Source organism: Acidimicrobiales bacterium (assembly GCA_035546775.1).
Taxonomy (GTDB): Bacteria; Actinomycetota; Acidimicrobiia; order Acidimicrobiales; family JACCXE01; genus JACCXE01.
Window position 1 is genome coordinate 1 of the sequence record DASZWD010000047.1, and the last position, 88,170, is coordinate 88,170.

The window sequence follows — 88,170 nt, forward strand, 5'->3', positions numbered from 1 at the left end:
AACGGATCCCGCACTCGACGTGGGACGTGTTCGACGACGCCGCCCACTTCCTGCAGGACACCCACGGCGCGCGGATTGCCGAGGTCGTGCTGGAGCGGATCGCGGAGGAGCGATGACGCCCCTAACGACCCAATCAACTAGCTGACAATTCTCGGCGCGATCAGCGCTGAATGCGCATCGTTTGGGCGTTGCGCGGCGAAACACCTCTCGACACGCGGCGCACAGTGACTTGCAAGGCACCTTCGGCGTGCCGGTGGGCTCGCTGGCGTGGAGCGCCATCGTCGACAACCTCACCGCGCTCGAAGCCGCCAACGACGCGCTGCTCGGCGACGCTGGATACCTGAGCCTCGTGGCGAAGGCCACGCCGTGGGCGACGACGGCTCCGCAGGACTCGTGGCTCCAGACGATCCACACGTCCGGCGGCGAATTCGTTCGTGCCCGCGTCGGTTCCTACAGCGAGAACATCATGGCGATTCCTGCGCCGGGCAAGCGACTCCGCCGCCGCGGTCGATACCGCCGCCGAACTCGTCGCCAAGGACGAGGAGTACGGCGCCAAGCTCGACGCCGCCGGCGACCTGTTCGTCGCCGGGATGGCCCAGCGCGTCCTCGCTCGCCGCATCGCCTGACGCTTCGCGGTCACCCGGCCGGACGCGAGACGCGTCGGACGCGAGGCGCCCGTCGAGGTGAGAGATTTGGTCGCGTGACCGACCCGGTGCTGCACCTCGACGCGATCGACGCCGTCGTCGTCGACCTCGACGGTGTGGTGACCGACACCGCGCGCGTGCACGCCGAGGCATGGGCCGAGATGTTCAACGCCTTCCTCGCCGTCACCGCTCCGGCTGATCCGCCGTTCGATCTCGACGGGGATTACCTGCGCTTCATCGACGGGAAGCCCCGAACCGACGGCGTAGCGGCCTTCCTGGCGTCGCGTCACCTCGAGGTGGCGATGGGGCAACCCGACGATCCGCCGACAGCGGTGACAGTCCACGGACTGGGCAAACGCAAAGACGAGTTGTTCCGGGCGCGGCTGCGCCGCGACGGCGTCCGCACGTTCCCCGGAACCATTGACCTGCTTGCTCGGGCGCGGGCCGCGGGCAAGCCGATCGCCGTCGTGTCGGCCAGCCGGAACTGTCGCGACGTGCTCGCGGCGGCCGGTCTCGGCGACTTCTTCGACGTCGTCGTCGACGGCAACGTCGCCGCCGACCAACACCTTCCCGGCAAGCCCGACCCGGCGACGTTCCTCGAGGCCGCCCGCCGCCTCACGGTCGCGCCGGCGCGCATGCTGCTCGTCGAGGACGCGCTGGCCGGAGTCGAGGCGGGGCGCCGGGGCGGGTTCGGTCTCGTGGTTGGCGTCGACCGGCACCACCATGCTGATGACCTGCGCGCTGCTGGCGCTGATCTGGTGGTCGGTGACCTCGCCGAACTCGCGATCGCCGACGACGCCCCCGCCGGATGGACCCTGACGCGCGACGTCCCCGCGGGCGCAGCGCTCGGACGCTCCCGCGATGCGCTGTTCGCGCTCGCCGACGGCGCCGTTGGCGTGCGCGGCGACCTCGAACGAGGTCGCAGGAACGGCGGGTGCCTGACGCTCGTCTCCGGCGCGTACGGTCTAGGGCCGGCCGACGACGACATCGTGCGCCTGCTTCCGGGCCCCTCTCTGACTCCGCTGCGCGCCGCCGACGAAGCGGTCGACGCGTCGCCGGTGCGCCACGTGCTCGACATGATGGCGGGGTCCATCACCACGCGACCCCTCACACCGTCAAGCCGCTTCACCACGACGCAGTTCGCGTCGCTCGTACGCCCCGGATTGGTGGTGCAATACGCCGAGGCTGGTCCCGGCCAGCGATGGTCAACCAACATGCTCGGTCCGCCGCGGCTCGACGGCGACACCGGGATGGCGGCGCGCTTCGAATACCGCGAGCAGCGCCTCTCCGGTGGTCGGCAGTTCGCCGAGACGCGCAGCGACCGCGCGCGGGTTGTGGCGCTGGCGCAGCAACACCACGTCGACCACGGGGACCGGTCGCGGTTGGAGCGCGTAACCATCGTGCGGTCCAGCGCCGACGGGCGACACGCCGCCGAGGCGGCGCTCGCCGACGCGTGGGCTGTCGGCGTCGACGCGCTGGCGGAGGAACACCGCCGCGCGTGGGCGGCGCGGTGGGACGCGTGCGACGTCGAGATCGACGGCGACCCCGCGGCCCAAGAAGCGATTCGCTTCGCGTTGTTCCATCTCGTTTCCTGCGCCCCGGCAACCGGTGAGGCGGGCATCGGTGCCCGCGGCCTCACGGGGCTGAGCTACGCCGGCCACGTGTTCTGGGACGCCGACGTATTCGTCCTGCCGGCATTGGCCGCCACCTTCCCGGCGGGGGCACGGGCGATGCTCGAATATCGCGTCCACCGCCTGGACGCCGCCCGCGCCAACGCGCGAGCCCGCGGCCTGGTCGGCGCTCGCTTCCCGTGGGAGTCGGCCGACACCGGCGAGGAGGTCACACCCGGTTCGGTTCGCGACTTCGAAGGCAACGTCGTGGCGATCCTCACGGGCGAACACGAGGAACACATCACCTCCGATGTCGCGTGGGCGGCGCTGCGCTACGTCGAATGGAGCGGCGACGACGGCTTCATGGCCGGACCGGGTCGTGACCTCGTCGTCGACACCGCCCGCTATTGGGCATCACGGATTCGCCTCGACGACGACAACCGAGCGCACATCGACGGCGTCATGGGGCCCGACGAGTACCACGAGGTCGTCGACGACAACGCGTTCACGAACGTGCTGGTCCGCTGGCACCTGCGCCATGCGGCGACGCTCGTGGACGGCACCGCGCCCGATCAGGCGGCGCGGTGGCGCGCCCTGGCGGACGCGCTGGTCGACGGCTACGACGCGGCGACGGGTTGTCACGAACAGTCCGTCGGTTATTTGGACCTGGAGCCGTTGCGCGTCGTCGATGTCGCCGAGGTTCCCGTCGCCGCTGACGTGTTGCTCGGCCGGGCGCGCGTCGCCGAGTCGCAAGTCGTCAAACAACCCGACGTGTTGATGGCCCACCACATGGTGCCCGACGAACTGCCGCCTGGGTCTCTCGCCGCCGACCTCGACTTCTACCTGCCTCGCACCGCCCACGGCAGCTCGTTGTCCCCCGCCGTCTGTGCGACGCTGCTCGCCCGCGCCGGCCGACCCGACGATGCACTCGAACTGTTCGATGTCGCGAGCCGCATCGACCTCGACGACCTCACCGCCATGACCGGCGGTGGTCTCCACCTGGCCAGCCTCGGCGGGCTATGGCAGGCGGTGGTCACCGGCTTCGCGGGTGTCCGCGTCGCCGGCGACGTCTTGCGGGTGGACCCCGCACTGCCCGGCCGCTGGAAACGGTTGTGCGTGCGGGTGCGCTTCCACGGCGTCGGGGTACGCCTTGACCTCACTCACGATCGTGTCACCGTCGACACGGACCGCCCGGTGCCGCTCGTCGTGCACGGCGTCGCGCTGCGCGCGGCCGGCACGGTCACGCGACACGGTGACCATTGGAGGCAACAATGACCACAGTGCTGGCTGCCATCGACGACAGCCCCGCAGCGGCTCCCGTCTTGCGCGGCGCGCAAGCCCTCGCCGGCACCCTCGGTATCGACGTGCGCGCCCTGCACGTTGTCGATAACGGCGGTGATACCGCCGCGGCCGTCGCGGTGCACGCCGCAGTGCCGGTCCAGCACGTGCGGGGTGATCCCACGGCCGCCATCATCGACGCCGCCGCGGGAGCCGATGTCGCCGTCGTCGCGGTTGGAGCACGGCGTGATGCAACCGGGGCGCGACCCGCGGGCCATGTCGCGCGGGCAGTGATGACCGGCGCGGTGAAGCCGGTCCTGGTGGTCGCCCCCGACGCCCGCCTGCCAACCGACGGCCGGTTCCGGCGCGCGCTGCTTCCCCTCGACGGCACCGCGAAGACGAGCGTCGCCGTCGAAGACGTCGTGCGCCGGCTCACTACCGCCGGCGTCGACGTTGTCGCCGTCCACGTCTTCGCGTCCGGCACGGTGCCGCGGTTCTGGGACCAAGCGGGTCATGCGGACCAAAGCTGGGCGGCGGAGTTCCTGGCCCGCTGTTGCGTCGAGGCGCCCGACGCCGAACTTCGCCTGCGCACGGGCGACGTCGGCGGCGCCGCCATCGACGTCGCTACCGAGGAAGCAATCGACCTGGTCGTCCTCGGCTGGTCCCAACACCTCGAACGCGACCGGGCGCAGGTCGTGCGCGACATCGTCGGCCGCGCTGATGTCGCGATTCTGCTGGTGCCAACGGCCTAACCGCTGCGACAACTCCGCCGCGTTAGGCGAGCTTCATGAACATGCGCTCGACCGCTTCGAGGGGATAGCCGTCGGCGGCGGCGCCGTCGGGGTCGGCGAGGCAGTACGTGAGGCCGGCGGCGATGAGTTTGAAGCCGGCTTGTTCGAGCGCTTTGGTGGCGGCGGAAAGCTGGTTGACGACATCGCGGCATTCCTCGCCTTCGGTGAGCATCCGCTCAACGGCCTGGACCTGTCCAGCGGCGCGGCGGAGGCGCTTGCGTACGTCGTCGACGACCTCGTCAGGTAGTTGCATCTTGCAATCGTATACCCCCTTGGGTATGGTGGTCTATACCCCCTAGGGTATCGAACCAGAATGCGAGGCTTCCCCCCCCGATGGCAGTTGTGATGACCCCCCATGGCACCCGGCCCCGGCGCACCGCACCGTTGCGCGGCCGTCCATCGCCGCCTCCGCCCCCGCCGACGCTGTTCGCGCGGCTGGCGGCGTTCTCGGCTCGGCATCGGCGGGGTGTGATCCTCGCCTGGTTGGTGGTGACGCTCGCGGCGGCGCCGCTGGCGCTCACGTTGAACGGCGCGCTATCGGGTGCGGGGTGGGAGGCACAGGGTTCGACGGCGCAGCGAGTCCGCGACGAGCTGCGCCGCGACTTTCCCGCGCTGGGCGCCGAGAACCCCGTGGTCGTCTACCACCAGACGTCGCCCATCGCGTCCAATCCCGCCGGGCTGCGGGCGCTGGTGACCGCGCTGCGCGCCGCGCCGAAGGCGGCCGGGGTGGCGGACCCGCTCACGCTGCCGCCCGCCGCGGGACTCGTGTCGCGTGACGGCCGCACGGCGATCGTGCCGGTCGCGCAAGCCGTCACCTCGGACGCGCAACGACCTGAAGCCGCGGGCGAACTCGGTCGGTACGTCGCCCACCTCACCTTCCCGGCTGGCGCGCAGGCGAAAGTGACGGGGGAGTGGCCCGTGTGGAGCGACTTCAATCACATCAACGAGCAAGCGCTGCACAAGGCCGAACTTCTCTCCGGCCTCCCGAGCCTCGTGCTGCTGTTCGTCGCGTTCGGCATGCTCATCGCCGCTGGCATCCCGCTCGTGCTTGCCGTCGCCGGCATCGCCGTTGGTTTCGCCAGCCTCCACTTGCTCACGGCGGTGACGCCGCTGTCGGTGTGGTCGATGAACTTCTCGATGATGATCGGCCTCGCAGTTGGCATCGACTACAGCCTCTTCATCGTCAGTCGCTACCGCGAGGAACGCCTGGAAGGCAAAGAGGCGGTGACCGCGATCCAGAACACGCTGGCGACCGCAGGCAAAGCCGTGTTCCTCTCGGCGCTGACGGTCGTGCTGTCGCTCGCCGCCGTGTTCCTCGTGCCCGTCATGGTGTTCCGGTCGATGGCTCTCGGCATGATTCTGTCGGTCGTCGCCGTCGCGCTGGCGTCGCTCACACTGCTGCCCGCGGTCTTGGTCGCGCTCGGTGACCGCGTCCTCGTGCCCAAGAACGAGGCCGACCCTGACGTCACCGCTGAGTCCCGCTGGAAGCGCTGGACCAGCCTGTCGCTGCGCCGGCCCGGAACCGTGCTCGCCGTCGGCGCCGTCCTGCTCGGCGGTCTTATCGCTCCCGCATTCGGGATGCACCTCGGGATGCCGGGCGCGGGCGTGGTCGACCGCGGCCACACGAGTCGTGACGGCTTCGACATGCTCGTGGCGGCCTTTGGTCCAGGCGCGGCCGCGCCCGTGTTCATCACCACCCCGGCGACCGACGCGACACAGGTCGTCACCGTCGCGCAACGCGCCAGCGGTGTCGTCGACGCGCGCGTCGTAAGCGCTCCGGCCAATACCGGCCGCACCGTTGTGCGCGTGATCGGTTCGACGTCGGTGGACAACTCCCGCACCGCCGCGCTCGTCGACACCCTGCGCGCCGAGCTGCGCGCCGCGGTGCCCCAGGCCCGCGTCGGCGGCCCGGCGGCCCAGAACCGCGACCTCACCGCGGTGCTGACCGACCGCGCCCCGTACGCCATCGGCCTCATCCTCATCGTGGCGTTCGTGTTGCTGCTGGTCGTGTTCCGTAGCGCGGTGATCGCGGCTACTTCGGTGCTCATGAACGTGGCCACGGTGGGTGCGGCGTTCGGCTTCGCCACGCTCGTGTTCCAGCACGGCTTCGGCGCCGGCGTGCTCGGTATCGATCACCAGCCCTTCATCGACGCTTGGGCGCCACTGTTCTTCTTCGCCCTCCTCTTCGGCCTGTCGATGGACTACCAGCTGTTCCTGCTCGCCGCGATCCGCGAGCGCTATGAAGCCACGGGGGACACGCGCACCGCCATCTCCGAAGGCATCGCGCGCACCGGCCGGCCGATCACGAACGCCGCGCTCGTCATGATCGTCGTGTTCATCGCCTTCGGTGTCACGGGGCCGATCCCGCCGACAGAACTCGGCATCACCCTCGCCATGGCGGTGCTGCTCGACGCCACCATTGTCCGGGTCCTCCTGGTCCCTGCCACCATGGCGCTCATCGGTGAGCGCAACTGGTACCTGCCGCGTTGGCTCGACCGCGCCCTGCCCCACGTCCACTTCAACCACTAACGAACGGACTCACATGCTCGCAAACCCAACCATTGATCGGCTTGAGAGTTGCCGGAGCGGGTCATGAAAGCCATCGAGACCACCGTCGACCTCACCCCCGCCCAAGCGGAGGAGGTCGTGCGCGCCGCGCTCGGGGAGCAGGGTTTCGGCGTCCTCACCGAGATCGACGTCGCGGCGACCCTCAAAGCCAAATTGGGCGTCGAGCGCGCGCCGTTGAAGATCCTCGGCGCCTGCAACCCCAATTTCGCTCACCGCGCGCTCGAACTCGACCCGTCGGTCAGCCTGCTGCTGCCCTGCAACGTAGTCATCGAGGTCACCGACGCGGGTACACGCGTCGCCGCCGTCGACCCACGCGAACTTATGGACGATCCGGCGTTCGCGGAGATCGCGGCCGATGCCGCCGCCCGGCTCGCGGCCGCGATCGACAAAGTGGCCAACGCTCCTCGGCAGTAGACCCTGGAGCCGGCAACGCCGTCTTCAGGCGGCTTGGCCCTTGGCGGCAGCCTTCATCGTCTCGGCGAGGATTCCGTAAGCCGCGGTCCACGCGCCTTCGAGTTCGGGCGTGAACTTGTCGCGGAAGGCCTGCGCGAGCGTCCACAGCAGCGCTTCGGCAACGGTGTCGTAGTGCTCGTCTTTGACGCCGTAGCCAGCGTGGCGCGCGCCCATCGTCTCGACGGCGCGCACGATAGACCCGAGGTTGTTGAGGTTGTTGACGGCGATGCCGATCATCCGCATGAGCTTCTTGCCCTGCTCGTCGAGGTCGCCGGTGAACATCGCCCGCACCGACGGGTCGAGTTCGAACAACCTGCCGTAGAACAGGTTGGCTGCGGTGTCCGCGATCGGGACCACGTTGGCGAACGAGTCTTGGACGAGTCGGATTTGTTCCGGGGTCACTACGAGTCTCCTGATTCGAGGGGGCCGGTGGCGGCACGCCGCCAATCGGCGGCTCGACCCGAAGCCTGAGGGGCCTAACGCGGCGATTCTCCGGCTCGTCGAGATTTGCGCCCTGTGCTCCGCGGTCGTCGGTCGGTGTGAAGCTCCCACGTCGGCATCGGCGCTCGGAGGATCGGGTACGAATCGACTATGGCTCACGCCGTCTCGTCGATAACCCGGGCCTACGAGAAGACCGCGCCGGACGAACGTCCGCTCGGTGGCTACCTCACGTTGTTCGGCGTCTACTCGTCTGCGGTTGTAGCCGCGGTTGCGTTCATCCGCAGCTTTCGCCGGCCCCAAGCGGTCACTGCGGCCGACATCGCGCTGGGTGCGGCTGCCACCTATCGGTTGAGCCGCCTCATCACCAAGGACACCGTCACTGCGTTCGTGCGCGCCCCCTTCACCGAGTTCGGGGAAGCGATCGGCGAAGGCGAAGTGAACGAGAACGCGCGGGGTACCGGCCTCCAGCACGCGATCGGCGAGTTGCTGACCTGCCCGTTCTGCGTGTCGCAGTGGGTGGCGACGGCGTACGTCGCCGGCCTCACGATCGCGCCGCGCTTCACGCGCGCCGCCGCGTCGGTCCTGGCCGTTGTCGCGGGCGCCGATGCGCTCGAGTTCGGGTACGCCGGACTGCGCCGTCTGGACCAGCGAGCCTGACCGGGCACGGGCGCCAAGGAATAGCGTGCGTCGCATGGCGGCCGCCCGCTCGGCGATGCCGGAGGAGACGGTGAGGTGACGGTGGTGGACGACGTCGTATGGATGGACGCCACGGCCCAGGCCGAGTTGGTGCGCGCCGGTGAGGTGTCGCCGGTCGAGCTGGTGCAGAGTGCCATCGACCGCATCGAGCGCGTCGACCGCGAGTTGCACTCGATCATTCACCGCCGCTTCGAAAAGGCGCTCGACGAAGCCCGCTCGCCACAGTTGCCCGACGGACCGTTCCGCGGCGTGCCCTTCGTGGTCAAGGACCTCTACGCGCCGACCGCCGGCGACCCGATGCACAACGGCATGCAAGCGCTCAAGGATGTGGGATACGTCGCGCCGGCAGACAACTGGCTGACGGCCCGCTACCGCGCCGCGGGGTTCGTCTTCGTCGGGCGGACGAATACCCCCGAGTTGGGACTGGTGCCGACGACCGAGCCCGCGGCGCACGGGCCCACGCGCAATCCGTGGTCTCGCGAACACACTGCCGGTGGGTCCAGCGGCGGCAGCGCCGCCGCGGTCGCGGCCGGCCTCGTTCCGGCGGGCCACGCCAGCGACGGCGGAGGGTCGATCCGGATCCCCGCCAGCATGTGCGGACTCGTCGGGCTCAAGGTGTCGCGTGGCCGTATCACTGCCGGGCCCGACCGCGACGAGAGCGGCCTGAGCGTCAACCACGTCGTGACGCGGTCCGTGCGCGACTGTGCCGCCATCCTCGACGCCACGTATGGGCCGGGCCCGGGTGACGCCGCGATCGCGCCGCCGCCGCGACGCCCGTACGTGGAAGAAGTCGGCGCGGAGCCCGGTCGGCTGCGCATCGGGCTGCTCGCCGCCAATCCCGGCGGCGAGCTTCATCCCGACTGCGAGGCAGCGGTGCGCGCTGCGGGGAAGCTGCTCGAGTCGCTCGGCCATCACGTGGCCGAGGAGCACCCGCCGATTCTCGACACTGCCCGCGAGCTCAGCGGATCATTCGGCGCGCGCTGGTGCGTCAACGCCCGCATGGGCGTCCTCGGTGCTGGCGAGTTGATCGGGCGGGAGTTGTCCGAAGCCGACGTCGAGCCGGTCACCTGGGCCATGGCCTCGGTCGGTGCGCAGGTCAGCGGCGTCGACCTCGCCCGCGGCCTCGCCGCCAGCGCCCGCCTGACGCGCGCCCTCGGACTCTGGTGGGCCGAGGGGTGGGATCTGTTGGTCACGCCGACGCTCGGCACGCCACCGCCGCGGCTCGGCGAACTAATCGGCACGCCCGAGGATCCGATGCGCGGCGTCGTCCGCACCGCCGCGGTCGTGCCCTTCACGACGCACTTCAACGTAAGCGGTCAGCCGGCGATCTCATTGCCGCTGTCATGGAACGCCGAGGGCTTGCCGATCGGCGTGCAACTCGTCGCCGACTACGGCCGGGAGGATCTGCTGCTGCGCATCGCCGCGCAACTCGAGGCGGCGCAGCCGTGGAGCGATCGGCGTCCGCCGCTAGGCCGCTGACCGCTGCGCGATCACCTTTTGGCGACTGCTACCAGGCGTAGGCCTCGGGGGCGGCGCCGCCGGGCCCGGGAAAGATGCGGTCGAGCTCGTCGAGCACGGCGTCGTCGAGGGTGATCTCGAGGGCACGCAACGCGCCGTCGAATTGCTCGAGCGTGCGCGGCCCGATGATCGGCGCCGTGACGGCCGGGTTCGCCAGCAACCACGCGAGCGCGACGTCGGCGGGCTGCTCGCCCCGATCGGCGCACAGCTTCTCCCACGCTTCGAGTTGCGGGCGGTGCTTCTCGACTTGCTGCTGCAACCGCTGCGCACCCCGGCGACCCTCGGTCACCTTCTGGAGCGCACCGCCGAGGATGCCGCCGCCGAGAGGGCTCCACGGGATCACACCGAGGCCGTAGTCGCGACACGCCGGTAGCACTTCGAGTTCGACTGTGCGGGCGTTGAGGTTGTACAGGCTCTGTTCGGAAACGAGTCCGAGCGAGCCGCGCACGTGCGCCGCTTCGTTCGCCTTGGCAATGTGCCAGCCGGCGAAGTTGCTCGACCCGACGTAGAGCACTTTGCCCTGGGCGACGAGCAGGTCCATCGCCTGCCAGATCTCGTCCCACGGCGTGTCGCGGTCGACGTGATGCATCTGGTACAGGTCGATGTGGTCGGTCTGGAGGCGGCGCAGGCTGTCCTCACACGCCTGGCGGATGTGCAGCGCCGAGAGCCGATTGGTGTTGGGCCACGGGTCGCGCCCGCCGTACACCTTGGTGGCGATGACCGTCTTCTCGCGGCGACGGCCGCCCTGCGCGAACCAGCGTCCGATGATCTCTTCGGTCGTGCCTCCGCCGTACATGTTGGCGGTGTCGAAGAAGTTGATGCCGAGGTCCAGAGCTCGGTCCATGATGCGATGCGCATCAGCCTCCGACGTCTGCGCGCCCTCTTGGGTGCCGAAGTTCATCGTGCCGAGGCACAGCGGGCTGACGCGCAGGCCCGTGCGTCCGAGGTGTCGGTATTCCATCGGCCCATGCTGTCACGCAGGAGTTCGGAGTCGCCCGTAGCGTTACGGCCATGAGCCGTCGTACCAAGATCGTGGCCACCGTCGGGCCGGCGTCGGATGCGCCCGCCGTGCTGCGCGGGATGATCGCGGCGGGCATGAACGTGGCGCGGGTCTCGCTGTCGCACGGCTCGCTCGACGACGCACTCGGCCGCGTGCGCCGCATTCGCGAGGCCGCCGCCAGCGAAGGCCAGATCGTCGGCGTCCTCGCCGACCTTCCGGGACCCAAGATCCGCGCCGCCGAGTTCGTTGCGGGCGGTGCGCTGCTCGACGACAACCACGTCATCACCCTCGTTCCTGCCGGACCCAGGGACCGCAGCGACGGCACGCGCATCGCCGTCGACCTGCCGACGCTCCTGGAGGATCTCCACGTCGGCGATCACGTCGGACTGGGCGACGGCGGGATGCAGCTCGTGGTCGAGGACGTGCTCGCCGATCGAGCCACGGCCCTCGTCCTGCGCGGTGGCGTCGCCCAGGGCCGTCCGGGCGTGACGCTGCCACCCGGGCGTTCCGCGCTCTCCGCGCCGACTCCTGAGGACCTCGCGCTCCTCGACGGCCTGGTCGAACACGTCGATGCCGTCGCCGTCTCGTTCGTACGTCAGGCCGCCGACATCGAGCGGGCCCGCGCCGCGGCGCCGAACTCCATGCTCGTTGCCAAGATCGAAACCCAGGAGGCGGTCGACGCGCTGGACGAGATCATCGCGGCGTCCGACGGCGTCATGGTCGCGCGCGGCGACCTCGGTATACGGTGCGCGCTCGAGGACGTGCCGCATTACCAGAAGCGCATTATCCGCACCGGCGTCGCCTACGGGCGGCCGGTCATCACCGCGACGCAGATGCTCGAGTCGATGATCGCCGCGCCGACGCCGACGCGCGCCGAAGTGAGCGACGTGGCCAACGCGGTGTTCGACGGGACGAGTGCGTTGATGCTGTCGGCGGAGACGGCCATCGGCGCCGACCCCGTCAACGCCGTGCGCACGATGGCGCTGATCGCCGAGCGCGCCGAGCGAGAGTTCGACTACGTGGCGTGGGGGCGCGGGCTCGGTCGCCAGCAGAGCGCGGTCGCCGATGTCATGAGCGCGCAAGCGCGCATCACCGCGTCGGTGTCGGCCGCGGGATGGCGTGCCGCCATCGACGCCGACGTGGCGGCGATCATCGCCTGCACGAACAGCGGCCGGACACCGCGGGCGATCTCCCGGTTCCGCCCGCAGATGCCGATCATCGCGGTGACGCCGTCGGAAGAAACGGCGCGCCGCCTCACGATGGCCTGGGGAGTGCAGCCCCTGGTGGGCGCGCAATACGCGACCACCGACGACATCGTGTGGTTTGCGGTCGAGGCGGCGGTGCAGTCGGGCGCCGTCACGCGCGACGACGTCGTCGCCGTCCTCGCCGGTTCGCCCGCCGACCCCGATCCGGCGACTGACACGCTGCGGCTGGTGCGGGTGCGCTGACCGATCGGCGACGGGCGCGACGCCGGTATCGTCGGTGCGGTGCCCGACAACGATCGCCTTTACATACGCCAATTGCTGTCCGGTCGCGACTTCGCCGTAGGCAACGGGGTCGCCCAGCAGATGGTCAACTTCGCCTACGTCATCGGTGACCGCGACAAGGGCGAGGCGCTCGTGGTCGACCCGGCGTACGCCGCCGGTGAGCTGATCGACCTCGTGGAGAGCGAGGGCATGCGCGTGGTCGGCGCGCTGGCCACGCACCACCATCCGGACCATGTCGGTGGGTCGATGATGGGCCACAGGCTCGAGGGTGTCGCCGAATTCGTCGGTCGCGGGGCTGGACCGGTGCACGTCCACAAGGACGAGTCGTCCTTCGTGCAGCGGGTCACGGGTATCGCGGCCACCGATGTGGTCGAGCATGCCGGAGGCGACACGATCACCGTCGGTGACATCACCGTCGAGGTATTGCACACGCCCGGTCACACGCCCGGTTCGATGTGCTTCCTCGTCGGCGGGGTGCTGGTGTCGGGCGACACGCTGTTCCTCGAGGGCTGTGGCCGCACCGACTTCCCCGGCAGTGACCCCGCCGCGATGTACGACAGCCTCACCCGTCTCGCCACCCTGCCCGACGACACTGTCGTGTGTGCGGGCCACTGGTACTCACAGCCGGCGGTCGCGTCCCTCGGCGACGTGAAGCAGTTCAACTACGTGTACAAGCCGCGCACGAAAGAGCAGTGGCTGATGATGTTCGGCGCGCAGTAGGCCGACTTTCGGAGTCTGCGCGCGGCGGGTCATCGGAGAAGTACGCCGAAGATCGATGACATTCGGCCCTATCGCTTGCAGCGCGATCGGCGTCTAATGCAGTTGGGTCTGAGCGGCAGACGATGAAACCGAAAGGTCGAATCGAACGTCGCTCAGAGCCGCGTCCGGACTCACACAGGAGAACTTCGATCACCAGTTCTGCATCGGTGGCGTTCGCCGCCGACATCGACGATGCGACCATCTCCAAGGCCGTTCGACCACTGTCGATCTCGCGTGCGCTCGGGCGTGTCGTCGTCACCGTGCACGGCAGCATCGAGGTGGAAGAGGCGTCCTTCCTGCGACAGGTACTCAACGACCTGATCGACGGACAAGGCAATCTCGACATCGTGGTCGACTGCCGGCATTTGACCGCAATCGGCCATCTGGGCGTGGCTGTCCTGGTCGAAGCCGGGCGACGCACGGCGGCGAGACGCGGACGCTTCGCCCTCAGCGGTGCGCGCGACGAAGTTCGCATCGCGTTGCTTGCGTTCGCGCCGCGGAGCGGCGTCAGCGTGTAGCGGGCGCTCCGCTCACCGATTAGCGATCTCGCTGGTCGGCGCCGGCTGGGCGAAGCGGGCCAAGGCGATGGCGCCACCGAGTGCGAGGGCGAACCCGCCGGCCGCCACGGGTGCGAGACCAGCGCGGGTTCGGTCGCCGAGCCAGGCGATGCCGACGAAGGCCGGGGCGACCGTCTCGACGGAGAACGTCACCGCCGCGACCGTCGTGACGCGGCCTCGTTGCAAGGCGGCGGCGAAGAGCACGGTCGCGAGCGCGCCGTCCACGACGATGGCGTACAGCAACGGGTCGCGCAGCGCGTGCAGCCATGGGTGGGGCACGACAAAGGCGCGCGCCGCGATGCCGACCGCCCCGAAGGAGACGCCCGCCCCGGCGGCGAGCAGCGCCGCCGCGCTCTTGCGAGTCGACGAACCGAACGCCCACGCGATCAGCGCCAGCGCGGGCGCGGCGGCGAGCAGCAGAGTTGGCCCAGGCTCGGAGAGGCGCATTGCGTGTTCGGGTCGTGCCGTGGCGGCGAGGAGCAGCAGGCCGCCGCCGAGGGCGAGCAGCGCCCGTGCCTCGGCGTGCGACAACCGCGTCTTGAGCAGTCGGCGGGCGGCGACGGCGGTCACCCCCACGCTGCTGGCCACGGCGGCTTGCACGACGAACAGTGGCAGTGTGCGCAGCGCGACGACGGCGGCAACGAACCCCGTCAGGTCGAGACCAAGGCCGACGAGATAGCGCCATTGCGCCACGAGCCGGGCGATGACCCGGACGTCGATGCGACCGCTCGCCGCGGAACGGTTGGCGGCGATCGACTGGACCACCGACGCCAGCCCGTAACAGGTGGCCGCGCTAAACGCGGCGGTAAGGCCGAGAATCACGACGAGCGCGTTTTCGCCAGGACGTCGCGCACGGCATCGGCGACGAGGCCGGGATGCGTCCGGTGGAGTTGGTGGCGGCCGCCGCGAACCGGCACCAGCGTGGCGCGAGGCAGGCGGGCGGCCAGCTCGGCCGCCGTCAACGCTGGAACGACGCGGTCGCGCGTGCCGCTGAGCACGGTGACGGGTGCGGCGACCGAGCCGAGCTGATCGAGGAGACCGGGGAGTTCGTCGACGAGGGCGACCTGCTCGGTCACGAAGGCGCGCCACGCCCCGCGCGCGTGACTGGCGTCGAGTGCGTCGAGGGCGGCGGTACGCGCCTCTCCCGCAGGACCGAAGCGCGACAGGAACCACCGCATCGCCGGGTTCGCAACCCGGAAGGTCGCCCGCATGATCGGCAGACCAACTGCAGGGTTGGCGAGGAGGCGGTCGACGCGGCTGACCGCGCCCGGACCAATCGAACTGACGAGCACAATCCCGCGGACCAGATCGGGGCGCCGCAGCGCCAGTGACAGCGCGACGCCTCCCGACCAGCTGTGCGCCGCGATGGCGACGGGTTCAGCACCGCAATCTTCGACGACGCCGATCAGCCACTCCGCATTCGCGGCGAAGCCTCCCGCCGCCAGCGGATTGCTCGCGTACCCCGGGCGGTCGGGGGTCACGGCGTCGACGGCGGAACCCAGACGCTCGACGACCCGGTGCCACTCGACGCCGGCGCCGGGCTGGCCGTGTAGGAAGACGACGCGCTCGCGGTCCGACGCCTCGGTCACCGTTGGACCTTACCGGCGCAGATCGGCCGCGCAGCCACGCGCGACGACGAGTGACCTCGCCGCCGCCCGTCGTATCCTTCGGGACATGGGGGCGACGCGGCGGGTGGTTGTAGCAATCGCGCTGTGCGCGGGCGTGCTGGTGGCGGCCGGGGGCGCGGTCGCAGCAGCAAGCGACGCGACCGTGGTCCGATCCGGGCCGATGGTGGCGACGGTGACGTACAAGCCGTTCGCCGTGACCGTGACGCAGAACGGCGTGCCCGTGCTCCAGTCGTCACACAGCGGTTCGGTCGGTGCTCTGGGTTTCGCCGTCGCTACGGGCGTGGCGGCGCAGACCCCGACGATCGGCTACGGCGTGTTCGCCGCCGAACCCGTTGCGTGGGTGCGCGCCACGCGCGCCGAGCCGCGTAAGGACGGGTCACTACTGGTGCGCACAACCGATCGGTTGCATTCGTTTCGCGTACGCATCTCCGCTCCGTCCGACGGCGTGATCTCGTTCGACGCCACGCTCACGAGCAAAGCCGGGGTGCGCATGACGGGCGCGTCGTTCGCCAACGACGCGACCCAGCGCTTCCTCGGCTTCGGGGAGCGCAGCGACAGCGTCGACCAGACGGGCCGCACCGTCGAGCAGTGGAACGAGGAAGGACCCTTCTCAGGAGGTGTCGCGCGCCCCGTCACCGAACCCGTGCTCGGTAAGCAGTGGCAGGGCCCGCCACCGGTTGGTCCGGCGAGCAACTTCACGATGCCGTGGGCAATCTCGAGTCGCGGGTACGGGTTCCTGCTCAACTCGACGTGGCTCAACCGCTTCGATCTCACGTCGCCGTCGCGCTGGCGCGTCGAGACGTTGCAGCCGGCGCTGCACTGGCGCGTCTACGCCGGCGCGGCGCCTACCGACGTGTTGCGCCGCGTCACGAGCGATCCCCTCGTCGGTCGCCAGCCGCAGCCGTCGCAGTGGTTCTTTGGTCCCTGGTACCAACCGCACGGCAACGACGAGTACTTCGAGAAGGCGTGGCGCACGCCGCGGAGCCAGGGCGGCCTCGAGGCGCCAGTGACCGTGGCGCAGACCTACACGCACTACTTGCCGTGTGGCGCCCAAGCGCCGGATCGTGCCACCGGCGCACAGAAGAAGGAGACGAACGGCTACCACGACTGGGGCTACAAGGTGACGACCTACGTCAACTCGTTCGTGTGCAGCAACCACCCCGACGGGGCGTATCAGTACGGCAACGCGCACGGCTATTTCGTGAAGACCCAAGCCGGCACGACGTATCCGATCCCGTACATCTCGTACCGCAAGGCGTCATCCGCCGTCGTCGACTTCAGCGCGCCGGGCGCCACGCAGTGGTGGCAGTCGCTCGTCAACGAAGCGTTGACCAATGGCTACGACGGCTGGATGGAAGACTTCGGCGAGTACGTGCCGCCGTACTCGCAACTCGCCGACGGCCGCTCGGGCCTCGCAGCGCACAACGATTACTGCACGCAGTACCACCGCGCCAGCACTGAGCTGACGTGGCCCAAGTTCGGGCCCGACTTCGCCCAGTTCGTGCGCTGCGGCTACATCGGCACCGCGCCCAACGCGCGCATCGTGTGGGGTGGCGATCCGTCGACCGACGACTCCGAGGCCGACGGCCTGCCGGCGGCAGTGAGCGAAGGTCTGTCGATGGGCATGTCGGGCATCGCCTACTGGGGTAGCGACATCGGCGGCTTCCACTCGATGTTCACCGCCAGGCAGACGACGCCCGAGTTGCTGACGCGCTGGATCGAGGTCGGCGCCTTCTCCGGCATCATGCGCACCGAGGCCGACGGCTACGTGCTGCCGGTGCAGGACTCGCTCTCGCGCCGGGCGCAGGTGTGGGACCCGGAGGTGCTGCCCGTGTGGCGGGCGATGACGCGATTGCGCACGCAGTTGTTCCCCTACATCTGGGATGCGGCGCAGCAGTACCAGCGCGACGGCACGCCGATCATGCGCGACTTGGCGCTGGCCTACCCGGACCAGGATGTCGCCTGGCGGCGCGGCGATCGCGCGGCCGTGGCCGCCGCGGCCTACGAGTACCTGTTCGGTCCGGACTTGTTGGTGGCACCCGTGGTGACCGTCGGCACGACATCCCGCGACGTGTGGTTGCCGCCGGGCCAGTGGGTGAACTTCTGGGACGCCACCACCTACGACGACGCCACCGGCTCCTTCGACGCGGCACCGCATCAGCGCGTGCTCGACGGCGGCCGCGTCGTGCACGTCGACGCGCCGCTCAACCGCGTGCCGCTGTTCGTCAAGGCCGGCACGTGCCTGCGCATGCTGCCGCCCGACGTGCAGACGCTTACGAACACGTCGGGCTTCGCGCACGACGCGTCGGTGGTGACGCTGGCGGACGGCATCGGCCGCACGCGATCGGTCGGCTACGCCGCCCACTGCTGACCTGGTAGGCAGAACGCATGCGTACCGCTGCGACCGACCTCGTAGGAATCGACGTTCCGATCTTTGCCTTCAGCCACTGCCGCGACGTGGTGGCGGCGGTAACCAATGCCGGTGGGTGCGGCGTGCTCGGCGCCGTCGGCCATTCGCCTGAACAACTCGACATCGACCTGACGTGGATCGAGGAGGAAGTCAAGGGCAAACCGTTCGGCGTCGACCTGCTCGTCCCGCAGAAGTTCGCGGGTTCGGACGCGGGTGGGCTCGAGCGCGACGAGTTGCGCGACCTGATCGACGACGAGCACAAGGGCTTCGTCGACGACATTCTGCGCCGCTTCGACGTGCCGCCGCTACCCGACGATCCCGGTCAGTCACGCCGCGGGCGTGGCGGGCTGAACATGCGGGTCGACCAGAAGAGCATGGCGCCGCTTCTCGACGTGCTGTTCGCCCACAAGACCAAGCTGGTGGCTTCGGCGCTGGGTCCGCCGCCGCCCCACTTCATCGAGCGGGCGCACGCGCAGGGCATCCCCGTGGCTGCCCTCGCCGGCGCCCTCGAGCACGCCGAGCGCCACAAGGCGGCGGGCGCGGACCTGATCGTGGCGCAGGGAACGGAGGCCGGCGGGCACACCGGACAGGTGGCGACGATGGTGCTCGTTCCCGAGGTCGTCGACGCGGTTGCACCCGTGCCGGTGCTCGCCGCGGGCGGTATCGGCCGTGGCCGGCAACTCGCGGCCGGCATGGCGCTGGGGGCCGACGGCGTGTGGTGCGGCTCGGTGTGGCTCACCACTGAAGAGGCGGAGACGCAGCCGGCCGTCAAGGAGAAGTTCTTGCGCGCCCGTTCGGGTGACACCGTGCGCTCCAAGTCGATCACCGGCAAGCCGGCGCGCATGCTGCGCACGGCGTGGACCGATGAGTGGGAGCGCGCCGACGGCCCCGGTCCGATGCCGATGCCGCTGCAGTCGATGCTGGTCGGTGAAGCGCTCGGACGGATCCAGCGGGTGGCGACCAAGGAAGGCTCGGGCGCCAACCAACTGGCGACGTACTTCGTCGGCCAGATCGTCGGCTCCATGAATACCGTCAAGCCGACGCGCCGCGTCGTGTTCGAGATGGTGGAGGAGTTCGTCGACGCGGTCGCGCGGCTGAATCGGCTCGTCGAGTCGGAGTAGGACGAGCGGTCAGGCGGCGAGGCCGAGGTCGCGGCCGACGGCTTTCACGCTCCAGTCGAAGAAGGCGTCGCCGTCAGAGATGACGCCGTGCGTGTGGCCGAACAACTCGAAGGAGATCAGACCGAACAGCTGCGCCAGCGCGCCGATGAATCGCAGCGCGGTTGGGTGGTCGGCGTCGAGGGGGAGGCCGCTCACGATGGCGGCGGCGTCGCCGACGAGGGTGCGGGGAACGGGGACGGGCGCGGCAACGTCGGCCGTCCCGGACAGCGGTGCAGCCAGCGCGGCGTACACGCGCGTCGCCGGTGCGATCGTGTCCTGCGGGGCGGCGTACCCCGGCACCGGCGTCCCGTAGAGCAGCGCGTACTCGTGCGGTCGCGCCAACGCGAAGGTTCGCACGGCCCGGCAGCCCCGCAGCCAGCGTGTGGGCGCGTCGCCCCGGGGCACCACCGCCGCTTCCACGGCGTCGGCGAGATCGGTGTATCCGGCGACGACGAGCATCGTGAGCAGCTCGTCGCGGCTGGCCACGTAGCGGTAGATGCCCGATGACACCATGCCCAACTCGCGGGCGATGGCGCGCAACGACAGGGCGGCGGGGGCGACCTCGGCCAGTTGGGCACGGGCGGCGTCGCGGATATCGGCGAGAACGGCGGCGCGGGCTTCGGCTCGGCGGGGAGTCACAGCACCAGCATGCCAGAAATGTGAGCACCGCTCTTGACTGTGAGCAGTGCTCACGTATTATGGGGACATGCTCACGACCCGCTACGTCAAGCCCACCAAGTCCGACGAGCTGTTCTCGCGTGCGCTCGCCTGGTTGGCGCGCCACGGTCTCTCCGTGTTCGGTACGCGGCTGCTCGCAGTGCGCGGGCGAACGTCGGGCGTCACGCGCACGACCGTGGTCAACCTGCTCGACGTCGACGGCCGGCGGTACCTCGTCGCCCCGCGGGGCGCCACGCAGTGGGTGCGCAACCTGCGCGCCGCCGGCGACGCCGAACTGCGCGTCGGGCGACGCGTCGAGCACGTCACCGCGACGGAGCTGGCCGACGCCGACAAGGGTCCGGTGCTGCGGGCCTATCTGGCGCGCTGGGGCTGGGAGGTCGGGCGCTTCTTCGAAGGCGTGAACCGCAGGGCGAGCGACGACGACTTGGCCGCGATCGCTCCAGGCTTCCCGGTGTTCGCCGTCGCCTAACCAGAAGCGTGACTGGAAACTGCGAATGCCGTTGAGTCCGGCGGCGTCGAGTTGGGCGACCTCGGCGGGTGCGAGCGACCAACCAGGGCGGCGGGCAGGACGTTGATATCGAGCAGCGCTCCTCACCGACGCTTCGGCGTACGCGCCGCGCGCGGCGACCTACATTGCTCGGGTGCATCTCGCCGACACGCCGTGGCCGGCTGAGGACGGCGGCCCGCGTCGCCAGCAACGCCCGATCGGTCTCGCCGGTCCGCGAGCCAGTTCGGCGCGGCTGGCCGCGGTGCGCCAGGCGCCGATCAGTGTCATGGCATTGCTCGCTCCCGACGACGCCGTGCTTGTGCTGCGCAACACGATCGGGGGCGACGGCGTCAGCTGGGTCGAATCCGTCGACCCGGAGACACTGGCCGAGCGCGGGCGCTCACCCGACCTGCCGTTGGGTCCGTTCTGGCCCGGCGGATTCGCCGTGCTGGCCGACGGGGCCGTCGTCGTGGTGCAGGGCCGCCACGCCACCCGCCTGGCACCCGACCTGTCCGTGGAGGTGACGCGTGAACTGCCGGTCGACGCGCCCTACAACTCCTTCGTCGTGCTCGCCGACGGGTCGCTCGCCACCAAGGACCTGCAGCGGCCGGGCGGAGCGCCGTCGACGATGTCGATCCTCGATGGGGTGACGCTCGAAGATCGGTGCGCGCCAACGCCACTCGACGAGCCGTGTGTCGCCCGCCTCAGCGCCGACGGCAACGACGTCATCGTCGTCGGCGTCACCACCCTGCATCGGCTGGCGTGGGATCCCGCGGCCGCGAGCCTGACGCCCCGTCACGATCTCGACCGGCCGTACCTCGTGCACGCAGGCCAGTCGTTTGGCTGGGATCCGGTGGTCGACGCCGGCGCGGTCTGGTGGATGGACAACGGCGATCACACGTTTCCGAACGGCATGACGATGCTGGGTAACGGCGTCGCCCCGGGGCCGGTGCGGCTGTGGCGCGCCGCGCTCGCCGGCGACGCGCTGGCGTCGGTCGAGATCAGTGGCGAACCGGCGGGCGCGGTCACGAACCCGCCGGTGATCGATCCCGACCGCGGCCTCGCCATCGCCTACGACTCGGCCAACGGAGTGCTCGCGGCGTTCGGCATCGACGACCTGTCGCCGGCGTGGCGCACGCGTGTCAACACCGCGCAGCACCTGGTGCTGTTTGCCGATACCGGCGAACTCCTGGTCAACGACTTCGACCGGGCGACGGGCGACGCGCTGGCGATCGTCGACGTCACCGACGGGTCGGTGCGCGCCCGCGTCAGCGTCGAGAGCCCGGCCCAATCGGTGGTGTTCCCCGCGCCGGGCTCCCGCCGCGACGCCTACTACGTGTCGCTGTCGACCATCGCCCGGGTCGTGTTCAGCTAGAACGCGTTCTAGAATTGTCGGGTGGAACTCGCGCACCCCGTCTTCGACGCCGACAACCACTACTACGAGGCGCTCGACGCGTTCACCCGGCACGTGCCGCCGGCGTTGCAACCGCGTTGCGTGCAGTGGTCCGAGATCGACGGCAAGAAGTATCACGTGGTCGGGGGCAAGATCAGCCGGGCCGTCGCCAACGCCACGTTCAATCCGGTCTCGAAGCCCGGCTGTCTCAGCGAGTACTTCCGCGGCAATCCGAACAACATCGACGTGCTGGCCAAGCTGAAGGACAGCGAGCCGATCCGTTCCGAGTATCTCGATCCGATCGCCCGCACACGGGTGCTCGACGAGCAGGGCCTCGCCGGCTGCTTCATGTATCCGACGCTCGGCATGCTCTACGAGGAAATCCTCAAGGACGATCCCGAAGCGGTGTGCATCACCTTCCGCGCGTTCAACCGCTGGCTGCTCGACGACTGGGGTTACGACCACGAGGGTCGCATCCTCAACGCGCCGTATCTCACGCTGGCCGACGTCGCGTGGGCCGTCGAAGAACTCGAGTTCGCCCTCGACCATGGCGCGCGGCTGATCGTGATGCGCACCGCCGCACCGACGACCACGCTCGGCCGCCGTAATCCGTTCGACGCCATGTTCGACCCGTTCTGGGCGCGGGTGAACGAAGCCGGCATCACGGTCGTCGTGCACGCCGGCGACAGTGGCTTGTCGTCGAACGGTTATGCCGTCGACGGCTTCGCCGCCAACTTCCGCGGCGGCTTCCAGCCCTCGGTGAAGAACTTCCACATCGAGCAGGCGGTCAACGAGTACCTGCTGTCGATGTCGCTGGCGAAGATGTTCGACCGCTTTCCGAATCTGCGCGTGGCGTCGGTGGAGAACGGCGCCGAGTTCCTGCCCGACTTGTTCCGCAAGCTGCGCTCGCAGGCCAAGAAAATGCCGGGCTACTTCGGCGACGACCCCGTCGACACCTTCAGGGAACACGTCTGGGTGAACCCGTTCTGGGAAGACGACCTCCAGACTGTCGTCGACCTCATGGGGGCCGATCGCGTCATCTTCGGATCGGACTGGCCCCACATCGAGGCGCTGCCCCAGCCCCTCGACTACCTGCCCGAGACCAAGGTGCTCTCCGACGACGAGCGGCGGCGGGTGCTGTGCGACAACGCCGTCGAGCTGGCGACGCTGCGCCCGGACTAGGTGGTCCGGTAGCAGAGGTAGACGGTGCCGGCGCGGAAGCGCCGCTCGTCGACCAGTTCGAGATCGAGGCGCACGTCGCGGGGCAGTGCGGGCTTGCCGCCGCCCACGGTAACTGGGGCCACGAATAGGCGGACCTCGTCGACGAGTCCGGCCGCCAGTGCCTGACCGGCGAGGGTGGCGCCGCCCACGGTGAGACGGCGGTCGGCCGCATCCTTGAGCGCCTCGACGGCCTCGACCTCGAAGACGCGCTCGATACGCGTCTTGTCGGTGAGGGCGTCGTCGAGCGTCGTGGAGTACACCACCTTGTTCGCGGCCTGCCACATGTCCGCGAACGCCGCCCGCAGCTCAGACTGTTCAGCCAGGGCCGGCATCGTCTCCCAGACCGCCATCGTCTCGTACATGCGCCGCCCGTACAGGTAGGTGCCCGCCGAGCGTTCGAGATCGGTGATGAAGGCGAACACGTCGTCGCCCGGAGTCGTGAAGTCGAAGTTTCCCTGGGCGTCCTCGACGTAGCCGTCGAGGGAAACGTTGGCGGTGTAGATCAGGTCGGCCACGGGGTTTAGTAAACACGGCGCATGGAGTACGTGAAGCTCGGTCGCACTGGTCTCGACGTGTCCCGCATCTGTTTGGGCTGCATGACGTACGCGGACGGGTCGCGGGGGTCGCATCCGTGGGCGCTCGACGAGGAGGCGTCGCGGCCGTTCTTCAAACAGGCCGTCGACGCCGGCATCAACTTCTTCGACACTGCCAACGTGTACTCCGGCGGCACCAGCGAAGAATTTCTCGGCCGCGCCCTGAAGGATCTCGGTGTCGACCGCGACGGCGTGGTCATCGCCACCAAGGTGCACGGTGTGATGCGTCCGGGCCCGAACGGTGGCGGGCTTTCGCGCAAGGCGATCCTCACCGAGGTGGACCACAGCCTGCGCCGCCTCGGCACCGACTACATCGACCTCTACCAGATCCACCGCCTCGACTACTCGACGCCGATCGAGGAGACGCTCGAAGCGCTCAACGACGTGGTGCGCGCCGGCAAGGTGCGCTACATCGGCGCGTCGTCGATGTGGGCCTGGCAGTTCGCGCAGGCACTCGCCGTCTCCGATCGCAACGGATGGGCGCGCTTCGTCAGCATGCAGAACCACTACAACCTCATCTACCGCGAGGAAGAGCGCGAGATGATCCCGCTGTGCCGCAAGGAGGGGATCGGGCTGATTCCGTGGAGCCCGCTGGCGCGCGGCCGCGTCGCCCGACAGTGGGACTCGGTCACCGCGCGTTCGGAGACCGACGAGTTCGGCAAACTGCTGTACAACCCGAGCGACGAAGTGATCGTCAACCGCGTCGCCGAGGTCGCGAGCGCACGCGGCGTCCCGCAAGCGCAGATCGGGCTGGCGTGGCTGTTGTCGAAGCAGGGCATCACCGCGCCGATCGTCGGGGCCACCAAGCCCCAGCACCTCGACGACGCCGTGGCCGCCGTCGACCTGACGCTTTCGGCCGACGAGATCGCGCGGCTCGAGGAGCCCTACGAACCGCACCGCGACTCAGGGTTCCGGTAGCGGGCACGATAAGGGCATGACCGACCGCCTCGCCAGCATGGGCGGCGACACCGCCGCCGACTTCGACACGTCGGGCGCGGGCGAGACCATCGCTCCCGAACCGCTGGTGCTCAACGTCGTGCCCGGTCCGCTGCCCGAGGAGATGCTGCGGCGCGTCGACGCCTGGTGGCGCGCCGCCAACTACCTCGCCGTTGGCCAGATCTACCTGATGTCGCACCCGCTGCCGCCGGCCCCATTGCAACCCGAAGACATCAAGCCGCGCCTGCTCGGCCACTTCGGCACCGTGCCCGGACTCAACCTCGTGTGGGCGCACGCCAACCGCGCCATCATCGAGCGCGACCTCGACGCGGTGTTCGTCGCCGGTCCGGGTCACGGCGGGCCGGGCCCGAACGCCTGCGCCTGGCTCGAGGGCACCTATAGCGAGCGCTACAGCCACATCGCGCAGGACGGCGACGGCATGGTGGCGTTCTTCCGCCAGTTCTCCTTTCCGGGTGGCGTGCCGAGTCATTGCGCGCCCGAGACGCCCGGCTCGTTCCACGAAGGCGGCGAGCTCGGCTACTCGCTGCTGCACGCCACGGGCGCGGCGCTCGACGACCCGTCGCTCGTCGTGTTCTGCGTAGTGGGCGACGGCGAGGCCGAGACCGGAGCACTGGCGACGAGCTGGCACGCGCCGAAGTTCCTCGACCCGGCGCGCGACGGCGCAGTGGTGCCGATCCTGCACCTGAACGAATACAAGATCGCCAATCCGACCGTGCTGGCGCGCATCCCGCCCGACGATCTCGACTCGTTGCTGCGCGGCTACGGCTACGACCCGCACGTCGTCGCCGGCGACGATCCCGGCATGGTGCACCAGGCGATGGCGGCCGCGCTCGACGCGTGTCTCGACGCCGTCGCCGACATCCAGGCGCGAGCACGCGGCGGCGACGTTCCCGCGGCCGGCTGGCGCTGGCCGATGATCGTGTTGCGCACGCCGAAGGGGTGGACGTGCCCGCCGGTCGTCGACGGCGTCCAGGTCGAAGGCACCTTCCGCGCCCACCAGGTGCCGCTGCCCAACGCCCGTGGCGACGATCGTCACCGCCAGGTGCTCGAGGAGTGGCTGTGCTCGTACCGGCCCGAGGAGCTCTTCGACGACGCCGGCGCACCCGGCGCCGAGCTGCGCGCCCTGGTGCCGGCGGGTAACCGGCGGATGAGCGCCAATCCCGTCGCCAACGGCGGCGAGAAGGTGGTCGACCTGCACCTGCCCGACTGGCGCGAGTTCGCCGTGGACGTGCGTGGGCCGGGGCAGAGCGAGCACGAGGCGACACGCGTGCTCGGAAGCTGGTTGCGCGAGGTGACGCGCGCCAACCCGACGAACTTCTTGACCTTCGCTCCCGACGAACTGGCGAGCAATCGCTTGCAGGACATCCTCGACGTCACCGGGCGCGACTGGCAGATCCGTATCGACGCCCGCGACGAGCGACTGGCGCGCGACGGACGCGTGATCGAGATGCTGAGCGAGCACGTGTGCCAGGGGCTGCTCGAGGGCTACCTGCTCACCGGCCGGCACGGCGTATTCACGTGTTACGAAGCGTTCATCCACATCGTCGACTCGATGTTCAACCAGCACGCCAAGTGGCTCGAAGCGGCCAATGCCGTGCCGTGGCGCCAGCCGATCCCGAGTCTCAACTACCTGCTGTCGTCGCACGTCTGGCGGCAGGACCACAACGGCAGCACGCACCAGGACCCGGGCTTCCTCGACGTCGTCATGAACAAGAAGCCCGAGGTCGTGCGCGTGTACCTGCCGCCCGACGCCAACACGCTCCTGTCGACGATGGATCACTGCCTGCGGTCGCGCCAGTACGTGAACGTCGTGGTCGCGGGCAAGCAACCGCAGTTCGACTGGCTCGACGCCGAGGCGGCCGCGGAACACTGCGCCCGCGGGCTCGGCATCTGGGAGTGGGCGAGTAGTGACGGCGGCCACGGTGAACCCGACGTCGCGTTGGCGTGCGCCGGCGACGTGCCCACACTCGAGACCCTCGCGGCGGTCACCATGCTGCGCGAGCGCGTTCCGTCGTTGGGGGTGCGCGTCGTCAACGTCGTCGACCTGATGCGTCTGCTGCCGGCCAGCGAGCATCCGCACGGGTTGACCGACGTCGAGTTCGACGCGCTGTTCACCACGCACGCGCCGGTGGTGTTCGCCTTCCACGGTTACCCGTGGTTGATCCACCGGTTGGTGTACCGGCGGACCAACCAGGAACGGTTCCACGTGCGCGGCTACAAGGAGAACGGCACGACCACGACGCCCTTCGACATGGTCATGCTCAACGATCTCGACCGCTACCACCTCGTGATGGACGTGATCGACCGCGTCGAGGGGTTGGGTGAACGCGCCGCGGACGTGCGCCAGGAAATGGTCGACGCCCGCTTCCGGGCGCGGGCGTGGACCCGCGACCACGGCGAGGACATTCCCGAAGTCGCACACTGGCGCTGGGACGCGTGACGTGACGGCGGCGGTGCTCGTCGTCAACGTCGGTTCGACATCGCTGAAGCTTGCGCTGTTCAACGCCGACGCGTCTGCCGAATTGTGGGCGCGTGAGACGGCGCTCGCCGCCGACAGCGATCGGGTCGCCGCCATCGGCGAGGCGATCGGCGAGAGCCCGGCGCACGAATACGACGTTGTTGCCGTCGGCCACCGCATCGTCCACGGCGGAGCGACGCTGACTGCGCCGGTCGTGGTCAACGCCGGCGTCGAAGCGGCGATCGAGGCGGCAGCGCAGTACGCCCCGCTGCACAATCGGGCCGGTCTCGACGGGATCCACGCGGCGTGTGGGGCCGTCGCCGGCGCACCGCAGGTGGCGGTGTTCGACACGGCGTTTCACCACACGCTGCCGGACGCCGCCGCCGTGTACGGCGGACCGTACGACTGGTTCGCCACCGGGCTGCGTCGATACGGATTTCACGGCATCAGCCACGAGCACGCGGCGCGCACGGCCGCGGCGCTGCTGGCGCGCCCGGTCGACGAGTTGTGCCTCGTGACGTGTCACCTCGGGGGCGGAAGTTCCGTGACCGCAGTGGAGCGCGGTCGCAGCGTCGACACGACGATGGGCCTCACACCCCTCGACGGCTTGATCATGACGACACGCTCGGGCAGCGTCGACCCGGCACTGGTGCTGCACCTGCTGCGCGCCGGAGCGACGGTCGACGAGGTGGAGAACGTGCTCGAGCACCGGTCGGGCCTCGCCGGGCTGTCGGGCACGAGCGGCGACCTGCGCGACGTCGTCGCCGCCCGCGACGTGGGTAGTGCGCGGGCGGCGCTGGCCATCGACGCCTTCGTGCACCGCGTCGCCAGCGGCGTGGGGGCGATGGCCGCCGCCCTGGGCCGCCTCGATGCGATCGTCTTCACCGGCGGGATCGGCGTGCACAGCGCCGAGGTGCGCGCCCGCGTGTGCGATCAGTTCGCCTTTGCCGGGCTCGGGCTCGACGCGGCCCGCAACACCGCGGCGACGGGCGACACCGTGATCTCCCACGCCGACAGCCCGCTGGCCGCCGCCGTCGTAACCGCCCGCGAGGAAGAAGCGATCGCCCGCGCCTGCGCCGCGCTCGTCGGGCACCCCTGATCCGCGGCGAGAATGCCGGTATGGACGGGCGCGAGGTTTCCTGGATACTCGACGGCATCACGATGTACGGCACGCTGGTGTGCCCCGACGGCGAGGGGCCGTTTCCGGCGGTCGTGCTCGTCGCCGGGAGTGGACCGACCGATCGCGACTGGTGCTCGCCGTTGTTGCCCGGCAGCAACGGGAGCGGCCGCTTGTTCGCCGAGGCGTTAGCCGAGGCCGGCATCGCGTCGCTGCGTTACGACAAGCGGGCGTCGGGGCCCCACGCGATGCAGAACGTCCCCCGACTCATCGGCAAGCTGAGTATGCAGTCGCACCTCGACGAGCTTGTCGCCGCGGTGGGCGCGCTGGTCGGCGACGGGCGCGTCGACCGTTCGCGGATCGCGGGGTTCGGCAACAGCGAAGGCACGCTGCACGTGTTGCACTACGCCTCCAGTACGCAGGACGTGCCGTTCGTCGGTCTCGTCCTCGCCGCCCCGCCCGGGCGTCCGATTGCGGAGGTGCTGCTGTCGCAGCTCGAGCTGCAGTCGAGGCAGGTTCCCGGCGGTGCCGAGCTGATGCCGCTCGTACGCGCCGCCGCGACGCGCTACTCCGCCGGACAACCGATGGATCCCGATCCGGCGCTGCCCGAGAGCGTGCGCATGGTGCTGCTGAGCTTCGACACACCGGCGAACCTCCCGCTCGCCCGTGAGCTGTGGAACGAGTCGGCGTGCGACGCACTCAAGCAGGTCACCATTCCGACGCTGGTGCTCATCGGCGGGCGCGACGTGCAGATCGATGCCCACCTCGACGGCGACCCGCTACAGCGCGCCGCCGCCGGGATGACCAACGTGACCTTCGCCTTCCCGCCGAACGCCAACCACGTGTTCAAGGAAGACACGGGCACGTCGGGGGTCGGTTACAACGACCCGGGCACACACCTCGATCCGGAGAGCCTGGCGCGCATCATTGCGTTCCTGCGCGACGCGTTCGCTTAGTTGGCGGCGAGGAGCGCGTCGAGTTCGTCGAGCGCGGCGTCGGGCGGATCGCCGACGAGGATGGCGCGCAGCCCGACGGCGCGCGCCGCGTCGACGTTGCTCTCGAGGTCGTCGAGGAATACCGCATCGCCCGGATCGGCGACGCCCAACTTGGCGAGCGCCAGTTCGAAGATCGCCGGGTTCGGTTTCCGCACGCCTTCGGCCGACGAGTCGACCACCACGTCGAACAGCTCGTCGACCGGGATGAGGCTGCGCCACAGGTTCGAGCCCTCGCGCACGTTGTTGGTGATGAGCGCCGTCTTGTAACCGTCGCGGCGCAACTCGAGGACGCGCTCGACGACGTGGGGGAACACCACCATCTCTTCGCGCAGCGCCGCCATCGGCGTCAGGTCGAGTTCGACACCCGCGGCCTGTGCCAGCGCGCTGACTTCCTGAAACCACTCGGCGAAACCGATCTCGCCGCGCTCGAGGCGATGCCAGGGGTGGTCGCCGTCCTCGTGGTACGCGCCGACGAGCAACTCGACGTTGCCGCCCGCAGCGGCGGTGAGATTGGGCCACGGCGACGTCGTCAACACGCCTGTCAGGTCGAACAGCACCGCCGATATCGCCACGGATGCCACGCTACGAGACGTGACGACGTCCGACGACTTCTGTTACGCCTTCTGCCATTGCGCCGCCAGGTATACGACCGTACATTTGTTGGGTGACGACGACCGAAGAGCTGGGATTCGATCCGGACGAGCTGCGCGCCAGGTACGAGGCGGAGCGCGACAAGCGCCTGCGTCCTGATGGCGCCGAGCAGTACATCGAGCTGACCGGTCGCTTTGCCCACTACTACGAGGAAGACCCCTACGTCGACGCGCCGATCGAGCGCGCTCCGATCAACGCGGAGGCGAACGTCGTCGTCATCGGTGGCGGGTTCAGCGGGCTGCTCGCCGGGGCGCGCCTCACCGAGATCGGCATCGACGAATTCAACATCATCGAGGCCGGGGCCGACTTCGGCGGCACCTGGTACTGGAACCGCTACCCCGGCGCGCAGTGCGACATCGAGTCGTACTGCTACCTACCGCTGCTCGAAGAGCTCGAGTACATGCCTAAGGAGAAGTACTCCTTCGCCCCGGAGATTTACGAGCACAGCCGCCGCATCGGCAAGCACTACGGCCTGTACGACAAGACGTGGTTCCAGACGCGGGTGCGGTCGGTCGACTGGGACGAGAGCATCAAGCGCTGGCACCTGCGGACCAACCGCGGCGACGACATCAGGGCGCGTTTCGTCATCTTTGCGCTCGGCCCGGCGAACCGTCCGAAGCTGCCGGGCATCGAGGGCATCGACGACTTCAAGGGCCACTCGTTCCACACGGCGCGCTGGGACTACGACTACACCGGCGGCGACACGAACGGCGGCATGACGGGTCTGGCCGACAAGCGCGTCGCCATCATCGGCACCGGGGCGACGGCCATCCAGTGCGTGCCCCGCACCGCCGAGTGCGCGCAGCATCTCTACGTGTTCCAGCGCACGCCGTCGTCGGTCGACCTGCGGGGCAACAAGCCGACCGATCCCGACTGGTGGAAGTCGCTGTCGCCCGGCTGGCAGAAAGCGCGGCGCGAGAACTTCGCCGGCATCCTGGCGGGCGAGCAGTTCGACGAGGACCTCGTCAACGACGGCTGGACCGACATCTTCCGCAACATGACGTCGGAGCTGAGCGGTGGCGGCTCGATCCTCGACATCGGCAAGGCGGTCGAGCTGGCCGACTTCCGCAAGATGAATTCGATCCGCCGGCGCGTCGAGGAGACGGTGAACGACCCGGCCACGGCCGAGGCGCTCAAGCCGTACTACCGCCAGATGTGCAAGCGGCCCACGTTCAACGACGAGTACCTGCCGGCGTTCAACCGCGACAACGTGACGCTGGTCGACGTGAGCGAGTCCAAGGGCATCGGCCGCATCACCGAGAAGGGCGTCGTCGCCAACGGCGTCGAATACGCAGTCGACTGCATCATCTTCGCGTCGGGCTTCGAGATCACCACGAAGCTGGAGCGCCGCATCGGCCTGCCGGTCAACGGGCGCGACGGCCTGTCGCTGTTCGAACACTGGGGCGGCGGCATCAAGTCGCTCCACGGCTTCACCACCCGCGGCTTCCCCAACTGGTTCTACATCGGCATGTCGCAGAACGCCTTCAGCGTGAACATGACCCAGATGTTCGACGAGCAGGCCCAGCACATCGCCTACCTGATCAAGGAGACGATCGACCGCGGCGCCACGACGATCGAGCCGAGCGAGGAGGGCCAGCGCGCCTGGTGCGAGCTGATCGACAATTTCGGGGCCATGACCGCCGCTCTCGGCTTCTTCGAGAGTTGCACGCCCGGCTACTACAACAACGAAGGCCAGGGTCAGGGTGGGCTCAGCTCGGGCGTGTACGCGGCGGGCATCAACGCCTTCAACCAGCTGCTCGTCGACTGGCGCGAGCGCGGCGATCTCGACGGGATGGAGTTGGACCGTTAGGGCGAACAAGCGCGACGAGGTGCTGCTGGCGGCGCGCGACGCGTTCGCGGCGCGCGGCTATTCGGGCGCGTCGATGCGAACCATCGCGGCCGACGCCGGCGTCACCGCCATGGCGCTGTACAACTACGCGTCCTCCAAGGCCGCGCTGTTCGAACTGGTGTGGGGCGAAAGCGTCGAGGCGCTGTACGCCGAGTTCGCCAAGGCGATCGCCGGCCAAGCGACCCTCGTCGACGAGATCAACGCCGTGTTCGACGCCGCCTACGCCGCCTTCGTCGACGACCCAGTCGGGCTGCTGTTCACGTCGCGCCTGCTGGTCGAGCGTCGGCATCCGGACCTGGCGCACATCGACCTGCACCTGACGCCCTACGCCGAGTTCTTCGTCGACATCACCGAGCGCGCCGTGCGCCGCCGCGAACTGAAGCGCAGCCAGCAGGTCGCCTTCATCGGCTTCGTCACCACGTTGCTGTGGGGCTTCACGTCGATCGCCACGCTGGAGCCGGCGGTGCTCCAGATCAGTGTCGAGGCGTCGAAGGCCGCCGTGGCGCGCTTCCTTCGCTAGAACGGGCGCGGTATGGAGGAGCGCGAGACCGAGGCGTTGCGGCGCTGGATCGTCGACCACGTCGACGGGATCGACGACGCGCCGATCGAGACCGAGCTGATCAGCGGTGGTCACTCGAACGTGACGATCGGCGCGCGCGTCGGCGGGCGCGAGCTCGTGGTGCGCCGCCCGCCGGTCACCGCCTTCCTGCCGACGGCCAACGACGTCGGGCGCGAGTACCGCTTCTACTCGGCACTGCGCGACACGCCGGTGCCGACGCCGGCCGCGTTCGCCTTCTGCGACGACGACTCGGTCATCGGGGCGCCGTTCTACGTCATGGAGCGGCTGCACGGCGTCGTGCCTCACGAGGTGGCGGCGCTCGACGGGATCACGGCGGCGGACGCCTCTGCGCTGTGTGACCGCTTCGTCGAGGTGCTCGCGGCGATCCACGCCGTCGACTACGGCGCCGTCGGCCTCGCCGACATCGGCAAGCCCACGGGCTACCTCGAACGCCAGGTGCGGCGCTGGACGGATCAGTGGCACCGGGCCAAGGTCGACGACGACCCCGTCATCGACGAACTCGCCTCGGTCCTCGGCGCCAACATTCCGCCCTCGCCGGCGGCGACGATCGTGCACGGCGACTACCGGCTCGGCAACGTCATGCTCGACGCGTCGACGCGGCGCGACATCGTCGGCGTGTTCGACTGGGAGATGGCCACCCTCGGCGACCCGCTGGCCGACGTCGGCTACACGATGCTGTATTGGGGCACGACCGATCGCCCGCCCATCCACCCGTCGCAGGAGTGCGCGGAGATGCCGGGGATGTACCGCGCCGACGAGCTGGCGCAGCGCTACGCCGAGGTGTCGGGTCGCGCCGTCGACCACGTCGAGTTCTATATCGTGCTGGCGGCGTTCAAGCTGTCGATCATCGGTGCCGGCAATGCGGCGCGCGCCCGCCGCGCCGGACTCGAGGCGCCTGTCGTCAGCGGGCAGATCCCGCTGGCGAACTGGGCGCTGGAATTCTGGAATCGCCCGTAACCCCAAGGAGCCGTACATGCCCGCAGCGAACAAGCCGTACCTCGTCGATTTCAAGGACGTGTCGACCGTGGGCCTCGAATCGTCACCGGTGGCCGATGCGCTCGCCGGCCTGCGGGCCAACGAGGCGCGCTACTTCAAGACCAAGTACGACGCCGACTTCGTCGTCGAGCCGGCGAGCAAGGCGAAGAAACTCGTCGGCTACGTCGCCCGGATCCTCAAGGAAGAGCGCGGCATCGTGATCAAGGCCAAGCCGCTCGAGGCCACCGAGCTGCACGTCGACGGCATCCGCTGGACCCACGTCTTCTACGAGAGCGGTCTGGCGATCAACGTGCTGTACACGCTCGAGGACAAAGGCAAGCGGGCCGTCGGCTTCAAGCTGTCCGAAGGCATGGATCCGCCCGAGGAGCTCTCCGCGTTCAAGTGGGCGCGCCAGAAGTCCAAGCTGGCTGGCACTATCCGCGGCTCGTATTTCGTCATCAAGAACGAGTACTGACCCTGCAACCCCGATTGGGTGGGGTTAGAGCATGTAGTCGTCCGGCTCGAGGCCGAACGTGACGCGCCCGACGCGCTTCATGGCATCGGCGGAGAACACGATGTGCTGGCGCGCCGCGTGCAGGTCGCGGGCGGCGCGCTGCAGCGGTTCGTCGTCGCGCACCGAGCTGGCGCCCGCGAAGGGGAGCAGCGTGTCGACGGCGTTGAGCCCGGCGCGCAGGATGAGCTGCTGCGCGCCGATGACCGCCGCGCGCTGGCGCGCCGTGCACGCGTCGCCGCGGGTGACGGTGGCCCACGCGTCGCCGATGGCGTCGACGAACAGGGAGCGGGCGGCGCGCAGTTGCAGGTCGGCCTGGGCGACCACGATCTGGGCGTACTCGTCGTCACACACCGTCGGGCCGATGCCGCGCCGCTTGGTCTGGGCGATCTCGACGAAGCGGTCGACCGCGGCGCGCCCCACGCCGGCGGCGAAGCCCGTCACCAGCGGCGCCAGCAGGTCGTACATCGGTAACCGGAACAGCGGGCGGTCGATGCGCGCCGGCTCGAACATCGGCGAGCACGTGTGGTCCGCCGGGACGTACACCGCGTCGACGGCGATGTCGTGGCTGCCGGTGCCGCGCAGCCCCGGGGCGTGCCACGTGTCGATGACGGCGACGTCGTCGCGACGGAACCAGGCGAAGCGCCAGTCGGGGCGGTCGCCGACGAAGCGCGGCACGTCGCCGTCCATCACGAGCACGCCGCCCATGACGAGCTCGCTGTGGAGCGCGCCGCTGGCGCACGGCCAGCGGCCCGAGACCACGAACCCGTCACCGGTCGGCACGGCGCGGCCGAGCGGCGCAAACGTACCGGCGACCGGTCGGTCGGGATCGCCGGCGAGCAGCCCGCGAGCGGCGTCGGGCTCGAGCCACGCCAGCAGCGTGCCGGTGTTGCCGATGAACGTCGTCCAGGCTGCCGATCCGTCGGCCCGCCCGAGTTCTTCGATCGTCTCGAAAATCGTGAGCGGCGCCGCTTCCAAGCCACCGAGTTCTTCGGCCAGCGCCAAGCGGAACAAGCTGGCGTGCTTGATGGTGGCGACGAGGTCCGCCGGCATGGTGCGCTGCGCCTCGCCTTCGGCGGCGCGCGCCCGCAGTTCCGGGGCGAGGGCGGCGGCGCGCGCGACGAGATCGGTGGTTTCGATCGTGAGGGTCATCGGCTGGTTCTCCTTCGATAGAGTAACACTCTATTAATAGAGTGTTACTCTATGAGTGTGGCGACGGATGTCAAGAGGGGAATGACGCGGCGACAGGAAAAGGCCGAGGCGACGCGCCAGCGCGTGCTCGACGCCGCCCTCGACCTGTTCCTCGCCGAGGGGTATACGACCGCCACCATCGCGGCGATCGCCGACGCGGCCGACGTCGCCGTGCAGACGGTGTACGCCGTGTTCGGCAACAAGAAGGCGATCCTCGACGCCCTGCGCGCTCGCGCCGTCACCGGCGAGGGTGGCGGGCCGCTGCGCCAGCGCCCGGACTGGCAGGCGATGGAGCGCGAGCGCGATCCGCGCCAGCAACTGCGCCTCCTCGCCACCATCGCCACGGGAATCGGCGCCACGATGGGTCCGCTCTACGAGGTGATGACCGGTGCAGCCGCGTCCGATCCCGAGATCGCCGACACCTTCCGCCGTCAGCAGCAGGCGCGCCACGACGACCAGCGCCACGTCGCCCAAGCGCTGGCGCGGCGCGGGGCGCTGCGGGAAGGGCTCACGGCCAAGGACGCCACCGACGTCATGTGGGTCATCGCCAGCCCAAGCACCTATAACAACCTCGTGGGCGAGCGCGGCTGGAGCCGCGACAAGTACGAGCAATGGCTGGGCGACACGCTCATCGCCGCGCTGCTCGCTACCGTCACGGCGTGAACGAGACGCTGACGCTTGCGACGCCCGACGGCGACATGGGGATCCACGTGGTGCGCCCCGACGGCGTTGGCTCGTATCCGGTGGTCGTGTACTTCCACCACGGCCCGGGCCTCGACGACGGCTCCAAGGAATCAATGCAGTGGATCGCCGATCGCGGCTTCTACGTCGTGAGCCACGACCGGTATCACCGATTCGAACCGTGGCTCGTCGTCACCGCGGAGATGCGCAAGGACGAGGAGGCGATGAAACGGTTCGGTGCCGCGTTTGGCGGCACGACCGAGGCAATGGTCGACGCCGACCTCGTCGCGCTGCTCGATCATCTCGCCACCGATCCAGCGGCGAGCGACGGGCCGATGGGATGCATCGGTTACTGCATTGGGGCGCGCTCGGTCGTCATGACAATGGCGCACCACGGTGACCGCTTCGCCGCCGGCGTCGGTATGCACCCGTCGTACTGCACGACGGACCAGCCCGACTCGCCCCACCTGCTCGTGCCCTCGATCGACGGGTCGCTCTACGTCGCCTTCGGCTCCGAGGACAAGATGCAGTCGCCCGAGGCCAACGTGCCGTTCATCGAGGCGGTGCGGGCGATGCCCGATGGGCGCGGCGAAGCCGACATCCTCGAGGGCGCCAACCACGGCTTCGCCGTGCCGCAGACGGCGGGCTATCACACCGAGGCGGCGAAGACCGCCTACGCCAAGGCGTTCGCGTTGTTCGACCGCGTGCGCTGACGCCCCGCCGCGCCTTCAACCCGTACGGTTCGGCTACTCGTCGTTGCTGTTGACGAAGCGCACGGTCGCGTTCAGGTACTCCGGCGGCATGGAGCCGGCGACGATCGCGGTGAGGTGCGACTTGCCCGGCAGCACAACGCTGGTGAAGTCGTTGAGCTCGCGCCACAGCCGGTGCGTGTGGGCGAAGGGCCGGTCGTACTCGCCGTTGATGGCGAGCACCGGGAAGTTCACCTTGCGCAACTCGATACCCGCCGACATCTTGCGGATGGCGCTGGGGTCGATGTTGGCGACGGGCGACTCGCGGGGCGTGTCCGCGATGGCCTCGGCTTCCTCGCGCGTCTTGCCGTTGGTCATGGCGAAGGAGATGCGCAGGTTGCGGCTCACGCGAGCTTCGTCGGGGTCGACGCCGTCGCTGTCCCTCGGCGTCGCGTTGATGAACTCGTCTTCGAACTCCATCACGCCCGAGCCGCCGAAGGTGGCGGTGATGATGCGCTCGGGGATGTAGCCCAGCAGGCGCGACGTGATCATGCCGCCCATCGAGTAGCCGTGGATGTGGGCGCGGGTGATGTCGAGATGGTTCATCAGCTCGATTACGTCCTTGGCCCGTCCAGGCCCGCCCGGCTGGGGCTTGTCGCTCTTGCCGTGGTTGCGGCAGTCGATCGCGACGACGCGGTGGTTGACAGCCAGCGCCTGGGCGATGCCGTTGGCGAACCAGTTGCCCTCGGCGCTGCCGGTGTAGCCGTGGATCAGGACAACCCACGAGCCGGCGTCGCCGGCCCGCAGGTAGTGGATGTTGGTGCCGTCGGACGCGGTGAACCACCCGTCCTGGCGATCGGTATCGGTCATTGGTTGCCCCCCAGTGAGTTGTCGTCACCTTAGGTCTGACGAAACTTTGTCGGCGCCTTAAGGAAACTCCCAGGTTCGGCGCCCATGCTGCTGGGCATGGCTCCCCGCACGACGCCCGCCGCCGCCCAACCACTCGACGCCGAACAGGCGGGGGCGCTCATCGAGCGCGCCCTGTTCGAGGTCAAGCGCGTCGTCGTTGGGCAGGACCGCATGATCGAGCTCACGATGATCTGCCTGCTCGCCCGCGGCCACTGCCTGCTCGAAGGCGTGCCCGGCATCGCCAAGACGCTGACCGTGTCCACCTTCGCCAAGGTCGTCGGCGGCTCGTTCGTCCGCCTCCAGTTCACGCCCGACCTCGTACCGGCCGACATCATCGGCACCCGCACGTGGCGCCCGTCGCGCGAAGAGTTCGACATCGAGTGGGGGCCGGTGTTCGCCAACTTCGTGCTCACCGACGAGATCAACCGCGCGCCCGCCAAGGTGCAGTCGGCGCTGCTCGAGGTGATGGCCGAACGTCAGGTCTCGATCGCCGGCCAGACCAAGCCGCTGCCGCACCCCTTCGTCGTGCTCGCCACGCAGAACCCGATCGAGTCCGAGGGCGTGTACGCGCTGCCCGAGGCCCAGCGCGACCGGTTCATGATGCAGGTGAACGTCGAGCAGCCGTCGTATGCGGACGAGGGCGAGATCGTGCGCCGCATGAGCGTGCGCGCCCCCGAGGTCGACGAAATCATCAGCCTCGCCCAGCTCGACGCGTTGTGCGCGGCAACCGACAACGTCTTCGTGCACCACGCGGTGCAGGATTACGCCGTTCGCCTCGTGATGGCGACGCGCGAGCCGGAGAAGTGGCAGCTCGAATCGCTGGCGCCCCAGATTGCGCTGGGCGCCAGCCCGCGCGGCTCGCTCGCCCTGGTGCAGGCGGCGCGCGCCGTCGCCTTGATGCACGGCCGCCGCCACGTGATGCCGAGCGACATCCGCGACGTCGCGCCGGAGGTGCTGCGCCACCGCATCCTGCTCAGCTACGAAGCCCTCGCCGCGGGCACGACGCCCGACGCCATCGTCGAGCGCGTGCTCGCCACCATCGAACAGCCACACCTGGCGCCGTCGCAGGACCCGGCGAGCGACGAAGTCGGCTTCGCCTTCGAGGCGGTCGGGTAGCGATGCCGCCCGAAGGAGTCCCGGCGGCCACGCCGTCGCAGGTCGCGTCCAAGGCGGCGTTACTGCACCGCTTCGAACTCGACGTGACGCGCCGGATCGAGGGCGTGCTCAGCGGTGCCTACGTGGCCTACGGGCGCGGTCCGGGCAGCGAGCGCGTCGGCGCTCGCCGCTACGAACCCGGCGACGACGCCCGCCGCATCGACTGGAATCTCACGGCGCGCACGATGCATCCGCACGTGCACGTGACCGAACCCGATCGCGAACTCGAAACGTGGTTCGTGGCCGACCAGTCGGCCAGCCTCGACTTCGGCACCGCCGAGCGGGAGAAGCGCGAGCTCGTCCTCGCCGCCGTCGCGACGTTCGGCTTCATGGCGGCGCGCTCGGGCAACCGCTTCGGGCTGCTGACCGCCGGGGGCGCCGCCATCGGCCGCGTGCCGGCGCGCACGGGCCGCGTCGCCGTCCTCGCGGCGTTGAGTTCGCTCTACGACACGCCGCGCCACGAGTCGGCCCCTTCGCCGGGCGCCGACCTCGCGGCGGCGCTGACGCAACTGCAGCGCACGCATCGCCGGCGCGGCCGGGTTGTGGTGGCGTCGGACTTCCTCGACCCGGGCGATTGGCGCACGCCGCTGGCGCATCTGGCGTTGCACCACGACGTCGTGGCCGTCCACGTGATCGATCGCCGCGAACTCGAACTGCCTGACGTCGGCATGCTGCGCGTCGTCGACCCCGAGACCGGGCGCTTGCTCGAAGTGCAGACGCGCTCGCGCGCCCTGCGCGATCGCTACGCCGCCGCCGCTGCGGAACGGCGCGACGCCATCCGCGCCGACATCGCGCAGGCCGGCGCCGCGAGCTTCGAGCTACGCACCGACGGCGACTGGGTGCTCGACGTGTTGCGCTTCCTCACCACCCGCACCACCTTCGCCCGGACCTACGCATGAGTTTCGCCAGCCCCCTCCGTCTGCTGCTGCTGGTGGCGCCGCTGGCGCTCATCGGCGCGTACTTCTGGAACGAACGGCGGCGCGCCGGCGTCGCCGTGCGCTTCACCAGCGTCGACCTGCTCGCCAGCGTCGCCCCCAAACGCCCGGGCTGGCAGCGCCACGTTGCCCCCGTCTTGTTGTTGACGACGATCGTCGTGCTGGTGCTCGGCTTCGCCGAGCCGTTGCGCACGGTGCACTCGCCGCGCCAGCAGGCGACCGTCGTCCTCACTATGGACGTGTCGGGTTCGATGATCGCCACCGACGTGGCGCCCGACCGTCTCACCGCGGCCAAGCAGGCGGCCGACACCTTCGTCGACGCGCTGCCCTCGGGCATCCGCGTCGGCCTCGTGGCGTTCTCCACGCAGGCCCGCGTCGTGACCTCGCCGACGAGCGATCGCACCACGATCAAAGAAGCGATCAACGGCCTGACCGCGGAAGGCGCCACGAATACCGGCGACGCCATTCGCGTGGCGTTGGCGTCGGCCGAGGGCGTCGCCAGTGGAGCCAAGGGCAAGAAGGTGCCCGCCGCGATCGTGCTCATGAGCGACGGCGTGCCCAACCAGGCCCGCGGTCAGGAGGACGCGGCCGCGGCGGTCGACGACGCCGTGGCCCAGGCCAAGGCCGACGGCGTGAAGATCAACACCATCGCCTTCGGCACCGACGCCGGAACGGTCACCATTCGCGGTGAGACGATCCCGGTCCCGTCGGACCCCGCCAGCATGGCCCGCATCGCCTCGGGTAGCGGCGGCAAGACGTTCACCGCCCAGAGCGCCAACCAGCTCAAGTCGGTGTACGACGACATCGGGCGCATCGTCGGCTACGTCACCCATCGCAAGAAGGTGACGGCGGCCTTCACCGGCCTCGGATTGTTGATTGGCGCCGCGGCTGCCGCCGCCGCCCTGACGTGGGGACACCGCATCGCATGAGTGACATCCGTCCACCTGAAGCCCCCGAGTGGATCGCCGCGCCGCTGCCCGGCGACCCGCCTCTTCTCCCGCCGGCCGAACCGGCCGCAACCCCGCCTGCCGCCGCGCCGGTCGCGAGCGCCAACCCGTGGTCGCGTTGGGTCATCGCCGCGGCCGTCGTGCTGGCCATGCTCGGCGCCGTCGCCGGTGGTGCCCTCACCCAGGTGTTCCAGACGAAGAACACGAACGCCAGCGCGCCGGTCACGACCCCGTCGCGGGTGCCCGGCTTCGGGCCGTTCCAGCAGCGGCCTTCGACCAACTTCGGCGGCAACTCGAACGGGACGACGACCGCCAGCGTGCCGGCCGGGATTGTCGACATCGAAACGTCGTCGACGATCAACGGCCTCGAAGGCGCCGGCACCGGCATGATCCTCACCGCGACCGGTGACGTGTTGACCAACAACCACGTCATCGAAGGCGCCACGCGCATCGTGGTCACCCGCACCGACAACGGCGCCACCTACAACGCCACCGTCATCGGCACGGATGCCACCGAGGACGTGGCGCTGCTGCACCTCGCCGACGCCAAGGGTTTGCCGACGATCCCGATCGGCGACTCGAGCAAAGTCGGTGTGAACGATTCCGTCATCGCCGCCGGCAATGCCCTCGGGCGCGGCGGGGCGCCGACGGTGGTGACCGGCACGGTGCGCGCCCTCAACCAGTCGATCACCGTGTCCGACGAAGTGGGCAACGGCAGCGCCACACTGCACGGTCTGATCCAGACCGACGCGCCGCTCGTGCCGGGTGACTCCGGTGGCCCGATGTTCGACGACCACAACAAGGTCATCGGAATCAACACCGCGGCGGCCCAGGGCCGCTTCCGCCAGTTCCAGGACGGCAGCGGCGGCGGGGAAGGCTTCGCCGTGCCGATCAACACCGCGATGGGCGTCGTGAGCAAGATCCGCCAGGGCGTCGAGACCGACACCATCCACATCGGCGTGCGCGGCTTCCTCGGTGTCAGCACGACCGACGCCGACAACGGCGCCGGCGCGCTCGTCGGCCAGGTGCAGCCCGGCTCGCCCGCCGACACGGCGGGTTTGGCGGCGGGCGACGTGATCACCGCCGTCGACGGCTCGGCGGTGGCCGACGCCAACTCGCTGACCGATCGCATCCACGGTCACAAGCCGGGCGACACGATCACGCTGCAGTGGACCACGAGCGCCGGCATCAGCCGCAGCGCCAAGGTCACGCTCAGCACCGGCGCTGCGGACTGATGCGCGGCCGCACAGGCCGTATCGTCGTCGCATGCCGGCACCGCCGCCCGTGAACGGCGACGCCGTCGTCGTCATCGAGGACGACGATCACATCGCCGAGCCCGTCATCGAGGGGCTCACACAAGCGGGCTTCACCGCCTACCGCGCCAGCACCGGCGTCGGTGGGCTCGAACTGGCGCCCGACGCCGACCTCGTACTGCTCGACCTCGGCTTGCCCGACCTCGACGGCGTCGAGGTGTGCCGCCGGCTGCGCGAGCGGTCCGAGGTGCCGATCATCGTCATGACGGCGCGCGCCGACGAGCTCGACCGCGTGCTCCTGCTCGAGCTGGGGGCCGACGACTACGTGGTCAAGCCCTTCGGGCTGCGCGAGTTGGTGGCGCGCGTGCGCGCCGTGTTGCGCCGCACCACGGCCACCGCCGGTGGGGCGCAGGTGCTCGGCCCGTTGCGCATCGACCGCCGCGCCCGCCGGGTGACGGTGAACGACGAAGAGGTCGTGCTGTCGCGCAAGGAGTTCGACCTTCTTGCCGCGCTCACCGAAGACCCGGGAGCGGTGCTGCGGCGCGAAGACCTGATCGCCCGGGTGTGGGACGAGCACTGGTGGGGGCCGACCAAGACGCTCGACGTGCACGTGGCGTCGCTGCGCAAGAAGCTCGGGCGGCCCGAATGGGTGGCGACGGTGCGCGGCGTCGGATATCGCTTCGAAACCGGCGAGAGTTGACCCGCCGGCTCGTCGCCACGTACGTGACGATCACGGCGGCGGTGCTGCTGCTGCTCGTCATCCCGTTCGGTGTGCTGTTCCAGCATCGCGAGCGCGGCGAGTTGACCCTGCAAGTCGAGCGCGACGCCGAGTCCGTCTCGGCGCTGGTCGAGGACGCGCTCCAAGACGGCGGGCCGCTGCCGGGCACGTCGGTGTTCGACGACTTTCGCGAGCGCGGCCGGGGCCGCATAATCGTCGCCGACGCCGAGGGCCGCCTCGTCGTCGACTCGGCCTTTCCCGGGGTGAAGGGCCGCGACGCGCGGCGCGTCGTTGGCGTCACGCGGGCGCTGGATAAGCAGCGGACGGTCGGCTACGCCGACGGTGAGTTCTTCGTCGCCTTGCCGGTCACGTCCGGCGGCGATCTCCACGGCGTGGTGCGCGTGAGCGAACCGACGGCGCGGCGCGACGCGCGCGTCCGCGACGCCTGGTGGCTCCTGGCGTCGCTGTCGGCGGTCGTGCTCGCCGCGGTCGCCGCCGTCGGGTACCTGCTGGCGCGCACCGTGACCACGCCCGTGCGCGCCATCGAGCGCGCCGCGGCCGACGTCGCCGGTGGCAACCTCGCGGCGCGCGCACCCACGGGCCGCGGCGTGCCCGAGATCCGCGAACTGGCGCGCACGTTCAACGCCACCGCGGCGCGCCTCGACGAGCTGGTGTCGTCACAGCGCCGGTTCCTGGCGGACGCCGCCCACCAGCTGCGGGCGCCGCTCACCGCGCTGCGCCTGCGCATGGAGAGCCAATCGGGCGATGACTCGGTCGAGGTCGCCGAAGTCGACCGCCTCACCCGCATCGTCGACGGGCTGCTGGCGCTGGCGCGCGCCGAAGCCCCGCCGACGACCACGCCGACGAACCTGGCGGTGGCCGTTGCCTCGCGCGTCGAGGCCTGGCGCGACGTGGCCGCCGAACAGGACGTGCAAATCGTGGCCGAGGTGGGCGCACCGGTGTGGGCGTCGATCGACACCGACGCCGTCGAGCAGATACTCGACAACCTTGTGGCCAACGCGCTGGCGGTCGCGCCCGCCGGCTCGACCGTCACCGTCACCATCGGTCGCGAGGACGACCGCGCCGGATTGCGCGTGCGCGACGAAGGGCCGGGCCTCGACGCCGCCACGCGTGAGCGAGCCTTTGAGCGCTTCTGGCGCGCCGACACGTCGCGGCCGGGCACCGGCCTCGGGTTGGCCGTCGTGCGGCAGGTGGCGCGCTCCTGCGGCGGCGACGCCTGGCTCGACGCGGCACCGTCCGGCGGGATCGACGCCGTGGTCGTGGTGCCGCTCGCCCGCGTGCCGTCCCCCGGCGGGCGCGCTTAGTCGGCGCGGCAGGCGTCGAACGCGGCCGTCGACGTCGTCATACCCGCGGGGTCGATGAGGAACGCGGCGACGTCCGGGTGGTCTTCGAGCCAGCGCGGGGCGTCGGCGCCCAGGGCGACCAGCGCGGTGGCGACGGCGTCGGCGAACGAAAGAGAGTCCGCCACCACGGTGGCGGCCACGAGCGCGGTGGCGGACGTGCCGGTCCGCGGGTCCACGATGTGGTCGCCGCGCTCGTAGCGACCCGACGTGGCGACGCCGCCGTCGGTCACAGCGACGGTGCACGCGACGCGGTCGCGCTGGTACGGGTGCTGGATACCGACGCGCCACGCCTCGCCCGCGGCCGCGTGGCCGGCGACGATGACGTCACCGCCGGCGTTGACGGCGAAGTTGTGCACCCCGGCGTCGTGCAGCATGGTCGCCGCCCGCTTGAGCGCCCAGCCTTTGACGATGCCGGAAGGATCGATGACGCCGAGTCCTTCCCAGCGCGTCACGCGCGGGTCGGCGCCCACACCGATGTCGAAGGCGCCGCCGGTGTAGGTCCGCATGGCGTCGGCGAGGAGCAACACCTCACGGACGTCGGCCGACGCCTCCTCGACCCCCAGCGTGCCCGCGCCGATGCGGCTGATCTCGCTGTCGCCGCGCCACGTCGAGAAGCGTGCGTCCACGAGGCGGAACCAGTCGAAGACGGCGTCGATGACGGCGGCGTCGACCGGGTCGCGGGCCTCGATCCTGATGACCGTGCCCCAGCAGGAGACGGTGTGGCGGCTAGCCGTTGGCGTCAATCGCCGCCTGCAGGGAACGGATGTAGCTCTCGCTGGTGTAGCTGGCGCCCGACACGACCTGGATGCGCGCCGACTGCGCCTGGAGTGCCTCCTGGCGCAGCCGTGGCCCGGCGTAGGTGCTGAGTTCGGCGGACCGCCGGCGGTCCTGGGGCAGCTGGATCGCCTCGACGTCGTCGATGTGGCGACCGGTGAAGGTGACGCGCACCTGCACCGGGCCGAACTGGTTGGGTACGTTGGGCCCGTCGATGGTCCGGTGGACCAAGACGGTGGTCGGCGGGAGCGTGCGGCGCGTGGTCGTCGGCACGGTCGTGGCCGTCGTGTGCGTCGTTGTCGACGTGGACGTCGTCGTGGTCGCCGGCGAGGGTGCGGTGGTGGCCGCCGCGTCGCCGGCGTTCACGGCCGTGCCCGTCGAGGTCTTGAAGCTGGCGAGGAGGGCGAGGCCACCCGCGGTGGCGAGCAGAACGGGAGCGGCGCGTTTCATCGGCATCCTCAGTAGGCGAAGCGTTCGAAGTGGATCTGCCGGTCGGAGACGCGCAGCCGGCGCAGGCGGCGGCGTACGGCATCGACCATGCCGGGCGGGCCGCAGAGGTAGACGTCGCGGCTGGCGATGTCGGGGACGAGGGCGCGCAGCGCCGGGACACCGAGCTTGTCCGTCTCGTCGTCGCCGATTTCGGGGCCCACGACGTACTGCACGCGCACGCCGCGGCGCTCGGAGAACATCTCGAGTTCGCGGCGGAAGGCAATGTCGGTCTCGTCGGCGGCGCGATAGACGAGCACGGCATCCGTGTCGGGGCGGACCTCGTCGAGCAACGCTCGCAGCGGCGTGATTCCGATGCCACCGGCGATGAAGGCCACGCGGTGGCGCTGGCGGCGCCGCGACGTGAACGTGCCGTACGGCCCTTCGGCAAAGACGCGCGTCCCGACCGGTACCGACGCGATGCGCTCCGTGTCGTCGCCAAGCGCCTTGACCGTGATGCGCAGCACGTCGGAGCGCGGCGCGGCCGACAGCGAGAACGGATGGGCGCGCGCCCAGCCTTCGGGCGTGAGGAAGCGCCAGAGGAAGAATTGGCCCGGCCGCGCGCCGGTGGCGTCGAGGTTCGCGCCGTCGAGGAAGATCGACACGGTGCCCGACGCCTCGGGGTGCACGGCGCGCACCGTAAGGCGGTGGCGCAGGTTGAAGGCGATCGGCGCGCCGATGCGCCACCACAGCACGGCGCCCGCGACCGCGGCGTACAGCGCGATCCACCACGCGCGGGCGACGGGGTCGGCGCTGAAGTCGGTGCCGACGGCGAGTTGATGCGCGAACGTGAGTGCCACCGCGAGGTAGGCGTAGAGGTGCAGGCCGTACCACGTCTCGCGCCGCAGCCGCCGCCGCGCGGCGCGCACCGAGGCGGCGCCGACCGCGACGAACAGCGCCGTTCCGACGATCGCCATCAGGACGTCGGGGTAGTGGCGGATGAAGTCGCCCGTCTGCGAGACCAGCGAGACGTGCTCGCCCTGCGCGTAGCCCACGGTGATGAGGCCGGCGTGGGCCACCAGCAGCCACACCACGGCGAATCCACCCCAGCGGTGCCACACCGCCAGCCGATCGAAGCCCACGGCGCGCTCGAGCCAACCGATCCGCGACATCAGCAGCACCTCTACCAGCACGGCGTACGTGCCCAGCAGGCCGGTGAGCTGGCCCGCGGCCGTCGCCACGCCGCCGGGCCCGCTGGCGGCGGCGACGCCGCCGTGGCGCCACCACAGGCCCACGGTGATCAACGCGTTGGCGACGATCACGACGGTGGCGCCGTATGCGCGATCGTTCACAGCAGCGTCGTCAACCACGGTTCCACGGTACGGACGGTTCGGGGCGATTTAGCCGCAGAGCAGGTAAAGCCTTCGCCAAACCTGGCGGAATATTTGCGCACGCAAGTATGTTGGGAGGCCTGTGAACACGACGACGAGCCCTGTGCGCGAGACGGTCGAACTCGGTCCCCGCTGGCCGACGATCGACCCGTTCCTGTTCTGCGCCCATCACGACGACGACTATCCGGCGGGCAACGACGTGCTCGCCCCCGCGGTACCCGTCGACGATCGCGAACTCGGCATGGACTTCTCTGGCCAGGACGGGTGGAGCATGTACCACGGCCTCGTCGTGCCCGGCTTCCCGCAGCACCCGCACCGCGGCTTCGAAACAGTCACGTTCGTGCGCCAGGGCGTGATCGACCACTCCGATTCGCTGGGTGCGGCGGCGCGCTTCGGCCGCGGCGACGTGCAGTGGCTGACGGCGGGCCGCGGCATCGTGCACGCCGAGATGTTCCCGCTGCGCGACCGCACGCAGAAGAACCCGCTCGAGCTGTTCCAGATCTGGTTGAACTTGCCGTCCGCCGACAAGATGGTCGACCCGTACTTCACGATGTTCTGGGACGGCGACATGCCGATCGTGCGTGCCGACGGCGCGGAGATCACCGTCGTCGCCGGCCAGCTCGGCGACGAGATCGCGCCACCGCCACCCCCCGACTCCTACGCGGCGCGCCCGCACGCCGATATCGCGATCCTCCACATCCGCCTCGACGCCGGCGCGACCTGGACGCTGCCGGGGGCGCGTGGCCCCGAGACGGCCCGCGTGCTCTACGTGTTCGAGGGCGACACCGTCGACGTCGCCGGCACCGTCGTGAGCAACGACACCGGCGTGCTCGTCGACGCCACCGCGGCCATCGCGCTGGGCGCCGGTGGGCGCGAGGTCGAGATCCTCGTGCTGCAGGGCCGCCCGCTCGCCGAACCCGTCGCCCAGTACGGCCCGTTCGTCATGAACACGCACGACGAGATCGAGCAGGCGTTCCTCGACTACCGCGAGACGGGCTTCGGCGGCTGGCCGTGGTCGGAGGACGGCCCCACCCACGGGCGCGAGCGTGAACGGTTCGCGCAACACGTCGACGGCCGCGTCGAGCAGCCGGCCTCCTAGGCGGCGGCAGCCCCGGCAAGGCATGCTGGCGCCATGAGCGCCGCGAGCGAGCCCGTTGAAGTCATCCATCTGTGGCCCGACGGGCCGCCGACCGTGATCGACAACGTGCCGACCGAGACCGAGTACGTCGTCAGTTGGGGTCTGGCGGACGGCACCATGATGATCCGCAACATCTCCGACGCGCGGCTCAACGTGTACGCGCCGGCGCCCGGTGCCGCCAACGGGCACGGCGTCATCGTCGTGCCCGGTGGCGGGTGGGCGATCAACGCGTGGACGCATGAAGGCACCGACGTCGCCGCGGCGCTGAACGCGCTCGGCTACACGTGCTTCGTGCTCAAGTACCGGCTCCAGCCGACGAGCCGCGATCAGGCGAAATTCGAGGCGACGATGCGCAAGCTCGACTCGATCCACGCCGGTGGGATGAGGCACGGCGACAAGCCGACGGCCATCGGCACCCTCATCTCGTCGCCGCAGTACCTCGCGGCGCGCGCCGCGTGCGCGGACGACGGCCGCCGTGCCATCGAACTCGTGCGCAAGGACGCCGAGCGCTTCGGCATCAGCGCCGAGACGCTCGGCATGATCGGCTTCTCCGCCGGTGCCTTCCTCATCGTCGACGTCGCCCTCGACCCGCGCTCTGATCAGGTCGCCTACATCGCACCGATCTACGGCGGCGAGACACAGGGCGCGGCCGTGCCCGCCGACGCTCCGCCGCTGTTCACTGCGGTGGCCCAGGACGACATCCTCGTGCGCATCGTCGAAGGTCTGCACAACGACTGGAGTGCCGCCGACCGCCCGTCGGAAGTCCACCACTTCCGCCGCGGCGCCCACGGCTTCGGCATGCTGCGCCAGGGCCTTCCGTCGGACCGGTGGTTCGACTTGTTCACCACCTGGCTGGCCGACCTGTCGCTCTAGCGCTCCCGGCGGGCGCGGCGCTTGCCTTCGTGCATCGCCTCGACGCGCGCGCTCGGGATCGCCTCGCCTTCGGCGACGAGGTCGCGTGGCAACGCCTGTGGAGGCGGTTGCAGGCGCGTCCACGGGTCGTCGTCGGGCGCGGTGCGAATGGTGAAGTCCGCCGGGCTCACCGCGTCGAGGTCGTCCCAGGCGACGGGCCACGACACCGGCGTGCCCGGCCGCACGCGCGGGCTGTAGGCGGCGGCGACGGTCGCGCCACCGGCGCGGGTGGCGTCGATGAACACCTTGCCGGCGCGGTCTTCCTTCATGAACGCCACGGTCGTCACCGACGGCTCGAGCGCGGTGGTGCGCGCCGCCAGGGCGCGGGTGGCGTGCGCCGCGTCCCACACCGACGTGCCAGCGGTCAACGGCACGTACACGTGCACGCCCTTCGCCCCGCTGGTCTTGACGATCGCCGCCAGCCCGGCGTCGTCGAGCACGGCGCGGACGACGTGGGCGGCGCGCACGGCCGCGGCAAAACCCGCATCGGGTGGGGGATCGAGGTCGAGCACGAGGTGGGTGGCGTCTTGGGGTGCGTCCATGCGGACGAGGGTCGGGTGGTACTCGACGGCGCGCTGGTTGCCGAACCACAGCAGCGTGCGGCGGTCGTTGCACAGCGCGTAGGCGACGTCGCGCTTGGACGTCTCGGCCCAAAACGACACGCGCTTGATCCACTCGGGCGCGTACTTCGGCACGTTCTTCTGCATGAACGCGTCTTGACCGCGGTGCACGCGGATCACTGACAGCGGTCGGTCGAACAGCACCGGCACGAAGCGGTCGGCGACACGGTCGAGGTAGTCGATCAGGTCGCGTTTGGTGGCGTCCGCGCCGTCGAAGAGCGGATGGTCGAGGTTGGTCAGTGCGACGCCGTCGCGAACCTCGTCAGGCTCTTCGCTCATGCGTCAGGATTACCGCATGAGCGACGGGCTGACACTTCCGACCACCATCGACGACGTCACGGCGCAGTGGTTGTCCGCCGCCACGGGCCTCGATATCACCAGCAGCAAGGCGGAGCAGATCGGCGCGGGGATCGGCGTGAGCAGTGCGCTGTACCGTGTCACCCTCGAAGGCGAGGGCTGCCCGCCGTCGATCGTGGTGAAGCTGCCAGCGCTCGACGAGGCGGCGGTGTTCACGTCGACGATCCTGCGCATGTACATCCGCGAGGTCACGTTCTTCACCAAGCTGGCGGTCGACGCGCCGGTGCGCGTGCCGCACGCCTACTTCGCCGGTGTCGACCAGGAGACGAGCCAGTTCGTCGTCGTGATGGAAGACATGGGGTCCATGCGCATCGTCGACCAGACCGTTGGGATGCTGCTCGAAGACGCCGAGCGCGCCGTCGACACGCTGGCACGCTGGCACGCGAAGTGGTGGCGTCAGGGTGACGCGCTGGCGGCCGCCGGCGACACTGTCAGCCTCGGCGACCCGATCTATCCGGCGATCCTGCCGCTGGTGTTCGAGGAGGGGTGGCAAAAGGTCACCGGCGCCATGGACCTGGCGCCCGCCATCGAGCGTGTCGGGCCCAAGTGGACCGCGGCGATGCCGCAGTTGCTCGCCGACCTGAGCCGCGGTCCCAACACGATGCTGCACGGCGACTACCGCGGCGACAACATTCTCTTCGACGGCGACGACAGCGTGGCGCTGCTCGACTTCCAACTCATCGGCTCGGGCGTCGGCGCCTACGACCTCGCCTACATGATCACCCAGACGCTCGAACCGCACGTCGCCGCGGCCAGCGAGCGTGCGCTGTTCGACCGCTGGGTCGACGGCCTGCGGTCGGCCGGCGTGGCCGCCGACGACCTCGCCGATGCGTGGGAGGACTACCGCAAGGCGGCGCTGTTCTGCCTCGTGTACCCGATCGTCGCCAGCCGCGGCATGGACTTCGACGACCCGCGCCAGCGCCTGCTCATCGACAAGATGAACGAGCGGTTCTCGCGCGCCGTCGACGACCTCGACCTCGCTTCGCTGCTGTAAACCACGCTTTTGGTCCGTCTGAGCCACGGTCTTTGTGGCTGAAACGGACCAAAAGCGGGGGACGTACGCTGCGGTGCGTGCCGAGCCTCGACGAAGTCCGCGCCTTCGTGCGCCTGCACCTCAAGCAGCGCGCCTACGACTACCCGGCGTCCGACGACGATCTCGACGTCGTCTCGCTCGGCTACGAACCCGATGCGTTCGCGCTCACGATCGCCGGTTTCGGTGATCGCTTCGACGTTGTCGAGGTGGCGCGCCTGGCCTACCGCGACACGGCGCGGCCGATGTTCTCCGTCTCGTCGCGCAACGTCGACGCGCCGCAGCGACTCCTGGTCGTCTCGGGCATCCATGGCAACGAGCAGGCCGGCATCGTGTCGGTCCCCGAGATCCTCGACCGCTTCGACCCCGCCGGCGCCGTCGCGGTGCGCGTCCTCACGCCCACCAATCCCGTCGGCGCCGCCGAGTTCTCGCGCTTCAACGCGGACGGCTACGACATCAACCGCGACTTCCTGCAGTTCCGCACCGAAGAAGCACGCGTCGTGCGCGCCGCCTTCGACGACTTCGACCCGCACTTCGTGCTCTCGTTGCACGAAGGGCCCCAGGCCGCAGCGTTCATCTTCGCCAACCCCTACGTCGACGGTGATCTGGCGCGGCGGCTGCTCGACGCACTCGCGGCCGGCGGAACCACGCTCGCCACCAAGGACTACTTCGGTCTGCCGCTGCGGCCGCCGGGCCTCTCGGCGTCGAGCCCGTTCCAGCGCACGGTGCTGCGGGTGTGGGAGGCGACGCTCAAGATGCAGGCGGTCAACGCCTTCGCCGCCGCCCGCGGCATCCCCGAGATCACTTTGGAGACGGGGTGGCGCAGCGGCGACGGCGCGGCGCGGGTACGCACCCACGTCGACCTGTTCGTGGCGCTGTGCCGCGAACTCTCGGCGTGAGCGTGTTCGACCGTTTGCGCGGTCACGAGGAAGTCGTCTTCGTCAACGAGCCGTCCGTCGGCCTGCGCGCCATCGTCGCCATCTACTCGACGGCGCTCGGGCCCTCGTGCGGCGGCACGCGCTTTCGTCCGTATGCGTCCGAGGACGCGGCGCTGGCCGACGTGCTCGACCTGTCGCAGGCAATGGCGTACAAGACGGCGTGCGCCGGGCTCGACCTCGGCGGCGGCAAGGCCGTCATCATCGGCGACCCGGCGCGCGACAAGACCGAGGCGCTGCTGCTCGCCTACGCCGACTGCCTCCAGTCGCTCGGCGGGCGTTACTACACGGCGTGCGACGTCGGCACCTACGTCGAGGACATGGACGTGCTGGCGCAGCGGTGCGACTTCGTCACCGGAGGTTCGCCATCCCACGGCGGCGCCGGCGACTCTTCGATCCTCACCGCTGTCGGCGTGTTTGCCGCCATGCGCGCCGCCGCGGCGCACGTGTGGGGAGAGGCGTCGCTCGCCGGGCGCCGCGTCGCCATCGAAGGCGCCGGGAAGGTGGGGTCTCGCCTCGCCGCCCACTTGTTGGGAGACGGTGCTTCGGTGGTGATCACGGATGTAGACGACGCGGCCGTTGCCCGCGTGGCGGGCGTGGACGTCGTCGCGCCCGACGCGTTATTGGACGAACCGATGGACGTGTTCGCGCCGTGCGCCCTCGGCGGCTCGCTGTCGGTCGATTCCGTCGGCCGGCTTTCGGCGCGCATCGTGTGCGGCGGTGCCAACAACCAACTGGCGACACCCGACGTCGCCCAGCTGCTCGCCGATCGCAACATCGCCTACGTCCCCGACTTCGTGGCCAACGCCGGGGGCATCATCCAGGTGGGCGCCGAGATCTGCGGATATTCCGAGGCCGACGCCCGCGCCAAGACCGAAGCGATCTTCGACACGACGCGCGACGTCCTCGCCGCGGCCGACTCCGAAGGGCTGCTGCCCGAGCGGGTGGCCGAGCAGCGCGCCGAAGCGCGCATGCGATCCATCAAACGGCCTTGATATATCAGCTACAACTGATGTAATCTCCGGAGCGTGGTGCCGACGCAGCTCGCCGTGATCGCCGATCCGAACCGCTGGCAGCTGCTGCACCACCTCGCGGCGAGTGATCGACGCGTCGGCGAACTGACCCGGCTTCTCGACCAGCCCCAGAACCTCGTCTCGTACCACCTGCGTGAGTTGCGCACCGCCGGCCTCGTGTCGTCGCGCCGCAGTTCCTTCGACGGCCGCGACGCGTACTACCGCGTCGATCTCGACCGCTGCGCCGCCGTGCTCCAAGCCGCGGGTGCCGCCCTCGACCCCGGCCTGCGCCTCGGGATCATCCCCCCGGCTCCCAGGCGCGGCCGGGGCCCGAAGCCGCGTGTCCTGTTCCTGTGTACCGGTAACAGCGCGCGCTCGCAGATGGCCGAGGCACTGCTCGTCGAGCGTTCCGACCACACGATCGTCGCTCGCAGCGCCGGCAGCGCGCCCAAAGTGCTGCACCCGCACGCCGTCGCCGTGATGGCCGCCCGCGGCATCGACATCTCGGGTAACGCCACCAAGCATCTCGACCGGTTCACCGGCGACGCGTTCGACGCCGTCGTCACGCTGTGCGACAAGGTGCGCGAGGTGTGCCCCGAGTTCCCCGGCGACGGGGCGGTGGCGCACTGGAGCATTCCCGATCCCGCCGCCGACGGCCACCGCGCCGCCTTCGAGGCGGTCGCCGACGATCTCGAAGGGCGCATCCGCCACCTCATCTCCCGCCTAGGAGCGACCCATGGATAACGACACCACCGTCAACGTCCGCTACCTCGTCGACGACGTCAACGCCGCGGTCGACTTCTACACGACCCACTTCGGCTTCACCGTCGGCATCCAGTCGCCCGCCTTCGCCGACGTCACGCGCGGGAACCTGCGGCTGCTGCTGAGCGGCCCGGCGAGCTCGGCCGGTCGACCCATGGCCGACGGCGAGACGCCCGTCCCCGGCGGGTGGAACCGCATCCACCTGATCGTCGACGACGTCGCCGCGGACGTGGCGCGGCTGCAGGCTGCCGGCGTGCGCTTTCGCAACGAGATCGTGACCGGCCCCGGTGGCGCGCAGGTGCTCGCCATCGATCCCGCCGGCAATTTCGTCGAGTTGTTTCAGCCAGCGCGCTGACTAGGGTGCGCCGCATGGTGCGCATGCGACGGGAACTCGAAGACGACTATCTCCACGCTCCGGAGGACGTGTCGAACTTCAACGAGAGCCGCTACTACAACTTCTTCGACCAGAAGCTGAACATGGGCGGTTGGGTGCGGATGGGCAACCGGCCCAACGAGGACGGCGGCTACGCGGAGCTCACGGTGTGCCTGTACCTGCCCGACGGCTCCGTCGCCTTCATCTACAAGAAGCCGAAGATCGAGGGCCACACCGAGCACAACGCCGGCGGCCTCAAGTTCGAGGTGCTCAAGCCCTACGAGGAACACCGCATCACCTACGGCGGCCACGTGTGCGTGCTCAAGCACCCCCGCGAGATGGCCAACCCACGCGAGGCGTTCCAGAACAACCCCTTCGTCGGGTGCACGATCGACCTGCATCTGAAGAACGTCGGCCCGGCGTGGGGCGGCGAGCCGGAATGGGAAGAGGGCGAAGAAAAGCCGGATCTCGACCCCGAGAAGATGTTCGCCCGTGGCCATACCGAGCAGCACATGGAGAGCACCGGCACGATCGTCGTCGGCGACCAGACGTTCAACCTCACCAACGCGTACGGCCTGCGCGACCACTCGTGGGGCCCGCGCTTCTGGCAGAACGTGTACTGGTATCGCTGGCTGACGGTGAACCTCGGCCCGAAGCTCGGCTTTGCGCTGACCGTCGCCGGCAACGAGGAAGACCCCGACGCCCGCGGCGCCCACGGCTTCCTCTACGACCTCGACCGCTACGGCGACGACCGCGCCGTGCCGATCCGCAAGGTCGAGCTGACGTCGGACTACGACGCCGACTGGTTCCCCACGGCCAACCACGTCATCGTCACCACCGACGACCACGTGTACGACGTGAAGGGCGACGTGTGGTCCACCATCCCGCTGCGCAACCGTCGCGAGGGCATGGTCACCCGCATTACCGAAGGCATGACGCACTGGTCCTACGGCGACCTCAAGGGCGCGGGGCTCTCCGAGTACCTCGACCAGATCATCGACGAGACGCCGGTGGGCACCAACGTCGGGATCTGATCACTAGGCGGCGACGCGCTCCTGGAGGAACTCGACGAGCGCCTCGGGTTCGGTGACGGTCACTGTCGCGCCCGGGTGCTTGAGCAGTCCGACGGGGTCGACGGCCTTCACCGGTTCGCGGAACTTGATGCACACGCCGCCACGGTTGGTGGTGGCGAAGGTGACGCCGCGGTCGCGCAACGACACGTGGGGTGGGCCGATCACCTTCCACCACTCGAAGGGACCGGTCACCTCGGCGCTCACGATGTTGCTCAGCGGTGTCTCGAGTTGCCACGGCCCGAAGTGGATCTCGAGCTTGTCTTCGTCGACCTCGACGTAGCCGTTCTCGTCGGTCACCCCGAACAGGTGGCTGGTGAGGGCGAACATCTCGCGGCGGCGCAGCGGCTGCTTGAGATGGTGCAGCTTGCGCTTCGGCGGCGGACCCTTCGGCTTGTCCTGCTCCACCTCGGGGTGATGCCCGGGCAGGTTGTCCTCGGGGATCGGTGCGGGCGCTGGGGGTCGCGGCTCACTCATGGTTCGCGGCTACCCGCGAAAAGGGCCGGGCACACGCCCGGCCCTTTTCACGCATGCGGTAGTGCGCTAGCTGGCTTTGATCGTGCCGCCCATGCCGCTCGGGCTGTGGAAGATGCAGATGTAGCTGTACTCACCCGCCGCCGGGACGTTGAAGGTGAAGCTGCGGGCCGCCGCCGGCGGCCCCGAACCCGGCGGCACGTTGGGTGGCAGCAGTCCGGAGTTGAACGTCCCCGTCGCCGTGAGCGTCTGGGGGCTCGGACCCGGCGACGGCGTTTGGGCCTCGGTCGACTCGGGGTTCTGCGGCAGCGTTCCCGATCCCTTGAAGCTCGCGGTGTGCGGCGCTGCGGAGTTGTTGATGAACGTCACCTTGTCGCCCGCCTTGATGTCGGCGCTCGCCGGCTGGAACGCGAGGACCGATGTGTGCTGTGTGTCGACGCCCATCTCGATGGTCCAGGTGGTCGAGCCGTCCGCGTTGGCCGTCTTCTGCAGCGGGGTGTCGGTCAGCTTCTTCTTGGCGGCGCGGCCTTCGGCGAGCCACTGCTGCTCCTCGGTGATGGCCCGCTTGTTGATCGCCGACTGCTGCTCGGCCGACGCGTCGTCGGCGACGACCTTGACCGTGCCCGTCATGCCCGGATGGATGAGGCACTGGTAGGTGAAGGTGCCCTCCTTGGGGAACGACACCGAGTAGGTCGCCGGATCCGGTCCCTGGGGAATCAGCTCCGAGCTGAAGGTCTGGCTGCCGTCGTAGGCGCCTGTCGTGGACTTGGCGCGCAGGGCGGCGTTCGCCGGATCGCTCGGCGGCGGCGGCGTCTGCCCCGTCGGCAGGAACGTGATGCTGTGCGGCTCGGGGCCGGGCACCTTCCATTCGATCGACGAACCCGCCTTCACGGTGACCGACGCGGGCAGGAACGCCAGCACCGCGATGTTGCGGTCCTTAGGGTCGTTTACGCCCGCCTGCACGTTGACCTTCGTCGGGGCTTTGCCGTTCGTGGTCGTGGTGGCGGCCTTGTTGTCGTCGGACTTCCCGCACGCGGACATCGCGAGTGCGAGGGCGGTTACGACGGCAACGATGGTTGTCGCTCGTTTCATGAGTTTCTCCCCTTGTTCGCCGTGTGTTCTAGTAGAACCCGCAACCGGTTCGCGGATTGTGCCCGTCCCGGGCACAATCCGCGTACGGGTTGGGTGCGGGTTAGCTCAGTAACGCCAGGGGAAGGGCGACCAGTCGGGCGCCCGCTTCTCCAAGAACGCGTCGCGACCCTCGGCGGCTTCCTCGGTCATGTACGCCAGGCGGGTCGTCTCGCCCAGCAGCACCTGCTGGCCGACGAGGCCGTCGTCGATGAGGTTGAACGAGTACTTCAACATGCGCTGGGCCATCGGGCTCTTGCCGTTAATGAGGGCGCTCCACTCGAGGGCCACCTTCTCGAGGTCGGCGTGGTCGACGACCTTGTTGACCGCGCCCATGTGGAACATCTCCTCGGCGGAGTACTCCTGGCCGAGGAAGAAGATCTCCCGCGCGAACTTCTGGCCGACCTGGCGCGCCAGGTACGCCGAGCCGAAGCCGCCGTCGAACGACGCGACATCCGCATCGGTCTGCTTGAAGCGGGCGTGCTCCCGCGACGCGATGGTGAGGTCGGAGACCACGTGGAGGCTGTGGCCGCCGCCGGCTGCCCAGCCGGGCACGACGCAGATCACGATCTTCGGCATGAAACGAATCAGGCGTTGCACTTCGAGGATGTGGAGGCGGCCGAGCTTGCCGGGGTCGACCGTCTCGGCCGTGTCGCCCTCGGCGTACTTGTAGCCGTCCTTACCGCGGATGCGTTGGTCGCCGCCCGAGCAGAACGCCCAGCCGCCGTCTTTGGGTGACGGGCCGTTGCCGGTCAACAACACGCAGCCGACGTCGGTCTGCTGCCGGGCGTGTTCGAGAGCGGTGTAGAGCTCGTCGACGCTCTTGGGCCGGAAGGCGTTGCGCACCTCGGGTCGGTTGAACGCCACGCGCACCGTGCCTTGGTCCTTCGCGCGGTGATACGTGATGTCCTCGAAGGCGAAGCCGGGGACTTCGTCCCACGCCGCGGGGTCGAACAGTTCCGAAACCATGCGGGTCACAGTAGGGCGGCGGGCGTGTGATTCCACGAGCGCACGACGGGCTGCTCGCGTTCCCACCCGAGTTCGCCGACGCTGCCGGCGTCGAGGAACAAGTAGCGGCCGAAGGCGACGTCGAGGCCGAGCCAGCGCGCCGCCAGCACGCGCAGGAAGTGAGCGTGCGAGAACACGACGACGTCGCCGGCGGCGCTGCGGGCGCGGGCGACGATGCGATCGGCGCGCGCCGCGATGCGCGCGGCGGGCTCACCGCTGGGCGCGCCGTCGTCCCAGACGTTCCACTGCGGCGCCTCGACGCGGATGTCGGCGGTGGTGCGGCCTTCGTAGGCGCCGTAGTCCCACTCGACGAGGTCGTCATCGACGGCGGCGTCGCCGAAGCCGGCGAGGCCGGCGGTCTCCACGGCGCGGCGCCGCGGGCTGGTGAGGACTTCGGCGAAGCGGCGCGCCGCGAGCACCGGTGCAAGCGCTTGTGCTTGGGTGCGGCCGGTGTCGGTGAGCGGGACGTCGGTCGTGCTCGTGTGCCGGCCCGTCGCCGACCATTCCGTCTCGCCGTGGCGCACGACCACCAACGCGTTACTCACCGGCGCCTGTCTACTGCGGCGAGCAAACTGGCGCGATGCACCGCAACGTCAAGACCGTCGTCGACGCCGCCGCGGCCAAGGGGCTGTCGATCGACGTGCGCTCGTTTCCCGAAGGCACGAAGACCGCCGTCGACGCGGCCAACGCCATCGGCGTCGACGTCGGCCAGATCGTGAAGTCGCTCGTCTTTCTCGTCGACGATCAGCCGACGATGGCGCTCGTGGCGGGCGACCGCCGCCTCGACGAGAAGAGGTTCTCCGCCGCGTGCGGCGGGGGCAAGGTGCGCCGCGCCGATGCCGACGCCGTGCGCGCCGCCACCAGCTTTCCCATCGGCGGTGTGCCGCCCCTCGGGCACGACCTGCCGATCTACGTCGACGAATCGCTATTGCGCTTCGACGAGGTATGGGCCGCCGCCGGCACCTGGACCGACGTGTTCGCCATCGCGCCCGACGACCTCGTGCGCGTCACCGGCGGCCACGTGTGTGCCATCGGCGAATAGCTAGGTTCGGTGCATGACTTTCCCGCTGCCCAACAACAACGCTGACCTGACCGGGCAGGTCGCGCTCGTGACGGGCGCCACGTCGGGCCTCGGCCACCGGTTTGCCCAGACCCTCGCGGCCGCCGGCGCGCAGGTCGTCGCCGCGGGAAGGCGTGCCGATCGTCTCGACGAACTCGTGGGCCTCATCAACGGGCGCGGGCACGCGGCAGCCTCGACCGTCCTCGACGTGACCGACGCCGACAACATCGTGCGCGCCGTCGACGACGCCGAAGCCGCGTTCGGCACCGTGACGATCCTTGTCAACAACGCCGGCATCCCCGACGCGGCGCGCGCCACCAAGATGTCGCTCGAATTGATCGACCGAGTGCTCGACACCAACGTGCGCGCCCCCTACCTGCTGTCGTGCGAGGTGGCGCGTCGTCTCATCGAGGCGAAGCTGCCGGGTCGCATCGTGAACATCTCGTCGGTCGGCGCGTTCTCCTACAGCGGCGACGGCGCCGCGCTGTACTCGATCACCAAGGCGGCGGTGAACCGCATGACCGAGGCGCTGTCGGTCGAGTGGGCCAAGTTCCACATCAACGTGAACGGCATCGCCCCCGGCGCGTTCGCCTCCGAGATGATGGACGGGATGATGGAGCGCATGGGCGGCAACTTCGCCGAGAAGTTCTCGCCCCGCAAGCGTCTCGGCGACCCCGCCCAACTCGACTCGACGCTGCTGTACCTGTGCGCCCCGTCCTCCGAGTTCGTCACCGGCACCATCATCAAAGTCGACGACGGCCAGGGCGCCAAGTAACGCGGGTCGTTTCGTTACCCGGACGGCGGCGCGTGGGGAACGGCGCCGTAGTCGAGCAGCGCCCGATCGCCGAGCGCATGCTGCAAAGTGACCTTGGTGGTCGCCTCGACGCCGGCCTGGCCGAGGGCGCCACAACTCGACACGTCGGTTCCGGGTGCGGGCTCGGTGGCGGTCTCGATGGGGAACGCTTCGTCGGCTCCGCTCCGCCGCCTCTTTGGGCAGTGGTGGTTCCTAGGGGGCCGCTAGTGCCCAAAGAGTTGGCCGTGGCTGTGCGCGGGTCGGGTCACTCCGCGCGCTGACCGCGCTCGACGCGGCGGATCTCGAGGCCGAGGAACTCCGTCAGGAAGACACGCAGGACAGCAGTGGCGGCAATGATGCCGACGCCGTTCCACAGGTCACGCGGGGAAGCGGCGGCCTTCGTGAGTGTTGCCGACTCCACGAGCGCGACGGTGTGCACCACCTCAGCCGCCAGCAGCAGTTGGAGGCCGAGCACCAGGGAACGGCTGAGCCCGACGCCGATGCTGCGGAAATCTTGCACTTCGTCGCTGCGTGGACCGGCGCGGACGCCGAGGAGATGACGTGACGGCGAATCGGCCGCCGCGTGTTGTGCCGATACGTGAACCACGATCCATCCCGTCAACCGCATCAGCGCATGCGCCACGCCGACGACGATGACGCCAGCGGACACGACGGCAATGAAGCCGGCGGTCCAGTCGATCCCGGTCAGGACGGCGTGCACGCGGTTACCGGCTCGGTCGCAGCTTCTTGTACTCGCGGGCGGTCCAGAACTCCGTCCAACCCTGGCCACGCAACGTCGCCTCGTGTTGCGCGACGGTCATGTGTTGGCCGCAGTCGTCGTCGCCGTTGTAGGCGAATATGCCGGCGAAGACGACAGCGGCGAGCCCGACCGCTGCGACGAACCATCCGGCGGCGCGCGCGAACTCGGTGTTCCACAACATCGCGACCACGCCGATAGTGAGCATGACGTAGAAGAACGCGATGAGCGGGACGGCGAAGAACTCGCGGAGGAGCTTGCGCACCGACGTTGACTCGCGGCCGCGCAACACGCAGGCGTGGCACAGCAACGCCGTGTCGGTTCCGCCGATTCGGAAGTGCGTCGTGACCGTCGTGCGCACACCCGACGACGTGCCCGACCGGAAAGGCGTACGAGAGTATTCGTCCGGTCCGGACTTGGCCCCGTACCAGAACGAATACGGCTTGGCGGGGGCCGCGCCGCACTTCTCACATACGCCCGCGTCGCTCATCGCGCACCTCCCGCTCGTCCATCTGAGCCCTCAGGGTGACGACCAACGGCGGTCGGTGGCAGGGCACAACGGCCCATCCTCCGCGCCGGAGGACACGGTCTAGGGTTCGCCCCGATGAGCACCCCGATTGAACCGCCGGAACTGTTCGACCTGCGCATGAGCGAGGCGGCGCGCCCGCTGTTCGACCGCGTCACCGCGTTCCTCGAAGACGTGGTGGCGCCGATGCAGGCCGAGTTCTTCGCCCTCGGCGAAAACCATCACGACCGGTGGCAGTTCGCCCCGGGCCAACTCGAGTTGCTCGACGGCGCCAAGGCGAAGGCCAAGGAAGCCGGCCTGTGGAATTTCTTCCTGCCCGACTCCGAAGTCGGCGGCTTGTCGAACCTCGACTACGCCTACATCGCCGTCGAGTTGGGCAAGTACCCCCTCGGGTCGGAGTCGTTGAACTGCTCGGCGCCCGACACCGGCAACATGGAGGTGCTCGAGCGCGTCGGCACACCGGAGCAGAAGAAGCAGTGGCTCGAGCCGTTGCTCAACGGCGAGATCCGCTCGGCGTACGCCATGACCGAGCCCGACCTCGCCAGCTCGGACGCGAAGAACGTGTCGCTGTCCGCGGTGCGTGACGGCGACGAGTACGTCCTCAACGGCGAGAAGTACTACATTTCGGGAGCGGGCGACCCCCGCTGCAAGATCATGATCGTCATGTGCAAGACGAACCCGGACGCGGCGACCTACCAGCAGCAGTCGCAGATCCTGGTGCCGATGGACACGCCGGGCGTGCAGATCCTCGGTCCGATGCACGTGTTCGGTCACGACGACGCGCCGCACGGTCACATGCACCTGCGCTTCGACAACGTGCGCGTACCGGCCACCAACATGCTGCTCGGTGAAGGCCGCGGCTTCGAGATCAGCCAGGTGCGCCTCGGTCCGGGTCGCATCCATCACTGCATGCGCGCCATCGGTCAGGGCGAGAAGGCGCTCGAGTTGATGATCCGCCGCGGCAAGTTCCGCGAGGCGTTCGGCAAGCCGATCCTCAGTCTCGGCAAGAACATGGAGACGGTGTCGCGCGCCCGCATCGAACTCGACGCCTGCCGCCTCATGGTGCTCAAGGCGGCCAAGGCGATGGACATCCTCGGCAACGCCGAAGCCCGCGTCTACGTCAGCGCGGTGAAGGCGATGGTGCCCGAGAAGGTGTGCCAGATCATCGACCAGGCGATCCAGATTCACGGCGCCACCGGCGTGTCGCAGTGGACGCCGCTCGCGGCGATGTACACGAGCCAGCGCACGCTGCGCCTCGCCGACGGCCCCGACGAGGTGCACCACTTCGTCGTGGCCCGTCACGAAGCGGGCCGCTACAGCGAGCCGGCGCCGGCGCGGTCCGAGGCCAACGGCGACGCCATCTTCGCCGGGCCTTGAGCCGGGACCAACGCCCCTAGTGCCACGTCGTTCCTCCGCCTCACCATGGCCAGGTGACAACGCACGAACAGCTGTACAAAGCCCGCCCGAACGCCCCGCAGCTGGTGGAGGTGCCTGACGCCACCTTCGCGATGATCGACGGTGAGGGCAACCCGAACACCGCCCCGGCGTTCGCTCTCGCCATCCAGTCGCTGTACTCGGTCGCCTACGGCGTGCACTTCGCGTTGAAGAAGGCGACCGGGCGCAACGAGCGCGTCGCGCCGCTCGAAGCAACGTTCACCGACACCTGGGCCTGGACGATGATGATCCGTCTCCCCGAAGACCTACCGCCCGGACTGCTCGGCGAGGTGCTGGCGGCGACCGCGGCGAAGAAGCCCGATTTGCCGGTCGACCACGTGCGCGTCGAGCGGTTCGCCGAAGGCGAGTTCGGCGCAGGTCATGCACGTCGGTCCGTATTCGGCCGAGCAGCCGACCATCGCCGCGCTGCACAGCTTCATCGCCGACCAGGGCCGCCATCGCCGCGGCCGACATCACGAGATCTACCTGGGCGACCCCCGCCGGTCCGCTCCGGAGAAGTTGAAGACGCTGATTCGCCAGCCCGTCGCCGCGAACTGACCGGCTAGTTGCCCTGCTCGAGGGCGGGCGCCTGGTACTGGTAGGCGTCGGGGTAGCAGTCGGGGAAGTTACCGGAAGCGTTGGTCCATCCCTTGGCGCTGTCCTGCCAGTGGGCGATGGTGAAGCAGTCCTTGGTACGCGGGGAGGACGGGTCGTACTTGCCCCAGTCGAGACCAGAATGCACGCCGTGGCCGTCCCAGTTGCGCACGTCGTCGAGGTACTTCACGAGCCCGGTGCGCGTCGGCGCGGACGTGTTGAGGTACTCCGCCGCCAGGTCGGCTTGCAGCCACGCCTCGAGCGCCCACTGATGCAGCGGCAGGTTCGGCTGGTAGCGGTGGAAGGCGTCGCGGAACTTGACGATCTCGGGATTCGACGGGTCGTCGTAGTCGAGCGTGAAGCCCGGCACGTACACCGAGTTGCGGCACGTGTCGTTGTAGTCGGTACCGACCTTGTCGCTCATCACGACGACAGTGGACACCTTCGCCTTGACCGAGAACTTGCGCCGGGCCATGGCGTCGCACAACTTCTTGTTAGCACCGTCGTCCATCGAGTCGACGATCATCTCGGTGCCGTTGCGCTGCATATCGGCGACGTCCTGGTCGAAGCTCGGCGCGGCGAATGACACGGTGTACTCGGTCACCTGCATGCCTTCGAGCTCCATGCCCTTCTTGAACAGGTCGCCCGCCTGCTTCGACTCGTCGATGTCGTAGGTGAACACCGCCGCCTTCGTGAGGTTGAGCGTCTTGTGGAACCAGCGCATCCAGCCCGACGTGTAGACGAGGTTGCCGTTGTAGCCGACGGTCTTGCCGTCGCGGGCGTAGCCGTTGCGGTAGATGCTGAACATGGTCGGGTAGCGGTAGAGGCTGTTGGTGATCGGAAAGCCGAGCACCGGGATCTGGTGATCGGCGAGGTACTGCGCCGCGCCCCCGAAGGCGCGGCTGTTGACGCCGATGAGCGCGAACACCTTGTCCCGCTCGACGAGTTGCTGCGCGCACGCCAGGTCGCGGTTGCGATCCTCGCGGTCGTCGCATGTCTTGAGCACGACCTGGCGACCGTGGATGCCGCCGTGGGCGTTGGTGTAGGCGACCCAGGCGCGTACGCCGCGCACCGCCGGCGCGAACGCATCACCTAAGACGCCGTTCTCCGCCGTGATGTTGCCGATGGTGATCGTCGTGTCGGTGACGCCGGTGTCCGACGCCCGGTTCGGGGCGCTGTCGCCCGGCGCGCTCGGCCCGCCGCCGCTGCCGCTGCTCGACCGACCGGTGTTCGAGCCGGTGTCGACGCCGCTCGCCGCCGTCGTGTCGGTCGTCCCGCCGTTGTCGAGCGAGTCGCCGCCAGCATCGGTGCCGGTCGCGTCGCGGCGCGCGCCGGCGCTGACGGGTTGTGCCGAATCGCGGAACGCGCTGTCGGGCAGCCGCGTGCCGCACGAGGCCAACAGCAGCGCCAGCGCCGCCGCGAGGACGGCCGACGTTCGTGTCAGCTTGGGCACGAGGCGAAGCTACCCGCCGCGCTACTCCGCGAAGGAACCACGGAAGCGCAACACGTCGAAGTCGGCGCCCGGTGTGCGCTCACCCGCGATGGCGACCGCCGGGTTGTCCCAACGGTCGAGGTCGACCACGTCCCCCAGCGGCCTTCGCTTCACCGGGCCGTGCCGGCCGCGGGGCCAGCCGACCACGACGTGGCCGGCGATCAACCAGTCCTCGGGAATGCCGACGGCGTCACGCAGCAGTGGCTCGCCGCCATACGAGGCCCAACTCGTGATGCAGGCGCCGAGGCCGAGGGCGCGCGCCGCTAGCAGGAAGTTCTGCATCGCCGGATAGATCGAGCCGCCGAGCAGCAGCTCCGAGGCCGTCTTGTACTTGTAGGTGCAGAACAGCAGCGACGTGCGCTCGCCGGCGCGGTCGTGCAGTTCGTAGGTGGCGCGGTTGTTGCGGGCGAACTTCGAGGTGTCGTCGTGGGCGGGACGGCTCATGCCGTAGACCGGTTCGATCACCGTGCGCAGGATGAGATCGGCGGCCGCTTGCACCGCGGCGCGCATCTCGGGCGAGCGCAGCACGACGAAGCGCCACGCCTGGGCGTTGGCGCCGTTGGGCGCCCACGACGCGGCGCGCAGGCAGCGCGTCAGCGTGGCGTCGTCGACGGGTTCGTCGGTGAAACGGCGGATCGTGCGCGCCGTCGCCAGCACGTCCCACACGTCGTCGACCGGATCAGGCGACATCGATCACGACCTTTCCGATGGCGCGCCCGTCGGCGACGTAGCGCAACGCCGCCGCCGCATCGTCGAGGCCGAAGCGGGCGCCGATGTGCGGGACGGCGTGCCCGTCGCGCAACAGCGCCAGCAGCTCGTCCTCGTTGCGGCGCAGTTCGTGGGGGTGGCGGGTGGCGAAGTCGAGAAACTGGAAGCCGGCAATGGTGATCCCCTTCAGCAGCACGAGGTTGAGTGGGATACGGGGAATCGTGCCCGACGCGAACCCGACGGTGACGAACCGCCCACCGGGTCGCAGGCTGCGCAGCGCCGGTTCGGAAAGATCGCCGCCGACGGGATCCACCACGACATCGTTCTGGCCGAGGCCGGCGCGGAGGTCGCCGTCGCGATGGTTCACAGTGTGCGCGGCCCCGAGCGTGCGCGCCACGGCCAGCTTCTCGTCGGACGACGCCACCGCGATTGCTTCGGCGCCGAGGTGCGCCGCCAGTTGCACCGCCGCGAGACCGACGCCGCCGCCCGCTCCTAACACGACGACGCGCTCGCCCGCCTGCACCGTCGCCACCGAACGCAGCACGTGGTACGCCGTGCGGTGGGCGACGCCGAACGCGGCGGCGGTCGCGCTGTCGACGCCGTCGGGAATCGGTGTCACCGACGTCGGCGCCACGACGATCTCATCGGCGAACGCGCCCACCAGCGCGCTGCCGAACACGCGCGCCCCGGTGTCGACGACGACGCCGGCGAATTCGCTGCCGGGCACGAACGGCGGCTCGACCTTCACCTGATACTCGCCGGCGACCAGCAGCACGTCGGGGAAGTTGACGGCCGACGCTTCGACCCGCACGCGTACCTGGCCGTCGCCCGCTTCGGGCGCGTCGACGTCGGTCACGGTGACAACCTCAGGCGGCCCGAGTTCGCGGCAGAGGGCGGCGCGCATCAGCCGCTGAAGGACGCCAGGGTGCAGTAGTACTGCGAGCTGGCGGCGAGGGCGGGCGACAACACGATGCGGGTCGACGCCGGGCGGGGGATCGTGCCCGACGGGTGCAGCACCGGACGCGCCGGCAGACCGAGATGCGCTCGCACCTGCGGTTCCAACTCGACGACCCAGAAGCCGCCCGACTGCGTAGCGAACCACAGCTGGCCCGATGCGGCGTCGTAATGGACGTGACCCCACGCCTTGTCGAGCGCCCCGTTGTCCGAGGGCCGCAGGAACATGCCCGGGTTGAAGTACGCCACCTCACGCGGGTGCCACGGGTCGCGCACGTCGAAGATGCGCACGCCGGCGTTCCACATCGACGCCATCACGAACGTCGTGTGTTGCGGGTCGTCGACGTCGTGGTAATGGACACTGGCGTTCTCGCCGTCGCCGAGTTCGCGCACGCAGTTGTGGGGTTGGTTGATGGCGAGCGTGAGCCGGCTGATGCGCATCTTCGGGTGCGCCGGATCGGTCACGTCGCTGATCCACGGCTGGGCCGCGCCGGCGATCGGATTGAGGTTCTGGTTGATGCAGCCGTTGGCCGCCACACTGGCGATGCTTTCCTCGGAGTGCACGATGTAGTTGCGGTTGCCGATGGTGGCCGCGTCGACGGAGTGCGCCCGTCCGGCGGCCTTCATGACGAGCCGTGGCTTGCGCCGCGGGTAGTCGGTGACATCGGCGATCATGGCGCCGGTGCTCATCGGCGTCTGACCACCGAAGTAGATCGTGTTGCCGTCGGGGCTGGTGGCCACGTCGTGCGACGACACCTGGATGCGACCATCGGTCAACGGGCCGCCCACGAGCGCGTTCTCGAGGTTGCCGAGGAAGCGCGGGTGGCGGGGGTCGTGGATGTCGGCTTCCTGCAACGGGAGCGTGGAGAACACCCGGGTGCCGTCGGGCGTGATGGTGAGGTTGTGCGTGTTCTCGGGCCAGTGAAACGTCGTGAGGAACTTCGGGTGGGCGCAGTTGCTGGCGTCGTAGATGTCCATCGGTGCGGTCAGCGGCTGCGGGGCGTATTCGCCGTAGCGGCCGACGACGAGCACGGCGCGATTGCCGACCTGCTGCGCCGCGATCGTCTCGATGTCGACGTCGGTCGTCAGGTGGTGCAGCTGCGCGGTTCGCTTCGGGTGTTGCGGGTTCGACACGTCGACGACGTTGACGCCTTCGCCGACCGTGGCGACGTAGGCGCAGTGCCCGGCCCACGCCATGTTGGCGCTGGCCCCTTTGAGCGCCACGTGACCCACGAGGGCGAGGCCGCAGTTGTAACCCTGGAGGGCGCGGCCGTCGAGCTGGTCGCGCAGCGGGACCTCGCCCTGGACGCCGGTCTCGGGCCGGTCGTTGCGGCCGCAGTTTGTGGCGCGGGGCGTGGCCGCGCCGGCGTAGTTGGCGGGCGCCAGCAGCGACGCGCCCACGACGGCGACGATGAGGGTGACGCGACGCATCACGGTGCGATCACCACCTTGCCGGCGTCGGCGTCGGCTTGCAGTTCGGCGAAACGACGGGGCACGGCGTCGAGCCCGATGGTCTCGGTGACGAAGCCGTCGGGGGCCAGCGATCCGTCAGCGAACGCGTCGATGGTGTCGGTGAAGTCCTCGCGGCCGTAATAGATGCTGAAACGGACGTCGAGTTCCTTGTTCAGCCCCCACCACGGGAAGATCGTGTCGGGTTGCAGGCACATGCCGATCACCGCGACGCGCCCGTCGACCGCGGCGAGCTGCATCGCCTGGTCGATAAGCGAGCGCACCCCGCTGCACTCGACGACGAGCGGCGCGCTCGTGCCCGCGATCTCCTCGGGGTGCACGGCGCGCGTGGCACCGAGCTGCAATGCGAGCTCGCGGCGGTGCGCCACGGGGTCGCTCACGACGATGTCGCCCGCGCCCAACGCGCGCGCCCAGTGGGTGACCGCGAGGCCGATCGGTCCGGCACCGAGCACGACGACGGACTCGCCGGCGGCGAGACCACCGCGGCGCAGCCCGCGGCGCGCCACCGCGAACGGCTCGACCAGCGCGTGGTCTTCGGCGCGCACGTCAGCCGGCAGCGCGAACAACTCGTCGGCGACCGCGCAAGTGAACTCGGCGTAGCCGCCCGGCCGCTGAAAGCCGATGAGGGCAAAGGACGCGCAGTGGTCGGCGCGCCCGGCGCGGCAGAACTCGCAGCGCCCGCAACCGGAGAACGGCCGCACCGCCACCACGTCGCCCGCCTTCACGTTGGTGACGCCACCGCCGACCGCTTCGACGACGCCGGCGATCTCGTGGCCGAGCACGGTGCCCGCCGGTCCCATAACCGCCACGGAGTGCAGGTCGCTGCCGCAGATGCCGCAGCCGGTGACGCGCACGACCGCTTCGCCCGCCGCCGGGGTGGGATCGGGTTGTTCGACGACCGACAGGCTGCGGTCCTCGTTGAGGACGGCGGCCCTCATTGCGCTCCGAGCACGATGACGGGCGGGTCGGCCATGCCGTGCTGCTCACGGCACAGGTAGCGGTAGTACGACAGCACGTTGTGGGCGTCGGTCACCGACGTCACGTTCCCGGCGGCGTCGAGGTTGAGGTTGGCGCCGTAGATCGTGAACCACACGTCGGTCACCTCGGTGTTGGTCGGCGGCACGTGCAGCGTGTGCACCGATCCCGCCGGCTCGTAGAGATACGAGCCCGCAGTGTTCACCGCCTCGGGCGACTCGAGGTAGTGCCAGCTCCCCGAGAGGGTGAAGGCGTACACGTGACCGGTGTGCTTGTGCGTCGCCACCGTCGTCCCCGGCTGGAAGCGGCTGCGCACGATCCACACGCCGACGGACAAGTCGACCTGGAGCACTTGCATGCCGATGCCGTCGGGAAAGGTGATGAACGGCAGCTCGTCCGCGCCGCGGTGGATCGTGGTTGGGGTGGTGAGTGTCATGGTTGGTTTGGTGAGTGCAGGTGCCTCAGGTATTCGGCCGACCACTCCATGAGATCGGCAGGGATGGTGTAGCCGGTGGCGTCGTTGATCTGCTGCCAGTTGGATTCGACGTCGTCGGCCACGACACCTGGCGTGGAGCCGACGAACAGGCGGGCGAAGCGACCGGCGCCGGCGGTGTAAATCTGGCCGCTGACGGGGCAGTCCTCGCTGGCGAGGTACGCCGCCATCGGCGCCACGCGTGCGGGCGCCATGTTGGGATCGTCGACGTCGCCCCCAAGGCGCGTCGCCGCCACGGGCGCGACGGCGTTGACCTTGATTCCGTGGGGCGCGCCTTCGACGGCCAGCGTGCGCGTCATGCCGATCACCGCGCCCTTCGCCGTCGCATAACCGAGGTTGCCCTTGAGCCCGAGCGCGCCCGTCGAGGTGGTGTTGACGATGCGGCCGTAAGCGGCCGCCACCATCCGGGGCCACGCTGCGCTGATGGTGTTGAACGTGCCGTGCACGTGGACGCGCAGGTGGGCGTCGAGATTGGCGGCGTCGACGTCGGGCATCGTCGCCCACTGCACGTTGCCGGCGTTGTTGACGAGCGCGTCGACGCGGTCGTGCGTGTCGACGAGTTGCTGCGCGTACGCCGGGTCGGACACGTCGCCCACGTGGGTGACGCCCTCGACCTCGTCGATGTCGTTGGCGACCACTTCGGCGCCGAGCGCCCGGAACAACTCGGCGTAGGCGCGGCCGATGCCGCGTCCGGCGCCGGTGACGATGACGACGCGGCCGTCGAAGCGCAACGTCCTAGACCAGCGCGGGGGCGAGGCCGAGAATCTCGGCGAGCGTGCCGCCGAGCATCGCCTGGCGCTCGTCGTCGGGCACGCCCGCGAACTGCCGGGCGATCAACTCCTGGCTGCCCCGGAACGTGCCTTCGGCGTGGGGGTAGTCGTTGCCCCACACAATCGACCGCAGTCCCGTGAGGTGGCGGCACGCCACCGCGACCGGGTCATCCTGGAACGACACGTGGAACTGCCGCTGCACGTACTCACTCGGCATGAGCGGATACGGCCACTTCTCGTTGAGCTTGAACAGGCGCGCCATGTTCGGCTGGTCGTGGGCCGGGCGGGTGTCGTCCCACTTGCCGAGCCACCAGTCGCTGTCCTGCCCGATGCCGGTCGTCCACGCCTTGTCCATTGAACCGACGAGCGACGCCAGCCAGTGGGCGTTGAACTCGATGAGGGCGAAGTGCAGGTCGGGGTGGCGCTCGGCGACACCGCCGCCGATCAGCTCGCAGATGACTTGCTGGGGTGTGACCGTCGAATAGATGCACTGCGTGATCATCCGCTTCGACGCGCTCTTCTCGGTGACGGGCTGGTTCACTTGCGCCGCGTTCTCGAGTACGACCTTCAGCGTCGTCGACTCGGTGTCGTTCACCTTCACGCCGCCGGTCTGCGTGTGCACGAACACGTGGCCACCGATGGCGCTGATGGCGTCCCACACTGGGTCGTAGTCGCGCGAGTAATAGGGCTTGGGCGGTATCGCCGGCAGCAGGATCGCCTTCATGCCCGCGGCGCCGACGCGCTCGATCTCGGCCACGGCGTCGGTGACGTCGGTGACCGGCACGGGCGCCGTCGGCACGATGCGGTCGAAGTACGCACCGAAGCGCTCGATGACGTAGTCGTTGTAGACGCGGGCGTGTGCCATCGACAGCTCGTGGTCGTCGGAGTACAGGCCGAACAGCGACAGGTTGGGGTGCATCACCGCGGCGTCGACGCCGTCGGCCGCCAGGTCTTCGATGATCAGCTCGGGATCGCCCTCGGGCGTGCGGCCGCTCGTCTGGCGGTAGCGCGAGATCGTCCAGCCCTCGTATCCGGGGGTGTGCAGGCGCCGGAAGACGCGGGCGCCACCCTCGACCAGCGGCTCGATCTCGAAGTCCTCCTCCCACACGCCTCGCTCGCGCAGGTGCTTCGGCAGGCGGGTGCGGAAGAGATCGGTCGGTTCGAGGATGTGCCCGTCTGCGGAGACGACGAAATCACTCATGGAAATGCCATTCTCGCATTTCGCGAGCGCGGTGTGCAATGGTGGGTTGCGTGGCTCGCTGGAAGCAAAAACCAGACGGCTCCACCTGGGGCGACTGGGGCGACGACGACGAACTCGGCCGCATCAACCTGCTGACGCCGGCCAAGGTGATCGAGGGCGTGGCAGAGGTGCAGGCCGGCGTGTCGTTCTGCCTGTCGCTGCCTCTCGACTTTCCCGGCGGTACGGCGCTCAACGAACGCCGCTATCCGCCCGTCGTCCAGCCCACGCCCGACATGGACGGCACGCCGGCGACGTTCTTCAACGTCCACATGAGCGAGATGCCCGACTACGGCGATCCCAAGTACGTCGACGTGTGGGCTGACGACGTCGTCACCCTCGCCCTTCAGTACTCCACGCAGTGGGACTCGCTGGCCCACGTCGGCGCCGAGTTCGACGCCGACGGCGACGGTGTCGAGGAGGCTGTCTTCTACAACGGCTACCGCGCCGGCGTGGACCTCGTCGGTCCGACGGCGGATGGACGCTCGCACGCGCATCACCTCGGCCTCGAGCACATGGCGTTCCACGGCGTGCAGGGCCGCGGCGTGCTCGTCGACCTGCGCCACCACCTCGGCGACGCGTGGACGCCCGTCGGCTACGACACGCTGCGCCAGATCATGGAAGCCGATGGCGTCGCGGTCGAACCTGGCGACGTGCTGCTGCTGCACACCGGCTTCGCCACCCGCATCCTCGAGTGGGATCGGAACCCGCCGGTGCGCGAGCTGTTCACCACGTGCAGCTATCTCGACGCCCACGACGACGCGCTGTTGCAGTGGATCGCGGAGTCGCAGATCAGCGCGCTCGTCGCCGACAACTACGCCGTCGAAGGCCTCCTCGGCAAGGACAAGGACCCGTCGCGCCACTCGTTCCTGCCGCTGCACCACCTCTGCCTGTTCAAGCTCGGCGTGCCCCTAGGCGAGCTGTGGTACCTCGACGAACTCGCCACCTGGCTGCGGGAGCACCACCGGTCGCGCTTCCTGCTCACCGCGCCCCCGCTGCGCCTCCCCGGCATCGTCGGCTCCCCGGTGACCCCGATCGCCACCGTCTAACCCCTTCGCACTTCTGTGAAGGAATTTCCGTGTTGTGCACGGGCGATCCTTCACAGAAGGGTGAAGGCGGCGTAGTCGGTGTCCTTCACGCGGGCGATTTCCTTGAACAGCTTGGGGCGACCGCCGGCATTGAGGAGATAGCGACGCGGCTTGCCCGGAATGTTGGTGCCGAAGTACTGGCCGAGCTCGCCGAACGGGTTGGTCTGCGCGGCGCGGTCGACCATGTCGGTCCAGCGCTGCTCGGCCTCTGCGGTCACTTCGATCACGCGGTCGCCCGTGTGGATGAGCGTGTCGGTGACGAAGTCGACCTGGTCGCCGTTGTAGCGCGGGTTGTTGCCCGCGGCGGCGTGCGGGCCGCCAGGGAAGAACAAGTTGGGAAAGCCGGCGGTGCATACGCCGAGGAATGTCTGGGGGCCATCGGCCCAGTGGTCGTTGAGGGCGACGCCGTCGCGCCCGACGACGCCCATGCGCGCCAGTGCGCCGGTGCCGAAGTCGAACCCCGTCGCCCACACGACGATGTCGAGGTCGTCGAAGACGATCGGCGACGCGCGCAGGTCGACCAGGGTGACGTTGTCGCGGTTGAACGCCTCGTAGTAACCGTTCACGAACGGCGGTCGTTTCTGTCCGTAGCGGTGCGTCGGGATGAGCTTGTCGGCGGTGACGGGGTCGCGCACGATGGAGCGGATCTTGCCCTCGAGGAACGCGCACCACGCGTCGTTGGCCGCGTCGTTGAACAGCAGGTCGAGGTAGTTGCTCGACAGCTTGGCGAAGCCCGGGCTGTGCCACATCTTCTCGAAGAAGGCGAGGCGTTCCTCGTCGGAGTCGTCGAAGGCGCCGCGGTCGTGTGGTTGGTGCAGGAATCCGGCGGCCGACGTGTTGAGCACGTGGCACAGGGCGTCGAACTCGGCGCGCAGGGCGCGCTGCTCGTCGGGCCTGATCGGCGCGTTGTTCAGCGGCGTGCACCAGTTGGCGCTGCGCTGGTACACGGTGAGCGACGCCGCCTCCTCGGCGATCACCGGCACGATCTGCACGCCGCTCGAACCGGTGCCGACGACGGCCACGCGCTGGTCGCGGAAGTCGACCGGCTCCGATGGCCACAACCCCGTGTGGTACTGCTCGCCGGCGAACGCGTCCCGGCCGGGGACGTCGGGGAAGTACGGAACCGACAGCACGCCGGTCGCGGCGACGAGGAAGCGGGCGTCCCAGCCGCGCCCGTCGTCAGCGCTGACCGCCCAGTGGTCACCCGACCACACCGCGGCGGTCACCCGCGTCCCGAACTCCATCGCCCGCCGGAGGTCGAATCGGTCCACGACGTGGTTGAGGTAACGCTCGATCTCGGGCTGGCCGGCGAAGTGTTCGGACCACTCCCACTCGTCGAACAACTCGCGCGAGAACAGGTAGCCGTACGTGTAGCTCTCGGAGTCGAAGCGGGCGCCGGGGTAGCGGTTCCAGAACCACGTGCCCCCCACGCCCGCGCCGGCTTCGAGCAGGACGGCGGAGAAGCCGGCTTCACGCGCTCGGTACAGCTGGTAGATCCCGGTGATGCCCGCGCCAACGATGAGGACGTCGACGTCGGCCATGAGAGGCATACTGTACCGATAGTGAGAATCCCGTTCTCAATAACGGCAGTGGACCGCCTGCCCAAGCAGCGGTACTACGACCCGGAGTTCTTTGCCCTCGAAGCCGAGCAGCTCTGGCCCCGCGTCTGGCACATGGCGTGCCGGCTCGAGGAGATCCCGGCGCCGAACGACTTCGTCGTCTACGAATTCCTCGACCAGTCGGTGATCGTCGTGCGCACCGAGGACGGCGGGGTGCGGGCGTTCCAGAACGCCTGCCGCCACCGCGGCGTCAAGGTGGCGACGGGCGACGGCACGTGTGGCGCCGGCTTCGTGTGCCCGTTCCACGGCTGGACGTACGGCCCCGATGGGACGAACACCTTCGTGCCCAAGCGCCGCGCCTTCGCCGAGCACAACCTGGAGGGCGACGACATCGACCTCACGCCGGTGCGCGCCGAGACGTGGGGTGGCAGCGCCTGGATCAACCTCGACCGCGAGGCGCCGCCGCTGCGCGACTGCCTCGAACCCTTCGCCACTGCCATGGACGCCTGGCACCTCGAGGACATGCGCGTCGAGTGGTGGCGCGCCTTTCGCCTGCCGGTGAACTGGAAGCTGGCCGAGGCCGCGTTCATGGAGCAGTACCACGTGATCGAGAGCCACCCGCAGCTCGTCATTCCGGGTCGCTTCCCGCCGAAGAACGGGATAGCCGAGACGGCCACCCTGCTCGCCGGCGAACTCGCGTACCTCCGCACGATGAGCGAAGGCATGAGCGGCATGGTGCACGCCAACGACGTCGCCATCGCCGAGCGCCTGGCCACCGAAGCCGACGTGCCCGACATGGCCACGTGGCATCGCGCCTTCAACGACGAGGTCACGCGCGCCCATCGAGCGCGCGGCATCCCCACCATGCCCGACCTGAACGAACTCGAGGCGAGCGGCTTCGGCGACTCGCTCTGGTACACCTTCCCTCACTACTTCGTGCTGCCGATGTACTCGAGCGCGTCGTCGTATCGCTTCCGCCCGCTCGGTCCCGAAGCAACGCTGATGGAGATCTGGTCCCTGACCCGGTATCCCGAGGGCGAGGCGCGGCCCAAGCCCACGCCGCCCGAAGTGTGGGAGTACAACGATCCGCGCGTGCCGCCGATCCCGACGCAGGACTTCTCGAACCTGCCCAAGCAGCAGCAGGGCCTGCATCAACGCGGCTTCGAGTTCTTACGCATCTCGCCCGAGATCGAAGGTCACCTGTCGAACTTCGAGCGCACGGTCGACGGCTTCCTCGCCGGCCTGCCGTACGCGCAGCTGTTGAAGGCGCTGCAACAGATCAACCTGAACCCCTTGGAGCGACCGATCGTGGACATCGGCATATGACCGTCCGAGACGACATCTGCAATCTCTTGGCGGAGTACAACCACGCGGTCGACGACGGCCGGGTCGACGACGTGCTCGCCACCTTCACCGCCGACGCATCGATCGAATTTCCGGTGGGCACGCATCGCGGCACGGAAGAGTTGCGCGCCGCGTACGAATCGTGGATACCGCGAGCGCCGCAGCGCCACATGGTGGCGAACACCCGCGTGATCGACGCGTCGAGCACTTCGGCCCGAGTGGTGAGCGACTTCGCCTTTCTCGTCAAAGGCGAGACCGGCTGGACCATCTTCGTGGTCGGCCGTTACGACGACGAAGTCGTGCACGACGGCACGCGCTGGCGCTTCGCCCGTCGCACTTCGGTCTTTCTCTAGTCGTCGGTTTCCATCGAGAAGCGCCACTTGCAGCACACGTCACCGTCGTCGACGCGGGGCGGGATGGCGAGGATGTCGACCTTCATCTTCGGGTTGTAGAGCTTCGTCGTCACGATCATCGACTTGGGGCACGTCGAGTGGCAGTTCTTCTCGAGAATGTCGGGCCGGCCCATCGACTCCCACTGGTCGACGGCAACGCAGCGGTTGAACGTCATGATGCCGACGTCTTCCGACGGCATTTCGAACGAGACGTCGAACGCCTTGCCCGGCATCGCCGTGGCGTCCATCTGAAGATCCTTCATCCAGTCGGCGACCGTGGTGCCGGTGATCCCGAGGTACCGCTCCTTGAGTTTTTTGGCGCCCGGCAGCACGGTGTCGCCCCACAGCGTGTACTGGATGTCGAACATCACGTCGAGGCCATAGCGCACGACGATCTGCGCCGCCCAGCCTTCGATCGCCTGGAGCAGGAACTCGTGGCTCCCGAGGAGCCACCGCACGAGGGCCGGCTTGTCGAGCGCGTCGATGCCGTCGCGCGGTGAGAACAGGCCGGTGTAGACGGGCCGGCGGGTGCGGTCGTCGTGCGCATTCGGATCGTCGTAGGTCACCGACGCCGGTAGGAACTCGGCGCGCATGCGGTCGATCTCGGGACGCATCTGGTCGTTCCAGGCCGCCCACTCGATTTCGAGCGCGACCTCCGCGCCGTAGCGGCGTCCGACTTCGGCCGACCACCCGTCGACGCACAACAACAGGTAGGCCTCGGCCCACGGCAACAGCTTGTGGGCGAGGGCGTCGCGCGAGAAGTCGGTGAAGCGCAGATCGGGGCGGTAGGGACCGGAGTAGTCGGCGAGCTCGGCGCCGGAGTCGACCTCGGTCTCGGCGCGGATGTCGAGCGCGGCGCGGGCGTAGGTGACGCCGTCGGCGAGCTTGGGGAACTTCGGAAAGTTCTGCAGGTCTACGCCCAGCATGAGGACGAACTCGTCGGGTACGTACTCCTCGGCGAGATGCGCTCCGGGCTTGCGCGCTTCGAGGAACGTGTCGATCTGCTCGTCAGCCATAGTTCGCAAAGTAGCCGATCGGCTAGTTTCGGGGCAATGGCCCTTACCGCCGCCCAAACCCGGGTCGTCACCGCCGCCACGTCACTGTTCGCTCGCCACGGCGTGGGCGGCACGTCGCTGCAGATGATCGCCGATGAGATCGGCGTCACGAAGGCGGCGGTGTACCACCAGTACAAGTCGAAGGACGAGATCGTGCTGGCGGCCGCCGAGGCGGAGCTGGCGCGGTTGCGCGACGTCGTCGAGGCCGCGTCGTCGCGCGACGAACTCTTGGCCGGCATGGTCGACCTCGCCATCGCGGGACGCCGCCGCGCCGGCGCCATGCTCAACGACCCGGTGATCGTGGAGTCCTTCGCCAAGCACAGGGCGTTCCGCGCCGTCATGCGCAAGATGCAGGCGCTGCTGGTGGGCGAAGACGCAGGGCCCGAGGGGCGTGTGCGCGTGGCCATGCTCGTCGCCGCCATCAGCGGCGCGGTGATGCATCCCTTCGTCATCGACCTGCCCGACGCCACGCTGCGCGACGAACTGCTGCGCCTGGCGTCCAGTTTCGGGCACCCGTAACGGCTACGGCTCGGCGTCGAGGCGGGCGATGGCGTCGGCGACGAAGGCGCGGGTGGCCGCGTGGCCTTCGGTGACGCCGAGGGCCTGCTCGATTCCCATGACCTGGCCGAGCCCCGTCATCAGCACGAGCGCCACCATGGGCGGAATCGTGCCCTCGGGGAGGGCTGCCTTGAGCGCCTTGAGCTGCAGCGCCCGGTTGCGCTTGGCGTAGCGGGCGATCTCGGCGCGGATGTCCTTGCGGTGGTTGGCCAGCGCCGCCATCTCGACGAGGAAGCGGGCGCCGCGCGGGTCGTTGTTCAGCGACCACAGCGCCGCGAGCGAGCCGTCGGCGGCGAGGACGCGCTCGGCATGCGCCAGCGACGCGTCGGCGTTGCGCCGCAGGACCTCGACGAACAGGTCGTCCATCGTGCGGAAGTAGTAGTGGACGAGCTGGGGCTTGAGGCCCGCGGCGGCCGCAACGCGCCGCGACGTGACCGCGGCGTAGCCATCGTCGAGCAGGAGGCGTTCGGCGGCGTCCAGCAACGCCTCACGGGTCTTCGAGTCGGTGGCGCCGATGCGGCGGGGCGAGGTCACTGGCGCCACTCTGCCACGCATGCTAAGCAGTTGCACAGCATTGCTGTGCGAGTGCCCAGCAGCGGGAGGGCATTGTGGACTGGAAGACCATCGACTTCTTCTTCGACGAGTCACTCGTCGAGGACCCGTACCCCTACTTCGAGACGCTGCGCGCCGAGTGCCCGGTGCTGCCCCTCGACCACCTCGGCGTCGTCGCCGTCACGGGTTACGACGAGCTGAGCGAGATCTACCGCAACACCGACGACTTCTCGTCGGTCAACTCGCCCGTCGGCCCCTTCGCCCAGTTCCCCGAGCCGCTGGTGGGCGACGACATCACCGATCAGATCGCCGAGCACCGCCACACCATGCCGCTCAACGAGCACATGGTGACGATGGACCCGCCGGATCACACCAGAGAGCGCCACGTGCTCATGCGCCTCATCACGCCCAAGCGGCTGCAGGCCAACGAAGCGTTCATGCACCGCCTCGCCGATCATCAGCTCGAGGTGTTCCTCGACGACGGCCACTGCGAATTCATCTCGGCGTACTCGCAGCCCTTCGCCATGCTGGCCGTCGCCGACATGCTCGGCGTGCCCGAAGAGGACCACGACTGGTTCCGCGAGCGCTTCGGCCTGACCAAGGGCATCGGCAAGGTGGGCAAGGGCGCCAAGGGCAACCCGAGCACCAACCCGCTCAACTGGCTCGACGAACGGTTCGAGCAGTACCTGTCCGAGCGGCGCGCCAACCCGCGCCAAGACGTGATGAGCGAACTCGCCAACGGTACGTATCCGGACGGCTCGCTCCCCGAAATCACCGCGTTGGTGCGCACCGCGACGTTCCTGTTCGCCGCCGGCCAGGAGACCACGGCGCGCCTGCTGGCCTTCGCCCTCAAGGTGCTGAGCCTGCATCCCGAACTTCAGGACCAGCTGCGCGAGAACAAGGCGCTCATTCCGCTGTTCATCGAGGAAGCGCTGCGCGTCGAAAGTCCGGTCAAGGCCGACTTCCGGCTGGCGAAGAAGACGACCTCGGTGGGTGGCGTCGACATCAAGGCCGGGACGCCGGTGATGATGCTCAACGGCGCGGCCAACCGCGACCCGCGGCGCTTCGAATGCCCGGCCGACTTCAACCTCGACCGCGAGAACATCTCGGCGCACATGGCCTTCGGTCGCGGCGTCCACTCGTGTCCCGGTGGCCCGCTGGCGCGCCTCGAGGGCCGCGTCAGCATCGAGCACATCCTCGACCGCACCCGCAACATCCGATTGTCGGAGGAGCATCACGGGCCGCGGGGGAGCGAACGCTTCCGCTACGAGAAGACGTGGGTGTTGCGCGGCCTCACCGACCTCTACATCGAATTCGACAAGGCGTAGGCGATGGGACGAGTTGCAGTTGTCACTGGTGGCGCGTCGGGCATCGGCCTCGGCATCGCCAAGTTCCTGGCACGTGACGGCCATCGCGTCGCCCTGCTCGACCGCGCCAACGCGGAGGTGGCGGCCAAGGAGATCGCCAATGGAGGGGGCAGCGCCATCGGCGTCGAGTGCGACGTGTCCGATCGCGCCGCGGTGCGCGCCGCGTTCGACCGCGTGCGCACCGAGTTGGGACCCGTCGAGATCCTCGTCACGAGCGCCGGCGTCGAGGCCTTCGAGCCCACCGGCGACATCTCGGCCGAGAGTTGGGATCGCGTGATCGCCGTCAACCTCACCGGCACCTTCGCCTGCGTGCAGGCGGCGCTGCCCGACATGATCGCCGCCAACTGGGGTCGCATCGTCACGATCGGGTCGACGAGCGCCGAGTCGGGCGCCCCGAACATGGCGCACTACACGGCGTCGAAGGGGGGCGTGATCTCGCTTACTCGATCGCTGGCAGTCGACTTCGCTCGCAAGGGCATCACCGCCAACACCGTCAACCCGACCATCGTCGACACGCCCATGGCGCGTCACGCGGCGGAGGAGGGAAAGGTCCCGCCGGTCGAGACGCTCGGTTCGTACGTGCCGATGGGGCGCGCCGGCACGCCCGACGACATCGCCGGGGCGGTCGCCTACTTGTGCTCCGACGCCGCCAGTTACGTCACCGGCCAGACCATCAACGTCAGCGGCGGGATGCGCATCTGATGACCGCGCCACTGCGGGTGGTGCAGTGGACGACGGGCAACGTGGGGGAGCGTTCGGTGCGCGCCATCACGCAGCGGGCCGACCTCGAACTCGTGGGCGTGTACGCCTGGTCGCCGGACAAGGTCGGGCGCGACATCGGCGGTGTCGCGGCGACGAACGACGTCGACGCGCTGCTGGCACTCAAGCCCGACTGCATCGTCTACAACCCGATGTGGTCCAACACCGACGAGTTGGTGCGCATCCTCGAAGCCGGGGTGAACGTCGTGTCGACCGCGGCCTTCATCACCGGCGGCAAGTCGCCCGGTGACCGCGACCGCATCGCCAAGGCGTGCGACGCCGGCGGCGCGTCCATGTTCGGCACCGGCATCAGTCCCGGTTTCGTCGAACTGCTGGCGATCGCGTCGGCCGGAGTGTGCGACCGCATCGACAAGGTGACGGTCTTCGAGGCCGCTGACACCACGCTGTACGACTCGCCGGCGACCGAGATCAGGGCGGGTTTCGCCCAACCGATCGACTCGCCTGATCTGGCGGCGATGGCGGCTGAAGGCACCGGCGTGTTCGGCGAAGCGGTCGCCCTGCTCGGCGACGCGCTCGGCGTGACGTTCGACGAGATCGTGTGCGACACGCGGTTCTCGCAAACGACCGAGGACGTCGTCATGGAGTCCTGGACGATCAAGGCGGGCCACGTCGCCGGGATGGTCGTGCGGTGGCTCGGGCGCGTGGGCGGCCGCGACGTCGTCGAGCTCAACATGAAGTGGCGTAAAGGCTGGACGCTCGAGCCCGACCTGCCGATCGAGGAACTCGGCCACAAGATCGTGATCGAGGGCCAACCGACGATCACCACGCGCGTCGAGTTCATGCCGCCGCCCGACTTCGCGGCGACGTCCTTCGCCGACTTCATGCAACTCGGACACATCATGACGGCGGTCCCGGCGATCAACGCCATCGCCTCGGTGGTAGCCGCGCCCCCGGGCATCGTCACCTACAACGACATCCAGCTGCCTCTGCCGCGCGGCTGGGTGGCCACCTAGTGCAAATCGGTGTCGTCACCGGCGCCGGGCGCGGCATGGGCGCGGCGTGCGCCATCCGGCTCCGCAACCAGGTCGACCGCCTGATCGAGGTCGACCTGCCCGACGACATCAGCGATCCTGCGACCGCTGCGGGTCTGGCACGTGAGGTGGCGTCGGCGGGGGACTTCCGCTTTCTCGTGCACTGCGCGGGCTTGTCACCGACCATGGCCGAACCCCGGCGCATCGTCGAGGTGAACCTGATGGGGACCGTTTACCTGCTCGATGCCTTCGAACCCCTCGTGCGCGACGGGTCGGTGGCGGTGTGCTTTGCGTCGACTGCCGGTCACTATCCGATCGACGTCGTCGGCGACCCGCGAGCGGCGGACTTCTGCGACGCCAACGCCCCCATGCTCACCGATCCCGGTCTGGCGTACGCGTTCTCGAAACGCGGAGTCATCCTCGAATGTGAGCGCGCTGCGCGGCGGTGGGGGAAGGCGGGCGGACGAGTCGTCAGCGTCTCACCGGGCATCATCAACACACCGATGGGCCAGCGCGAGTTCGCCCGCCAGCCGATCATGCGCGAGATGGTCGAATCGTCGGCGCTCAGGCGCCTCGGCACCGCCGACGAAGTTGCCGCCGTGGCCGCGTTCCTCGTGTCGCACGACGCGTCGTTCGTCACCGGTACCGACATCCGCGTCGACGGCGGCGAAGCGCGTGGATGACCGGGATACGAGTCAGGCGTCGTGGCGGAAGACTTTGCCGTCCTTCATCACGAAGCGGACCTGCTGCACCGCGGTGATATCGGTGAGCGGGTCGCCGGGGACGCCGACGATGTCGGCGAGCATGCCCGGCGCGATGCGCCCGAGGTCGGGGGCGTTGATCAGGTCGGCGGCGACGGTGGTGGCGGCGCGCAGCGCTTGCAGCGGCGTCATGCCGCGCTGCACGAGCACGACCAACTCCTCGGCGTTGCGGCCGTGGAAGATGGCCGGGGCGTCGCTGCCCGACGCGATCTTCACGCCCGCCGCGATGGCTTTCGACAACGACTCCTTGGCCTTCGGGAACACGTCGGCCGCCTTGGCTTGGAGCGCCTTGGGTTGATTCGAGATGTCCCAGTTCTCCGTCAGGGCGCAGGTGGAGACGAGAAACGTGCCGGTGTCGACCAATCGCTGAATGGTGGCGTCGCTGATCATCATCCCGTGCTCGATGCAGTCGATGCCGGCGTCGATGGCGGCGTTGACCGCCTCGTCGCCGTGGCAGTGCGTGGCGACGCGCAGGCCCCGCCGGTGGGCTTCATCCGCGATCGCTGCGAGTTCGGCGGTGGAGTACTGCTGCGCGCCCGGCGGGCCCGTCGGGGTCATCACGCCGCCCGACGCGCAGCACTTGATGAGCTTGGCGCCGTGCTTGATCTGGTAGCGCACGGCCTTGCGCACCTCGTCGACGCCGTCGGCGATCCCTTCCTCGATGCTCAGCGGCATGATCCCCGGTGCCAGTCCGCTCTGGGCCGACGGATCGAGGTGGCCGCCGGTGGGGCAGATGGCGTGCCCGGCGGGCACGATGCGCGGGCCGTCGAACCAGCCGCGATCGGAGGCGTCGGCCAGGGCGACGTCGAGCAGGTAGCCGCCCGTCTTCACGAACAACCCGAGGTTGCGCACGGTGGTGAAGCCGGCGCGCAGCGTGCGCTGGGCGTTGACCGTCGCCCGCAGCGTCATCTTGATCGGGTCGGTGATCACCGGATCGGTCAGGCCGGCACCCGGGCCGCCGAGGACGAGGTCTACCTCCATGTCCATGAGCCCGGGGATGAGGACGAGATCGGGCAGTTCGACCACCTCGTCGGCGGCGTCGGGATTGCCGGTGCCGACGTCGACAATCCGGGTCTCCTCGACGGTGACGGCGGCCCCTTCGAGGACTTCACCGCTGTCGATGTCGAGGACGCCGCGCGGCTTGAGCACCGTGGTCATCTAGGGACCCTTTCGTGTGACGGAAACGCCATTCTCATATACGATAAACCGCATTCTATGAGCGACGTCACGTGGCCCGCCGCCGTACGCGAGCGGTACAACGCGCTCAGAGTTAAGCGGATTCTCACGGAAACCGACCACGCCAAGTCCATCGTGTTCGACGTGCCGCCGGCGCTGGCCGCGGCCTACCGCTACACCGCGGGTCAGTTCGTCACCCTGCGGGTGCTCATCGACGACGAAGCGCACCTGCGCAGCTACTCGATGTCATCGGCGCCCGGGATCGACGACGAGCTCCAGGTGACGGTCAAACGCGTGCCCGACGGGCTGGTGTCGAACTTCGTCAACGACAAGGTCGACGCCGGCGACGTCCTCGACGTCAGCACCCCGACAGGCTCTTTCGTGCTCGACGCCTCCGCCGACGACGTCGTCCTCTTCGCCGCCGGCAGCGGCATCACGCCGGTGTTCTCGCTCGTGAAGACGGCGCTGCACACCACCGCTCGAGCGGTGCGCCTGCTCTACGCCAACCGCGACCGGTCCGCCGCCATCTTCGGCGACGCCCTCGACGGGTTGGCGGCGCAGTTCGGCGAGCGGTTCCGCGTGGTGCACCACGAGGACGCTGCGACCGGCTTCGTGCAGACCGACGAGGTGCTGCGTATGGCCGGCGACGGCGCGGCCACGTTCTACGTCTGCGGGCCGGCGCCGTTCATGGACATCGTCGAGTCGACGCTGCTCGGCCGCGGTGTCGACAAGCAGCGCATCCACATCGAGCGGTTCACCCCCGCGGCCGACGAGCCGATCGACGAGCCGGTGCCCGAAACGGCTGCGGGTGAAACCGTCGTCATCACCTTGGGCAACCGCACCGAGACCGTGGCCCAGCGCGGCAAGTCAACGATCTTGCAGTCGGCGCGCTGGGCGGGCTTGAAAGCGCCGTCGTCGTGTGAGGCCGGCCACTGCGCCACCTGCATGGCGCAGGTCGTCGAAGGCGGCGTCGAGATGGCCAACAACGAAGTGCTCACCGCCGAGGAAGTGGCCGACGGGTGGGTGCTGACGTGCCAGTCGGTACCGGTGACGCCGCTGGTGAAGGTGGTCTTCGAGTGAGTTCGTGGACGCAGCGTTATCCCGACCTCGGGACGGGCCACGTGTCGTTCGAGGACTCCGTGTCGCCGGAGTTCTACGCGCGCGAGCGCGACGCCATCTTCCGCCGCGCCTGGCTCAACGTCGGGCGCGTCGACGACCTGCCGCGTGCCGGCAGCTTTTTCACCAAGGACATCGTGGCGGCGCGCACCTCGGTGCTCGTGACCCGCGACATGCACGGCGACATCCGGGCGTTCCACAACGTGTGCCGCCACCGTGGCAACCGGTTGGTGTGGACGGACACGCCGACGCAGGACACCTGCGGCGCGGCGCGCCAATTCGCGTGCAAGTACCACGGCTGGCGCTACGGCCTCGACGGTACGTGCACCTACGTCCAGCAAGAGGACCAGTTCTTCGACCTCGACAAGGACGCGCTCGGCTTGGCGCCGGTGCACTGCGACGTGTTCGCCGGCTTCATCTTCGTGAACCTCGACGCCGAGCCGCCCACGCTGCGTGAGTTCCTCGGACCGATGGTCGGGGCGCTCGAGGGCTATCCATTCGACCGCTACACCGAGCGCTACTCGTTCCGCACCGAGAACGCGTCGAACTGGAAGGTGTTCATCGACGCGTTCCAGGAGTACTACCACGTGCCCCCGCTGCACACGCACCAGTTGGGGCCGGCACCGGTGCGCAACTCCGAAGCTCCGTTTTACGGCGCCCACTACCAACTCGACGGGCCGCATCGCGTGGTGAGCACCAGCGGTTCGGAGAAGCATCTCTTCGCAGCCGAGTACCTGTATCCGAGCGAAGCGTTGTTCCGCAGCGGCAACACGGGGCCATGGGACCGGCCCGAGATCGACGGCGAATTGCCCGGCGTCAACCCCGGCAGCGTGAAGCGCTGGGGCATCGACAACTTCCAGATCTTTCCCAACCTCGAAGTGCTCATCTACGAGCGCAACTGGTACCTGAGCTACCGCTTCTGGCCGACGTCGTACAACACGCACGTATTCGAGGCCGACCTGTGGTTCACGCCGGCAACCACCGCCCGCGAGCGCTTGGCGCGCGAATACGCGGCCGTCACGGTGAAGGAGTACGCGCTGCAAGACGCCGGCACCCTCGACGGCACGCAACTCGGTCTCGAGGCGCGCGCCTTCGCCAGCTATCCGCTGAACGATCAGGAGATCCTCGTTCGGCATTTCCACCAGACAGTGGGGGACTGGGTTGCTGCCGGCTGAGTTCGCTGACCTCGAGCCGTTCGCGGCGACGTGGTGTCTCGCCACCGAGCCCGAGCGATGGGCGCGCCGGCAGTCGTCGACGATGGCGGAGATGCAGGCGTTCTACGACGCCGTGTTCCCGCGGGCCACCGCCGCGATGGACTACTGCGACGGGTTCCCGCTCGACGAGTTACCGGCGGACGCGCTGGCGCTGTTCCAACTGCTGCACTCGCTCATCATGGTGAGCTACGCCGTCGAGGTGTGGCAGCAGGTGGTGCCCGTCAACGTCGGATCGGCGACACTGCACCGATTGAAGGAGCCCAGACCGTGAGCGTTGACGACATCGACTTCTTCCGCGGCGGCGCGGTCATCAAAGACCCGTACCCGTACTACGAGCAGCTGCGGGCCCAGTGTCCGGTGCACCGCGAGCCGCATCAGGGCGTCTACATGGTGACGGGCTACGACGAGGCGCTGGCGGTGTACCACGACACCGAGGCGTTCTCGTCGGCCACGTCGGTGACCGGGCCGTTCCCCGGTTTTCCGGTGCCCCTCGAAGGCGACGACGTCACCGCGCTGATCGAGCAGTACCGCGACCAGTTGCCCTTCAGCGACCAGCTGCCGACGTTCGATCCGCCCAAGCACACTGCCCACCGTGGCCTGCTGCTGCGCCTGCTGTCGCCCAAGCGGCTCAAGGAGAACGAGGACGCCATGTGGCGCCTCGCCGATCAGCAGATCGACGAGTTCGTCGCCGTCGGCGTCTGCGACATCGTCAACGAGTTCGCCGCGCCCTTCGCCATGCTGGTGATCGCCGAGTTGCTCGGCGTGCCCGACGAAGACGTCGCCGACTTCCGCACGCAGCTGATCCGCACCAAGGGTCTCGGCCAGGGCGACAGCGAGACGATGGCGCACACGCCTCTCGAGTTCCTCTACGACAAGTTCGCCGGGTACGTCGAGGAGCGCCGGGCGCAGCCGCGCCACGACGTGCTCACCCACATGGCGCAAGCGACGTTCCCCGACGGCTCGATGCCCGAAGTGATCGACGTCGTGCGCGTGGCCGCCAACCTGTTCGCCGCCGGGCAGGAGACGACGGTGCGCATGCTCGGCTCCGCTTTCCACCTCATCGCCGAGGACGCGGCGCTGCAAGCGTCGCTGCGCGCCGACAGCAGCCGCATCCCGAACTTCGTCGAAGAGGTGCTGCGCTACGAGAGCCCGATCAAGGGCGACTTCCGCCTGGCACGCGTGCCGACGACGATCGGCGAGGTGGCCGTGCCCGCGGGTTGCACGGTGATGGTGCTCAACGGCGCGGCGAACCGCGACCCGCGCAAGTTCGCCGACCCGGCGACCTTCGATCCCGAACGGGCCAACGCCCGCGAGCACGTGGCGTTCGGCCACGGCGTCCACTTCTGCCCCGGCGCTCCGCTCGCCCGCGCCGAGGGCCGCATCGCGGTGGAGCGCATGCTCGCCCGCACGAAGGACATCCGACTGTCGGACGAACACCACGGTCCCGCCGGTGCCCGCAAGTTCCGCTACGTACCGACCTACATGCTGCGCGGCGTGCAAGAGCTGCACGTGGAGTTCGACCTATGACGCATGAGCTCGACGGCAAGGTGGCGATCGTCACCGGCGGGGCCAACGGCATCGGCCGCGGCATCGCCGAGGCGTTTGTCGACGAGGGGGCGCGCGTCGTGATCGCCGATGTCGACGACGCCGCGGGCGCCGAGGTCGCAGCGAAGTTGGGCGCGGCTGCGACGTTCGTGCACACCGACGTGTCCGACGCCGCCAGCCTCGCGGCGGTTGTCGAGGCTGCGGTGGCGCAGTTCGGCGGGTTGGACGTGATGGTCAACAACGCCGGGATCGCGTCGTCGTTGCGCCGCCTCATGCAGGACGACCTGCGCGACTTTCACAAGGTCATGGCCGTCGACCTGTTCGGGGTCATGGCCGGCACGCAGGCGGCGGCGCGCCGGATGCAGCCGGGTGGCTCGATCGTCAACGTGGCGTCGATCGCGGGCATCAGCGCCGGCGTCGGCCTGCAGACCTACCGCGCCGCCAAGGCCGGCGTCATCCACTTCAGTCGCAGCGCGGCGATCGAACTCGCCGAACTGGGCGTGCGCGTCAACGTGATCGCCCCGGCCAACATCCAGACGGCGATCAACACCGCGTTCGACACGTCGTCGATCGTGGCGCGCATCCAACCGCTGCAGCGGCTCGGGACCGTGACCGACGTCGCCAACGCCGTCGTCTACCTGGCGAGTGAGCGGGCCGCCCAGGTCACCGGCGTAGTGCTGCCCGTCGACGGCGGGACGACGGCCGGGCCGCCGCCGAGCCAGGTCGCCAACGTCGCGTCGAAGGACAAGGCATGAACGTTCGTCCCGTCGCCGGCGCCGTCGGCGCCGAGATCGACGACGTCGACCTACGCGACCTCAGCGACGGCCTCATCGCCGACATCCGCAAGGTGTGGCTCGACCACGGCGTCGTGTTCTTCCGCGAGCAGGACCTGTCGCCCGAGCATTACCTCGCCTTTGCCGATGCGATCGGCGAACGCGACCGTTACCCGTTCGTGCCCGGCATCGAGGGCTACCCCGACATCATCGCGGTGACCAAACTGCCGCACGAGACGGTGAACTTCGGCGGCATCTGGCACTCCGACACGGCCTATCTCGACACTCCGCCGATGGCCACCATGCTGCTCGCCCGCGAGGTGCCGCCCGCCGGCGGCGACACCCTCTACGCGTCGCAGTACGCCGCCTACGAGGCGCTGTCCGAGGGCATGCAGGAACTCCTGGCTCCGCTGCGCGGCGTGAACAGCTCGGCGCTGGCGGATGTGAGCAAGACCCGCGAGGACCGCATCAAGGAGAGCGGCGCCACCGAGGCGCGTGACTACGAAGCGGTGCACCCCGTCGTGCGCACGCACCCCGAGACCGGCCGCAAGGCGCTGTACGTGAACGTGGCGCACACGGCGCGCTTCGACACCATGACCGTCGAAGAAAGCCGCCCGCTCCTGCAGTTCCTGTTCACCCACCAGACCAAGCCCGAGTTCACGTGCCGCTTCACGTGGCGACCCGGCTCGCTGGCGCTGTGGGACAACCGCTGCGTGCAGCACAACCCGATCAACGACTACCACGGACACAAACGCGTGATGCACCGCATCACCCTCAAGGGAGACAGACCTTTCTGATGTGGCATAGCGAACAACTGCTGATCGACGGCGAACTGGTCGACGCCGAAGGCGGACGCACGTACGAGACGCGCAACCCGGCGACCGGTGAGGTGCTCGGCACCGCGGCGGACGCCACGCGCGGCGACGCCGACCGCGCCATCGCCGCGGCGCGCCGCGCCTTCGACGAAACCGACTGGGCGACGAACACGGCGTTCCGCGCCCAGTGCCTGCGCCAACTCCACGAGCGGTTGCTGGCCCACCAGGAGGATTTGCGGGCGCTCATCGTCGCCGAGGTCGGCGCGCCCGTCGGGCTCACCTCCGGGCCGCAGCTCGAAGCGCCGATCGCGATGGTGCCGTTCTACGCCGAGCTCGCCGAGAGCTACCAGTACTCCACCGACCTCGGCGTGGCGGAGTCGATGGGTATGCGCAGCACTCGCTGGGTCGAGAAGGAACCGATCGGCGTCGTCGCCGCCATCATCCCGTACAACTATCCGATCCAGATCACGATCGCGAAGGTGGCCCCCGCGCTCGCGGCGGGCTGCACCGTCGTGGTGAAAAGCCCGCCCCAGACGCCGTGGGTGTCGGCGACGCTCGGGGCGATCGTGGCCGAGACCGACATCCCCGCCGGGGTCGTCAACTTCTTGCAGTCCTCCGACGGTGCCATCGGCGAGCAACTCGTGACCGACCCGCGCGTCGACATGGTGAGCTTCACCGGCTCGACGGCTACGGGCCGGCGGATCATGGCGGCGGCGTCCGACACCGTGAAGAAGGTGTTCCTCGAACTCGGCGGCAAGTCGGCGTTCGTGATGCTCGACGACGCCGACATCACGATGGTGTCGATGATGGCGAGCTTCATGATCTGCTCGCACGCCGGCCAGGGCTGCGCCATCGCGTCGCGCCTGCTCGTGCCCGAGTCGCGCTACGCCGAGGTGATCGAAGCCGTGACGGCGATGATCGGCAACGTCGCCGTCGGCGATCCGGCTGATCCGGCGAACTACATGGGCCCGCTCATCAGCGCCGACCAGTTGGCCAAGGTCGACGGGATGGTGCAGGCGGCGCTCGAGGCCGGTGCCAAGGCGGTCGTGGGCGGCAGCAAGATCGACGGCCCCGGCTACTTCTTCGAACCGACCGTGCTGGCCGACGTCGACAACCAGATGGC

At 69.3% G+C, this 88,170-nt stretch carries 91 protein-coding genes; 58 read left to right on the plus strand and 33 right to left on the minus strand.

The features are described 5' to 3' along the window. Window positions 1–434 precede the first annotated feature (434 nt). The 3 genes from VHC63_11360 (at window position 435) to VHC63_11370 (ending at window position 4,284) form a co-directional block, all read left to right on the plus strand. Window positions 435–626 (plus strand): hypothetical protein, encoded by a 192-nt coding sequence (locus VHC63_11360; protein ID HVV37192.1) that lies wholly within the window; start codon window positions 435–437, stop codon window positions 624–626. A gap of 74 nt (window positions 627–700) precedes the next feature. After that, complete coding sequence (locus tag VHC63_11365; GenBank protein ID HVV37193.1) at window positions 701–3,529, plus strand: HAD-IA family hydrolase; 2,829 nt, start codon at window positions 701–703, stop codon at window positions 3,527–3,529. Then, a complete protein-coding gene (locus VHC63_11370) occupies window positions 3,526–4,284 on the plus strand; it encodes a universal stress protein (GenBank protein HVV37194.1) in 759 nt (252 codons plus the stop codon). Before VHC63_11365 ends, VHC63_11370 begins: the two co-directional genes overlap by 4 nt. Before the next feature lie 22 nt (window positions 4,285–4,306). On the opposite strand, the gene VHC63_11375 is transcribed toward VHC63_11370, so the two are convergent. Further along, window positions 4,307–4,576 carry a metal-sensitive transcriptional regulator gene (locus VHC63_11375; protein ID HVV37195.1) on the minus strand — a complete coding sequence of 90 codons (270 nt, stop codon included), beginning with the start codon at window positions 4,574–4,576 and terminating at the stop codon, window positions 4,307–4,309. Between the two features lie 215 nt (window positions 4,577–4,791). Here VHC63_11375 and VHC63_11380 point away from each other — a divergent pair, with 215 nt between their 5' ends. Continuing rightward, complete coding sequence (locus tag VHC63_11380) at window positions 4,792–6,852, plus strand: MMPL family transporter (protein HVV37196.1); 2,061 nt, start codon at window positions 4,792–4,794, stop codon at window positions 6,850–6,852. A gap of 63 nt (window positions 6,853–6,915) precedes the next feature. After that, window positions 6,916–7,305 carry a DUF302 domain-containing protein gene (locus tag VHC63_11385; protein ID HVV37197.1) on the plus strand — a complete coding sequence of 130 codons (390 nt, stop codon included), beginning with the start codon at window positions 6,916–6,918 and terminating at the stop codon, window positions 7,303–7,305. A 24-nt stretch (window positions 7,306–7,329) separates the two neighbouring features. Here the strand turns inward: VHC63_11385 and VHC63_11390 are convergent, their stop codons facing one another. Further along, entirely contained in the window at window positions 7,330–7,746 is a 417-nt protein-coding gene (locus tag VHC63_11390) for a globin family protein (protein HVV37198.1), read from the minus strand. 189 nt (window positions 7,747–7,935) lie between these two features. On the opposite strand from VHC63_11390, the gene VHC63_11395 reads away from it, so the two are divergent. Both VHC63_11395 and VHC63_11400 read left to right on the plus strand, forming a co-directional pair. Further along, on the plus strand, window positions 7,936–8,442 hold the full coding sequence (locus tag VHC63_11395; GenBank protein ID HVV37199.1) for a DUF1360 domain-containing protein: 507 nt from the start codon (window positions 7,936–7,938) through the stop codon (window positions 8,440–8,442). An 84-nt stretch (window positions 8,443–8,526) separates the two neighbouring features. Continuing rightward, the gene (locus VHC63_11400) at window positions 8,527–9,960 is read left to right on the plus strand and encodes an amidase (protein HVV37200.1); all 1,434 of its coding nucleotides are present in this window, start codon (window positions 8,527–8,529) and stop codon (window positions 9,958–9,960) included. Between the two features lie 28 nt (window positions 9,961–9,988). Here the strand turns inward: VHC63_11400 and VHC63_11405 are convergent, their stop codons facing one another. After that, a complete protein-coding gene (locus tag VHC63_11405; GenBank protein HVV37201.1) occupies window positions 9,989–10,960 on the minus strand; it encodes an aldo/keto reductase in 972 nt (323 codons plus the stop codon). Window positions 10,961–11,010: 50 nt separating this feature from the next. On the opposite strand from VHC63_11405, the gene pyk reads away from it, so the two are divergent. The 3 genes from pyk to VHC63_11420 all read left to right on the plus strand — a co-directional run bounded on the left by pyk (window position 11,011) and on the right by VHC63_11420 (window position 13,763). Then, window positions 11,011–12,447, plus strand: coding sequence for a pyruvate kinase (pyk, locus tag VHC63_11410; protein ID HVV37202.1), 1,437 nt, complete (start codon window positions 11,011–11,013; stop codon window positions 12,445–12,447). A gap of 39 nt (window positions 12,448–12,486) precedes the next feature. After that, window positions 12,487–13,206, plus strand: a complete 720-nt coding sequence (locus VHC63_11415) for an MBL fold metallo-hydrolase (GenBank protein HVV37203.1) — start codon at window positions 12,487–12,489, stop codon at window positions 13,204–13,206. Between the two features lie 206 nt (window positions 13,207–13,412). Then, window positions 13,413–13,763: an STAS domain-containing protein gene (locus tag VHC63_11420; protein HVV37204.1), complete on the plus strand. Its 351-nt coding sequence runs from the start codon at window positions 13,413–13,415 to the stop codon at window positions 13,761–13,763. 12 nt (window positions 13,764–13,775) lie between these two features. Here the strand turns inward: VHC63_11420 and VHC63_11425 are convergent, their stop codons facing one another. Both VHC63_11425 and VHC63_11430 read right to left on the minus strand, forming a co-directional pair. Beyond that, window positions 13,776–14,624, minus strand: a complete 849-nt coding sequence (locus tag VHC63_11425) for a hypothetical protein (protein ID HVV37205.1) — start codon at window positions 14,622–14,624, stop codon at window positions 13,776–13,778. Then, window positions 14,621–15,391 (minus strand): alpha/beta hydrolase, encoded by a 771-nt coding sequence (locus VHC63_11430; GenBank protein ID HVV37206.1) that lies wholly within the window; start codon window positions 15,389–15,391, stop codon window positions 14,621–14,623. Before VHC63_11430 ends, VHC63_11425 begins: the two co-directional genes overlap by 4 nt. Before the next feature lie 85 nt (window positions 15,392–15,476). Here VHC63_11430 and VHC63_11435 point away from each other — a divergent pair, with 85 nt between their 5' ends. Together VHC63_11435 and VHC63_11440 are read left to right on the plus strand one after the other, a co-directional pair. Next, a complete protein-coding gene (locus VHC63_11435) occupies window positions 15,477–17,801 on the plus strand; it encodes a TIM-barrel domain-containing protein (protein ID HVV37207.1) in 2,325 nt (774 codons plus the stop codon). 17 nt (window positions 17,802–17,818) lie between these two features. Beyond that, window positions 17,819–18,961 carry a nitronate monooxygenase family protein gene (locus tag VHC63_11440; protein ID HVV37208.1) on the plus strand — a complete coding sequence of 381 codons (1,143 nt, stop codon included), beginning with the start codon at window positions 17,819–17,821 and terminating at the stop codon, window positions 18,959–18,961. A 9-nt stretch (window positions 18,962–18,970) separates the two neighbouring features. Here VHC63_11440 and VHC63_11445 read toward each other — a convergent pair whose 3' ends face one another. Beyond that, entirely contained in the window at window positions 18,971–19,639 is a 669-nt protein-coding gene (locus tag VHC63_11445) for a TetR/AcrR family transcriptional regulator (GenBank protein ID HVV37209.1), read from the minus strand. Between the two features lie 67 nt (window positions 19,640–19,706). On the opposite strand from VHC63_11445, the gene VHC63_11450 reads away from it, so the two are divergent. From VHC63_11450 to VHC63_11460, 3 genes are all read left to right on the plus strand, one after another. Beyond that, on the plus strand, window positions 19,707–20,147 hold the full coding sequence (locus tag VHC63_11450) for a nitroreductase family deazaflavin-dependent oxidoreductase (GenBank protein HVV37210.1): 441 nt from the start codon (window positions 19,707–19,709) through the stop codon (window positions 20,145–20,147). A gap of 172 nt (window positions 20,148–20,319) precedes the next feature. Beyond that, window positions 20,320–21,540: a hypothetical protein gene (locus VHC63_11455; GenBank protein ID HVV37211.1), complete on the plus strand. Its 1,221-nt coding sequence runs from the start codon at window positions 20,320–20,322 to the stop codon at window positions 21,538–21,540. 21 nt (window positions 21,541–21,561) lie between these two features. Further along, window positions 21,562–22,740 carry an amidohydrolase family protein gene (locus VHC63_11460; GenBank protein ID HVV37212.1) on the plus strand — a complete coding sequence of 393 codons (1,179 nt, stop codon included), beginning with the start codon at window positions 21,562–21,564 and terminating at the stop codon, window positions 22,738–22,740. Here the strand turns inward: VHC63_11460 and VHC63_11465 are convergent. Further along, window positions 22,737–23,294: a dihydrofolate reductase family protein gene (locus tag VHC63_11465; GenBank protein HVV37213.1), complete on the minus strand. Its 558-nt coding sequence runs from the start codon at window positions 23,292–23,294 to the stop codon at window positions 22,737–22,739. The genes VHC63_11460 and VHC63_11465 overlap by 4 nt on opposite strands. A 21-nt stretch (window positions 23,295–23,315) precedes the next feature. Here VHC63_11465 and VHC63_11470 point away from each other — a divergent pair, with 21 nt between their 5' ends. Genes VHC63_11470 through VHC63_11485 form a run of 4 tightly spaced genes read left to right on the plus strand, consistent with a single transcriptional unit; the run spans window position 23,316 to window position 28,860 of the window. Next, complete coding sequence (locus VHC63_11470; GenBank protein ID HVV37214.1) at window positions 23,316–24,290, plus strand: aldo/keto reductase; 975 nt, start codon at window positions 23,316–23,318, stop codon at window positions 24,288–24,290. Window positions 24,291–24,306: 16 nt separating this feature from the next. Continuing rightward, window positions 24,307–26,769, plus strand: coding sequence for a phosphoketolase family protein (locus tag VHC63_11475; GenBank protein ID HVV37215.1), 2,463 nt, complete (start codon window positions 24,307–24,309; stop codon window positions 26,767–26,769). A gap of 1 nt (window position 26,770) precedes the next feature. Beyond that, complete coding sequence (locus tag VHC63_11480; protein ID HVV37216.1) at window positions 26,771–27,886, plus strand: acetate/propionate family kinase; 1,116 nt, start codon at window positions 26,771–26,773, stop codon at window positions 27,884–27,886. A 20-nt stretch (window positions 27,887–27,906) separates the two neighbouring features. Next, on the plus strand, window positions 27,907–28,860 hold the full coding sequence (locus VHC63_11485) for an alpha/beta fold hydrolase (protein ID HVV37217.1): 954 nt from the start codon (window positions 27,907–27,909) through the stop codon (window positions 28,858–28,860). On the opposite strand, the gene VHC63_11490 is transcribed toward VHC63_11485, so the two are convergent. Beyond that, on the minus strand, window positions 28,857–29,471 hold the full coding sequence (locus tag VHC63_11490) for an HAD family phosphatase (protein HVV37218.1): 615 nt from the start codon (window positions 29,469–29,471) through the stop codon (window positions 28,857–28,859). The two genes, VHC63_11485 and VHC63_11490, sit on opposite strands and share 4 nt — an antisense overlap. Before the next feature lie 92 nt (window positions 29,472–29,563). Here VHC63_11490 and VHC63_11495 point away from each other — a divergent pair, with 92 nt between their 5' ends. From VHC63_11495 to VHC63_11510, 4 genes are read left to right on the plus strand one after another with little or no spacing between them, the layout of a single operon-like run. Continuing rightward, complete coding sequence (locus tag VHC63_11495; protein HVV37219.1) at window positions 29,564–31,360, plus strand: NAD(P)/FAD-dependent oxidoreductase; 1,797 nt, start codon at window positions 29,564–29,566, stop codon at window positions 31,358–31,360. A gap of 19 nt (window positions 31,361–31,379) precedes the next feature. Then, window positions 31,380–31,919 carry a TetR/AcrR family transcriptional regulator gene (locus VHC63_11500; GenBank protein HVV37220.1) on the plus strand — a complete coding sequence of 180 codons (540 nt, stop codon included), beginning with the start codon at window positions 31,380–31,382 and terminating at the stop codon, window positions 31,917–31,919. 12 nt (window positions 31,920–31,931) lie between these two features. Beyond that, window positions 31,932–32,936, plus strand: a complete 1,005-nt coding sequence (locus tag VHC63_11505) for a phosphotransferase family protein (GenBank protein ID HVV37221.1) — start codon at window positions 31,932–31,934, stop codon at window positions 32,934–32,936. 16 nt (window positions 32,937–32,952) lie between these two features. Next, on the plus strand, window positions 32,953–33,429 hold the full coding sequence (locus VHC63_11510; GenBank protein HVV37222.1) for a phage tail protein: 477 nt from the start codon (window positions 32,953–32,955) through the stop codon (window positions 33,427–33,429). 24 nt (window positions 33,430–33,453) lie between these two features. Here VHC63_11510 and VHC63_11515 read toward each other — a convergent pair whose 3' ends face one another. After that, a complete protein-coding gene (locus tag VHC63_11515) occupies window positions 33,454–34,617 on the minus strand; it encodes an acyl-CoA dehydrogenase family protein (protein HVV37223.1) in 1,164 nt (387 codons plus the stop codon). Window positions 34,618–34,668: 51 nt separating this feature from the next. Here VHC63_11515 and VHC63_11520 point away from each other — a divergent pair, with 51 nt between their 5' ends. After that, window positions 34,669–35,319, plus strand: coding sequence for a TetR family transcriptional regulator (locus VHC63_11520; protein ID HVV37224.1), 651 nt, complete (start codon window positions 34,669–34,671; stop codon window positions 35,317–35,319). Further along, complete coding sequence (locus VHC63_11525; protein ID HVV37225.1) at window positions 35,316–36,050, plus strand: dienelactone hydrolase family protein; 735 nt, start codon at window positions 35,316–35,318, stop codon at window positions 36,048–36,050. The genes VHC63_11520 and VHC63_11525 overlap by 4 nt, the downstream gene beginning before the upstream one ends. Before the next feature lie 33 nt (window positions 36,051–36,083). On the opposite strand, the gene VHC63_11530 is transcribed toward VHC63_11525, so the two are convergent. Further along, on the minus strand, window positions 36,084–36,896 hold the full coding sequence (locus VHC63_11530) for an alpha/beta hydrolase (protein HVV37226.1): 813 nt from the start codon (window positions 36,894–36,896) through the stop codon (window positions 36,084–36,086). An 84-nt stretch (window positions 36,897–36,980) separates the two neighbouring features. Between VHC63_11530 and VHC63_11535 the strand changes: the two genes are divergently transcribed. From VHC63_11535 to VHC63_11560, 6 genes are read left to right on the plus strand one after another with little or no spacing between them, the layout of a single operon-like run. Continuing rightward, window positions 36,981–38,051: a MoxR family ATPase gene (locus VHC63_11535; protein ID HVV37227.1), complete on the plus strand. Its 1,071-nt coding sequence runs from the start codon at window positions 36,981–36,983 to the stop codon at window positions 38,049–38,051. A 2-nt stretch (window positions 38,052–38,053) separates the two neighbouring features. After that, complete coding sequence (locus tag VHC63_11540; protein HVV37228.1) at window positions 38,054–38,989, plus strand: DUF58 domain-containing protein; 936 nt, start codon at window positions 38,054–38,056, stop codon at window positions 38,987–38,989. Further along, the gene (locus VHC63_11545; GenBank protein ID HVV37229.1) at window positions 38,986–39,954 is read left to right on the plus strand and encodes a VWA domain-containing protein; all 969 of its coding nucleotides are present in this window, start codon (window positions 38,986–38,988) and stop codon (window positions 39,952–39,954) included. Before VHC63_11540 ends, VHC63_11545 begins: the two co-directional genes overlap by 4 nt. Next, the gene (locus tag VHC63_11550; GenBank protein HVV37230.1) at window positions 39,951–41,207 is read left to right on the plus strand and encodes a trypsin-like peptidase domain-containing protein; all 1,257 of its coding nucleotides are present in this window, start codon (window positions 39,951–39,953) and stop codon (window positions 41,205–41,207) included. Before VHC63_11545 ends, VHC63_11550 begins: the two co-directional genes overlap by 4 nt. Before the next feature lie 31 nt (window positions 41,208–41,238). Further along, the gene (locus tag VHC63_11555; GenBank protein HVV37231.1) at window positions 41,239–41,925 is read left to right on the plus strand and encodes a response regulator transcription factor; all 687 of its coding nucleotides are present in this window, start codon (window positions 41,239–41,241) and stop codon (window positions 41,923–41,925) included. Further along, complete coding sequence (locus VHC63_11560; protein HVV37232.1) at window positions 41,922–43,268, plus strand: HAMP domain-containing sensor histidine kinase; 1,347 nt, start codon at window positions 41,922–41,924, stop codon at window positions 43,266–43,268. Before VHC63_11555 ends, VHC63_11560 begins: the two co-directional genes overlap by 4 nt. Here the strand turns inward: VHC63_11560 and VHC63_11565 are convergent. Genes VHC63_11565 through VHC63_11575 form a run of 3 tightly spaced genes read right to left on the minus strand, consistent with a single transcriptional unit; the run spans window position 43,265 to window position 45,859 of the window. Continuing rightward, entirely contained in the window at window positions 43,265–44,050 is a 786-nt protein-coding gene (locus VHC63_11565) for an FAD:protein FMN transferase (protein HVV37233.1), read from the minus strand. The two genes, VHC63_11560 and VHC63_11565, sit on opposite strands and share 4 nt — an antisense overlap. Continuing rightward, on the minus strand, window positions 44,034–44,531 hold the full coding sequence (locus tag VHC63_11570) for an FMN-binding protein (GenBank protein HVV37234.1): 498 nt from the start codon (window positions 44,529–44,531) through the stop codon (window positions 44,034–44,036). Before VHC63_11570 ends, VHC63_11565 begins: the two co-directional genes overlap by 17 nt. Window positions 44,532–44,539: 8 nt before the next feature. Next, the gene (locus VHC63_11575; GenBank protein ID HVV37235.1) at window positions 44,540–45,859 is read right to left on the minus strand and encodes a ferredoxin reductase family protein; all 1,320 of its coding nucleotides are present in this window, start codon (window positions 45,857–45,859) and stop codon (window positions 44,540–44,542) included. Window positions 45,860–45,980: 121 nt separating this feature from the next. On the opposite strand from VHC63_11575, the gene VHC63_11580 reads away from it, so the two are divergent. Continuing rightward, entirely contained in the window at window positions 45,981–46,997 is a 1,017-nt protein-coding gene (locus VHC63_11580; protein HVV37236.1) for a pirin family protein, read from the plus strand. Window positions 46,998–47,030: 33 nt separating this feature from the next. Continuing rightward, complete coding sequence (locus VHC63_11585; protein HVV37237.1) at window positions 47,031–47,909, plus strand: alpha/beta hydrolase; 879 nt, start codon at window positions 47,031–47,033, stop codon at window positions 47,907–47,909. On the opposite strand, the gene ligD is transcribed toward VHC63_11585, so the two are convergent. After that, entirely contained in the window at window positions 47,906–48,847 is a 942-nt protein-coding gene (ligD, locus tag VHC63_11590) for a non-homologous end-joining DNA ligase (protein HVV37238.1), read from the minus strand. The two genes, VHC63_11585 and ligD, sit on opposite strands and share 4 nt — an antisense overlap. Window positions 48,848–48,863: 16 nt before the next feature. Here ligD and VHC63_11595 point away from each other — a divergent pair, with 16 nt between their 5' ends. The 6 genes from VHC63_11595 (at window position 48,864) to VHC63_11620 (ending at window position 54,072) form a co-directional block, all read left to right on the plus strand. Further along, a complete protein-coding gene (locus VHC63_11595; GenBank protein HVV37239.1) occupies window positions 48,864–49,919 on the plus strand; it encodes a phosphotransferase in 1,056 nt (351 codons plus the stop codon). Window positions 49,920–49,996: 77 nt separating this feature from the next. Next, window positions 49,997–50,854, plus strand: a complete 858-nt coding sequence (locus VHC63_11600; protein HVV37240.1) for a succinylglutamate desuccinylase/aspartoacylase family protein — start codon at window positions 49,997–49,999, stop codon at window positions 50,852–50,854. Then, window positions 50,833–51,885 carry a Glu/Leu/Phe/Val dehydrogenase dimerization domain-containing protein gene (locus VHC63_11605; GenBank protein ID HVV37241.1) on the plus strand — a complete coding sequence of 351 codons (1,053 nt, stop codon included), beginning with the start codon at window positions 50,833–50,835 and terminating at the stop codon, window positions 51,883–51,885. The genes VHC63_11600 and VHC63_11605 overlap by 22 nt, the downstream gene beginning before the upstream one ends. A 33-nt stretch (window positions 51,886–51,918) precedes the next feature. Then, the gene (locus VHC63_11610) at window positions 51,919–52,647 is read left to right on the plus strand and encodes a metalloregulator ArsR/SmtB family transcription factor (GenBank protein ID HVV37242.1); all 729 of its coding nucleotides are present in this window, start codon (window positions 51,919–51,921) and stop codon (window positions 52,645–52,647) included. Beyond that, entirely contained in the window at window positions 52,640–53,020 is a 381-nt protein-coding gene (locus tag VHC63_11615; protein ID HVV37243.1) for a VOC family protein, read from the plus strand. Before VHC63_11610 ends, VHC63_11615 begins: the two co-directional genes overlap by 8 nt. A gap of 14 nt (window positions 53,021–53,034) precedes the next feature. Further along, complete coding sequence (locus tag VHC63_11620) at window positions 53,035–54,072, plus strand: hypothetical protein (protein ID HVV37244.1); 1,038 nt, start codon at window positions 53,035–53,037, stop codon at window positions 54,070–54,072. A gap of 3 nt (window positions 54,073–54,075) precedes the next feature. On the opposite strand, the gene VHC63_11625 is transcribed toward VHC63_11620, so the two are convergent. The 4 genes from VHC63_11625 to VHC63_11640 all read right to left on the minus strand — a co-directional run bounded on the left by VHC63_11625 (window position 54,076) and on the right by VHC63_11640 (window position 57,263). Then, window positions 54,076–54,585 (minus strand): hypothetical protein, encoded by a 510-nt coding sequence (locus tag VHC63_11625; protein ID HVV37245.1) that lies wholly within the window; start codon window positions 54,583–54,585, stop codon window positions 54,076–54,078. A 66-nt stretch (window positions 54,586–54,651) separates the two neighbouring features. Next, window positions 54,652–55,674, minus strand: a complete 1,023-nt coding sequence (locus VHC63_11630; GenBank protein ID HVV37246.1) for a plastocyanin/azurin family copper-binding protein — start codon at window positions 55,672–55,674, stop codon at window positions 54,652–54,654. A gap of 105 nt (window positions 55,675–55,779) precedes the next feature. Beyond that, complete coding sequence (locus VHC63_11635; GenBank protein HVV37247.1) at window positions 55,780–56,679, minus strand: 1,4-dihydroxy-2-naphthoyl-CoA synthase; 900 nt, start codon at window positions 56,677–56,679, stop codon at window positions 55,780–55,782. Between the two features lie 5 nt (window positions 56,680–56,684). Further along, the gene (locus tag VHC63_11640; GenBank protein HVV37248.1) at window positions 56,685–57,263 is read right to left on the minus strand and encodes a histidine phosphatase family protein; all 579 of its coding nucleotides are present in this window, start codon (window positions 57,261–57,263) and stop codon (window positions 56,685–56,687) included. 35 nt (window positions 57,264–57,298) lie between these two features. On the opposite strand from VHC63_11640, the gene VHC63_11645 reads away from it, so the two are divergent. Together VHC63_11645 and VHC63_11650 are read left to right on the plus strand one after the other, a co-directional pair. Then, complete coding sequence (locus VHC63_11645; GenBank protein HVV37249.1) at window positions 57,299–57,760, plus strand: YbaK/EbsC family protein; 462 nt, start codon at window positions 57,299–57,301, stop codon at window positions 57,758–57,760. 13 nt (window positions 57,761–57,773) lie between these two features. Next, window positions 57,774–58,553, plus strand: coding sequence for an SDR family NAD(P)-dependent oxidoreductase (locus tag VHC63_11650; GenBank protein ID HVV37250.1), 780 nt, complete (start codon window positions 57,774–57,776; stop codon window positions 58,551–58,553). Between the two features lie 14 nt (window positions 58,554–58,567). On the opposite strand, the gene VHC63_11655 is transcribed toward VHC63_11650, so the two are convergent. The 3 genes from VHC63_11655 to VHC63_11665 all read right to left on the minus strand — a co-directional run bounded on the left by VHC63_11655 (window position 58,568) and on the right by VHC63_11665 (window position 59,818). After that, window positions 58,568–58,696: a hypothetical protein gene (locus tag VHC63_11655; protein HVV37251.1), complete on the minus strand. Its 129-nt coding sequence runs from the start codon at window positions 58,694–58,696 to the stop codon at window positions 58,568–58,570. A gap of 140 nt (window positions 58,697–58,836) precedes the next feature. Continuing rightward, entirely contained in the window at window positions 58,837–59,292 is a 456-nt protein-coding gene (locus tag VHC63_11660; protein HVV37252.1) for a DUF1622 domain-containing protein, read from the minus strand. Between the two features lie 4 nt (window positions 59,293–59,296). Next, complete coding sequence (locus VHC63_11665; GenBank protein ID HVV37253.1) at window positions 59,297–59,818, minus strand: hypothetical protein; 522 nt, start codon at window positions 59,816–59,818, stop codon at window positions 59,297–59,299. Window positions 59,819–59,932: 114 nt separating this feature from the next. On the opposite strand from VHC63_11665, the gene VHC63_11670 reads away from it, so the two are divergent. Together VHC63_11670 and VHC63_11675 are read left to right on the plus strand one after the other, a co-directional pair. Further along, on the plus strand, window positions 59,933–61,231 hold the full coding sequence (locus tag VHC63_11670) for an acyl-CoA dehydrogenase family protein (protein ID HVV37254.1): 1,299 nt from the start codon (window positions 59,933–59,935) through the stop codon (window positions 61,229–61,231). A gap of 53 nt (window positions 61,232–61,284) precedes the next feature. After that, complete coding sequence (locus VHC63_11675) at window positions 61,285–61,854, plus strand: hypothetical protein (GenBank protein HVV37255.1); 570 nt, start codon at window positions 61,285–61,287, stop codon at window positions 61,852–61,854. Here the strand turns inward: VHC63_11675 and VHC63_11680 are convergent. Genes VHC63_11680 through VHC63_11715 form a run of 8 tightly spaced genes read right to left on the minus strand, consistent with a single transcriptional unit; the run spans window position 61,851 to window position 69,945 of the window. Then, window positions 61,851–63,335 carry an ABC transporter substrate-binding protein gene (locus VHC63_11680; protein HVV37256.1) on the minus strand — a complete coding sequence of 495 codons (1,485 nt, stop codon included), beginning with the start codon at window positions 63,333–63,335 and terminating at the stop codon, window positions 61,851–61,853. The genes VHC63_11675 and VHC63_11680 overlap by 4 nt on opposite strands. Before the next feature lie 21 nt (window positions 63,336–63,356). Next, on the minus strand, window positions 63,357–64,064 hold the full coding sequence (locus tag VHC63_11685) for a nitroreductase family protein (protein ID HVV37257.1): 708 nt from the start codon (window positions 64,062–64,064) through the stop codon (window positions 63,357–63,359). Beyond that, a complete protein-coding gene (locus VHC63_11690) occupies window positions 64,054–64,938 on the minus strand; it encodes an NADPH:quinone oxidoreductase family protein (GenBank protein ID HVV37258.1) in 885 nt (294 codons plus the stop codon). The genes VHC63_11685 and VHC63_11690 overlap by 11 nt, the downstream gene beginning before the upstream one ends. Before the next feature lie 47 nt (window positions 64,939–64,985). Then, window positions 64,986–66,467: a hypothetical protein gene (locus VHC63_11695; GenBank protein HVV37259.1), complete on the minus strand. Its 1,482-nt coding sequence runs from the start codon at window positions 66,465–66,467 to the stop codon at window positions 64,986–64,988. Continuing rightward, window positions 66,467–67,444 carry an alcohol dehydrogenase catalytic domain-containing protein gene (locus VHC63_11700; protein ID HVV37260.1) on the minus strand — a complete coding sequence of 326 codons (978 nt, stop codon included), beginning with the start codon at window positions 67,442–67,444 and terminating at the stop codon, window positions 66,467–66,469. The genes VHC63_11695 and VHC63_11700 overlap by 1 nt, the downstream gene beginning before the upstream one ends. Continuing rightward, a complete protein-coding gene (locus tag VHC63_11705) occupies window positions 67,441–67,917 on the minus strand; it encodes a 2,4'-dihydroxyacetophenone dioxygenase family protein (GenBank protein ID HVV37261.1) in 477 nt (158 codons plus the stop codon). Before VHC63_11705 ends, VHC63_11700 begins: the two co-directional genes overlap by 4 nt. Next, a complete protein-coding gene (locus VHC63_11710; GenBank protein HVV37262.1) occupies window positions 67,914–68,705 on the minus strand; it encodes an SDR family NAD(P)-dependent oxidoreductase in 792 nt (263 codons plus the stop codon). The genes VHC63_11705 and VHC63_11710 overlap by 4 nt, the downstream gene beginning before the upstream one ends. A gap of 4 nt (window positions 68,706–68,709) precedes the next feature. Beyond that, window positions 68,710–69,945, minus strand: coding sequence for an amidohydrolase family protein (locus VHC63_11715; GenBank protein ID HVV37263.1), 1,236 nt, complete (start codon window positions 69,943–69,945; stop codon window positions 68,710–68,712). Window positions 69,946–69,995: 50 nt separating this feature from the next. Here VHC63_11715 and VHC63_11720 point away from each other — a divergent pair, with 50 nt between their 5' ends. Next, window positions 69,996–71,030 carry a cyclase family protein gene (locus VHC63_11720; protein HVV37264.1) on the plus strand — a complete coding sequence of 345 codons (1,035 nt, stop codon included), beginning with the start codon at window positions 69,996–69,998 and terminating at the stop codon, window positions 71,028–71,030. A 50-nt stretch (window positions 71,031–71,080) separates the two neighbouring features. Here VHC63_11720 and VHC63_11725 read toward each other — a convergent pair whose 3' ends face one another. Beyond that, complete coding sequence (locus VHC63_11725) at window positions 71,081–72,610, minus strand: NAD(P)/FAD-dependent oxidoreductase (protein HVV37265.1); 1,530 nt, start codon at window positions 72,608–72,610, stop codon at window positions 71,081–71,083. A gap of 21 nt (window positions 72,611–72,631) precedes the next feature. Between VHC63_11725 and VHC63_11730 the strand changes: the two genes are divergently transcribed. After that, window positions 72,632–73,954 carry an aromatic ring-hydroxylating dioxygenase subunit alpha gene (locus VHC63_11730; protein ID HVV37266.1) on the plus strand — a complete coding sequence of 441 codons (1,323 nt, stop codon included), beginning with the start codon at window positions 72,632–72,634 and terminating at the stop codon, window positions 73,952–73,954. Then, on the plus strand, window positions 73,951–74,325 hold the full coding sequence (locus VHC63_11735) for a nuclear transport factor 2 family protein (GenBank protein ID HVV37267.1): 375 nt from the start codon (window positions 73,951–73,953) through the stop codon (window positions 74,323–74,325). Before VHC63_11730 ends, VHC63_11735 begins: the two co-directional genes overlap by 4 nt. On the opposite strand, the gene VHC63_11740 is transcribed toward VHC63_11735, so the two are convergent. Beyond that, a complete protein-coding gene (locus tag VHC63_11740; GenBank protein ID HVV37268.1) occupies window positions 74,322–75,380 on the minus strand; it encodes a hypothetical protein in 1,059 nt (352 codons plus the stop codon). The two genes, VHC63_11735 and VHC63_11740, sit on opposite strands and share 4 nt — an antisense overlap. Window positions 75,381–75,416: 36 nt before the next feature. On the opposite strand from VHC63_11740, the gene VHC63_11745 reads away from it, so the two are divergent. Continuing rightward, on the plus strand, window positions 75,417–75,938 hold the full coding sequence (locus VHC63_11745; protein ID HVV37269.1) for a helix-turn-helix domain-containing protein: 522 nt from the start codon (window positions 75,417–75,419) through the stop codon (window positions 75,936–75,938). 3 nt (window positions 75,939–75,941) lie between these two features. Here the strand turns inward: VHC63_11745 and VHC63_11750 are convergent, their stop codons facing one another. Next, window positions 75,942–76,511 carry a helix-turn-helix domain-containing protein gene (locus VHC63_11750; protein ID HVV37270.1) on the minus strand — a complete coding sequence of 190 codons (570 nt, stop codon included), beginning with the start codon at window positions 76,509–76,511 and terminating at the stop codon, window positions 75,942–75,944. Between the two features lie 74 nt (window positions 76,512–76,585). Between VHC63_11750 and VHC63_11755 the strand changes: the two genes are divergently transcribed. The 4 genes from VHC63_11755 to VHC63_11770 are packed head-to-tail and all read left to right on the plus strand — an operon-like array spanning window position 76,586 to window position 80,330. Next, window positions 76,586–77,857: a cytochrome P450 gene (locus VHC63_11755; GenBank protein HVV37271.1), complete on the plus strand. Its 1,272-nt coding sequence runs from the start codon at window positions 76,586–76,588 to the stop codon at window positions 77,855–77,857. Between the two features lie 3 nt (window positions 77,858–77,860). After that, window positions 77,861–78,598: an SDR family NAD(P)-dependent oxidoreductase gene (locus VHC63_11760; GenBank protein HVV37272.1), complete on the plus strand. Its 738-nt coding sequence runs from the start codon at window positions 77,861–77,863 to the stop codon at window positions 78,596–78,598. Beyond that, complete coding sequence (locus VHC63_11765; protein HVV37273.1) at window positions 78,598–79,629, plus strand: hypothetical protein; 1,032 nt, start codon at window positions 78,598–78,600, stop codon at window positions 79,627–79,629. Before VHC63_11760 ends, VHC63_11765 begins: the two co-directional genes overlap by 1 nt. Then, the gene (locus VHC63_11770) at window positions 79,629–80,330 is read left to right on the plus strand and encodes an SDR family oxidoreductase (GenBank protein HVV37274.1); all 702 of its coding nucleotides are present in this window, start codon (window positions 79,629–79,631) and stop codon (window positions 80,328–80,330) included. Before VHC63_11765 ends, VHC63_11770 begins: the two co-directional genes overlap by 1 nt. Before the next feature lie 12 nt (window positions 80,331–80,342). On the opposite strand, the gene VHC63_11775 is transcribed toward VHC63_11770, so the two are convergent. Further along, complete coding sequence (locus VHC63_11775) at window positions 80,343–81,566, minus strand: amidohydrolase family protein (protein HVV37275.1); 1,224 nt, start codon at window positions 81,564–81,566, stop codon at window positions 80,343–80,345. 57 nt (window positions 81,567–81,623) lie between these two features. On the opposite strand from VHC63_11775, the gene VHC63_11780 reads away from it, so the two are divergent. The 7 genes from VHC63_11780 to VHC63_11810 all read left to right on the plus strand — a co-directional run. After that, the gene (locus VHC63_11780) at window positions 81,624–82,664 is read left to right on the plus strand and encodes a ferredoxin--NADP reductase (protein HVV37276.1); all 1,041 of its coding nucleotides are present in this window, start codon (window positions 81,624–81,626) and stop codon (window positions 82,662–82,664) included. Then, window positions 82,661–83,875 carry an aromatic ring-hydroxylating dioxygenase subunit alpha gene (locus VHC63_11785; GenBank protein ID HVV37277.1) on the plus strand — a complete coding sequence of 405 codons (1,215 nt, stop codon included), beginning with the start codon at window positions 82,661–82,663 and terminating at the stop codon, window positions 83,873–83,875. The genes VHC63_11780 and VHC63_11785 overlap by 4 nt, the downstream gene beginning before the upstream one ends. Next, a complete protein-coding gene (locus VHC63_11790; GenBank protein HVV37278.1) occupies window positions 83,862–84,185 on the plus strand; it encodes a hypothetical protein in 324 nt (107 codons plus the stop codon). Before VHC63_11785 ends, VHC63_11790 begins: the two co-directional genes overlap by 14 nt. Then, a complete protein-coding gene (locus VHC63_11795) occupies window positions 84,182–85,441 on the plus strand; it encodes a cytochrome P450 (protein HVV37279.1) in 1,260 nt (419 codons plus the stop codon). Before VHC63_11790 ends, VHC63_11795 begins: the two co-directional genes overlap by 4 nt. After that, window positions 85,438–86,214, plus strand: a complete 777-nt coding sequence (locus tag VHC63_11800) for an SDR family oxidoreductase (GenBank protein HVV37280.1) — start codon at window positions 85,438–85,440, stop codon at window positions 86,212–86,214. Before VHC63_11795 ends, VHC63_11800 begins: the two co-directional genes overlap by 4 nt. After that, window positions 86,211–87,029, plus strand: coding sequence for a TauD/TfdA family dioxygenase (locus VHC63_11805; protein ID HVV37281.1), 819 nt, complete (start codon window positions 86,211–86,213; stop codon window positions 87,027–87,029). The genes VHC63_11800 and VHC63_11805 overlap by 4 nt, the downstream gene beginning before the upstream one ends. After that, the coding region (locus VHC63_11810) for an aldehyde dehydrogenase family protein (GenBank protein HVV37282.1) at window positions 87,029–88,170 on the plus strand (1,142 nt) is incomplete at its 3' end. The genes VHC63_11805 and VHC63_11810, both read left to right, overlap by 1 nt.

What these genes read in the sequence shown, in the direction of transcription:
- VHC63_11450 (HVV37210.1), top strand. Translation starts at nt 19,707, where the DNA reads ATGCTCACGACCCGCTACGTCAAGCCCACCAAGTCCGACGAGCTGTTC.
- VHC63_11665 (HVV37253.1), bottom strand. Translation starts at nt 59,818, where the DNA reads ATGAGCGACGCGGGCGTATGTGAGAAGTGCGGCGCGGCCCCCGCCAAG.
- VHC63_11485 (HVV37217.1), top strand. Translation starts at nt 27,907, where the DNA reads ATGGACGGGCGCGAGGTTTCCTGGATACTCGACGGCATCACGATGTAC.
- VHC63_11405 (HVV37201.1), bottom strand. Translation starts at nt 10,960, where the DNA reads ATGGAATACCGACACCTCGGACGCACGGGCCTGCGCGTCAGCCCGCTG.
- VHC63_11515 (HVV37223.1), bottom strand. Translation starts at nt 34,617, where the DNA reads ATGACCCTCACGATCGAAACCACCGATCTCGTCGCGCGCGCCGCCGCC.
- VHC63_11585 (HVV37237.1), top strand. Translation starts at nt 47,031, where the DNA reads ATGAGCGCCGCGAGCGAGCCCGTTGAAGTCATCCATCTGTGGCCCGAC.
- VHC63_11440 (HVV37208.1), top strand. Translation starts at nt 17,819, where the DNA reads ATGCGTACCGCTGCGACCGACCTCGTAGGAATCGACGTTCCGATCTTT.
- VHC63_11615 (HVV37243.1), top strand. Translation starts at nt 52,640, where the DNA reads ATGGATAACGACACCACCGTCAACGTCCGCTACCTCGTCGACGACGTC.
- VHC63_11700 (HVV37260.1), bottom strand. Translation starts at nt 67,444, where the DNA reads ATGAGGGCCGCCGTCCTCAACGAGGACCGCAGCCTGTCGGTCGTCGAA.
- VHC63_11375 (HVV37195.1), bottom strand. Translation starts at nt 4,576, where the DNA reads ATGCAACTACCTGACGAGGTCGTCGACGACGTACGCAAGCGCCTCCGC.
- VHC63_11725 (HVV37265.1), bottom strand. Translation starts at nt 72,610, where the DNA reads ATGGCCGACGTCGACGTCCTCATCGTTGGCGCGGGCATCACCGGGATC.
- VHC63_11715 (HVV37263.1), bottom strand. Translation starts at nt 69,945, where the DNA reads ATGAGTGATTTCGTCGTCTCCGCAGACGGGCACATCCTCGAACCGACC.
- VHC63_11650 (HVV37250.1), top strand. Translation starts at nt 57,774, where the DNA reads ATGACTTTCCCGCTGCCCAACAACAACGCTGACCTGACCGGGCAGGTC.
- VHC63_11540 (HVV37228.1), top strand. Translation starts at nt 38,054, where the DNA reads ATGCCGCCCGAAGGAGTCCCGGCGGCCACGCCGTCGCAGGTCGCGTCC.
- VHC63_11780 (HVV37276.1), top strand. Translation starts at nt 81,624, where the DNA reads ATGAGCGACGTCACGTGGCCCGCCGCCGTACGCGAGCGGTACAACGCG.
- VHC63_11685 (HVV37257.1), bottom strand. Translation starts at nt 64,064, where the DNA reads ATGTCGCCTGATCCGGTCGACGACGTGTGGGACGTGCTGGCGACGGCG.
- ligD (HVV37238.1), bottom strand. Translation starts at nt 48,847, where the DNA reads ATGAGCGAAGAGCCTGACGAGGTTCGCGACGGCGTCGCACTGACCAAC.
- VHC63_11370 (HVV37194.1), top strand. Translation starts at nt 3,526, where the DNA reads ATGACCACAGTGCTGGCTGCCATCGACGACAGCCCCGCAGCGGCTCCC.
- VHC63_11645 (HVV37249.1), top strand. Translation starts at nt 57,299, where the DNA reads ATGCACCGCAACGTCAAGACCGTCGTCGACGCCGCCGCGGCCAAGGGG.
- VHC63_11535 (HVV37227.1), top strand. Translation starts at nt 36,981, where the DNA reads ATGCTGCTGGGCATGGCTCCCCGCACGACGCCCGCCGCCGCCCAACCA.
- VHC63_11505 (HVV37221.1), top strand. Translation starts at nt 31,932, where the DNA reads ATGGAGGAGCGCGAGACCGAGGCGTTGCGGCGCTGGATCGTCGACCAC.
- VHC63_11740 (HVV37268.1), bottom strand. Translation starts at nt 75,380, where the DNA reads ATGGCTGACGAGCAGATCGACACGTTCCTCGAAGCGCGCAAGCCCGGA.
- VHC63_11745 (HVV37269.1), top strand. Translation starts at nt 75,417, where the DNA reads ATGGCCCTTACCGCCGCCCAAACCCGGGTCGTCACCGCCGCCACGTCA.
- VHC63_11530 (HVV37226.1), bottom strand. Translation starts at nt 36,896, where the DNA reads ATGACCGATACCGATCGCCAGGACGGGTGGTTCACCGCGTCCGACGGC.
- VHC63_11670 (HVV37254.1), top strand. Translation starts at nt 59,933, where the DNA reads ATGAGCACCCCGATTGAACCGCCGGAACTGTTCGACCTGCGCATGAGC.
- VHC63_11635 (HVV37247.1), bottom strand. Translation starts at nt 56,679, where the DNA reads ATGGTTTCGGAACTGTTCGACCCCGCGGCGTGGGACGAAGTCCCCGGC.
- VHC63_11570 (HVV37234.1), bottom strand. Translation starts at nt 44,531, where the DNA reads ATGAAACGCGCCGCTCCCGTTCTGCTCGCCACCGCGGGTGGCCTCGCC.
- VHC63_11385 (HVV37197.1), top strand. Translation starts at nt 6,916, where the DNA reads ATGAAAGCCATCGAGACCACCGTCGACCTCACCCCCGCCCAAGCGGAG.
- VHC63_11705 (HVV37261.1), bottom strand. Translation starts at nt 67,917, where the DNA reads ATGACACTCACCACCCCAACCACGATCCACCGCGGCGCGGACGAGCTG.
- VHC63_11395 (HVV37199.1), top strand. Translation starts at nt 7,936, where the DNA reads ATGGCTCACGCCGTCTCGTCGATAACCCGGGCCTACGAGAAGACCGCG.
- VHC63_11620 (HVV37244.1), top strand. Translation starts at nt 53,035, where the DNA reads ATGGTGCGCATGCGACGGGAACTCGAAGACGACTATCTCCACGCTCCG.
- VHC63_11800 (HVV37280.1), top strand. Translation starts at nt 85,438, where the DNA reads ATGACGCATGAGCTCGACGGCAAGGTGGCGATCGTCACCGGCGGGGCC.
- VHC63_11520 (HVV37224.1), top strand. Translation starts at nt 34,669, where the DNA reads ATGAGTGTGGCGACGGATGTCAAGAGGGGAATGACGCGGCGACAGGAA.
- VHC63_11435 (HVV37207.1), top strand. Translation starts at nt 15,477, where the DNA reads ATGGGGGCGACGCGGCGGGTGGTTGTAGCAATCGCGCTGTGCGCGGGC.
- VHC63_11595 (HVV37239.1), top strand. Translation starts at nt 48,864, where the DNA reads ATGAGCGACGGGCTGACACTTCCGACCACCATCGACGACGTCACGGCG.
- VHC63_11760 (HVV37272.1), top strand. Translation starts at nt 77,861, where the DNA reads ATGGGACGAGTTGCAGTTGTCACTGGTGGCGCGTCGGGCATCGGCCTC.
- VHC63_11630 (HVV37246.1), bottom strand. Translation starts at nt 55,674, where the DNA reads ATGAAACGAGCGACAACCATCGTTGCCGTCGTAACCGCCCTCGCACTC.
- VHC63_11555 (HVV37231.1), top strand. Translation starts at nt 41,239, where the DNA reads ATGCCGGCACCGCCGCCCGTGAACGGCGACGCCGTCGTCGTCATCGAG.
- VHC63_11550 (HVV37230.1), top strand. Translation starts at nt 39,951, where the DNA reads ATGAGTGACATCCGTCCACCTGAAGCCCCCGAGTGGATCGCCGCGCCG.
- VHC63_11805 (HVV37281.1), top strand. Translation starts at nt 86,211, where the DNA reads ATGAACGTTCGTCCCGTCGCCGGCGCCGTCGGCGCCGAGATCGACGAC.
- VHC63_11625 (HVV37245.1), bottom strand. Translation starts at nt 54,585, where the DNA reads ATGAGTGAGCCGCGACCCCCAGCGCCCGCACCGATCCCCGAGGACAAC.
- VHC63_11470 (HVV37214.1), top strand. Translation starts at nt 23,316, where the DNA reads ATGGAGTACGTGAAGCTCGGTCGCACTGGTCTCGACGTGTCCCGCATC.
- VHC63_11475 (HVV37215.1), top strand. Translation starts at nt 24,307, where the DNA reads ATGACCGACCGCCTCGCCAGCATGGGCGGCGACACCGCCGCCGACTTC.
- VHC63_11735 (HVV37267.1), top strand. Translation starts at nt 73,951, where the DNA reads ATGACCGTCCGAGACGACATCTGCAATCTCTTGGCGGAGTACAACCAC.
- VHC63_11775 (HVV37275.1), bottom strand. Translation starts at nt 81,566, where the DNA reads ATGACCACGGTGCTCAAGCCGCGCGGCGTCCTCGACATCGACAGCGGT.
- VHC63_11695 (HVV37259.1), bottom strand. Translation starts at nt 66,467, where the DNA reads ATGCGTCGCGTCACCCTCATCGTCGCCGTCGTGGGCGCGTCGCTGCTG.
- VHC63_11510 (HVV37222.1), top strand. Translation starts at nt 32,953, where the DNA reads ATGCCCGCAGCGAACAAGCCGTACCTCGTCGATTTCAAGGACGTGTCG.
- VHC63_11765 (HVV37273.1), top strand. Translation starts at nt 78,598, where the DNA reads ATGACCGCGCCACTGCGGGTGGTGCAGTGGACGACGGGCAACGTGGGG.
- VHC63_11545 (HVV37229.1), top strand. Translation starts at nt 38,986, where the DNA reads ATGAGTTTCGCCAGCCCCCTCCGTCTGCTGCTGCTGGTGGCGCCGCTG.
- pyk (HVV37202.1), top strand. Translation starts at nt 11,011, where the DNA reads ATGAGCCGTCGTACCAAGATCGTGGCCACCGTCGGGCCGGCGTCGGAT.